Origin of the sequence: Mesorhizobium sp. M1078 (genome assembly GCF_040318615.1) — a bacterium.
Taxonomy (GTDB): Bacteria; Pseudomonadota; Alphaproteobacteria; order Rhizobiales; family Rhizobiaceae; genus Mesorhizobium.
Window position 1 is genome coordinate 56,133 of the sequence record NZ_JAMYMP010000007.1, and the last position, 109,615, is coordinate 165,747.

Annotated in this window: 119 protein-coding genes and 5 pseudogenes (2 of these 124 only partly in view); 64 read left to right on the forward strand and 60 right to left on the reverse strand. The window is 62.8% G+C overall.

The features are described from left to right. Both NKH38_RS12070 and NKH38_RS12075 read left to right on the forward strand, forming a co-directional pair. Positions 1-876, forward strand: partial view of a branched-chain amino acid ABC transporter permease gene (locus NKH38_RS12070; RefSeq protein ID WP_023671423.1) — the 3' portion only. Its footprint begins 12 nt before the window's first position; the window shows 876 of its 888 coding nt (coding positions 13-888); the start codon falls outside the window, past its left edge; the stop codon is at positions 874-876. Between the two features lies 1 nt (position 877). Beyond that, a complete protein-coding gene (locus NKH38_RS12075) occupies positions 878-1,855 on the forward strand; it encodes a branched-chain amino acid ABC transporter permease (RefSeq protein ID WP_352760361.1) in 978 nt (325 codons plus the stop codon). Here the strand turns inward: NKH38_RS12075 and NKH38_RS12080 are convergent. From NKH38_RS12080 to NKH38_RS12095, 4 genes are read right to left on the reverse strand one after another with little or no spacing between them, the layout of a single operon-like run. After that, complete coding sequence (locus tag NKH38_RS12080; RefSeq protein WP_023824479.1) at positions 1,849-2,805, reverse strand: Csu type fimbrial protein; 957 nt, start codon at positions 2,803-2,805, stop codon at positions 1,849-1,851. The genes NKH38_RS12075 and NKH38_RS12080 overlap by 7 nt on opposite strands. A gap of 14 nt (positions 2,806-2,819) precedes the next feature. Beyond that, the gene (locus tag NKH38_RS12085; protein WP_352760364.1) at positions 2,820-5,240 is read right to left on the reverse strand and encodes a fimbria/pilus outer membrane usher protein; all 2,421 of its coding nucleotides are present in this window, start codon (positions 5,238-5,240) and stop codon (positions 2,820-2,822) included. Then, the gene (locus tag NKH38_RS12090) at positions 5,212-5,934 is read right to left on the reverse strand and encodes a fimbrial biogenesis chaperone (RefSeq protein ID WP_023819045.1); all 723 of its coding nucleotides are present in this window, start codon (positions 5,932-5,934) and stop codon (positions 5,212-5,214) included. The genes NKH38_RS12085 and NKH38_RS12090 overlap by 29 nt, the downstream gene beginning before the upstream one ends. Positions 5,935-5,960: 26 nt before the next feature. Then, complete coding sequence (locus NKH38_RS12095) at positions 5,961-6,452, reverse strand: Csu type fimbrial protein (protein WP_023685937.1); 492 nt, start codon at positions 6,450-6,452, stop codon at positions 5,961-5,963. A gap of 818 nt (positions 6,453-7,270) precedes the next feature. On the opposite strand from NKH38_RS12095, the gene NKH38_RS12100 reads away from it, so the two are divergent. The 3 genes from NKH38_RS12100 to NKH38_RS12110 all read left to right on the forward strand — a co-directional run bounded on the left by NKH38_RS12100 (position 7,271) and on the right by NKH38_RS12110 (position 10,626). Next, entirely contained in the window at positions 7,271-7,660 is a 390-nt protein-coding gene (locus NKH38_RS12100; RefSeq protein ID WP_023689855.1) for a DUF427 domain-containing protein, read from the forward strand. A 151-nt stretch (positions 7,661-7,811) separates the two neighbouring features. Then, complete coding sequence (locus NKH38_RS12105; protein ID WP_352760369.1) at positions 7,812-8,369, forward strand: RNA polymerase sigma factor; 558 nt, start codon at positions 7,812-7,814, stop codon at positions 8,367-8,369. A 142-nt stretch (positions 8,370-8,511) separates the two neighbouring features. Further along, complete coding sequence (locus NKH38_RS12110; protein WP_352760372.1) at positions 8,512-10,626, forward strand: EAL domain-containing protein; 2,115 nt, start codon at positions 8,512-8,514, stop codon at positions 10,624-10,626. Positions 10,627-10,664: 38 nt separating this feature from the next. On the opposite strand, the gene NKH38_RS12115 is transcribed toward NKH38_RS12110, so the two are convergent. Beyond that, positions 10,665-11,165 (reverse strand): hypothetical protein, encoded by a 501-nt coding sequence (locus tag NKH38_RS12115; protein WP_023753171.1) that lies wholly within the window; start codon positions 11,163-11,165, stop codon positions 10,665-10,667. 106 nt (positions 11,166-11,271) lie between these two features. Next, on the reverse strand, positions 11,272-11,502 hold the full coding sequence (locus NKH38_RS12120) for a DUF6894 family protein (RefSeq protein WP_023671435.1): 231 nt from the start codon (positions 11,500-11,502) through the stop codon (positions 11,272-11,274). A 284-nt stretch (positions 11,503-11,786) separates the two neighbouring features. Here NKH38_RS12120 and NKH38_RS12125 point away from each other — a divergent pair, with 284 nt between their 5' ends. Further along, positions 11,787-12,506: a Crp/Fnr family transcriptional regulator gene (locus NKH38_RS12125; protein WP_023671436.1), complete on the forward strand. Its 720-nt coding sequence runs from the start codon at positions 11,787-11,789 to the stop codon at positions 12,504-12,506. A 49-nt stretch (positions 12,507-12,555) separates the two neighbouring features. On the opposite strand, the gene NKH38_RS12130 is transcribed toward NKH38_RS12125, so the two are convergent. Then, positions 12,556-12,849, reverse strand: coding sequence for a DUF982 domain-containing protein (locus NKH38_RS12130; protein ID WP_352760376.1), 294 nt, complete (start codon positions 12,847-12,849; stop codon positions 12,556-12,558). Between the two features lie 113 nt (positions 12,850-12,962). Continuing rightward, entirely contained in the window at positions 12,963-13,139 is a 177-nt protein-coding gene (locus tag NKH38_RS12135; RefSeq protein ID WP_352760379.1) for a hypothetical protein, read from the reverse strand. Between the two features lie 241 nt (positions 13,140-13,380). Here NKH38_RS12135 and NKH38_RS12140 point away from each other — a divergent pair, with 241 nt between their 5' ends. Next, positions 13,381-13,545, forward strand: coding sequence for a hypothetical protein (locus tag NKH38_RS12140; protein WP_023671439.1), 165 nt, complete (start codon positions 13,381-13,383; stop codon positions 13,543-13,545). Here NKH38_RS12140 and NKH38_RS12145 read toward each other — a convergent pair. After that, a complete protein-coding gene (locus NKH38_RS12145; RefSeq protein WP_352760381.1) occupies positions 13,542-13,907 on the reverse strand; it encodes a VOC family protein in 366 nt (121 codons plus the stop codon). The genes NKH38_RS12140 and NKH38_RS12145 overlap by 4 nt on opposite strands. 82 nt (positions 13,908-13,989) lie before the next feature. After that, positions 13,990-14,547, reverse strand: a complete 558-nt coding sequence (locus NKH38_RS12150; RefSeq protein WP_352760383.1) for an RBBP9/YdeN family alpha/beta hydrolase — start codon at positions 14,545-14,547, stop codon at positions 13,990-13,992. Between the two features lie 114 nt (positions 14,548-14,661). On the opposite strand from NKH38_RS12150, the gene NKH38_RS12155 reads away from it, so the two are divergent. Further along, positions 14,662-15,135: an Lrp/AsnC family transcriptional regulator gene (locus NKH38_RS12155; RefSeq protein ID WP_023693744.1), complete on the forward strand. Its 474-nt coding sequence runs from the start codon at positions 14,662-14,664 to the stop codon at positions 15,133-15,135. 145 nt (positions 15,136-15,280) lie between these two features. Further along, positions 15,281-15,694, forward strand: coding sequence for a DoxX family protein (locus NKH38_RS12160; RefSeq protein WP_023685949.1), 414 nt, complete (start codon positions 15,281-15,283; stop codon positions 15,692-15,694). A gap of 22 nt (positions 15,695-15,716) precedes the next feature. On the opposite strand, the gene NKH38_RS12165 is transcribed toward NKH38_RS12160, so the two are convergent. Next, on the reverse strand, positions 15,717-16,022 hold the full coding sequence (locus tag NKH38_RS12165) for a hypothetical protein (RefSeq protein WP_023671444.1): 306 nt from the start codon (positions 16,020-16,022) through the stop codon (positions 15,717-15,719). Positions 16,023-16,236: 214 nt separating this feature from the next. On the opposite strand from NKH38_RS12165, the gene NKH38_RS12170 reads away from it, so the two are divergent. Then, on the forward strand, positions 16,237-16,434 hold the full coding sequence (locus NKH38_RS12170) for a hypothetical protein (protein ID WP_352760388.1): 198 nt from the start codon (positions 16,237-16,239) through the stop codon (positions 16,432-16,434). Positions 16,435-16,734: 300 nt separating this feature from the next. Here NKH38_RS12170 and NKH38_RS12175 read toward each other — a convergent pair whose 3' ends face one another. Both NKH38_RS12175 and NKH38_RS12180 read right to left on the reverse strand, forming a co-directional pair. Next, positions 16,735-17,178: a Ros/MucR family transcriptional regulator gene (locus tag NKH38_RS12175; protein WP_023671447.1), complete on the reverse strand. Its 444-nt coding sequence runs from the start codon at positions 17,176-17,178 to the stop codon at positions 16,735-16,737. A 247-nt stretch (positions 17,179-17,425) separates the two neighbouring features. After that, a complete protein-coding gene (locus NKH38_RS12180) occupies positions 17,426-18,241 on the reverse strand; it encodes a class I SAM-dependent methyltransferase (RefSeq protein WP_352710109.1) in 816 nt (271 codons plus the stop codon). Positions 18,242-18,670: 429 nt separating this feature from the next. Between NKH38_RS12180 and NKH38_RS12185 the strand changes: the two genes are divergently transcribed. From NKH38_RS12185 to msrA, 10 genes and pseudogenes are all read left to right on the forward strand, one after another. Then, the gene (locus NKH38_RS12185) at positions 18,671-19,096 is read left to right on the forward strand and encodes a hypothetical protein (RefSeq protein ID WP_352760393.1); all 426 of its coding nucleotides are present in this window, start codon (positions 18,671-18,673) and stop codon (positions 19,094-19,096) included. Further along, positions 19,089-19,475 carry a hypothetical protein gene (locus NKH38_RS12190; RefSeq protein WP_023819036.1) on the forward strand — a complete coding sequence of 129 codons (387 nt, stop codon included), beginning with the start codon at positions 19,089-19,091 and terminating at the stop codon, positions 19,473-19,475. The genes NKH38_RS12185 and NKH38_RS12190 overlap by 8 nt, the downstream gene beginning before the upstream one ends. Further along, positions 19,414-20,120: pseudogene (locus tag NKH38_RS12195) on the forward strand (terminase large subunit domain-containing protein); the annotation flags it as partial. The gene NKH38_RS12190 and the pseudogene NKH38_RS12195, both read left to right, overlap by 62 nt. 202 nt (positions 20,121-20,322) lie before the next feature. Continuing rightward, complete coding sequence (locus NKH38_RS33330; RefSeq protein WP_502896589.1) at positions 20,323-21,981, forward strand: phage terminase large subunit family protein; 1,659 nt, start codon at positions 20,323-20,325, stop codon at positions 21,979-21,981. 373 nt (positions 21,982-22,354) lie between these two features. Then, positions 22,355-23,044 (forward strand): glycoside hydrolase family 108 protein, encoded by a 690-nt coding sequence (locus NKH38_RS12205; RefSeq protein ID WP_352760396.1) that lies wholly within the window; start codon positions 22,355-22,357, stop codon positions 23,042-23,044. After that, positions 23,041-23,244, forward strand: coding sequence for a Pam3-gp28 family putative phage holin (locus NKH38_RS12210; protein ID WP_023689878.1), 204 nt, complete (start codon positions 23,041-23,043; stop codon positions 23,242-23,244). The genes NKH38_RS12205 and NKH38_RS12210 overlap by 4 nt, the downstream gene beginning before the upstream one ends. 96 nt (positions 23,245-23,340) lie before the next feature. After that, positions 23,341-23,580, forward strand: a complete 240-nt coding sequence (locus tag NKH38_RS12215; protein ID WP_023684348.1) for a hypothetical protein — start codon at positions 23,341-23,343, stop codon at positions 23,578-23,580. After that, the gene (locus NKH38_RS12220; RefSeq protein WP_023671459.1) at positions 23,565-23,756 is read left to right on the forward strand and encodes a hypothetical protein; all 192 of its coding nucleotides are present in this window, start codon (positions 23,565-23,567) and stop codon (positions 23,754-23,756) included. The genes NKH38_RS12215 and NKH38_RS12220 overlap by 16 nt, the downstream gene beginning before the upstream one ends. Positions 23,757-23,759: 3 nt before the next feature. Beyond that, positions 23,760-24,083 carry a hypothetical protein gene (locus NKH38_RS12225; RefSeq protein WP_023689880.1) on the forward strand — a complete coding sequence of 108 codons (324 nt, stop codon included), beginning with the start codon at positions 23,760-23,762 and terminating at the stop codon, positions 24,081-24,083. 68 nt (positions 24,084-24,151) lie between these two features. After that, positions 24,152-24,670 (forward strand): peptide-methionine (S)-S-oxide reductase MsrA, encoded by a 519-nt coding sequence (gene msrA, locus NKH38_RS12230; RefSeq protein ID WP_023694663.1) that lies wholly within the window; start codon positions 24,152-24,154, stop codon positions 24,668-24,670. Between the two features lie 19 nt (positions 24,671-24,689). Here the strand turns inward: msrA and NKH38_RS12235 are convergent, their stop codons facing one another. After that, positions 24,690-25,385: a glycosyltransferase family 25 protein gene (locus NKH38_RS12235; RefSeq protein ID WP_352760403.1), complete on the reverse strand. Its 696-nt coding sequence runs from the start codon at positions 25,383-25,385 to the stop codon at positions 24,690-24,692. Positions 25,386-26,018: 633 nt separating this feature from the next. On the opposite strand from NKH38_RS12235, the gene NKH38_RS12240 reads away from it, so the two are divergent. Further along, on the forward strand, positions 26,019-26,960 hold the full coding sequence (locus tag NKH38_RS12240; protein WP_023808296.1) for a glycosyltransferase: 942 nt from the start codon (positions 26,019-26,021) through the stop codon (positions 26,958-26,960). After that, positions 26,957-27,979 carry a lipopolysaccharide heptosyltransferase II gene (gene waaF / locus NKH38_RS12245; protein ID WP_352760406.1) on the forward strand — a complete coding sequence of 341 codons (1,023 nt, stop codon included), beginning with the start codon at positions 26,957-26,959 and terminating at the stop codon, positions 27,977-27,979. Before NKH38_RS12240 ends, waaF begins: the two co-directional genes overlap by 4 nt. An 82-nt stretch (positions 27,980-28,061) precedes the next feature. On the opposite strand, the gene NKH38_RS12250 is transcribed toward waaF, so the two are convergent. The 5 genes from NKH38_RS12250 to NKH38_RS12270 all read right to left on the reverse strand — a co-directional run bounded on the left by NKH38_RS12250 (position 28,062) and on the right by NKH38_RS12270 (position 31,033). Further along, the gene (locus tag NKH38_RS12250) at positions 28,062-28,256 is read right to left on the reverse strand and encodes a hypothetical protein (protein WP_023689885.1); all 195 of its coding nucleotides are present in this window, start codon (positions 28,254-28,256) and stop codon (positions 28,062-28,064) included. A gap of 569 nt (positions 28,257-28,825) precedes the next feature. Beyond that, positions 28,826-29,296 carry a GFA family protein gene (locus tag NKH38_RS12255; RefSeq protein ID WP_352652120.1) on the reverse strand — a complete coding sequence of 157 codons (471 nt, stop codon included), beginning with the start codon at positions 29,294-29,296 and terminating at the stop codon, positions 28,826-28,828. Between the two features lie 161 nt (positions 29,297-29,457). Continuing rightward, entirely contained in the window at positions 29,458-29,751 is a 294-nt protein-coding gene (locus tag NKH38_RS12260) for a hypothetical protein (protein ID WP_352760410.1), read from the reverse strand. A gap of 13 nt (positions 29,752-29,764) precedes the next feature. Then, positions 29,765-29,932, reverse strand: a complete 168-nt coding sequence (locus NKH38_RS12265; protein ID WP_023734281.1) for a Thivi_2564 family membrane protein — start codon at positions 29,930-29,932, stop codon at positions 29,765-29,767. 774 nt (positions 29,933-30,706) lie between these two features. Further along, the gene (locus NKH38_RS12270) at positions 30,707-31,033 is read right to left on the reverse strand and encodes a hypothetical protein (protein WP_023730432.1); all 327 of its coding nucleotides are present in this window, start codon (positions 31,031-31,033) and stop codon (positions 30,707-30,709) included. A gap of 274 nt (positions 31,034-31,307) precedes the next feature. On the opposite strand from NKH38_RS12270, the gene NKH38_RS12275 reads away from it, so the two are divergent. Together NKH38_RS12275 and NKH38_RS12280 are read left to right on the forward strand one after the other, a co-directional pair. Further along, positions 31,308-31,544, forward strand: a complete 237-nt coding sequence (locus NKH38_RS12275) for a hypothetical protein (RefSeq protein ID WP_023671471.1) — start codon at positions 31,308-31,310, stop codon at positions 31,542-31,544. 767 nt (positions 31,545-32,311) lie between these two features. Further along, the gene (locus NKH38_RS12280; RefSeq protein ID WP_352760413.1) at positions 32,312-33,538 is read left to right on the forward strand and encodes an anion transporter; all 1,227 of its coding nucleotides are present in this window, start codon (positions 32,312-32,314) and stop codon (positions 33,536-33,538) included. Between the two features lie 92 nt (positions 33,539-33,630). Here NKH38_RS12280 and NKH38_RS12285 read toward each other — a convergent pair whose 3' ends face one another. Next, positions 33,631-34,221, reverse strand: a complete 591-nt coding sequence (locus tag NKH38_RS12285) for a TetR/AcrR family transcriptional regulator (RefSeq protein ID WP_352760416.1) — start codon at positions 34,219-34,221, stop codon at positions 33,631-33,633. A gap of 82 nt (positions 34,222-34,303) precedes the next feature. On the opposite strand from NKH38_RS12285, the gene NKH38_RS12290 reads away from it, so the two are divergent. Continuing rightward, on the forward strand, positions 34,304-35,188 hold the full coding sequence (locus NKH38_RS12290) for a crotonase/enoyl-CoA hydratase family protein (protein WP_352499192.1): 885 nt from the start codon (positions 34,304-34,306) through the stop codon (positions 35,186-35,188). Here the strand turns inward: NKH38_RS12290 and NKH38_RS12295 are convergent. From NKH38_RS12295 to NKH38_RS12315, 5 genes are all read right to left on the reverse strand, one after another. Then, positions 35,164-35,475 carry a cupredoxin domain-containing protein gene (locus NKH38_RS12295; protein ID WP_023689894.1) on the reverse strand — a complete coding sequence of 104 codons (312 nt, stop codon included), beginning with the start codon at positions 35,473-35,475 and terminating at the stop codon, positions 35,164-35,166. The genes NKH38_RS12290 and NKH38_RS12295 overlap by 25 nt on opposite strands. Positions 35,476-35,518: 43 nt before the next feature. Further along, entirely contained in the window at positions 35,519-36,010 is a 492-nt protein-coding gene (locus NKH38_RS12300; RefSeq protein WP_352760418.1) for a DUF4142 domain-containing protein, read from the reverse strand. A gap of 115 nt (positions 36,011-36,125) precedes the next feature. Beyond that, complete coding sequence (locus tag NKH38_RS12305; protein ID WP_023743964.1) at positions 36,126-36,794, reverse strand: RNA polymerase sigma factor; 669 nt, start codon at positions 36,792-36,794, stop codon at positions 36,126-36,128. Between the two features lie 104 nt (positions 36,795-36,898). Beyond that, positions 36,899-37,987, reverse strand: coding sequence for an HPP family protein (locus NKH38_RS12310; protein WP_352760421.1), 1,089 nt, complete (start codon positions 37,985-37,987; stop codon positions 36,899-36,901). 225 nt (positions 37,988-38,212) lie between these two features. Next, positions 38,213-39,382, reverse strand: a complete 1,170-nt coding sequence (locus NKH38_RS12315) for a cystathionine beta-lyase (protein WP_352760423.1) — start codon at positions 39,380-39,382, stop codon at positions 38,213-38,215. Between the two features lie 458 nt (positions 39,383-39,840). Between NKH38_RS12315 and NKH38_RS12320 the strand changes: the two genes are divergently transcribed. The 5 genes from NKH38_RS12320 to NKH38_RS12340 all read left to right on the forward strand — a co-directional run bounded on the left by NKH38_RS12320 (position 39,841) and on the right by NKH38_RS12340 (position 44,940). Next, a complete protein-coding gene (locus NKH38_RS12320) occupies positions 39,841-40,869 on the forward strand; it encodes an amino acid ABC transporter substrate-binding protein (RefSeq protein WP_023671480.1) in 1,029 nt (342 codons plus the stop codon). A 62-nt stretch (positions 40,870-40,931) separates the two neighbouring features. After that, entirely contained in the window at positions 40,932-42,119 is a 1,188-nt protein-coding gene (locus NKH38_RS12325) for an amino acid ABC transporter permease (protein ID WP_023671481.1), read from the forward strand. 4 nt (positions 42,120-42,123) lie between these two features. Then, entirely contained in the window at positions 42,124-43,281 is a 1,158-nt protein-coding gene (locus NKH38_RS12330; RefSeq protein ID WP_023700666.1) for an amino acid ABC transporter permease, read from the forward strand. 84 nt (positions 43,282-43,365) lie between these two features. Further along, positions 43,366-44,169: an amino acid ABC transporter ATP-binding protein gene (locus NKH38_RS12335; protein WP_023671483.1), complete on the forward strand. Its 804-nt coding sequence runs from the start codon at positions 43,366-43,368 to the stop codon at positions 44,167-44,169. A 105-nt stretch (positions 44,170-44,274) separates the two neighbouring features. Then, complete coding sequence (locus tag NKH38_RS12340; RefSeq protein ID WP_352760428.1) at positions 44,275-44,940, forward strand: TIGR02117 family protein; 666 nt, start codon at positions 44,275-44,277, stop codon at positions 44,938-44,940. A 224-nt stretch (positions 44,941-45,164) separates the two neighbouring features. On the opposite strand, the gene NKH38_RS12345 is transcribed toward NKH38_RS12340, so the two are convergent. Continuing rightward, positions 45,165-46,403, reverse strand: coding sequence for an FAD-dependent monooxygenase (locus NKH38_RS12345; RefSeq protein ID WP_352760432.1), 1,239 nt, complete (start codon positions 46,401-46,403; stop codon positions 45,165-45,167). Between the two features lie 19 nt (positions 46,404-46,422). Further along, a complete protein-coding gene (locus NKH38_RS12350; RefSeq protein WP_023705697.1) occupies positions 46,423-46,668 on the reverse strand; it encodes a zinc-finger domain-containing protein in 246 nt (81 codons plus the stop codon). A 233-nt stretch (positions 46,669-46,901) separates the two neighbouring features. Between NKH38_RS12350 and NKH38_RS12355 the strand changes: the two genes are divergently transcribed. Both NKH38_RS12355 and ppx read left to right on the forward strand, forming a co-directional pair. Beyond that, a complete protein-coding gene (locus NKH38_RS12355) occupies positions 46,902-49,094 on the forward strand; it encodes an RNA degradosome polyphosphate kinase (RefSeq protein WP_023700662.1) in 2,193 nt (730 codons plus the stop codon). After that, positions 49,094-50,626: an exopolyphosphatase gene (gene ppx, locus NKH38_RS12360; protein ID WP_023684321.1), complete on the forward strand. Its 1,533-nt coding sequence runs from the start codon at positions 49,094-49,096 to the stop codon at positions 50,624-50,626. Before NKH38_RS12355 ends, ppx begins: the two co-directional genes overlap by 1 nt. 261 nt (positions 50,627-50,887) lie before the next feature. On the opposite strand, the gene NKH38_RS12365 is transcribed toward ppx, so the two are convergent. From NKH38_RS12365 to fumC, 3 genes are all read right to left on the reverse strand, one after another. Next, the gene (locus NKH38_RS12365) at positions 50,888-51,295 is read right to left on the reverse strand and encodes a DoxX family protein (protein WP_023712732.1); all 408 of its coding nucleotides are present in this window, start codon (positions 51,293-51,295) and stop codon (positions 50,888-50,890) included. Between the two features lie 137 nt (positions 51,296-51,432). After that, entirely contained in the window at positions 51,433-51,855 is a 423-nt protein-coding gene (locus NKH38_RS12370; RefSeq protein ID WP_023671490.1) for a DoxX family protein, read from the reverse strand. Positions 51,856-52,103: 248 nt separating this feature from the next. Continuing rightward, positions 52,104-53,501, reverse strand: coding sequence for a class II fumarate hydratase (gene fumC / locus NKH38_RS12375; protein WP_352760436.1), 1,398 nt, complete (start codon positions 53,499-53,501; stop codon positions 52,104-52,106). A 495-nt stretch (positions 53,502-53,996) separates the two neighbouring features. On the opposite strand from fumC, the gene NKH38_RS12380 reads away from it, so the two are divergent. Further along, a complete protein-coding gene (locus tag NKH38_RS12380) occupies positions 53,997-54,137 on the forward strand; it encodes a hypothetical protein (RefSeq protein ID WP_352760615.1) in 141 nt (46 codons plus the stop codon). Here NKH38_RS12380 and NKH38_RS12385 read toward each other — a convergent pair. The 6 genes and pseudogenes from NKH38_RS12385 to NKH38_RS12410 all read right to left on the reverse strand — a co-directional run bounded on the left by NKH38_RS12385 (position 54,089) and on the right by NKH38_RS12410 (position 56,828). Continuing rightward, positions 54,089-54,906, reverse strand: a pseudogene (locus NKH38_RS12385) (glycosyltransferase family 10 domain-containing protein). The gene NKH38_RS12380 and the pseudogene NKH38_RS12385 overlap by 49 nt on opposite strands. A gap of 272 nt (positions 54,907-55,178) precedes the next feature. Then, positions 55,179-55,376, reverse strand: coding sequence for an SDR family oxidoreductase (locus tag NKH38_RS12390; RefSeq protein ID WP_352760609.1), 198 nt, complete (start codon positions 55,374-55,376; stop codon positions 55,179-55,181). Then, positions 55,325-55,732 carry an SDR family NAD(P)-dependent oxidoreductase gene (locus NKH38_RS12395; protein ID WP_352760438.1) on the reverse strand — a complete coding sequence of 136 codons (408 nt, stop codon included), beginning with the start codon at positions 55,730-55,732 and terminating at the stop codon, positions 55,325-55,327. The genes NKH38_RS12390 and NKH38_RS12395 overlap by 52 nt, the downstream gene beginning before the upstream one ends. Continuing rightward, positions 55,725-55,936, reverse strand: a pseudogene (locus NKH38_RS12400) (SDR family NAD(P)-dependent oxidoreductase); the annotation flags it as partial. The gene NKH38_RS12395 and the pseudogene NKH38_RS12400, both read right to left, overlap by 8 nt. Before the next feature lie 130 nt (positions 55,937-56,066). Further along, positions 56,067-56,291 (reverse strand): hypothetical protein, encoded by a 225-nt coding sequence (locus NKH38_RS12405; RefSeq protein WP_352760440.1) that lies wholly within the window; start codon positions 56,289-56,291, stop codon positions 56,067-56,069. Between the two features lie 39 nt (positions 56,292-56,330). After that, positions 56,331-56,828, reverse strand: coding sequence for an NIPSNAP family protein (locus NKH38_RS12410; protein WP_352760443.1), 498 nt, complete (start codon positions 56,826-56,828; stop codon positions 56,331-56,333). Between the two features lie 85 nt (positions 56,829-56,913). On the opposite strand from NKH38_RS12410, the gene NKH38_RS12415 reads away from it, so the two are divergent. Beyond that, positions 56,914-57,600, forward strand: coding sequence for a TetR/AcrR family transcriptional regulator (locus NKH38_RS12415; protein ID WP_352760445.1), 687 nt, complete (start codon positions 56,914-56,916; stop codon positions 57,598-57,600). Positions 57,601-57,618: 18 nt separating this feature from the next. Here NKH38_RS12415 and NKH38_RS12420 read toward each other — a convergent pair whose 3' ends face one another. Next, positions 57,619-58,212 (reverse strand): hypothetical protein, encoded by a 594-nt coding sequence (locus tag NKH38_RS12420; protein WP_023727888.1) that lies wholly within the window; start codon positions 58,210-58,212, stop codon positions 57,619-57,621. A gap of 131 nt (positions 58,213-58,343) precedes the next feature. Here NKH38_RS12420 and NKH38_RS12425 point away from each other — a divergent pair, with 131 nt between their 5' ends. Beyond that, positions 58,344-59,468: a metallophosphoesterase gene (locus NKH38_RS12425; RefSeq protein ID WP_352760447.1), complete on the forward strand. Its 1,125-nt coding sequence runs from the start codon at positions 58,344-58,346 to the stop codon at positions 59,466-59,468. Between the two features lie 50 nt (positions 59,469-59,518). Here the strand turns inward: NKH38_RS12425 and NKH38_RS12430 are convergent, their stop codons facing one another. After that, entirely contained in the window at positions 59,519-59,698 is a 180-nt protein-coding gene (locus NKH38_RS12430) for a CsbD family protein (RefSeq protein WP_023671498.1), read from the reverse strand. A 172-nt stretch (positions 59,699-59,870) separates the two neighbouring features. Between NKH38_RS12430 and NKH38_RS12435 the strand changes: the two genes are divergently transcribed. From NKH38_RS12435 to NKH38_RS12470, 8 genes are all read left to right on the forward strand, one after another. Beyond that, on the forward strand, positions 59,871-60,524 hold the full coding sequence (locus NKH38_RS12435) for a glutathione S-transferase family protein (protein ID WP_023689914.1): 654 nt from the start codon (positions 59,871-59,873) through the stop codon (positions 60,522-60,524). Positions 60,525-60,554: 30 nt separating this feature from the next. After that, positions 60,555-60,884 carry a YciI family protein gene (locus NKH38_RS12440; RefSeq protein WP_023723612.1) on the forward strand — a complete coding sequence of 110 codons (330 nt, stop codon included), beginning with the start codon at positions 60,555-60,557 and terminating at the stop codon, positions 60,882-60,884. A 464-nt stretch (positions 60,885-61,348) separates the two neighbouring features. After that, positions 61,349-61,558: a cold-shock protein gene (locus NKH38_RS12445; RefSeq protein WP_023671502.1), complete on the forward strand. Its 210-nt coding sequence runs from the start codon at positions 61,349-61,351 to the stop codon at positions 61,556-61,558. Positions 61,559-61,851: 293 nt separating this feature from the next. Beyond that, on the forward strand, positions 61,852-62,076 hold the full coding sequence (locus NKH38_RS12450) for a hypothetical protein (RefSeq protein WP_023671503.1): 225 nt from the start codon (positions 61,852-61,854) through the stop codon (positions 62,074-62,076). After that, a complete protein-coding gene (locus NKH38_RS12455) occupies positions 62,076-62,483 on the forward strand; it encodes a hypothetical protein (protein WP_023671504.1) in 408 nt (135 codons plus the stop codon). The genes NKH38_RS12450 and NKH38_RS12455 overlap by 1 nt, the downstream gene beginning before the upstream one ends. A 1-nt stretch (position 62,484) precedes the next feature. After that, positions 62,485-62,649, forward strand: coding sequence for a hypothetical protein (locus NKH38_RS12460; RefSeq protein WP_023671505.1), 165 nt, complete (start codon positions 62,485-62,487; stop codon positions 62,647-62,649). Positions 62,650-62,653: 4 nt separating this feature from the next. Then, positions 62,654-63,034: a YkgJ family cysteine cluster protein gene (locus tag NKH38_RS12465; RefSeq protein WP_023715196.1), complete on the forward strand. Its 381-nt coding sequence runs from the start codon at positions 62,654-62,656 to the stop codon at positions 63,032-63,034. Positions 63,035-63,103: 69 nt separating this feature from the next. Further along, positions 63,104-63,715 carry a LysE family translocator gene (locus tag NKH38_RS12470; protein ID WP_023689918.1) on the forward strand — a complete coding sequence of 204 codons (612 nt, stop codon included), beginning with the start codon at positions 63,104-63,106 and terminating at the stop codon, positions 63,713-63,715. Between the two features lie 23 nt (positions 63,716-63,738). Here NKH38_RS12470 and NKH38_RS12475 read toward each other — a convergent pair whose 3' ends face one another. Beyond that, positions 63,739-64,731 (reverse strand): AraC family transcriptional regulator, encoded by a 993-nt coding sequence (locus NKH38_RS12475; protein WP_352760456.1) that lies wholly within the window; start codon positions 64,729-64,731, stop codon positions 63,739-63,741. 182 nt (positions 64,732-64,913) lie between these two features. Here NKH38_RS12475 and NKH38_RS12480 point away from each other — a divergent pair, with 182 nt between their 5' ends. Both NKH38_RS12480 and NKH38_RS12485 read left to right on the forward strand, forming a co-directional pair. Further along, positions 64,914-65,339: a GFA family protein gene (locus NKH38_RS12480; RefSeq protein ID WP_023715197.1), complete on the forward strand. Its 426-nt coding sequence runs from the start codon at positions 64,914-64,916 to the stop codon at positions 65,337-65,339. Positions 65,340-65,395: 56 nt separating this feature from the next. Then, positions 65,396-65,880, forward strand: a pseudogene (locus NKH38_RS12485) (OsmC family protein). 76 nt (positions 65,881-65,956) lie between these two features. Here the strand turns inward: NKH38_RS12485 and NKH38_RS12490 are convergent. Genes NKH38_RS12490 through NKH38_RS12500 form a run of 3 tightly spaced genes read right to left on the reverse strand, consistent with a single transcriptional unit; the run spans position 65,957 to position 67,857 of the window. Continuing rightward, positions 65,957-66,343, reverse strand: a complete 387-nt coding sequence (locus tag NKH38_RS12490) for a nuclear transport factor 2 family protein (RefSeq protein ID WP_023756410.1) — start codon at positions 66,341-66,343, stop codon at positions 65,957-65,959. Positions 66,344-66,358: 15 nt separating this feature from the next. Beyond that, entirely contained in the window at positions 66,359-66,805 is a 447-nt protein-coding gene (locus NKH38_RS12495; RefSeq protein ID WP_023684306.1) for an OsmC family peroxiredoxin, read from the reverse strand. 41 nt (positions 66,806-66,846) lie between these two features. Beyond that, entirely contained in the window at positions 66,847-67,857 is a 1,011-nt protein-coding gene (locus NKH38_RS12500) for a zinc-dependent alcohol dehydrogenase family protein (RefSeq protein WP_352760462.1), read from the reverse strand. A gap of 102 nt (positions 67,858-67,959) precedes the next feature. On the opposite strand from NKH38_RS12500, the gene NKH38_RS12505 reads away from it, so the two are divergent. Beyond that, on the forward strand, positions 67,960-68,568 hold the full coding sequence (locus NKH38_RS12505) for a TetR/AcrR family transcriptional regulator (protein WP_023684303.1): 609 nt from the start codon (positions 67,960-67,962) through the stop codon (positions 68,566-68,568). Positions 68,569-68,640: 72 nt separating this feature from the next. On the opposite strand, the gene groL is transcribed toward NKH38_RS12505, so the two are convergent. The 3 genes from groL to NKH38_RS12520 form a co-directional block, all read right to left on the reverse strand. Continuing rightward, a complete protein-coding gene (groL, locus tag NKH38_RS12510) occupies positions 68,641-70,296 on the reverse strand; it encodes a chaperonin GroEL (RefSeq protein ID WP_023709705.1) in 1,656 nt (551 codons plus the stop codon). A 63-nt stretch (positions 70,297-70,359) separates the two neighbouring features. Beyond that, positions 70,360-70,656, reverse strand: coding sequence for a co-chaperone GroES (gene groES / locus NKH38_RS12515; RefSeq protein ID WP_006203049.1), 297 nt, complete (start codon positions 70,654-70,656; stop codon positions 70,360-70,362). 184 nt (positions 70,657-70,840) lie between these two features. Then, positions 70,841-71,638, reverse strand: coding sequence for a class I SAM-dependent methyltransferase (locus NKH38_RS12520; RefSeq protein WP_023739206.1), 798 nt, complete (start codon positions 71,636-71,638; stop codon positions 70,841-70,843). A gap of 82 nt (positions 71,639-71,720) precedes the next feature. On the opposite strand from NKH38_RS12520, the gene NKH38_RS12525 reads away from it, so the two are divergent. Beyond that, on the forward strand, positions 71,721-72,590 hold the full coding sequence (locus NKH38_RS12525; RefSeq protein WP_023689545.1) for a hypothetical protein: 870 nt from the start codon (positions 71,721-71,723) through the stop codon (positions 72,588-72,590). Here the strand turns inward: NKH38_RS12525 and NKH38_RS12530 are convergent. Further along, complete coding sequence (locus NKH38_RS12530; RefSeq protein ID WP_023739207.1) at positions 72,587-73,213, reverse strand: TetR/AcrR family transcriptional regulator; 627 nt, start codon at positions 73,211-73,213, stop codon at positions 72,587-72,589. The two genes, NKH38_RS12525 and NKH38_RS12530, sit on opposite strands and share 4 nt — an antisense overlap. A gap of 170 nt (positions 73,214-73,383) precedes the next feature. Between NKH38_RS12530 and NKH38_RS12535 the strand changes: the two genes are divergently transcribed. Continuing rightward, positions 73,384-74,571 carry an MFS transporter gene (locus NKH38_RS12535; protein WP_023700643.1) on the forward strand — a complete coding sequence of 396 codons (1,188 nt, stop codon included), beginning with the start codon at positions 73,384-73,386 and terminating at the stop codon, positions 74,569-74,571. Between the two features lie 79 nt (positions 74,572-74,650). Continuing rightward, the gene (locus tag NKH38_RS12540) at positions 74,651-75,586 is read left to right on the forward strand and encodes a bifunctional helix-turn-helix transcriptional regulator/GNAT family N-acetyltransferase (protein ID WP_352760467.1); all 936 of its coding nucleotides are present in this window, start codon (positions 74,651-74,653) and stop codon (positions 75,584-75,586) included. A 6-nt stretch (positions 75,587-75,592) separates the two neighbouring features. On the opposite strand, the gene NKH38_RS12545 is transcribed toward NKH38_RS12540, so the two are convergent. Beyond that, positions 75,593-76,423: an AraC family transcriptional regulator gene (locus tag NKH38_RS12545; protein WP_352760470.1), complete on the reverse strand. Its 831-nt coding sequence runs from the start codon at positions 76,421-76,423 to the stop codon at positions 75,593-75,595. Positions 76,424-76,552: 129 nt separating this feature from the next. On the opposite strand from NKH38_RS12545, the pseudogene NKH38_RS12550 reads away from it, so the two are divergent. From NKH38_RS12550 to NKH38_RS12570, 5 genes and pseudogenes are all read left to right on the forward strand, one after another. Beyond that, positions 76,553-76,761 (forward strand): annotated as a pseudogene (locus NKH38_RS12550) (iron chelate uptake ABC transporter family permease subunit); the annotation flags it as partial. Positions 76,762-76,887: 126 nt separating this feature from the next. Beyond that, the gene (locus NKH38_RS12555; protein WP_023705728.1) at positions 76,888-77,358 is read left to right on the forward strand and encodes a MarR family winged helix-turn-helix transcriptional regulator; all 471 of its coding nucleotides are present in this window, start codon (positions 76,888-76,890) and stop codon (positions 77,356-77,358) included. Continuing rightward, entirely contained in the window at positions 77,355-78,548 is a 1,194-nt protein-coding gene (locus NKH38_RS12560) for an HlyD family secretion protein (RefSeq protein WP_352760473.1), read from the forward strand. The genes NKH38_RS12555 and NKH38_RS12560 overlap by 4 nt, the downstream gene beginning before the upstream one ends. A gap of 347 nt (positions 78,549-78,895) precedes the next feature. Further along, the gene (locus tag NKH38_RS12565; protein WP_023671527.1) at positions 78,896-80,431 is read left to right on the forward strand and encodes a DHA2 family efflux MFS transporter permease subunit; all 1,536 of its coding nucleotides are present in this window, start codon (positions 78,896-78,898) and stop codon (positions 80,429-80,431) included. Positions 80,432-80,765: 334 nt separating this feature from the next. Next, a complete protein-coding gene (locus NKH38_RS12570; RefSeq protein WP_352760478.1) occupies positions 80,766-83,384 on the forward strand; it encodes an EAL domain-containing protein in 2,619 nt (872 codons plus the stop codon). A 29-nt stretch (positions 83,385-83,413) separates the two neighbouring features. Here the strand turns inward: NKH38_RS12570 and NKH38_RS12575 are convergent, their stop codons facing one another. The 4 genes from NKH38_RS12575 to NKH38_RS12590 form a co-directional block, all read right to left on the reverse strand. Further along, the gene (locus NKH38_RS12575) at positions 83,414-83,944 is read right to left on the reverse strand and encodes a CAP domain-containing protein (RefSeq protein ID WP_023689553.1); all 531 of its coding nucleotides are present in this window, start codon (positions 83,942-83,944) and stop codon (positions 83,414-83,416) included. A gap of 145 nt (positions 83,945-84,089) precedes the next feature. Next, the gene (locus NKH38_RS12580) at positions 84,090-84,722 is read right to left on the reverse strand and encodes a LysE family translocator (RefSeq protein ID WP_352760482.1); all 633 of its coding nucleotides are present in this window, start codon (positions 84,720-84,722) and stop codon (positions 84,090-84,092) included. 152 nt (positions 84,723-84,874) lie between these two features. Further along, entirely contained in the window at positions 84,875-86,848 is a 1,974-nt protein-coding gene (locus NKH38_RS12585; RefSeq protein ID WP_352760485.1) for a Tad domain-containing protein, read from the reverse strand. Between the two features lie 187 nt (positions 86,849-87,035). Continuing rightward, positions 87,036-88,925 carry a pilus assembly protein gene (locus NKH38_RS12590; protein ID WP_023694757.1) on the reverse strand — a complete coding sequence of 630 codons (1,890 nt, stop codon included), beginning with the start codon at positions 88,923-88,925 and terminating at the stop codon, positions 87,036-87,038. A gap of 336 nt (positions 88,926-89,261) precedes the next feature. Here NKH38_RS12590 and NKH38_RS12595 point away from each other — a divergent pair, with 336 nt between their 5' ends. After that, the gene (locus NKH38_RS12595) at positions 89,262-90,119 is read left to right on the forward strand and encodes a TIGR01459 family HAD-type hydrolase (RefSeq protein WP_023739212.1); all 858 of its coding nucleotides are present in this window, start codon (positions 89,262-89,264) and stop codon (positions 90,117-90,119) included. 9 nt (positions 90,120-90,128) lie between these two features. Continuing rightward, positions 90,129-91,112: a bifunctional riboflavin kinase/FAD synthetase gene (locus NKH38_RS12600; protein ID WP_352760490.1), complete on the forward strand. Its 984-nt coding sequence runs from the start codon at positions 90,129-90,131 to the stop codon at positions 91,110-91,112. Positions 91,113-91,141: 29 nt separating this feature from the next. Here NKH38_RS12600 and NKH38_RS12605 read toward each other — a convergent pair whose 3' ends face one another. The 4 genes from NKH38_RS12605 to NKH38_RS12620 all read right to left on the reverse strand — a co-directional run bounded on the left by NKH38_RS12605 (position 91,142) and on the right by NKH38_RS12620 (position 93,035). Beyond that, positions 91,142-91,696, reverse strand: coding sequence for an HdeD family acid-resistance protein (locus NKH38_RS12605; protein ID WP_023671535.1), 555 nt, complete (start codon positions 91,694-91,696; stop codon positions 91,142-91,144). Positions 91,697-91,824: 128 nt separating this feature from the next. Then, entirely contained in the window at positions 91,825-92,238 is a 414-nt protein-coding gene (locus NKH38_RS12610; protein ID WP_352760493.1) for an MAPEG family protein, read from the reverse strand. 12 nt (positions 92,239-92,250) lie between these two features. After that, positions 92,251-92,733, reverse strand: a complete 483-nt coding sequence (locus NKH38_RS12615; RefSeq protein ID WP_352760496.1) for an SRPBCC family protein — start codon at positions 92,731-92,733, stop codon at positions 92,251-92,253. Then, entirely contained in the window at positions 92,730-93,035 is a 306-nt protein-coding gene (locus tag NKH38_RS12620; protein WP_023689559.1) for an ArsR/SmtB family transcription factor, read from the reverse strand. The genes NKH38_RS12615 and NKH38_RS12620 overlap by 4 nt, the downstream gene beginning before the upstream one ends. Positions 93,036-93,246: 211 nt before the next feature. On the opposite strand from NKH38_RS12620, the gene NKH38_RS12625 reads away from it, so the two are divergent. The 3 genes from NKH38_RS12625 (at position 93,247) to NKH38_RS12635 (ending at position 98,149) form a co-directional block, all read left to right on the forward strand. Beyond that, positions 93,247-94,050: a MipA/OmpV family protein gene (locus NKH38_RS12625; RefSeq protein WP_031194051.1), complete on the forward strand. Its 804-nt coding sequence runs from the start codon at positions 93,247-93,249 to the stop codon at positions 94,048-94,050. Between the two features lie 232 nt (positions 94,051-94,282). Then, on the forward strand, positions 94,283-97,264 hold the full coding sequence (gene ileS / locus NKH38_RS12630) for an isoleucine--tRNA ligase (protein ID WP_023819984.1): 2,982 nt from the start codon (positions 94,283-94,285) through the stop codon (positions 97,262-97,264). Positions 97,265-97,465: 201 nt separating this feature from the next. After that, positions 97,466-98,149 (forward strand): hypothetical protein, encoded by a 684-nt coding sequence (locus NKH38_RS12635; protein ID WP_023682973.1) that lies wholly within the window; start codon positions 97,466-97,468, stop codon positions 98,147-98,149. Positions 98,150-98,177: 28 nt separating this feature from the next. On the opposite strand, the gene NKH38_RS12640 is transcribed toward NKH38_RS12635, so the two are convergent. Beyond that, positions 98,178-98,630, reverse strand: coding sequence for a nucleoside deaminase (locus tag NKH38_RS12640; RefSeq protein ID WP_023694762.1), 453 nt, complete (start codon positions 98,628-98,630; stop codon positions 98,178-98,180). Between the two features lie 180 nt (positions 98,631-98,810). On the opposite strand from NKH38_RS12640, the gene NKH38_RS12645 reads away from it, so the two are divergent. The 5 genes from NKH38_RS12645 to NKH38_RS12665 all read left to right on the forward strand — a co-directional run bounded on the left by NKH38_RS12645 (position 98,811) and on the right by NKH38_RS12665 (position 105,470). Further along, a complete protein-coding gene (locus tag NKH38_RS12645; protein WP_352760503.1) occupies positions 98,811-100,994 on the forward strand; it encodes a pseudouridine synthase in 2,184 nt (727 codons plus the stop codon). Between the two features lie 47 nt (positions 100,995-101,041). Continuing rightward, the gene (gene rsmD / locus NKH38_RS12650; protein WP_023697689.1) at positions 101,042-101,596 is read left to right on the forward strand and encodes a 16S rRNA (guanine(966)-N(2))-methyltransferase RsmD; all 555 of its coding nucleotides are present in this window, start codon (positions 101,042-101,044) and stop codon (positions 101,594-101,596) included. 96 nt (positions 101,597-101,692) lie between these two features. Then, the gene (locus tag NKH38_RS12655) at positions 101,693-103,048 is read left to right on the forward strand and encodes a M16 family metallopeptidase (protein ID WP_023750501.1); all 1,356 of its coding nucleotides are present in this window, start codon (positions 101,693-101,695) and stop codon (positions 103,046-103,048) included. A 188-nt stretch (positions 103,049-103,236) separates the two neighbouring features. Further along, the gene (locus NKH38_RS12660; protein ID WP_023697687.1) at positions 103,237-104,613 is read left to right on the forward strand and encodes a M16 family metallopeptidase; all 1,377 of its coding nucleotides are present in this window, start codon (positions 103,237-103,239) and stop codon (positions 104,611-104,613) included. Next, entirely contained in the window at positions 104,610-105,470 is an 861-nt protein-coding gene (locus NKH38_RS12665) for a patatin-like phospholipase family protein (RefSeq protein ID WP_352904341.1), read from the forward strand. The genes NKH38_RS12660 and NKH38_RS12665 overlap by 4 nt, the downstream gene beginning before the upstream one ends. Before the next feature lie 168 nt (positions 105,471-105,638). On the opposite strand, the gene NKH38_RS12670 is transcribed toward NKH38_RS12665, so the two are convergent. The 4 genes from NKH38_RS12670 to NKH38_RS12685 form a co-directional block, all read right to left on the reverse strand. Beyond that, positions 105,639-106,175, reverse strand: coding sequence for a dihydrofolate reductase family protein (locus NKH38_RS12670; protein WP_023697685.1), 537 nt, complete (start codon positions 106,173-106,175; stop codon positions 105,639-105,641). Positions 106,176-106,287: 112 nt separating this feature from the next. After that, positions 106,288-106,956: a 4'-phosphopantetheinyl transferase family protein gene (locus tag NKH38_RS12675; protein WP_023697684.1), complete on the reverse strand. Its 669-nt coding sequence runs from the start codon at positions 106,954-106,956 to the stop codon at positions 106,288-106,290. Positions 106,957-106,987: 31 nt separating this feature from the next. Next, positions 106,988-107,410, reverse strand: a complete 423-nt coding sequence (locus tag NKH38_RS12680) for a GNAT family N-acetyltransferase (RefSeq protein WP_352760512.1) — start codon at positions 107,408-107,410, stop codon at positions 106,988-106,990. Then, positions 107,410-109,615, reverse strand: the 3' portion of a protein-coding gene (locus NKH38_RS12685) for a Pls/PosA family non-ribosomal peptide synthetase (RefSeq protein ID WP_352760516.1). Its footprint extends 1,883 nt past the window's final position; 2,206 of the gene's 4,089 nt are visible here — the last part of the coding sequence; its start codon lies beyond the right edge, outside the window; its stop codon occupies positions 107,410-107,412. The genes NKH38_RS12680 and NKH38_RS12685 overlap by 1 nt, the downstream gene beginning before the upstream one ends.

A 109,615-nucleotide genomic window follows, 5' to 3' on the forward strand; every position in this document is an offset into this window, starting at 1 on the left:
TTCGGCATCCCCGTCCAGGCCTTGCTCGGCCAGATGCTGGTCGGGCTGATCAACGGCTCCTTCTACGCCATGCTGAGCCTCGGCCTGGCCGTCATCTTCGGCCTGCTGCGGATCATCAATTTCGCCCATGGCGCACTCTATATGCTCGGCGCCTTCATCGGTTACCTGCTGCTCGTCCATCTCGGCATCGGCTACTGGCCGGCGCTACTCCTGGTTCCGCTCATCGTCGGCGTCTTCGGCATGGCGGTCGAGCGCGTGGCGCTGTCGCGGCTCTATCGCCTGGATCCGCTCTACGGGCTGCTGTTCACCTTCGGCCTGGCGCTGGTCATCGAAGGCGTGTTCCGTTTCTACTACGGCGTGTCGGGCAACCCTTATGCCGTTCCGGCGCAGCTTGCCGGCGGCACCAATCTCGGCTTCATGTTCCTGCCCAACTATCGCGGCTGGGTGGTGGTGGCCTCGCTCATTATCTGCATCGGCACCTGGCTCCTGATCGAAAAGACCAGGCTCGGCTCCTATCTGCGCGCCGCGACCGAGAATCCGGAGCTGGTCCAGGCCTTCGGCGTCAACGTGCCGCTGCTGCTGACGCTCACCTATGGGCTCGGCGCGGCGCTCGCCGGCCTTGCCGGTATTCTCGCCGCGCCCGTCTACCAGGTCAGTCCGCTGATGGGCTCCGATATCATCATCGTCGTCTTTGCCGTCGTCGTGGTCGGCGGCATGGGTTCGATTCTCGGGGCCATCGTCACCGGCTACATGCTCGGCCTCGCCGAGGGCCTGACCAAGGTGTTCTATCCCGAGGCGTCGAACCTCGTCGTCTTCGTCATCATGGCGGTCGTGCTGCTCCTGCGCCCCGCCGGCCTGTTCGGAAGGGACGCCTGAGATGAGCGAGGCAGCCCTTCACGACCAGCGCACCGCCGCCTCCGTGCGGCTTAAGCGGGTATTGCTGGCATTGGCCATACTGGCGCTGATAGCCGCGCCCTTCTTCGTCTATCCGATCTTCCTGATGAAGATGCTGTGCTTCGCGCTGTTTGCCTGCGCCTTCAACCTGCTGCTCGGCTACACCGGGCTGCTGTCGTTCGGCCACGCCACCTTCTACGGCGCCGCCGCCTATTTCTGCGCCTACGCCGTCAAGGCATGGGGCTGGCCGCCCGAGGCCGGCATCCTGCTCGGCACCGCCGGCGCGGCCGTGCTCGGCCTGGTCATGGGCTTCCTCGCCATCCGCCGGCAAGGCATCTATTTCTCGATGATCACGCTGGCGCTGGCGCAGATGTTTTATTTCTTCTGCGTCCAGGCGCCGTTCACCGAAGGCGAGGACGGCATACAGGGCGTGCCGCGCGGGCATCTGTTCGGCATCGTCGATCTCAACGTCACGCTCAACATGTATTTCGTCGTGCTTGCCGTCTTCCTCATCGGCGTCTTCGCCGTCTGGCGCATCGTCAACTCGCCCTTCGGCATGATCCTGCGTTCGATCCGCGAGAACGAGAACCGTGCCATCTCGCTGGGCTATTCGGTCGGCCGCTACAAGCTCGCCGCCTTCGTCATGTCGGCAGCCCTTGCCGGGCTTGCCGGCGCCACCAAGGCGATCGTCTTCCAGTTCGCGACGCTGACCGACGTCACCTGGCAGATGTCGGGCGAGGTGATCCTGATGACGCTGCTCGGCGGCATCGGCACCATGGTCGGTCCTGTCGTCGGCGCCGGCCTCGTCGTCGGCCTGGAAAACACCCTCGCCACCTCAGGCTTCCCTGTGACCATCGCCACCGGCCTGATCTTCATGATCTGCGTGCTGGTCTTTCGCCGCGGCATCGTCGGCGAGATTTACGCGCGCTGGCTTTCACCAGGCAATGGCCGCTCTCAGTAGGTGATGGTCACCACCACCGTGTCGGTGTAGACGCCGGCCGAGGGCGTCGTCTGCGGCGGCACGCGGCCGTAGACGATGAGCGGTTGCGCCAAGCCGGTTCCGGTGCCGGCCACCGTGCTTCCCGGCGTTCCGGCGTCACCCCAGGGCTGCGAGCGCGCGGCGTCCTTGTAGAGGCCGTAGGTGACCCGCTCGCCGCCCTTCGACATCTTGCGATTGGTCGGCGTGCCCCCTGTCGTGCCGCCATTAAGGGAAACCGTGTACGCGGTCGACGGCGTGCAGGTGACCGAGACCTGGCCGGTGGCATCGGCATTGGCGTCGAGCACGCCCTTGGAGCCGAAATCGATGTTCTGGGTGGCGACCAGGCAGTTTGCGGCGACCGTGGCGTTGATGGTGAAGGTCGGACTGGTGCCCAAGTTGCCCGCGCCGGTGTTGCAGCTGCTGCTCAACAGGGTTGTCCGGGAGCGGAACTCGAGTTGCCCGCCCGAAAATGTCGACAGATAAGTGCCCGGCGGAACGGTCGCCTGGCCGCCGGGAACCCGGCCATAGAGCGTCAGGGTGTCGATTGAGTTGCCGAAGAGATTGGGGCTCAGCAGCAGCGGTGGCGGGCGCGAGGCATAGGCCCAGTTATAGGTGCCCCAGACAACGCTCATTGCGGGGTCCGAATAGAGTTGATAGTTGAGGCTGTTGACGCCGCTCGCCATCTGCCGGGCCGCCGCCGAGGTTGCACCGCCGGTGCCGGCGGCAATATGCGGACAGACCAGGACGGGCAGCAGCAATGGCAAACTGCCGCTGCAAGTCGCGGTGAAGGTGGCTGTCGATGTCGCCGCGGTGCCCGACAGCGTGTCGATGAGGCCGAAATTCAAACTGGTGACGGTGTAACTGCAGCTCTGCGCCCGGGCGAGCGACGGGAGCAGCACCAGCAGCAGGGCGATGATTACGGCGCGCAGCATTTTTCCTCCAGCTCTCATTGGCACACCACGTTCCCGATCACCACTTGTCGGCCGCGCGCCGCCTCGAAGGGAAACTCTGCCCGGCATGAACCGCCGTCAGCGCGCTCGACCTGCACTGAATTCTGCTTGCCGAGGCCCTTGATGTAGGCCTGCCCGTCATAGCCGACGACAAAGTCTTCAGTGCCGCCATCGACGCGTCCCGACAGTCCGGCTTCGAGCGGCGTTCCGCTCGAGTCGACCAGCGTCACCAGCGCGGCCTGCGCCGCCTCGGACACGCCGAACTTCAGCACGACGCCGTTGCGGTCGGCTGGGACGACGGTCTCCTTGGTAGCCGGGACATCCGCGTCGACTGGTAGATTCTTCGGGTCGATGGAGACCGTGTTCAGCTCATAGGAGTTGAGCCCGGTGACCAGGATGCGGCCTTTGCTGTCGGTCCTGCCTACCGGCCGGTTCTGATGCAAGACCTCGACATCAGGCGTGCCGACATCGACGACGGCAAAGGCATCGTGGATGCGGTTGGTGGCGAACACCCCGCCGCCTGCGACCGCAATGGCGCCGTCCATCTGGCCGGTCACGCGAAAGTCCTTGTCGAATTGCTGGGCGCCGGCCTCGAAACGCGCAAACGGCGCGCGGTAGCTGACCGCTGCCGAACGATTGGGGACCTCGCCCTCCGAGGTGCGCAGCCGCCAGCCGATGCTGCCGTCCTCGGCCCGCTCCGATTTGGCGAGGTCGGCCACGATATTGAGGCCGTCAGGCCCATGCTCGACACCCGTCGACGCCATGACGTCGTCATTGAACGGGATCGAAATCCCCGCAAAGATGCCATAACTGTCGCGGTCGTCGAGATCGGCGAAGGCCGTGGCATAGAGCGTGCTGCGCTTGAAGATCGCCTGACTATAGGAGAGGCCGACGATCTGGCTAGTCTCGCCTTCGGCATCCTTGAGGTGGGTATAGGAGAAATTGGGGCTGGAGAAATCGATCGGCATCGGCACGCTGAGCGTCACCTGGTCGACCGCCCGCGGCACACCGGCGCTGAAACGGGTGAAATCATCGGGATCGAGTATGACCGGCTGTGCCGTCACCGAAGCGATGTCATCATAGCCGCCGAACGCCCGCTGCATGCGGGCATTGACCGCCCAGCCATCATAACCGAACTCGGCCCTGGCATCGACCAGCGAGCCGGTGCGCCCGTCATGATGGCTGCCGGCGACTGCCAGCGAAGCCGCGCCATATGCCCCGAGCGGGAAGGCAGCGCCTATGCCGCCATTGATCAGGTCGGCGCCGCCCTCGGCATGGGCTTCCAATGTCAGCCGGTCGGTCACGCCGTAACGCGCCGTGGCGACCCCCATGACGCGGCCGTCGTAATCGTCGGAGGAGATGCCGAAATTGCGCCGCGCCATCCCTGCCTCCACGGAAAAGTCGAGCAGTCCCTGGCGCAGCAGCATGCTGGAGGCATAGAACGGCAAGGTGGCCGTGGTCTCGCGGCCGAGGCTGTCGCGCAACACCACCTGCGCCTGTCCGGCGCCGGTGAACACCGGCAAATTGGTGACCTGGAACGGTCCGGGCTGGATGTCGCCGGAATAGGTGCGCACGTTCTGCGTATAGACCTCGAGCGTCGACGGCACCGCCGCCGTGCCGCCGAACGAGGGCAGGGGCAGCGTCACTAGGTCCGATCGCAGGTGGAAGTTGCGTTGCGCCTGGATGCCGCCGAGATAGACCGGACGCGTCCACGACAATCCGCCGGAGATGAAGTCGCCGGCGCGGTAGGTCATCAGCCGATCGGGGTCGGAATAGCTCCATGTCGTGTTGAGCCGCGTGAAGCCATCCAGCCTTCCGTCGGAATAGCCGGCGATGAAGGATTGGCTGAGCGTTCCATAGGGACTGAACACGCGCGCATCGAAGCCGCCGGAAACGCCTTGGAACAGCTCGACGTCCTTGTCGAACAATGTGTTGGAGCTGGCAAACAGCGAATAGTTGAGAACCGCGCCCAAGCCCGATTGCGGCGCCGGCCGGTCCTGCAAGCGCAAGCCGAGATCGACCATGCGCGCCTCGCGGCTGTCATTGGCGGCGGTGACGTAGAGGCGCTGGGCTACCTCATCGATCCGAAACGAAACGTCGGCCAACTGGTCGAGCCTGACCAGGCCGCCGGCGTCGGCTATGTCCTCCGGCGGTTTCAGGCCGACCTCCTTCAGCTCTTGGGGCGCCGCCGCCAGCCCACCATCCGGCATCTCGATAAAATTGCCGACCAGCTTGGTCGAAACGTCGTTGATTAACACCTCGAGATAGAGGCTGCGGCCCGCTGGCAAAACGGAAGCCGGCTGTTCGAGGTTCGTCACGGCCGGAAATTCCTGCGAACGCACCGCCAAGCAAGGTGTGAAAGTCGCAACCGCGACGATGACAGCGACGCTACTTGCCCTTGACGGCAACGTTGGCATCGAAGGGTCCAAGATCGCTCTGTGCCTTCAAAAGCACGGAGCCCGCGGACAGTGATTTGCCGCTGCCGATCGGCCACTGCATGGTCGCGCCGCCCAGGACATAACCGACGAGCCCGTTTCGGTTGCCGAGCTTTTTGCCGTTCTGGGTCAGGGATAGGTTGGACAAGCGGAGACGACTTTCACCGGTATTGCTGGCTGTCAGCACAAGACTGCCGCCCTTGCGCGAAACACTCCAGGCGACTGCCGGCGCGGCCGCATCGGCGTCGCGGAAAAACACCGGCACGGAGTAGCGCAGCGCGAGCGCGACCGTACCGGCCTTCTTGCGCGACGGGTCGGGTAACTCGTCGACGATGACGCGGTAGCTTTCCTCGGCCCGCACCGGCGCCTTGCTGACGCGCACGACGCGAACCACGTATTGGGCATTGGGTCCGAGTTTGGTCGATGGCGGGCTGGCGACGACGTCGGTAGTCGGCGTCAGCGTCTCGATCCCGCCAGCCTGGCTCCAGGCGAAGACGCGTATCTGCACATTGATCGGCCGCTTGGGGTCATCGTTGCTGAGGTTGAGAACCGCCGAGGCGTCGGGCGAGATCAGCTCGAGACCTGTCGGCGCCACCCTGAGCGAAGCGGCTTGTGAGAGACCGGCGCACAGCAACAGAACAGCCGTGGCTCCGATGCATGAAAGCATGGATCGCATGATCGTCCTCGTGTTGGTATCGATTGTCAGTACGTTATGGTGATCGCAACGGTGTCGGTGTAGAGGCCCGCCGCCGGTGTCGTCTGCGGTGGAACACGCCCGTAGACCGTCAGCGGCTGAATGGCGCCGTTGCCGGTTCCGCCGACCGTGTCGGTGGGGATCGTGGTGCCCCAAAGCTGCGTCCGGGTGCTTTCCCTGTAGATGGTGTAGTCGATCGTCGCCGACGCCGGCCCGGTCATCTTGCGAACAGCAACCGTTGCGCCCGCGCCCGCTCCGGCGCTCAGACCAACATTGTAGGACTTGCCGGTCGTGCATTGCACGTTGATGGTGCTGGTCTGGTCGACATTCGCATCAATGACACCGTGCGAGCCGAAATCGAGATCGCTCGCCGTCTGCACCTTGCATTCGTCGGTAATCGTGATGCGGACATTCATGCTGCCCGTCGCGGTCGCGGCGATCGCGGGCAGGATGGGAAGCAGCGACGCTCCCGCCAGCAGCGCATATTTCAGCAATCTCATGCGTGTTTCCTCCGTCGGGCAGACCGTTCCTCGCAACACAGTCTTGACCCGGATTTCACTCCTACAGCTCCTCCGTTGCATGCTTCGCAAGACATCAACGATACAGTAATGTCATAAGCGAACTGTGCAATGATTATTATAACTTAGATTCGGATTACGACAGCGAATAACCTCGGTATGTATCGGATAATTTTGGTTAATATTTGGTTAACAGAGATGAAATGGACATTTTTCCGAAGTGAAAGTTTGTCTGTCGAAAATTTATTTTGCTTCTCGTGCCGAAAAGGCGAAATGTCTGGCAAATCATCTTGATTTTGTAGAGTCTCACCTGTCGTCCTTTATTATCGATATTTCGCGGCGTGCACCGGCGCCAAGCAGCCATCGCCATAGCCGCGCCGGTAGCTGTTCGCGCCTGTCCAAGCCTTGCGGTCGTGCTGACAGGGCCGCATTCGCCAAAACCGTGTTCCGCCCGGCCCAAGCATGGCCGTCCCGGCTGAGATAAATCCACCGCCGTCGGATCGCGGCGAAACACATGCGAATCGTTCTTGCCACGCTGGCCCGGATTTCCTTCGGCGGCGCATCGGCCGGACGGGAGATGCGCCTGTTGTCCCTTGGAGCCATGATCCACGGCCGGCAGCCGCGCGGACCGGCTGCCAGACGTCAGAAAAGGAAGAACGATGAAGAAGACCTATGAAAAGCCACAGCTCGAAAAGCGCCAGAAGCTGTCGCGTGTGACCGCTGTCGCCGGCCCATCAGTGACCAGTGAGAGCTGACGCCGTCGACCGGCATCGAACCACCAGCGGACAAGGAGAGCAGTCATGGATCAGCATGCGAACCCGTCACCCGGCTTCAGGCGCAATCCGGGCAAGGTGATCACCGTCGAGCCCTTCAACGGGCGTGTCGTCGTGTTTGCAAACGGCACCATCATCGCTTCCTCGGCAAAAGCCAAAATGGTGACCGAGCCGCCCCATCCCTTCTCCTTCTACATCCCGTTCGAGGACATCGACTTCCGCAAGCTCAAGAAGACGGAGCGGTCGACGCTGTGCCCCTACAAGGGTGACGCCAGCTACTGGAACGTGCTGCCGGCGGGTGAAACCGGCAACGACGCGATGTGGGCCTATGAGCAGCCTTTCGACGAGATGACTGAAATTCGCGACCACGGCGCCTTCTACCCACACCGGGTCACCATCGACGCCGCGCCGCGCTGAGCGCGTCATGCCTGTCGCCCAAAAGTGCCCAGCGTTTTTGGAGCCGACGACAGGCATGAACAGAGGAATTTTTCAGATCAGCCAAAGCTGTCCTCACCCGGGGGCGCAGCGGTTTTGCGGCAACGGCATGCCGAAACGAAGACAAAAGGTCATGGACGAAAAGCAGAGAGCAATTCTCGACGAAATCCCGCGCCTGCGCCGCTATGCGCGCTCGCTGCTGCGCGACCGCGATTCCGCCGACGATCTCGTCCAGGACTGCCTGGAGCGGGCGCTGCTGCGGCTGGACAACTGGCAGACGGGAGAGAGCCCGCGAAAATGGCTGTTCACGATCATGCATCATCTGTTCATCGACCAGATGCGCAAGGTGAACCGGCGAGGCGAGGCCTCGATGCTGCCGCTGGAGGCCGGCGAGGCGCAAGCCTCTCCCGCCGACCAGCTGGAGAACGTCGCCGCGCGCGAGATCATCGACGCGCTGCAGGCGATCAGCCCGGACCGCCGTGCCGCGCTGACCATGGTCGCCATCGAGGGCTTCTCCTATGCCGAGGCCGCCGAGATGCTCGGCGTTCCGGCCGGCACGCTGATGTCGCGCATCGCGCGCGGCCGTGAGGAACTGCGCGGCCTGCTCGAGGACAATGCGCGCCGCCGCGCGATAAGGATCGTCGAGCCAGGCCCGGCCAGGGCGGTTCCAATCAGGGCGCCAATGGCATGACGAGCCCCAATCGCATGATGACGCCTTACGGCATGGTCCACGATTGCAGGCCTTGTCCGCACTGTGGGCGCGGCGCACCCGGTAACGGTTTCTTCTCTGCTTGCGTGCATAGTGGCGGCGACGGAGTGAGCGAAACCAGGGCATGGCTGAAGAGAAAATACGCAACGGCGAATTCTGGGCGCTTGCGCTCGAACGCGCTCATCTCGGCGTATGGGACTGGGATATTTTGAGCGGCGACTGTTTCTATTCGCCGACCTGGTCGCACATGCTGGGTTATGAGGATGGCGAGCTTGCCAACAGCGACGACCTCTGGCTGAAGCTGACGCATCCCGACGACCGCCAGCGGGCGCTGGCCAGCGGCGAGCGGCACATTTCCGGCCTGACCGCCTCGATCGAGACCGAGCTGCGCCTCAAGCACAAGGACGGCCACTGGATCTGGGTGCTGGACCGCGGCGGCATTGTCGAGCGTGACGAGACGGGCAAGCCGGTCAGGCTGATGGGCGTGCAGACCGACATCAGCCGGCAGAAAGAGGCGGAAGCCGAACTCGAGCGGGTCAATGTGCGCTTTCGCCTGGCGCTGGCGGCCAGCGGCACCGGCATCTGGCATCACGACATCGACGCCAACAAGAGCTATTGGGACGCCCGCACCAGGGAGATATTCGGCCTGGTCGCCGACACCGACGAGGTGGCTGCCGACCTTTGGCATTCCTATCTGCATCCCGACGACAAGGATGCCGCAGAGCGCGCCCATCTGGCGCCGCTTTCGACCGACGGCGTCGTCGCCGCGCAATACCGCATCGTCAGGCGCGACGGCGAAATCCGCCATGTCGAATCGCTGGTGCGCTTCATCGCGGCGCCCGAGACGGCGGGCCAGATTCTCGGCACCGTGCGCGACATCACCGAGGACAAGAAACGCGAGCGGGAACTCGCCTACGCCGCTCACCACGATGCGCTGACCGGCCTGTTGAACCGTGCCGCCTTCGACCGGCTGCTGGCCGTGCATATCGCCACCGAGCGGGCTTTGCCGCTGGCGGTGTTTTACGTCGATCTCGACTACTTCAAGGCGCTCAACGACTTTGCCGGCCACGCCGCCGGCGACCTGGCGCTGAAGGGCGTGGCCGCCGGTATTCTGGGCTGCCTGCCGGCATCGGCACGTGCCGCGCGCCTCGGCGGCGACGAGTTCGCGCTGCTGGTGCCCAATTGCCAATCGGCCAAGGCCGAGGCGCTGGCCGGCGCCATCCTTGCGGCGGTCCGTGACGCCGACCTCGGACTGCCGGCGACCTCGCGAAAGCTCGCGGCCAGCATCGGCATCGCCTTCGTCGAGGACACCACCACCACGGTTGCCGATGCGTTGGCCTGCGCCGACGACGCCTGCTATGCGGCCAAGGCGGCCGGGCGCAATCGCTTCGCGGTGTTTTCGGCCGATGCGGCGTCGGGCTCCGGCGGCCTCAACGCTGCGCGTGTCGCCGCCGACACGGTCGACGCCATGGATGACGGGCGGCTGAAACTGTTCGGCCAGGAAATCCATCTGCTCGGCCAGCCCTGGCAGGAGAGCCGCCATGTCGAGGTGCTGGCGCGGCTTGCCGGGCGCAATGGCAAGCTGATCCCGCCCAACGAATTCATTCCGGTCGCCGAGCGCTTCGGCATTGCCTCGCGGCTGGACCGCTGGATCATCAGGACAGCGCTTTCGCAGCATGGCAAGGCGATGCGGTCAGGCGCCATCATGCTCGGCTTCAATCTGTCGGCGCAGACGCTGAGCGATCCGCTGCTGTGGGATTTCGTCGACGCCGTCATCGCCGAGACCGGGGCGCCGCATTCCGGCATCGGCTTCGAGATCACCGAGACCGCGGCCGTCACCAATTTCGACGCCGCCGAGCAGTTCGTGCGCAAGGCGCGCGAGCGGCAATGCCGCGTCAGCCTCGACGATTTCGGCGCCGGCATGAGCTCGTTCGAATATTTGCGGCGCTTTCCGGTCGATCAGATCAAGATCGACGGCTCGTTCATCGAGAATATCGCGGAAAGCCGTTTCGACCGCGAGATCGTCTCGGCCATAGCGGGCATCGCCAAAAGTCTCGGCTGCGCGGTGGTGGCCGAAAAGATCGAACAGCAGGAAGCGCTCGACATTTTGCGCGGCATGGGCGTGGCCTATGGCCAGGGTTTTCTGCTGCACCGGCCGGAGCCGCTCGAGGCGATCGTCGCGCGGGCCGGCGAACAGTCACCGGCCAGCGGACAGTCGCCGGAAAAGCGCTTCGGCTGACGGTTTCTCATCGCCTCGGGCTCGCGCGACTTGTCCGGCTAACCGGCGTCGGCCTTTTCCTGCTTTCGCTGCGCCGCCTCCTTCTTGCGGCGCAACACCTCGTCGGTGCCGACAAGGTCCTTCGAGCCGCCGGAAATGGCGGTCGAGACGACGGCGGGCGGATCGCTGGCCGGAAAACTGTCTTCGAGGCCTGATTGCAACTGCTCCTCGAGCGTCTGCGGGTTCTCGGAGCGGCCTTCGGCGCGGCGCTCGCCAACGGCTTCGACATCGCTCTTGGTGTCGGGGTGAGCGCGGGCTTCCGATATCGTCGACACCACCAGCTCGATGGCGAACTCTTTCATCGCCTCGGCTTGCGGCCCATCGACATCAGAGTCTTCGATCAGGCGGATGAGCGACTTTTCCAGGGCGCCCAGTTCCTTGACGCCCTGACACCGCGCCAGACGCTTGGTGAGCCAACCGATCAGCGCCGGGGCAAAGGTCGAATAGGCAAGCCTGCGTGTGTCGTCGACCTGCTCGGGATGAAGCTTTTGCAAGGACATAGATGCCTCCAGTCAATCAGCCGTGCAGCTTCTGCCGCTGGCCCCTCCTTAGGAAACAGAGGGGAGGGCAAGAGGTTCCATACAGTCCTCGACAGGGTCGACGAGTTCAACTCCACAGCGACGCCATGGTCAGCGACGCTTCGAATATCTGCTCCCTGTTCTCGTTCAGCATCTTGACGGTGATCCGCCGGTGGTCGCCCTCCGGTATCTCGTCGCGCGCCACATCGTGCAATATGCGCAGCGCTTCGGCTCCCGCACGCTCCCGGCTGGGAAAAAGCTGCCCCTCTTCATCAATCTGGGTCTCGGCGTTGTACAAGTCGAAGTAGAACCGTTCCATGTGTGCAAGGATCCCTGCGTGAGAACGCTAAGGCGCATCGCGGTTGAAAGGACGCAGGCGACGCGCTTCAGGTCTGTGTTTTTATGCATGTCGTTGTCTCAAAATCGGGGCCATTTTTGAGCGACATGGATTAAATCCCAACCCGCACCCATGGTTCCATGCGACTGTGTCCTGAGCAGATTTCCTGCCAGGAGCCGTCGCCGTGCCGGCCGATTGCAACCGCACCCGATCTCCGGCGTTTGGCTAGGCCACCAATGTCCACGAAATCTCGGACTGGATCCTCGATGCTAGAACCGCTTTATCTCAACCTTGGCCAGCATGACGCTTTGTCCGAGCAGGAAAAGGGGCTGCTGGCCGCCGCCATGACCATCGAGATGGATTTTGCCACCGGTCAGGACATCGTTTCCGAGGGATCGAGGCCAGGCTACAGCACGCTCATCATCGAGGGTCTGGCGGCGCGCTACAAGGTGCTGGAGGATGGCGGCCGCCAGTTCACCTCGTTGCAGGTGCCAGGCGATTTTGTCGATTTGCACGCCTTCCTGCTCAAGACCATGGACCATGGCATCATCGCATTGTCGCCATGCCGGGTGATCGCCGCCGACCACAGTCGGCTAAGGACGATCACCGAACAGGCGCCTCATCTGAGCCGCTTGCTGTGGCTGGACACGCTCGTCGATGGCGCCATTCACCGGGAATGGATCGTGGCCATGGGCCGGCGGTCCAAGACGTCGCACCTGGCGCATCTGGTGTGCGAGCTGTTCGTCCGGCTCCAGGTGGTCAAGCAGACCAACGGCATGAGTTTCCGGCTTCCCCTGTCGCAGGCGGAACTGGCCGATGTGCTTGGGCTTTCGGTCGTCCACATGAACCGGGTCATCGGCGCGCTGCGCAAGATCGGTGTGATCGGCTGGGCGAATTACATGGTAACCATTCTGGACTGGCAGCAGCTGGTGGAAATCGCCGAGTTCGACCCGACTTATCTCAGCATGAATCGCGAGCCGAGATAGGCCATCCGGAGTTCGCCATAACATCGCCGGCAATCCGTCAGCCGGTCTTTCAACGATGCCCATCCAGCGACGCCAATTCGTCGAGCATGGCAAGGGCGGCACTTGGCTTGGCCGGCTTCAGCAAGCCCTGTTGGGCGGCGGCATTCTGGAAAGCGGCAAAGGCGATGTCCGGGCGGCAAGTTCCGTTCAGAGCGTCATCCACCAGCCTGTCGGCCGCCTTGTAGGCCACCGCCTGCTTGTTCTTCCATGTTCCGCCTAGCGCCCTCCTGGCGTCGGCGATCGACGACACCGTCATCGCGCTGCCGTCCACGAATCTGATCGTCAGGGGCAGAAAACGGCTCATGCGCTCACCATCCAAACCATTCGCGTCTCGCCCGGATCGATCTCATCACTTGCCTCCTTGAAAACGGGATCGCCATAAACGAGGAAATCACAAACTGGTTGCAGCCCGGCGAGCTACATGCTGCTTGCCGGCCAGATCGGCCGATGCGGACGATAAGGCGGCCGCGGCGCCGGCTTCAACGGGATGTCGGCGAGCGAGTTGCGGATCGGCCTGAACAGTATCGGCGAAGACGCGGCGCGGCGGTGCAATACCGCGGCTGACAATTTGGCAATCAGATTTCGAACGTCCATGGGACACCTCGAGCGCGTTGAGAGTCCCCCCATCGCGATCACCTACCACCTCACGCCCAGCATCCGCATTTAACTTTGATATAGGCCGGACGAATACGCGCCGCGCGCAATGTCTGCCGCCGAGATTCTGCCGATCCTCGGCGGCGGCTATTGAGGGCGGCGCCAGGCTGGCGGTCACGCATCCCAGCAGCGACGTCGCAGACGCTGCTGCAACCGGATGAATTTTCGTGCATTCTTGTGCATGGCCACAATGCTTCGAACCGACACGCCGGCAAAATGCTGCTCCTATTGCGGTTCGCGAGAGCATGACTACGAGGATTGTCCGAAGCGCAAAGCAGAGGCGGAGCGGCAGTGGGAAGGCCAGGCAAAGCCCGGCGCCGAATCCGAGGCGACGGCCGAAGCCTAGCTGGGCTCGAACAGCTCGATCACGTTGCCGGACGGGTCTTCACAAAGAATCTGTCGCCCGCCCGGACCTTCGACGATCTCGTTGCGGAACCGCACGCCGGCCTCTCGCATCTCAGTCACGACTGCCGGCAATTGCTCGACTTCGAGCACAAAGCGGTTCCATCCGCCCGGCTCGGGTGTCCGGCCGTCCGGCATCGGCCTGGCTGCCGACGCCAGGGGGCCGGCGAGCCAGAGCGAAAGGTCGCCGCGCGTCAGGATGGCCATCGCCGGACCGAATTGCTGCTTCAGCGCGAAGCCCAGATGGCTCGTATAAAACGCGATGGACAGATCGACATCGCGGACCAGATATCGGACGGACACCATTCGCAGGCTCCCTCACAAACGCCCTCCCGAGAGATAGCTGGCGGGACAAGTCGGGGCAAGCCCGCGCGCACGCTTCGGGCGCCTACGGTGCGATTGCGTGGTCGGCCTGTCTCTCTCTCACGAAGGCCGTCAGCAACTCCATTCCCGCCGGCCAGTCGCCCAGCCCGCTATTGCTGTTGATGTGACCAAGCGGCCCGGCGATGTGCAGTTCGCTGCCCCATTGTGTGGCTTTCTCACGGGCATAGCCGTTCGGATCATAGGGATCGTCGGTGCTGGCCACGATCAGCGAGGGGAAGCGAAGCGGCCCGCGCGGCGTATCGGCGAAGGGAATTCCGTAAGCGGGATAGACCGGCGAGGCCGGGTCGGGAACCGCAACCAGAAACGCCCCGCCGATCCGACGGCTCGACACCGCCTGCCAATGCGCGACCAGCAGGCAGCTGAGACTGTGGGCGACGAGCACCGGCGGGGTCTGTGCCTGTGACACCGCGACGTCCAGCGCCGCCACCCAGTCGTCGAAATCCGGCAGCTCCCAGCTTGCCGGGCTGAAGCGGCGCATCGCCGGGTCGGCCTGTTGCCAGCGTGTCTGCCAGTGGGCCTCGCCCGATCCGCCGCTGCCCGGCAGAATGATGAAGTCGGTCATGGAAAATCCTGTTTCTTCGCCGCAGATGATGTCCCACTCCTAGGGCTTCTCCTTGTTCGCGGAATGACAGATCATCGGAAAGCGACGAAGAATTCCGATGGATTGAAGGTGTTCATGGCAAACGGCGATTACCGGCCACGGCTCGACCCCACCGACATGGCAATCATCGAGATCATGCAGGAGGATGGCCGAATCGGCATTTCCGAACTCGGCCGCCGCGTCGGCCTGTCCCAGCCCGCGACGTCGGAGCGGGTGAAGCGGCTGGAGGAGCGCGGCATCATCGCCGGCTACCGGGCCGCGATCGATCCCACCGCCCTCGGTCTCGGCACCATGGCCATGATCCGCCTGCGCACCACGCATGAGCACATCCAGACCTGCCTGAAGAAATTCGCGGCCATGCCGGAAGTGGTCGAGGTGCTGCGGGTGACCGGCGAGGATTGTTTTCTGGTCAAGGTCGTCGTCCCGTCGCCGCCCGACCTCGAAAGCATCGTCGACGCCATCGGCCGCTACGGCGCGGTGACGACGAATGTGGTGCTGCGCGCCGAGCCGCCGAAGCGGTTGGGGCGGGAGCTGATGGCGAAGCTCTGAGCGGGCGGCAATCAGGCTTGCCCGCAAGCGGCGGCCTTTTCAGAAGTTCTGCTTCGCCGGGAAAGAATTTTGCGGGACGATGTCGGATCGGCGGCGTCGCGCCCGTCCTTGGGATGAAACCCGTTGCAAACCTTTGGAGCACATCATGGAAGCCGTTCAATCGCCGTGGCAGACCGCGGCCATTCTCATCGCCCGCCTGACCCTGGCCGCCATGTTCGCGATGGGAGCAGCGTTCAAGTTCATGGATATGAACATGACCGCCGGCTACATCGCCGCCGCCGGCTTCCCGTTCCCGCTGTTTCTGGCCTGGTGCGCCGCGATCCTCGAAACGCTGCTGGTGATCGCCCTCCTGACCGGAGCATTCTTCACACCGGCCGCCCTGGTCGCCGCCGTCTACGTGGTCTTCCTCGGCTTTGCCTTCCACGGTCCGTCGCACTGGACCGGCAACCAGGCCGAGTTCGGCGCCTTCATGTCCCATTTCCCGTTCGCCGCCGGCCTGCTGTTCGCCGCCGTGCATGGACCGGGCAGCGTGCTGGCCTCGAAGCTCGGCCGAGGGTGAGGCCCCGCGTCGGCAGACCGCCTCACATCTGGTCGTTGTAGGGTTCCTTCATCTGGCCGACCATGCGGGCCAGTTTCGAGAAGGACGGCATGTCCGCCTCCGGCTGGCATTGATTGGCCAGTTCCAGCAGTCGGATCGGAAAGTTGACGGCGTCGCGGTTGGACTCCGACATGCCGTCGGACCGCTCCTCGCCGGTTTCGATGGCCTCGGCCTTGCGCAGCGCGATGTCGATATCCTCGACCGTGAGCAGGCCCTTGCGCACCAGCACCTGATTGATCGAAGCGACGGCCATCAGCAGGCCTTCGAGTTGCAGATTGGCGACGTTCATGGCTGTTGCTCCCATTTGGCTCAGGCTCAACGCATGAGCCGCTGTTACGATCCGGACGGGGATGCAAGCGATAGGCGTCGGCTGATGGCCTGCGCTACTCTTCCATCCAGCGGCGGCCATATTCGGCCCACAGCGCCTTGACCTCCCGGCTGCCGAGGCGAGGGGCCGAGCCGTCGCCATAGGCGATCGAAACGCCGCTGATGTCGTAATGGGGATGGGCGTCGATGACGAAGCGGATCGCCTCGCCGAGCGGCCTTCTGCCGATGACCGGATCGGCCTGGCCTTGGCCGACGCTGCGAACGCCCGAAACAGTGGCTGGCCTTGCCGCATCCTGAACACGGATGCCATGGCTGGTTTGTCCATCCCGCTCTCCCCCGAGTTGGAGTGGAATGATTCCATAAGAGCCAGCTAATGACCAGTCGCTAGACGGCCTGTCGAAGGCTGCGTCTTGTATCCTGCAGCCCGTTGAAGGACTGTTCAGGCCAGCGGATCCGCCGCCGGCGGCCTGGCGGGAAGGCCGAGCCTTGTCCGCTCGCCGTCGGCAAACTCCTCGGCCGCTTCCTGGGCCATGAACAGATGCTGGGTACCGTGCCATTCTCGGCAACCAGCACCGCCCATTGGCGGCGGTCGACACGTTCCACGCGAACGTCATTGGGCTCTCCGGCCACCACGACGTCCTCCAGCAGGCGTACGGCACGGAGGGGGCGTGCCTTTACGCCTTGGTCTTGCTCTTGGCCGGCGCCTTGGCGGCCGGGGCCTCGGGTGTCCTGATGCCGAGCCCGAACTCCTTTGCCAGCTCCGAGCGCTTGGCGGCGTAGCTGGGCGCCGTCATCGGATAGTCACCGGGCAGGTCCCATTTGGCGCGATAGGCTTCCGGCGTCATGCCATGGGCGGAGCCGAGATGACGCCGCAGCGACCTGAACTTCTTGCCATCCTCGAGGCAGTAAATGAAATTCGGCGTTACCGAGCGCTTGCGGTTGACCGCGGGCTCAGGCGCAGGTTGCGGCGGAGCAACGGGATTGTCCACGGCCGCGAGCGCTGCATTGACGCTCTCGATCAACGCCGGCAGGCTATCCGGAGGCACTGAATTGTTGCGCACGAATGCCGCGACGATGTCGGCGGTCAGATTTATATTTCGGATTTTGTCCTCAGACATGGCTTCTTTTGCCCCCTTGATGCCAAAGGGCAAATTATCAGACAACATCCGCCGACGGCATGGCACTTTAGAACATATGCATATGACTTGACGCCGGATGTGGTAGCGCTAGCATCGCCGAGTCTCCGATCGATGTCGATGTAGGAATTATTTCCTGACATATCTTGACCGGTGAGGGCAGCTATGCTATGATTTTTTCATGGTGCTGATTTGCGCCAGCAACCCGCCGCCGAGGCGGGTTTTTGTTTCATGCCGGCTTGGAAACAATAACGGCCAGTGAGGCGAGTTTTCCCTCGCTCAGGCTGCTTATGTAGTTTTTTCGCCGATGCACGAACTCGGCGCCGAGCACGATCTCATTGGCCTGCTGCTGGGCGGGCGACGGAACCATGCTGGAATTTGCCCGTTTCAACGCCAGCTCGACGTGATCGCCGGTTTCGTCGATGACGTCGTCGACCTGGAATCCGGCTGAAGCAAACAGAGCCTTCAGGGTTTCGCGGTCGACGAGATGGCTGGCCACAGCCGACACCGCCCAAGGCAAGGGATAGTGAGGCTCGCCGTCCGCCAGCACCGCCTCGGTCCAGACAAGCCTGGCCTTCGGCTTCAGTACGCGCCACGCTTGCCCGATGACCGCCGCCTTGTCGGCGATATTCATGCCGACATAGAAGCAGATCGCCGCGTCGAATGTGTCGTCCGCAAAAGGCAGCCTTGTCGCATCGGCCTCATGGAAACGCACTTTGTCGCCGAGGCCGCAGAGCTCGGTCAATCGGCGGGATGCCTCGACGAACGCCTGCGTCAGGTCGACGCCGTCGACGCTGCACCCATAGGTCTCGGCAAGGAACCGGGCCGGGCCGCCAATGCCGCTGCCGATGTCCAGAACCCGATCGCCGGCGGAGGGCGCAAGACGCGCAGCATGGTCCTGCGTGGCGATCAGCTCGCGGCCATGAAGCTGATCGAACGGATAGAGTTGTTTGGCTGCGAGGCTGCCGGCCTTTGCGTCCGGCACAGCCGACAGGATGCGCTCGACAATGCCGCCGCTGCCATAGTGACTGGTCACATCGCTCATTGCGCTCTCCGACGAGACCCAGCATCCCATCGATGCGGCCCTCGCGCAATGCGCGCCGCCGCCAAGGACGAGGCTTTGACCGGAGTAGGAATTATTTCTTATCTGCATTGACGGGTGAGGGCAGCTTTGCTATGATTTGTCCATGGTGCTGATTTGCGCCACCGACCCGCCCACGAGGCGGGTTTTGTTTTCCTGATGCCCACAACGTGCGGATATCGGATGTCGGCGGGACAGCACCCCCCTCTGGCCTTCCCCCTCAAGAGGGGAGATGGACTGCCGCCTTGCTTTCGCCAATCGTCAGCGCTGCAAATTGGTCGCGACCATGGAGCTGCCAATCTCCCCCCTTGAGGGGGAGATGTCCGGCAGGACAGAGGGGGGCGTGAAGGAACGCTATCCTCGGTTCATTCTGCCTTATCCGCGAAGCCTCCCTTGTCCAACCGCTATGCCACCATCATCACCGACGATGACGGCCGCGAGGTCGTCAGCGCCATTGGCGTGTTCGAGGGCGCTGCCCCGCAGGCGCGCATCGGCCGTATCGAGCCGGTCGTGCCGGGCGTGCTGACCGGCATGGTTCGCGGTGGTCCTGTCGATGCCATCGGCGGCTTCGGCTTTCCGCGCGGCGCGCACGACGCAAGGGCGATCGCCAGGGCAAGCCTGAAAGCCGCGTCTGCCGGAAAGCGCCACGCGCCGGCCGCTGATGCAGCCCGCAAGGCCGCCCCAAAACGGTCAGGGCCAAAATCGGCACGGCGCAAGTCCGGCAAGATCAAGTCCGGCAAGATCAAGCGGGCAAGGCCGGCAAAGCAGGCGAAGCAGGCAGCGACCGCCGAGCCCGCCGGGATCTCGGATCATGGCTGACCGGACGGCGCCGCGTTCTCGTCCTGGCCGCAAGGCGACTGCCGCCGCTGCCAAGCCGAAGCGGACGAAGAAGACGCTTGGCGATGATTTCCTCGACGCGGTTCGCGCCGATTTCCGCGCCCATGGCGCCGGCGTGATTGCCGCGGTCCGGGCCGACAAGCCCGACCAGTATCTGAAGATCGTGCAATCGGTGCTGCCCAAGGATCTGGCCAAGGATTTGCATGTTTCATCTGACAATCTGGAAGCCCTGAGCGATGACGAGATCCGCCGCCGCATCCGTGGCCTCGAAGCCGTCCTCGGGCCGTTTGGCGACCAGCCTGAAGACGCGCCGCCACTATCTGGCGCTGCTGCAGGAGCTGGACCGCAGGCGCAGGACTAACCAGCTTGCCGCCTACCGGCCTTATCCCAGGCAGGCGCAGTTTCACGCCGCCGGCGCGCAGAACCGGGAACGTCTGTTCATGGCCGGCAACCAGCTGGGCAAGACCAGGGCCGGCGGCGCCGAATGGGCCATGCATCTCACCGGCCGCTATCCCGCGTGGTGGCAGGGCAAGACCTTCGACGCCGCCGTCAGGCTATGGGCTGCCGGCGTGACGGGCGAGGGCACGCGCGACAACCCGCAGCGCGTTCTGGTCGGCCCGCCTCAACAGCAGGCGGCCTGGGGCACCGGCATGATCCCGGCCGACGCCATTTTGCACACCACCATGGGCCGCGGCGCGCCGGGCGCGCTCGACAGCATCGTGGTGCGCTGGGGCGGCGGCGGCGATGTCCAGGCCGATGAATCGGTGCTGTCGTTCGAAGTCTTATGAGAAGGGCCGCGAAAAGTGGCAGGGCGAAACCCTCCACGGCGTCTGGTTCGACGAGGAGCCGCCGCTGGATATCTATTCCGAAGGATTGACGCGCACCAACGCGACGGGCGGCATCACCATGGTGACGTTCACGCCGCTGCTCGGCATGAGCGATGTGGTGCTGCGGTTTTTGACGGCGGGTGACGTGAGCGCTCTTCCTTCTCCCCTTGTGGGAGAAGGTGGATCGGCGCTTTAGCGCCGAGACGGTTGAGGGGTGTTCCAGCGGAGTGAGACGTTGGCGTTCCCTGGACCACCCCTCATCCGACCTCGCTTCGCGAGGCCACCTTCTCCCACAGGGGGAGAAGGAAGAGCCGTCGCGCTTGGCCCGAAACATAGTGTGCGCACAAGATCATACGACCATATCCTGAATCGATTCCGGAGGTGAGCCATTTGTCCCGTCACGTCACCTTCATGACCATCGACGATGCCGAACACTATTCACTGGCCGAGCGTGCCGCGATCATCGCCGCCTATCCCGAACATGAGCGCGAAGCGAGGGCCAAGGGCATTCCGGTGCTGGGCTCCGGCCGCATCTTTCCCATTGCCGAGGAGCTGATCGCCTGCGAGCCGTTCCGGCTGCCGCGCTACTGGCCGCGGATCGGCGCGCTCGATTTCGGATGGGACCATCCCTCGGCCGCCGTCGAACTCGCCTGGGATACGGAGGCTGATATCGTTTACGTCACCAAAGCAGCCAGGGCCTCGCAGCAGACGCCGGCGATGCAGGTGCTGGCGCTGAAGCCATGGGGCGAATGGCTGCCCTGGGCCTGGCCGCGCGACGGCCGCCGCGAGACGCTGGAAGGGGCGGGCACGGCGCTCGCCAGGCAATATGCCGCCCACGGCTTGAACATGCTCACCGGCCACGCCCGCTTTGCCGACGGCTCGGTCTCGGTCGAGGCCGGGCTGATGGAAATGCTCGACCGCATGCAGTCCGGCCGCTTCAAGGTGTTTTCGACCTTGCTGCCCTGGTTCGAGGAGTTTCGCCTCTACCACCGCAAGGACGGCCATGTGGTCAAGCTGCGCGACGATTTGATGGCGGCGACGCGCTACCGCAAACTGACGCTCGCCTATGTCAGCGGCGCCGGCACTTTGCCGACGGTGGCCAACGGCATCTGGCTGATGTTCGACCGTGCCGGCGACAGAGGCGCCGACGGGACGGGAGTAGGAGATTTTTTGGGGCCTGCGTCTTCGGCAACCGACAATATTGTCACTTTCGCGGGCACCACGGGCAAGGTGGGGAAGGATAGTGGGATCGCGGTGTCCAGCCTGGCGCCGAAGGCCAGCCCGACATTTACCGGGACGCCAACGGGGCCGACCGCAGCGCCTGGAACGAATACCACGCAATTGGCTACAACGGGGTTCGTCAAGGCTGGGTTTGATCTGAAACTTGATAGCCGACCCAACCTTGGTGTCGTCGCGCAGACGATCACCGATTGGAACAACGCCCTGGACAACGGCTGGTATATGGCCTCGGCGGCGGCTAATGCGCCAGACGGCGTAAATTGGTTCCTGGGGTTTGTGGAAGCGCACGGAAGCACTGGCTACCGGACGCAGACGGTGCATGATTTCGTCAACGACACTACGGCGGCAGACCAAAAGCTATGGCGGCGCAGGCAGGCTGGCGGTGCCTGGGGAGGATGGATCAAGCTGCAATGGTCGCAGGCCGAACAGGATGCACGCTATGTCCAGTCGTCCACGGCGTTGCTTCAGAAGTTTTATGAAAGCCCGCAACAGACCATCACATCCGGCGGGTCGCTGACGTTGGCTCATGGGCTGGGGGTGAAGCCGAAAAATTACCTTGCATTCTTACAGTGCACCACTGCTGAGGGTGGCTATTCTATTGGAGACGAAGAACCTGTCTCGATTGGATCGCACGAAGCAAGCACCAATCGAGGCCTAAGTGTCGTTCCCGATGCTACAAATATGGTCGTTAGATTTGGGTCGCAGGCTTCTAGTGCCGTTCAGATTACACGCAAAGACACTGGTGGATTTCTAAATATTACCAATGCAAGCTGGCGGCTTGTCATTAGGGCATGGGCCTAGCATAAATTCCAGTGAATTCTTCAAAAGAAAGATCAAAAGGCCGCTCTCTCTTTTCGAGATATGGCGTCTGCCCAATCCACCACCGAATCTCAATAAGCCTCGGCTATTTTCGTCGTCGAAGCGCTTCTTGATCACCTTTGCCGGAATTCTTCCTAACACTGCATACGGAGGTGCATCTTCGATCACCATCGCAGCGGCGCCGACGGCAATGGTGCCGTCGCTCGATTCGCCGTTCCGATCTCCTTTCCGGCCGACGCCACCAAATACCGCCCCGCCAAGGTCTCCAGCGACGTTGTCTCGATGATCGACGCCTAACCGCAAGCAGCTTCGCAAATCGACAACCTGCCTTTCGCGGGCAGAAAGGAAAACCCCAATGGACCGCAACTTCGCGCGGGCGCTTGCGCTCGTCCTCAAATCGGAAGGCGGCTGGTCCGACAGTCCGGCCGATCCCGGCGGCGCAACCATGAAGGGCGTGACGCTGGCCAATTTCCGCCGCTACGTGAAGGCGGATTCGACGAAGGACGACCTTCGCCATATCACGGATGCTCAGGTGGCCACGGTCTATCGCCGCTTCTATTGGGATGCCGCTGCGGGCGCCGAGCTTCCCGGCGGTGTCGACTATGCCGTCTTCGACTTCGCCGTGAACAGTGGGCCGGGCAGGGCGGCTAAATATCTGCAGGCGGCAGTTGGCACCGCACAGGACGGCAGGATCGGCCCGGCCACGCTCAAAGCTGTCGGCGCCAGGCCACCGGGCGCAGTCATCGACGATCTTTGCGATGCCCGCCTGGCATTCCTGCGGCGGCTGCCGACCTGGCCGGTTTTCGGCAAGGGTTGGAGCGATCGCATCCGGTCGGTCCGTTCCCAGGCGCTGTTGATGTCGGCACTACAGCCCGCGGCACCTTTGCCGGGCACCCCGCCCCAGCCATCAGCGCTCTCGCCGAAGCCCGGCAGTGCGATGCCGCCGGTGTCTACCGGCGGGCGCGTCAGCCCCGTCGAACGCCTGCCGTTCTGGCGTGCGCTGCTTCAAATCCTGAAATCGATTTTCGCAAGGAGTTCGACATGATCGCCGTCTTCATCCGCATCGGCTTGCGTTACGGCGCCGGTGTTCTGGTCGCGCGTGGCCTGCTCGGCGCCGACGACGCGGCGGCATTTTCTTCCGACCCCGACATTCAAGCTGGTCTGGAGATCGCCGCCGGTCTCGCCATCGCCTCGGTCACCGAGACCTGGCATTGGCTGGCCCGCAAATCCGGCTGGGAGCACTGACATGGAAGGGTTTCAACAACTGCTCATCGCCTATCTCGAAGCCGCGAAACCCTATGCTATCGGCTTTGCCGCCGGGCTTGTCGCCGGGTGGCTGCTGTGAGCGCGCTCCTCGCCGTCCTGCTTGGCAACAAAGCGCTGCTGGGCTTCCTGGCATCGGTCATCGCCGCCCTTTGCTGGGGCGCTCACCAGCGGCTGGCCGGCGCCAGGGCCGAGCGCGGCAAACTGGCGGCCGCTGAGGCCGCGGCGCGCGCGGTCGCTGAGCAGGTGCAGAACGACGTCGGCGCACTGCCGGCGGACGCTGTTCGAAAGGAGCTGAAATCATGGGCAAGGGACTGATGCTTGCGCTGCTTGTGGCGCTTGCCGGGTGCACGACTGCTTCGGGCGGCTTCTGCGCGATTTCGAGCCCGCTGCGCCTGTCGGCCGAAGCCGTCGACGTCCTGTCGGACGCCGAGGCGAGAGCGCTCCTGGCGCACAACCGCAAGGGACAAAAGCTCTGCGGATGGAGGCCTTAGCCGATGCACGACCTCTTCGACATGCTCGGCATCAAGGGGCCGGTCGTCGCCGCCGGGCTAGCTGGCGGCGTGCTGCGAGCACTGTCGCGCCATCGCTACAAGCTGCGCGAGATGATTGCCTCGCCGATCTGCGGGGCGCTGGCGGCTGCGTATCTGACGCTGCCTGCCGTCGCCTGGTTCAGGGCAACCGGCATGCCTATCCCCGATCCGGCCGACGACACCACGACGCTCGCCGCCGCCTTTTTGATCGGCGTCTCGGCCATGTGGATTTCCGACATCGTCTTCGAGGTCATCGTGCGGCGGTTCGGCTCGGCCGGCAACGAGTGATGCACTTGAGATGCTGGAAGAAGCCGGCGACAATGCCTACCTAAGGAGCAATCCAATGGAGGTATGATATGGCGACGTCCACCGAACGTGCAGTCCTTGCCGGCGGCTGTTTCTGGGGCATGCAGGATTTGATCCGGCGCTATCCCGGCGTGATCTCCACCCGCGTCGGCTATAGCGGTGGCGATGTGCCCAACGCCACGTATCGCAACCACGGCAGCCATGCCGAAGCCATCGAGATCGTTTTCGATCCGGCTAGGATCAGCTTTCGCACATTGCTCGAATCCTTTTTCCAGATCCACGATCCGACCACCAGGAACCGCCAGGGCAACGATGTCGGAATGAGCTATCGCTCGGCGATCTTCTACACCAGCGACGAGCAGAAGCGCGTCGCCGAAGACACCATCGCCGATGTCGATGCCTCTGGACTGTGGCCGGGCAAGGTCGTCACCGAGCTTGCGCCGGCGGGCGATTTTTGGGAGGCGGAGCCAGAGCATCAGGACTATCTCGAGAAATACCCCAACGGCTATACCTGCCACTTTGTCAGGCCGGGCTGGAAGCTTCCGGTCCGCGAAAAGGCTGTTTCGTAACGCAGCCGCTATCGTCTGCTTATCTGGCGGTCGAACTATTCTTCCGCGCGATCGGTAGGCCGGCCGCCTCGTAGAGGTGGCCGTGCTCGGGCCCATAGACGAACGCGCCGTGGACGGGTTTGCCGTCGACCTCAGAGTCTGAGAACGCGACGGCCTCGATCTTCTTTGTTCCGGCCAGGCTCTGGTTTCGAAGATAGGCGAAGGTTCGCACCGCTTCTCCGACAATTCGATCGAGAAACGGCTTTGGCCGCCTCCCGGGCCGTCGCACTAGGCTTGGAAGGCGCTCTCGTCCCGAAACAAAATGGTGCTGTGCGCAAAGCGCCGGCATGATCTGATAGATTCGGTTGAGCGAGCAGGTCATGAATCCTGGGTGAAAAAGAACGAAGTCGACCTCTCCTCTCAGATGCATGGTCCTGCGCAGCAATCTTTGCGCTGCCGATCTGGAGAGGACATAGCCTGCGGCGCCCGCGTGCAGGCCATAAAGTCTGGCAAGCGAAAACCCATCATCGAGAGCGACTTCCTTGCGTCCGACCCTCACTTTGGCAAAATGCGTTTCCAGCTTGATCACATCGGCATCGCGTGGCACCCATCGATCGGAAGCAAGCAGCGAGCCGGCGCCAGCGCCGAAAACGACGTCGTCTTCGAAAACCGCGCCATATTGATCCGCGCCGTCCGCAACGATCTCCCAACACGAGCGGTGGCTCAGGAACAGCAAACCTCAGCAGCGCTCAGCGGGCTTTTGGCGACAGAGCAGCAATCGGGGCAATCAATGGCGGAGACACGCTCAAATGGTACTCCGATCCGGCCGAACTCGGACGCGACATGCGCCAGCCGATCGCGAGAACGATCAAGATTGATCACCAGACACCTCATCAGCGCCCCCTTTGTCCGGTAATCAGTGAATATCACGTTCCCGTGATTGCACAAAATTTGCTTACGTGCGGGGCAGTAGGTAGCGGCGTACGTGCCGCCGGTTGATTTTGGAGGTTGGGTGGACATTGACTGCATCCCCGGCGAGGCGCGAGGCTTAACCGTGCGCGGGTAGACGAGTCGAGTCGCCCTAGAAGCCGAAGAATTGCCGGCCGATCATGTATCCAAGCGCGACGACCACAAGGGGAAACAGGGCGGGCGCCAGCCGACCAAGAGCGGAGGTCTTTGGCTGTTGCCTGGAGATGGTCGTGGGCGCATTGCCGAGATTCTTGGTCATCCGGCATAGTAGCAAGCGCTGATTAACGATTCCGTAACCCAGTCGAGGCCGCCGCGGCTTTTTGCGTTGCTGGCGCGACCTTGACAATGCCCAGCCCGTGACGCAACTGGGCCGTCTTGAGAGCATTGTGAGGCAAGGTCAATGCGGGTGACGCTCGTTTTGAAGGGCGTAATACCCTGCCGAGGTTACGGTGGGATTCAGCGTCAGGTCGAATGGCTGGCCACGGAGATGGTTCGTCTCGGACACGAAGTCGTGGTGATCGCTGGCCCTGGCTCCAGCCACCCGCTCTTCGAAGTCCGGCACGCTTCGACCGATGCCGAATGCCGGGCAGCCATTCCGCGCGACACGCAAATCGTCCACACCCATAGTTGGCCCGTCGAGGTGCCATTTCCAACGCTGAATACGCAGCGCGGCTTTATGCCGGACCAGCCCATGCCAGTTGCGAACTGGAGCTTTATCAGCGCCAATCATGCCCGCCAGCATGGGCGCGAGACATTCGTCTACAATGGCTTTCCGGTGGACGCCTATCGTTTGTCGGCTGCAAAGGGCGACCGCCTGCTATTTCTCGCCGGCATTGCACGATCAAGCAAAGGCCTCAACCGCGCCGTCGATCTCGCCAAAAAATTCGATTTCGGTCTCGATATCGCCGGTGGCTCGCGTTGGAAACTGCTGGGCCGAAGTCAGACCCGCCGCGAAGGGTTGTTTTTCAAGAGCCTTGGCAGGCGATACCGTTTCCACGGAATCGTTGACGGCGAGCCGAAGCTTCGCCTTCTCGGCGAAGCGCGAGCCTTCCTCAACCCCATCGCCTGGGAGGAGCCGTTCGGCAACGCACCGGTCGAAGCCATGTTGTGCGGCACTCCGGTGCTGACGACGACGCGAGGCGCATTGCCCGAGACGGTCGATGCCGACAGCGGGCGCTTCTTTGAGACCGATGAAGAATTTGCGGCCGCTTTCGAGGCCGTCGCCGACCTTACGCCTCAGCAATGCCGCGAATCGGCCGCGACGAGATTTCCCATCCAAAAAGCGGCGCGCGGCTATCTGGATCTCTATGCCCGCATCCTTGACGGCGAAGCGCTTCCTTGACGACCGGCGATCCAATCCTCTTCGTCGGCTTCCCCGCGGTCGGCGACTTCGTCCGTTGCCATTCCGCCATCCAGATCATTGCCGCGCGATTTCCTGATCGCCCCATAGATGTCGTCACCTCGCCCGTTGCAGCGCCGCTGGCGCGCCTGATGCCGCATGTCAGGAAGGGCTGGGCGCTTGCCAAGCGTCATCAGCGCCCCGGTTTTGGCGAGCGCAGCCGCCTGGTTGGCGAGTTGCGCAAGGAAAATTACCGTACGGCCTATCTGATGACCAGCAGCACCAAGGCGGCGCTGATGGCGTTCATGGCCGGAATAGAGGAGCGCATCGGCTATCCGCAGGAGTTGCAATTCGGCCTCCTCAATCGCTTCCCCGCCGGCTGGTTGGCCCATCTATGGGCCTTCGGACCCCGCAAGACGCGGCTGTTCGAGGAGGTCTGCTCGATTGCCTCGCTTGGCGAAAAGCCGGCTTCGGGCGCAGAGTGGCCGGCGCCCCGGCTTGTGGTCGATCCGGCCGAACTGGACGAATGGCGCCAGCACAAGAAGATCGATGCCGACCGACCGGCACTGGCGCTCTATACTGCCGACATTGAGAATTTCCGCTCATGGCCCGTCGAGCGCTTCATTTCGATCGCCAGAGACCATCATGATCGCGGCTGGGCAATCTGGATTGTAGGCGGACCGCGCGAGCACGCCGGTGCCGCAAAAATCCGCGCCGCCATTCCTGAGGCAATCGACTTCACCTCGACCCCGTCGATTGCTGACGCGATGTGCCAAATCGCTGCGTCGACCATGTTCCTCGGGGTTGATGGCGGGATTTCCCACGCCGCCGCTGCCCTGAACGTCCCATGCGCGCTCATCTACGGGCTGAATCGCCCCTATGTGCATGGGCCTGTAAACAACCATGTTCGCTTTATCGAACCGCCGCTTTCGACGCCCAGCTGGGTCAAGGACACGCGCGGCGTCAGCGAGACTCGGGTGAGGGAGGTTCTGGCTGACCTCTCAGCCGGTATTGCCAACTGACCGGTGGCCTCGCCGGCCCCAAGCGTCTGATCAAACGCTCCGTGGGGGCAACCATAGCCCCGTTTCGGGTTTACCCTTGACACTACCCCTTGGCCCTGCGGTTTTCGGGCTCGTGATTGCCGACCCAATGTGCACGGATGCGGTCGCTGGCTTCAAGGTAGGCCATGTCGATGAGGTAGGTCAGAAGCTTCTGGCCGTCGGCTTCGGCTTTCTGCCGAAGCTCCCGCAGCATCCCTTGCGCGAACTGCAGGTTCTCCATTTTGCTCGGCTGGTCCATTGGTGCCCCCCAATGTCTGCGCATGAACTTTGCGCTGACTATGCTTGCATGAAGATTGCCGTGAAGTGGATATTGCACGTGCGGACCGCGATCCTGCGAAGGCGCTGGCTGCATGAAAGCCGCCCCATCCGGCTTCAAGATTCGCTACACTATGTGACGGAAAGAAAATAAACAAAGCGTTCTTTTGTACAAGACAGGAAGATTCCTTCAGTTCACACCACGAGATACTTGGACAGCATAGTTGACGTAACGATATTGCGTGGTCTTAAGCTCTCGTTTCCAAACAAAACGTAGCATCGTTGCAACCACAAGACGAATTCCAGCTGACCGGGGACGCTCCGTAGTCAATCGCCGGTTACAAACGGCATGGGTCTCAGCCCAGGGCTTTGGCCAACCCATCGTTCCACGGCAGCGCAGGCCGGATGATCTACCGCCCGCCTTGGATTGACGCCAAGGCGGGCTTTTTGCGTTTGGCTTCTGCCGGGTGAAATGTTGTCGGACCCGGTCCTGTCGGCATCGGGCGGTTTCGAGAACGATTTCCTGCCTGCCGGCTGTCTGCGCCGCTCGCGCTAGGCCGACTTGCGTTGCGGCAAGCTAGACGGCGTCTCGACACCGTCAGAAATTGGTTCGGCTGTCCGGTTTGTCGGCTCGTCATCGACCCGGTCGTGCTCGAATTGCCGGGCAGCAGGCAAGGGTTGCAACCAGTGCTCACGGCGATTGACCCAGAGTTCATAGCTGGGCTCCAGCCCTTCGGTGGGCACCTCATCGAGGCTGCCAATTGTCACTTCCACCTCATTCTCCCGAACCAAAGGCACCCGGCCGCCGCAGGTGGGACAAAAACTTCTGTCGCCGTAGCTGTTGACGATACCCGTCGTTTCGAACGCCTCGAGCGGCCACACTCCAAACGTCGAAAAAGCCGACCCGCTAGCCTTGCGGCAGTCCTTGCAATGGCAAAGGCCAATCCGAAAGGGATCTCCCGTCACCGAAAACTGGATGCCGCCGCACAGGCAGCTGCCGCTCCGCCTTGTATCATTGGGCATGACCGCTCCTCCATCTGGTTGGGCATCACACCGCTACATCTTGCAGCGCCATGCGCACAATCAATTCACGCGCAGCGCAAGGGTTCCATGTCGCCTCGCGCAATGCATCGTCTGAACCCGGGAGCGCCATGGCAACGACCGCCGCAAGGCTGCTGGATATGTCAGTTCGGGAAATCGAACACCGGTTCCCGGCACCAATAGACACGGCACTGGCCATCACGTGTCGGAACGGAGGCAGCGACCGGCACCTCCGGCCAGTCGCACTCGTTGCCGTATTGGCGGACATAGCGATCGTAAGTATTCCGGCCGGTCGTCAACACCGCCGAGTGATGGCTCTGGATCAGGCGCTGCGTCTCCTCGCAGGTCATCGGACGCGTGTCGGGTCGGGCGTAGGCCGTGCTTGTCGCGACAAACAACGCCGTTCCGATGATCCCTGCGATTGCTTGTGATGTCATGGCGATCCATATCCTAAAATACTGCCAGGTATTTCAACAGCGAAATAATGCCGATAATGATGACAACGATCTGCGCGATCTGCCTCGTGCGGCCATCGAGCGGCAGACGCTGGACGAGATAGAGCACCAGCACGATCACCAGGAAGGTGATCAGAATGCCGATAAGTGCCGATGAAGCCATGCCCCTCACTCCGATTGGCTATGTCTGAAAAGAGTACGCAGCGGCAAACGCTCTGACCGTTGATTGGTTCCTGTCGATGCGAAGCCGCCGGCGCAACGTAAAGGCTGCGAAACAGCGTTCCGCGGCCTTTGAAGCTGAACGCCGATCAGGGCCTGTTTGCCGCACGGTTGTCGTTTGCCGTCGGCGACACGGTTTCCAGGCGACTTGTTGCTGGCGTCAGGCTGGGCTAACGGGAGAACCGCCTCGGGTTGACGGGGTTCCGACAAAAACGGCCTGAGTTGCGCTTCGTTGTCGACATTTGCGCAAGCCCTGAGATCCGCCGCCGCCCGGCGGGTGATCGCCTTTCGCAGGAGAACAATTGCCGTCCCAAGGGGACGAGGGGAACCGAAACCTCGCACGTGCATTTCAGCTACCGCGGAACGGGCAAATCGAGCAGGTGGGGAATTTGGGGTAGGGGAATACGTCATCCAACATGCGGGGATTGGAATCCCAGGTGTCGGGCCCGCCAGTTTGTTGGAAGCGTTGCCCGTTGCAGCCTACACCATCGACACACAGGGCCGCATCACCTTCTACAACGAGGCCGCCGAACCTGAGTGGGACGACGCGCCGCGGTTTTGGCTCCGTCGTGCTCAAGCGGGTTGCACCACAAGCGCTTAGCGGCACCGGACAACTGGAATTTGGGGAACAAGGCGTTGTCTGGACGCTCAAGGCGCCGCTGCGCTCGGTCCAAATCTCTCTCGCGGATTTTTGTCGATTGAAAGAGCGGGTCGCGCCTTAGGACAATCCCAGCAGGGGAGCGGTTTGGCCGCCTGTGGTGTCGGAATTGCCGATGCCAGGCAGTTCGTGCTTATCGTCGGCAACCGAAGTCAATCTCCCCGCCTCGACGGAGGTCAGTCCGTCCAACTCCATCACCGCGCCGTAGAGTTGGGCCGTCTGCATCACAAGCCGCTCGACATCTTCAAGGGCGACGTTCTCGTCCAGGTTACGCAATCGTATGTCCTCGGCAACCACCGCAATATTGACCATTCCGCGCGAGCGCAGCGCGCCCAGGACCCGTGAATTGAGATCCTCCCGTAGCCGAGCCGAATATCCGTAGCGCATGGAAACCTTCCTTTCAGGAGCCGGTTGTCCCGTCGTGGTCAAGATGCGCCAACGACCTTCAGATGGCAAGAAGAATATAAAATATTCCTAAGTAAATCAAGTAGTTAGCAGACTGCGCGGGTTGTGCTATCGGCGTGTCTTCCTCATCGTTGGTCTTCTATGTGAGTCACCCATCAGCCTCTCTTGACGCGCTGCACGGGGACCCCTAGCTATACTGCAATTGAGACACATACTAACTCACCATATTTTTTGGTCTTGACGGTTGGAGGCGCGAATGGCCGAGCTGGAACGACCCGAGCGACTGCAGATCATGCTGACAGCCGAGGAATTGGCTGCCTTGGAAAACTGGCGCTTCGAAAAGCGCATGCCAAGCCGGTCCGCGGCGGTGCGGGAACTGCTGCGGCGCGGCCTGGATGCGGATGGATTCCTGACTGCGGGCCAAGGAACTAAGTCTCAGGACTTTGGAATTCTGGGCAGCAGTGTGACTGGCGACGGCCAGTCGGGCGAGTAATCCGACGGCGGTTAGCCAACAATCGCTTTTTCTGGAAGTGCCGCTACCAATTTATTGCAGTGGCGGAAACGCAAAGCGGGTCGGCTCTCGGCAGGGTACTGGTCTCGGCAGGGTACTCTTGGCGTATGGTTGCAAAGCCCGCTCCGGTTCGCCGGAGCGGGCTTTTCGCGTTTTCCCGACAGGAAATAGTCGCGCTCGCTTTCAGATAGGCTCAAGGTTCTCTTCGCACTCCATGCACGCGACGCTGTGACCGGGGCAACTGAGCCGGTGTGTTCCTCCAGGGCAGCAATGGCCGGTCGAGCTCGCCCACCGGGCACAGACAAACACCTTGCGGGTTCCGTGGCATTGTGGACATTCCATCGGACGCGCCAGCAGAGCCTCGTTCTCAGAGACACGGCATCCCCTCTCAAGAACCTGGACCATCTGAAACCCCAAGGCCGAAATATGGCTAAGCTATCCATACCCGGAAAGCCTAAATTAGAATTTAATTACATAAGCCACGAGCCTCCCGAGGGGGAAGTTTCGCGGATGGCAGTCTCAGGCCACCGGCAGTCCGCCGCGCGTGTCTCATTCCGAATTTCGGCCGACTCAAGATCAAGCTCCGGTTGCTCCCGGCATCGGTCGACCCGCGATTTTGCCCACCGATTTTCCCATTCGGATCGTTATAGGCTTTCGCTTTGCTGGAGCGGCGTTAAAGCTGCCCGGCAAATGCCTGAGCGGGAACAGTCCGTTCCTGCGTCGGTTCGTTTGGACAAGGATGTCTGCCAATGACATTGATGGGCGCAGCGGCACTTTTGATCCTTGTCCTGACTTATGCCGGCGTCGCAATCGGGCGTATTCCAGGCCTCCGTCTCGACCGGGCAGGGATCGCCTTGCTGGGGGGTGCGGCGATGATCGCCATCGGCGCACTCAGTATGGAAGATGCCTATCGCGCCATCAATTTCGACACCATTACGCTGCTGCTCGGGATGATGATCGTGGTGGCGCATCTGAAGGTGTCCGGCGCCTTCCGGGCGCTTGGCGCCTACGCTATCGAGCATGCGCACGCGCCTTTCGTGCTGCTGGTGATGGTGACGCTGTTGACCGGCGTGTTGTCGGCGTTCCTGGTCAACGACGCCATCTGCCTGGTCATGGCGCCGATCGTCGTCTACGTCACCCGTGTTATCAATCGCAATCCCATTCCCTATCTGATCGCCACCGCCACAGCGTCCAACTGCGGCAGCGTCGCTACCATCACCGGCAACCCGCAGAACATGGTCATCGGCGCGCTGTCGGGAATTTCCTACCCGGCCTTTTCGGCCGCCCTGGCGCCGGTTGCCCTCTTCGGCCTCGTCGCGGTCATCGTCATCGTGCGCATCGTCTACCGCGCCGAATTCGCCCGCACCGCCGATCTCAACCCGGAAGTCTATCGCGGCCGCATGCTGCCGGGACAGGTGCTGAAGGCGGTGGTTGTCTGCATCGGCCTGGCCATCGCCTTCTTCGCCGGCGTTCCGGTTGCCAAGGCAGCGCTCATCGGCGGCGCCATCCTGTTGCTCACCCGCGCCATCAAGCCGGCCCGCATCTACCGCGAGATCGACGGTCCGCTGCTGTTCATGTTCGCCGGCCTGTTCATCGTTGTCGCCGGCGCCGAAAAGACGCTGCTGACGCCCGACATCATCGCCTCGGCCAAGAACCTCGGGCTGGACGACGTCTGGCGTCTATCGGGCTTCACCGCGGTGCTCTCCAACATCATGAGCAATGTTCCGGCCGTGCTGGCGCTGCGGCCATTCATACCCGGCCTTGAGAACCCCGGGCGTGCCTGGCTGGTGGTGGCGATGAGCTCGACGCTGGCCGGCAACTTCACCTTGCTTGGCTCGGTCGCCAACCTGATCGTCGCCGAACAGGCGCGGGCGGCCGGCACGCAGCTGTCCTTCTCAGCCTTCTTCAAGGTCGGCCTGCCACTGACGCTGCTCACCCTTGCCGTCGGCACGGCATGGCTGGCGGCTGGATTCTAGAGCAACTCCACGAAAAGTGTGAAGTGGTTCTCCGTCTGGAATTGCGTCAAAGAGATAGCGTGTTTCGCCGTCTCCATTAAACGGTGAACGCTCTAGCGGATAGTCGCCGATCCTGACCTTGCTCGAACCAGCGTTGCAGCGGCATGTCCGGCGGCCTCGACATAGTCGGGGTTGCGTTGGATCAGCATGATCGAGAACGCGCCGTCCATCAAAAGCACGATTTCGCGCGCCAGGGTCTGCGGCTCGTCGACGCCGTGGCCTGTGAGTTCGCCGGCCAGCCAGGTCTCGAAATTCTGCTTATGCCGCGCCCCCGCTTTAACGGCCGGGTGTCCGGGCATGGAAGCGAGTTCGGCTGCCGTGCGCAGAAAGCCGCAGCCTCTCCATTTCGGGTGCTTCGCCACGCGCGCCAGATTGGTGAAAATCGCCTCGACCTTGCGCTCGACACCGCCTTCGGCCGTCTCGAACCAGCCGGCCATCTGCTTGAGGTTCGGCTGGTCGCGACCGTCGAGATAGGCCGCGATCAAATCGTCCTTGCTCTTGAAATGATAGTAGAGCGTGCGCTTGGTCAGCCCGGCTTTTTCCGCCACTGCATCGACGCTGACGCGGCCGATCCCCTCGGCATAGAACAGCTTCGTTGCGGCATCGACAATGCGTTTGCGGGTAGGGCTCGATGTTTCGCTCACACGGCAAGTATACCGACTAGTGAATACACATACAACCGAAAGCCTGATCCTCTCCGTCGACAAACACAGGGAAGGAAAAGACATGACCGAGCTTGTGCTCACCGAGGCCCGCAACGGGATCGCCATCCTCACACTTAATCGGCCGGAAAAGCTCAACGCCTTGAACTATGCGCTGATTGATCGCCTGCTTGCGCTCCTCGATGCCGCCGAGACCGACGACGCCATCCGCGCCGTCATCCTCACTGGAGCAGGAGAGCGCGCCTTCTCCGCCGGCGGCGACATCCATGAATTCTCAGGCAGCGTGGCCATCGGCGTCGACGTTGCCCTGCGCGACTTCGTCATGCGCGGACAGCGGCTGACGGCAAGGCTGGAGGCATTCCGCAAGCCCGTCATCGCCGCCGTCAACGGCATCGCCTTCGGCGGCGGCTGCGAGATCACCGAAGCCGTGCCGCTCGCTATCGCCAGCGACCGCGCCTTGTTCGCCAAGCCTGAGATCAACCTTGCAATGCCGCCTACTTTCGGCGGCACGCAGCGGCTTCCGAGACTGGCAGGGCGCAAGAGGGCGCTCGAGCTGCTGTTGACCGGCGATTGGTTCCCGCCGCCGCGCGCCGTCGAACTCGGCCTCGTCAACCAGGTGGTGCCGCATGAGGAGCTGATGTCCACCGCAATTGATCTTGCCCGGCGCATGACCAGACATTCTCCTGCAGCAATTGCCTCAATCCTCACAGCAGTGGCGCGGGGCCTGAACCAGAGCATCGCGGAAGGCTTGGCTGTCGAGGCCGAGCAGTTCGCCCGCATGGCTCCGACCGCTGATCTGCGCGAAGGGCTGGATGCCTGGATCGCACGGCGCCAGCCGGGCTGTGACGGCTCGTGGACACACATCACCCGTCCGGATGAAGCCAGGCGAGCCTCAACGCAGCAGGACGGGCTTGCGGACCGGGATCAAGGCGCCGTCACGGCCACATGACCTTTCATGTTGGGGTGGAAGCGGCAGAAATATTCGACCGCTTCCGCCTTCCGCAGGGTCAGGCTCGCTGTTGTCTTCGGCGGGATCATCACTTCCCAGCCACCCTTGACGGTAGCCGTATGTGCGAACACGTCCTTGTTCACCCACTTGATCGTGTCGCCGACCTTCGCGTCGACGGTGGCCGGCGAAAAGACAAGTTTGTCGATGGTGACCTGGATGGTTTCGGCCTGCACGGGTGAGGTCCCGAAGACCAGCGCCAGTGCAATCCACAGCTGCCGTTTCGACATAGCCTGGTCCTTACTTCAGCATACCTGCAACATGCTCGGCGTGCTATTCATGGCCCTGGAAAATCTTCAGGCCGGTCTCCAGCAGGCTCTTCAACTCGGTATTACTGGCCGATGGGATCAAAAGGGTTTCAAGCGCGCCGTCGACCTGTTTGTGGTAGGCGATCTCGTTGTCGACATAGGCTTTGTCAAAGGCTGCGCCGTCGAGTTTGGCGAGCTTCGCCCGCTCCTCGGCCGCAGCCTTGGTCAGCGCCTGGCTGGTTGCGTTGTCTTCCGGCGTCACCTTCAGCTTCTTTACCAGTTCCAGTGCCTGCGCGTTGACCGCTTCGTGGTCGCGCACCATGTCGTTGGCGAAATCCACGACCTCCTTGGTCTTCGATTTCTTGATCGCCTGCTTGGCGGCTTCCACGTCGATGACGCCTGCCGTGTAGGCGATGTGGGCGATCTGCGGGTCCGTCGGCTTGTCGGCGGCTTGCGCGAGCGGGGCAGCGCCAAGCAGCAGCAAGGCAGCGAGGGCGGCGGTGTGTCGGGTAAGCATGGCATCTCCTTCGCCCGGACGCGGGATCGCGCCGGGCCATGTTTTTCAGTTGACGGTCATTGGATGCGCAGCGGCGGCAAACGTTCCCGGGGAAATCGGCCAAATCAGCCGATGATCAGCTCTCCAGGCCGAGCCGCTGCATGACGGCGCTGGTCAGCCTGTCGCAGCGCCGGCCGGCAAACGGGAAGGCGTCGAGCAGCACCGGCCCGATCTGGTCGTCGAGTGCCTTGCGTACTAGGGCGCGGGCGCGGTGTAGCCTTGTCTTGACGGTTTCCGGCCGCACGCCAAGCAGCTCGGCGGTCTCCTCGATACTGAGCCCCTCGATAACCCGCGCCACGAACACCGTCCGATAAACATCGGGCAGGCTGTCGGTCGCCCGTTCCACCAACTCGAGGATCTGCCGCTGCGCCATCGTCCGCTCCGGATCGTCGCTGGGATTGAGGGGGAACTGGATGATTTCGGCTTGCGGGTTTTTCGCCACCGTCCGCCGCCTTTTGCGCAGACGACCGAGCGCCTCGTTGATGACGATGCGCGACAGCCAGGTGGCCAATGAGGACTCCCCGCGAAAGGCATCGAGATGGGCAAAGGCTCTGACATAGGCCTCCTGGACGATGTCCTCGGCTTCGGCATCGTTGCGCACCACCCCGCGAGCGATGCGATAGAGCCGCTGATTATGGGTCTTCATGATGATGCGGAAGGCGTTGCCTTCGCGTGCCAGCGCGCGGCGCACGAGAAGCATCTCGCTTGAAGCAGCAGTGGGCATTGGTACAGACATAGCAGGCATGGCCAGTTCCTCGATCCAATCCCCGTCCGAAACCTCGATCAAGACATTGGATGACATCGCCGGCAAAAAGGTTCCCGGCCATTTTCGCCCGGCTCCGACGGCGCCTAGAATACTGCTTCCGCCAGCGGCTTGTCAGCAGCCTGCGCTCGTGCCGTTGCCGCAAGCAGATCGGTCTGCGTGATCAGGCCAAGGATGCGGCTGTCCCCGTCCACGATGATGACTGCATGGGTGCGGCCGTCGGTGAGCACCGGTAGCAGGGCCATGGCGGGCGTACCGGCGGCGGCGGTCGACGCTGTCGACGTAACGCTTCCGACGGCTTCGTCAGCTCGCGCCAATTCCCTCAATCCAACGGTGCCGACCAGCCTGGCGTCCTTGTCCACAACCGGCAGCGTGCGGATATTGTGGTCGAGCAGCAGATGACGCGCCCGATCGGCGGACGCGTGTTCATCGACCGAAATCACGTCGCACGACATGATGTCCTCGCACAACATGGTTCGGTGTGCGCGCATCGTCGCTTGCAGTTCGACCTGTCGCAGCAGTTGTTCGAGATCGTTGCGGTCGATGTCGAAGGTCTCGTCGAGCGCAGCCAGCGCGGCATCGATGTCCTCGGCCCGGAAGCCGATGCGCTCCTGAGCCGGCGGATCGCTGGTTCCGTGCGTGCTTTTCGGGGCAGGGGCCGGCACATGCGGGTAGCTGCGTCGCGACAGCCTGTGGAAAGCATAGCCGAGCGCGACCAGCATCATGGAGTTCAGCGCCACCGGCACGAACGGAAACAGGAAGCCGGCACCGATCACGGCCGGCCCGCCGAGCACGGCGGTCAGTGCGGCGGCTCCGCCCGGCGGATGCAGGCAGCGCGAGAACGACATGGCGGCCATCGCCATCGCCACGGCAATGCCCGTGGCGAGAACGGGCTGATGGACGAAATGGGCCACGATCACGCCGACCAGCGCCGATATTGTATTGCCGCCGATGATCGACCATGGCTGCGCCAACGGGCTTGCAGGCACCGCGAACAGCAGCACCGCCGACGCCCCCATCGGCGCCACCAGCAGCGGCACATGCGGGCCATTGCCAAGCACCAGCGCGCCGATCGCGCCGGTCAGCGCAATGCCGATCATCGCCCCGATGCAGGCGATGAGGCGCTCGCGCAGCGTGGCGCCGGCGAGAATGGGGACAAAGAGACGAAAGGCCATGGCAAGCTCAGTCCGGCTGGAATTGTGCGCGCAGCGCCTGCAATGGCGTTGGACCGACGATTTTGAAAGTCAAACCGATCCGAAAAAGCGCGCATTGGGGAAATAACATTGCGCTTGGTCGACCCATGAGCGGCTTTGCGACGTCGATCGCCTGCGAAAGTCGCTCGCCAATCCTTTCAACGGGTTGGGCGGACCAGCGGAATCAGCTTCGCAAGTTTGCTGGTGTCATGCCGCAGCGGCCGCTTCCAGCCCGCGCAGGATATCGGCCTTGAGGTCCTCGACATCCTCGAGTCCGATCTGCAGCCGGATCAGCGGGCCGTCATAGGGGCCCTTGGCGACGGTACGGTCGCCGAGGAAGACCGGCACGGCAAGGCTCTCATAGCCGCCCCAGGAATAGCCGAGACCGAAAATTTTCAACGCATCGAGGAAGGCATGCTGCTGTCTCTGGCCGCCGCCTTTGAGCACGATGGAAAAGATGCCGCTCGAGCCGGAAAAATCACGCTTCCACACCGCGTGGTCGGGGTGGCTGGGAAGCGCCGGGTGCAGCACGCGGGCCACGCCGGGCTGGCCTTCAAGCCAGGTGGCAATCGAAAGCGCGCTCTTTTGATGGTGATCCAGCCGAACGCCCATCGTGCGCAGGCCGCGCAGGACTTGGTAGACGTCGTCGGGGCCGGCGCAGCAGCCCATCGTGTAGAACGTCTCGCAAAGCTGCTTCCAGCAGTTGGCATTGGCAGACACTGTGCCCAGCAGCACGTCCGAATGCCCGGCCGGATATTTCGTCGCCGCATGGATCGAGATATCGACGCCGTGGTCGAGCGGACGGAAATAGAGCGGCGTTGCCCAGGTGTTGTCCATCATGACGATGGCGCCCGTTTCATGCGCCGCCTTGGCGATCGCCAGAACGTCCTGCACCTCGAAGGTGTTGGAGGCCGGTGATTCCGTAAACACGACTTTGGTGTTCGGCTTGATCAAGCTGGCGATGCCGGCGCCGACATGCGGATCGTAATACTCGACCTCGACACCCAGCCGCTTCAGCATCGTGTCGGCGAAATTGCGGGTCGGATGGTAGACGGAATCGACAATCAGGATGTGATCGCCTGCCGAGAGAAACGCCAGAAACGGGACGGTCACCGCCGCCAGGCCCGACGGCACGATTATGGTGCCGGCGGAGCCTTCCAGCGCGTCGATTGCATGCGCCAACGCATCGGTGGTCGGCGTGCCGCGTGTGCCATAGGTGTATTTCTGGCTGCGCGCCGCCATCACCGACGCATTGGGATAGAGCACGGTCGAGGCATGCACGATCGGCGGATTGACGAAGCCGAAATAGTCGTGCGGATTGTTGCCCGAATGGGCAAGCCGCGTGTTGATACCCATTTCGTTGCCGTCAGTCGCCATTGCTCTTCGCCTTGTGGTGAAAGCGCTAGCCATAGAGCGGCGGCATTGGCCGTGCAACAGCGGGCGCCCGCCACGCGGTGCCCTTTGCATAGGCCAATTCCCCTATGAATAGTCTGGAACGCGTGGCAATCCAGAGCCGCGGATTTCATGAGTGGATGTGGATTAGCGTCGACGGACTTTGCCGCTTTTGTTTGCGGGGCTTGCTGCTTTCCTGAGGGTGTTGTCCGCAATTCAGGCATTTGCGGCAATTGGTTTTCAAAGCTGTCGTGAAACGGTCATTTCCCTTGACCTCACAGAGATAATCGCCTTCGATGCAGTTCGTGAATGGGAGGGGCCGGGCGTCGGTTACGACGCGAGGTTCCGGAATGAGCCGGATGGGAGCCGGGTTCACGCGGGAAAAGATCAGGATTTGCCTGAGGATCAGGGTTTACCTGAAAACAGAAAAGGGTCTGTGGGTTATGAAACATATTGCAATTGGCATTCTCGGTGCCGCTGCGCTTGGATGGATGGCTTCGGCCGCGTCGGCGACAACGCTCGATACCGTCAAGGCGAAGGGCTTCATCCAGTGCGGTGTCTCGACGGGCCTGGCCGGCTTCTCGGCGCCTGACGACAAAGGCGATTGGAAAGGCATCGACGCGGATTTCTGCCGCGCTGTCGCTGGTGCAGTCTTCGGCGATGCCTCCAAGGTCAAGTTCACGCCGCTCAGCGCCAAGGAGCGCTTCACCGCGTTGCAGTCGGGCGAGATCGATCTCCTGTCGCGCAACACCACATGGACCATCAATCGCGATACCGCGCTTGGCCTGAACTTCATCGGCGTCACCTATTATGACGGCCAGGGTTTCATGATCAACGCCAAGAAACTGCCTGGCGTCAATTCGGCGCTGCAGCTTTCAGGTGCGGCAGTCTGCGTGCAGAGCGGCACCACCACCGAGCTCAACCTCGCCGATTACTTCAAGGCGAACAAGATGGAGTACAACCCGGTCGTCTTCGAAAAGCTGGAAGAGGTCAACGCTGCCTATGACGCCGGCCGCTGCGACGTCTACACCACCGACCAATCCGGCCTCTATGGCATCCGCCTGACGCTGAGTGCGCCGGCCGACCATGTCGTGCTGCCCGAGATCATCTCCAAAGAGCCGCTCGGCCCCGCCGTACGCCAGGGGGACGACCAGTGGTACCACATCGTCAAGTGGACCTACTTCGCCCTGTTGCAGGCAGAGGAACTGGGCATCACCCAGGCCAATGTCGAAGAGATGAAGACCTCGGATAATCCGGAGATCAAGCGCGTGCTCGGTCAGGAAGCCGAAACCAAGATCGGAACCGACCTTGGCGTGAGCAATGACTGGGTCGTCAACATCGTCAAGGCAGTCGGCAATTACGGTGAGATGTTCGAGCGCAATGTCGGCACCGGCAGCCCGCTGAAGATCGCGCGCGGCATCAATGCGCTGTGGACCAAGGGCGGCCTGCAATACGCACCGCCGATCCGCTGATCGAAATGTGATCCGGAAGGCAGATCATCTGCCTTCCGGTTTCTCTTTCCAGGGGATGAGCAATGGCGTCGCAGGAAGTTCTTCGCGAGGAGCCGAGCCGCGGTTCCTTCATCAACGATCCGAAAGTCCGCGGGTTTTTCTTCCAGGCGGTGGTTGTCATCTTGCTGGTGGCGGGCGTCTGGTGGATCGTCCACAACGTCATCGTCAACCTGCAGCGCCTGCATATTACTTCCGGTTTTGGCTTCCTGAACAACCGAGCAGGCTTTGACATTCCAGTCAGGCCCATCGCTTATGATTCCGATTCGACCTATGGCCAGGCCATTGTCGTCGGGCTTATCAACACCATTATCGTCGCCGTTGCCGGCATTATCACCGCGACCATCATTGGCTTCATTGTCGGCGTCGGCCGGTTATCGCGCAACTGGCTGGTTCGCAAGATTTGCACGGTCTATGTCGAGGTGTTCCGCAACATCCCGCCGCTGCTGGTGATCTTCTTCTGGTATTCAGGCGTGCTCGCGGTGCTGCCGGCGCCTCGCGACAGTTTCAATTTGCCGTTCGGCTCTTTCCTCAACCAACGCGGTTTCTATTTTCCGCGCGCTATCTGGGGCGACGGCTCCTGGCTGATGTTTGTCGCCTTGCTTGTCGGCATCGCCATGGCTTTTTTTGTCGCGCGCACGGCACGCCAGCGGCAAATGGCAACTGGCCAGCAGTTTCCCGTATTCTGGACTTCGGCGGCGCTGATCGTCGGCCTTCCGCTCCTGGCCTATGCGCTGAGCGGCTTTCCCTTGAGCTTCGACTTTCCAAAACAATCGACCTTCAACCTGACCGGAGGCTTTCAGATCGGGCCGGAGTTCCTGTCTCTCTATTTGGCGCTGTCCTGTTACACGGCCTCCTTCATCGCCGAGATCGTGCGCGCCGGCATTCTCGGCGTCAGCAAGGGTCAGACCGAAGCGGCTGGCGCCCTGGGGCTGCGGCCGGGATCTATCCTGCGGCTTGTCGTCGTTCCCCAAGCCATGCGGATTGTCATCCCGCCGCTGACCAGCCAGTATCTCAACCTGACCAAGAACTCGTCGCTGGCCATCGCCATCGGTTATCCCGACCTGACGGCGATCGCGGGCACAGTGCTGAATCAGACCGGTCAAGCGGTCGAGGGTGTGCTGATCATGATGGTCGTCTATCTCATCATCAGCCTGGTGACGTCGGCGGTGATGAATGTGGTCAACGCCAGGATGGCGCTGGTGGAGAGGTAAGACCATGCAGGAACATGATACCTCCTGGGTGCGGACCGAAATGGCACTCGCTCAACAAGCCCCGGCCGGCGTGCGGGGGCCTTTGGCCTGGGTTCGCAAGAACCTGATCGGTTCGGTGGGCGACGTCATCCTGACTGTAGTGGCTATTGCGCTGGTGGTGATGATCGTGCCGCCCGTCGTCAACTGGGCCTTCATCAACGCCCAGTGGACGGGGCCGGACCGGACTGTATGCGCCACGGTGGCGCAAGGCGGCATCCAGCCGGACGGCTGGTCAGGCGCCTGCTGGGCCTTCGTCAACGCGAAGTTCGGCCAGTTGATGCTTGGCCGCTATCCCCTGGAAGAGCGCTGGCGGCCGATCCTGGTCGCCGTCCTGTTCGTGGCGCTGCTGGTGCCGTTGCTGATGCCACGCGTGCCGCGCAAGGGGTTGAACGCCATTCTTCTATTCCTGGCACTGCCGATCATCGCGTTCGTGCTCTTGGTCGGCGGCATCTTCGGCCTGCCGCATGTGGAGACCCAGCTATGGGGCGGGCTGCTGGTGACGCTGAGCCTGTCCTTTGTCGGCATTGCCGTGTCGCTGCCGATGGGCATCGTGCTGGCGCTCGGCCGGCGCTCCAAGATGCCGATCGTCAAGACACTGTGCGTGGTCTTCATCGAGTTCGTTCGCGGCATCCCGCTGATCACCGTTCTGTTCTTTGCCAGCGTCATGCTGCCGCTGTTTCTGCCCGCCGGGGTTTCGTTCGACAAATATCTCAGGGCGCTGATCGGCGTCTCGCTGTTTGCCGCCGCCTATATGGCCGAAGTGGTGCGCGGCGGCCTGCAGGCGATCCCCAAGGGCCAGTATGAGGGTGCGGATTCGCTTGGCCTGGGCTACTGGCAGAAGATGGTGCTGATCGTGCTGCCGCAGGCACTGAAGCTGGTCATCCCCGGCATCGTCAATACCTTCATCGGTATGTTCAAGGACACAAGCCTCGTCATCATCATCTCGATGTTTGACCTGCTTGGCGTCGTCAAGCAGAACTTCTCGGACGCCAATTGGGCGACCCCACAGACCGCGAGATCCGGTCTCATCTTTGCAGCCTTCGTCTTCTGGCTGTTCTGCTTCGGCATGTCGCGGTATTCGATGTACACGGAACGCCGGCTCGACACCGGCCACAAACGTTGATGCATGTCGCCCAAAAGTGTTTAGCGGTTTTGGGACAACGACATGCATCATAGCTAAAAGACAGAACAAAAAGGGGAACCTGCCATGGTCATAGAAAACGCCGTCAGCGCCGAAGAGATCAAGGTCGATGCCAAGAAGATGCACATCTCGACCACCGATGTCGCAATCGACATCATCGGCATGCACAAATGGTATGGCGAGTTCCATGTGCTGAAGGACATCAACCTCAAGGTGATGCGCGGCGAGCGCATCGTCATCTGCGGTCCTTCGGGCTCGGGCAAATCGACCATGATCCGCTGCATCAACCGGCTGGAAGAGCACCAGAAGGGCAAGATCATCGTCGACGGCAAGGAACTCACCAACGATCTCAAGAAGATCGACGAGGTGCGCCGCGAGGTCGGCATGGTGTTCCAGCACTTCAACCTGTTCCCGCATCTGACCATCCTGGAGAACTGCACATTGGCACCGATCTGGGTGCGCAAGACGCCGAAGAAGCAGGCCGAGGAAATCGCCATGCACTTCCTCAAGCGCGTCAAGATCCCCGAACAGGCCAACAAATATCCGGGCCAGCTGTCGGGCGGCCAGCAGCAGCGCGTGGCGATCGCGCGTTCGCTGTGCATGAACCCGCGCATCATGCTGTTCGATGAGCCGACCTCGGCGCTCGATCCAGAAATGATCAAGGAAGTGCTGGAGACGATGGTGGGCCTGGCCGAGGAAGGCATGACCATGCTGTGCGTCACCCACGAAATGGGCTTTGCCCGCAAGGTCGCCAACCGGGTGATCTTCATGGATCAGGGCCAGATCGTCGAACAGAACACGCCGGCCGAGTTCTTCGACCATCCGCGCCACGAGCGCACCAAGCTGTTTCTGTCGCAGATCCTGCACTGAGCATTTTCATGCGAACCAAAAGAGCCCGGCCGTAATGCGGCCGGGCTCTTTTGCTATCTGGGGTCGGGGTTGATCTTCTCCATTGAAACACAAAGCCGGCGCCGCATGAGAAAAGCCCTGCGTTTCGTGGCCATGCTGATTATCGTGGTCGCGCTCGCTGCCACGCTCGGCACGCTGGTGCCGCGTCCGCTGTGGCCGGCGTCAGCGGCGGGTGAGGGCACGCGCCATATTCTGGTGCTGGAGAATCCGATCCACACCGACATCGCCATTCCCGTCGATGACGAGGTGCGCCGGCGCTTCCATTTCCTGGTCGCTGCCGGCATCCCTGTCGACGCCCCGGAAGTGCGCTACATCGTCTTTGGCTGGGGCGGCCGGGCCTTCTATCTGGAGACGCCGAGCTGGTCGCAGCTGAAAGCAGTGCCCGTCCTCAAGGCGCTGACACTGGACGCCTCGGTCATGCATGTCGATATCGCCGGGACCATCGCCGAGCCGCACCCTGCTGTCACCGGTTTCGACATCGATGAGGAACGTTTTGCAGCGCTGCTCAACTATATCGACGCGAGTTTCCAGCATGGGCCGCATGGTCCGGTCGTCATCGAGAACGCCGCCTATTCCAGCTTCGACCGCTTCTTCGAGGCGAACGGCCAATTCAACGCGCTTGTCGGCTGTAACACCTGGACAGCCGCCGGCCTGCGCACCGCCGGCCTGCGCACCGGCTGGTGGAACCCGCTGCCGGCCTCGCTGCGATTTTCAATGCGGCTGTATAATTAGCAGCTCCTACGCCGCACCCCGACAGTGTTGGATCTTTTGAAGTCAGCGGGACGGCACCCCCCTCTGGCCAGCCGGCCATCTCCCCCGCAAGGGGGGAGATCAGCCGTTTTGCCCGCGGCGCTCCTGCTGCAACGCCGGCGATTTTGGCGAAGGCGACGGCGACATCCAATCTCCCCCCTTGCGGGGGAGATGTCCGGCAGGACAGAGGGGGGTGGGAAGGATCGCTACGTCGACGATCTGGACTGCCGAGTGTCCGCTCGCCATCCATAGAGCCAGTCGAGGTCGGCGGCGAGCTTGTCGGGCGAGCGCATGGCCAGGAACAGATTGCGGGCGATCGCCACCGGGCCGGCAGCATGCCAGGCGAGGCGGTTTACGGCCCCACGACGCGCGGCCTTGGCGACACGCGGCCGCCGAAGATTTTCCCAGATTTGAAAACTTCTGGGCAGATCGCCAGGGAAATCGGCGATAGCGTCGGCAAGCGTGATGGCATCCTCGATCGCCATTGCCGCGCCCTGCGCGGCAAACGGCGTCATCGCGTGCGCGGCGTCGCCGATCAGCGCGATGCCCTGCGGGCTCGTCCACCGCTTCTGTTCGACGGTGTGGATCGGAAAGGCCGTCCATGGGCCGGCCAGTGCCACAAGCTTCGTCAGGCCCGGCGCGGTGCCGCGCAGGGCAGCCGTGAGGATCGCGGGATCGGCATGGCCCGACCAACCTTCGGCCATGCGCTCACCCTTGGTGAAGGCGGCGAGATTGAAGGCCCGGCCTTTGCTGACGGGGTAGGCGACCACGTGGAAGCCAGGATGCAGGAACGTGGTGACGCAGTCGGCGGCGCCGATCGCGACAAAGGCTTCTCCGGCCGCACCGTCGGCCGCGATCGTGACTCGCCAGGCGAGTTCGCCCGAAAAACGGCTTTTGACGAAGTCCTCGCCTGCGAGTTGCGCCCTGACCGCCGACCAGACGCCGTCGGCGCCGACCAGCAGTTTGCCGCGTGCCTCGATCTCGCGGCCGTCCACTTCGGCGGTCACGGCGACATATTGCGCGTCTTTGACGATGCCGGTCACGCGGGCGCCGGTGATGAGCTCAATCTCCGGCCGTTCAGCCATTTGCGGCAACAGCGCTGCCTGCAGATCTGCGCGGTGAGCAACGAGATAAGGCGACTGCCAGCGCGCATCGGCGGCGCGCCCGAGCGGTACCCGCGCCAGCTCACGCAGCGTCGCTGCATCCTTCAGCACCACCGCTTCGGGCCGCGAGGCTGCCGGCAGCAGCCGGTCGAGAACGCCGAGCTTTCCAAGGATGCACGTCGCATTGGGCGAAAGCTGGATGCCTGCGCCGGCCGCGTCGAGGTGCTGTGCCTGTTCGATCAGCTTTACCGGATAACCCCGTCCGGCGAAGGCAAGGGCAGCGGTCAGCCCGGCGATGCCGGCCCCGGCGATTATGACCTGCCGGGACCTGATGTCTTCCATCGGGCTTGTCGCGGAAGGATCAGGCGGCCTGGTCGATATAAAGGCAACCAGCCGGCAGCGTTTCCGTCGCCCTCAGCTTCGCCGAATAGCGGTAGAGCGTCGAGCAGTAGGGACAGACCTTTTCATTGTCGTCGCCCATGTCGAGGAACACATGTGGGTGGTCGAAGGGCGGGTTGGCGCCGGTGCACATGAATTCCTTGACGCCGATGTCGATTGCCGGATGGCCCGCATCGTTCTGGAAATGGGGAATGGAACCGCCTGCCATCGTCGTCTCCTTGATCTCGTCGAAAAGCATCTGGAACATAACAGGCCTGTTTGCAAGATCGATGAAATGAAACTGTCGCAAAAGCCTGTCAGAGGATACGTTGAGCCGGTTAAGTGCATGTCCCTGAAATCGGAACGGTTTTCGCCGAAGGGTCATGCGTCACAAAAGCGTGTTAGAGGCATGGCACGTCCAACGGCGCTCCAAGGGACGGTTGGCGGGGAAGAGCAGGAACCATGAACGAACTGAAGCCGGTGCAGAGCGAATTCATCAATGTCGAGGTGGCGAGCCCCGAGGGCGGCAACCCCGATCGGTTCGTCAACCGTGAGTTCTCCTGGCTGCAGTTCAACCGGCGTGTGCTCGAGGAATCACAGAACGAGCACCATCCGCTGCTCGAACGCGTCCGTTTCCTGTCGATTTCGGCCGCCAATCTCGATGAATTCTTCATGGTCCGCGTCGCCGGCCTTGCGGGCCAGGTGCGCGAAGGCATTGCGCTAAAGAGCCCCGACGGCCGCACGCCGGAGCAGCAGCTGGAACAATTGCTGCGCGAGGTCGAGCGGCTGCAGGAGGACCAGCAGAACAGCCTTTCGGCGCTGATGTTGCTGCTCAACAAGGAAGGCATTGAGAGCATCACCCGCGATGCACTGACCAAGGATGAAAAAGTCTGGCTGGAAGACCATTTCCAGGACCAGGTTTTCCCGGTGCTGACTCCACTGTCGATCGACCCGGCGCATCCGTTTCCGTTCATTCCCAATCTCGGCTTCTCGATGGCGCTGCAATTGCGCCATCGCAAGAATGGCGAGGAGATGAGCGCGCTTCTGCGCCTGCCGGTGGCGCTGAAGCGCTTCATCCGTCTGCCCGACCGCAAGCAGCACGTTCGCTTCATTCCGTTGGAGGAGGCTGTCGGCCTCTATATCGGCAAGCTGTTCCCCGGCTATGAGGTCAAGGGTTCCGGCACCTTCCGCATCATCCGGGACAGCGATATCGAGGTCGAGGAAGAGTCGGAAGATCTCGTGCGCCTGTTCGAGACGGCGCTGAAGCGGCGCCGCCGCGGTTCGGTCATCCGCATCGAATTCGACAAGTCGATGCCCGGCGAATTGCGCGAGTTCGTCGCCGGCGAGCTTGGCGTCTCTTCGAGCCGCATCAGCGTTCTGACCGGCCCGCTGGCGCTCAGCCAGATTTCCGAGATCGTCGCCGTGCCACGCGACGACCTGAAGTTCACCCCCTACAATCCACGCTTTCCCGAGCGCATCCGCGAGCATGGCGGCGACTGTTTCGCGGCCATCCGCGAGAAGGACATCGTCGTCCACCACCCCTATGAATCCTTCGACGTGGTGGTCCAATTCCTGCGCCAGGCGATGGCCGACCCCGAGGTGGTGGCGATCAAGCAGACGCTCTACCGCACCTCCAACGACAGCCCGATCGTGCGCGCCTTGGTCGACGCGGCCGAGGCCGGCAAGTCGGTAACCGCCCTGGTCGAGCTCAAGGCGCGCTTCGACGAGGAAGCCAACATCCGCTGGGCGCGCGACCTCGAACGCGCCGGCGTCCAGGTCGTGTTCGGCTTCCTCGAACTCAAAACCCATGCGAAAATGTCGCTAGTAGTGCGGCGCGAGGACGGCAAGCTGCGCAACTATGTCCATCTCGGCACCGGCAACTACCATCCGGTGACCGCGCGCATCTACACCGACCTGTCCTTCTTCACCACCGATCCGACGATCGCGCGCGATGTCGCCCAGCTGTTCAACTTCATCACCGGCTATGCCGAGCCGACCGATGAGATGCGGATCGCCATCTCGCCGTTTACGCTGCGCAGCCGTATCCTCAAGCACATTGCCGACGAGGTCGCCTACGCGCTGGCTGGCCGTCCGGCGCGCATCTGGATGAAGATGAACGCGCTCGTCGATCCCAACATCATCGACGCGCTCTATGACGCCAGCCGTGCCGGCGTCGAGATCGATCTCGTCGTGCGCGGCATCTGCTGCCTGCGGCCGCAGGTGCCCGGCCTGTCGGAAAACATCAGGGTCAAGTCGATCGTCGGCCGCTTCCTCGAACACAGCCGCATCTATTGCTTCGGCAACGGCCATGGCCTGCCGTCGGACGAGGCGATCGTCTACATCGCCTCGGCCGACTTGATGCCACGCAATCTCGACCGCCGCGTCGAGACCATGGTGCCGATCACCAATCCGACGGTGCATGAACAGATCCTTGGCCAGATCATGCTGGGCAACATCATGGACAACCAGCAAAGTTTCGACGTATTGGCTGACGGAACCTCCCGGCGCGTCGTGCTGGAGGAGGGTGAGGAACCGTTCAACGCGCAGGAATATTTCATGACCAATCCGAGCCTGTCGGGACGGGGTGACGCGCTGAAGTCGCATGCGCCCAAGCGCATCGCGCAGTTCAAGCGTCGCAAGAAGAACACCGGCTGATGATTTCAACGTCCCAAGGCCGGCTGCAGGATCGCCGGCCGCTGTCCATCATCGACATCGGCTCGAACTCGATCCGCCTTGTCGTCTATGAAGGGCTGGCGCGCTCGCCGACCTTGCTGTTTAACGAAAAGATGCTGGCCGGTCTCGGCCGCGGCATCGTTTCGACCGGCAAGCTCGATCCCGAGGCGGTGACGCGCTCGATGGAGGAGTTCCGCCGTTTCCGCGCGCTCTCCGACCAGGCGGGTGCGGAGCACATGTTTGTGCTGGCAACGGCCGCGGCCCGCGAAGCGATCAACGGCCCCGATTTCATCCACCGGGCCCAGGATGTGCTCAAGACCGAGATCCGCGTGCTCACTGGCCGGCAGGAGGCGCATTATTCGGCGCTTGGCGTCATTTCGGGCTTCCACCCCGCCAATGGCATTGCCGGCGATCTTGGCGGCGGCAGCCTGGAGCTTATCGACATCAATGGCGAGGCGATCGGCGACGGCATCACGCTGCCGCTGGGTGGCCTGCGGCTGCAGGACATGGCCAGGAATTCGCTCGCCCAGGCGGCAAAGATCACCCGCGACGAACTGGCGCGCGCCAAATTGTTGAAGGGCGGGCCGGGACGGCCCTTTTACGCCGTTGGCGGCACCTGGCGAAACCTTGCCCGGCTGCACATGGAAATGACCAACTACCCGCTTGGCGTCATGCACCACTATGAGATCGGTGTCGAAAGCGCCGCCAATTTCCTGAAGCAGGTGGCGAAAGGCGAGATCGAGAAGGTCAAGGGCATCGAAGGTGTGTCGAAGAACCGCCGTTCGCTGCTGCCCTATGGCGCGGTCGTGCTGCAGGAGATCATGGCGGCGATGCAGCCGTCGAAGATTATCGTCTCGGCATTGGGCGTGCGCGAAGGGTTTCTCTATTCGCTGCTCGACCCTGCCGAGCAGAAGGCCGATCCGCTGGTCTCCGCTTCGGAGGAACTGGCGCGGCTGCGGTCGCGCTCGGTCACCCATGCGCATGAGCTTGTCGAATGGACGGACAAGACCTTTGCCGCCTTCGGCATCGACGAGACGGAGGATGAGGCGCGCTATCGCCACGCTGCCTGTCTGCTGGCCGATATAGGCTGGCGCGCACACCCGGAATATCGCGGCAAGCAGTCGCTCAACATCATTGCCCACGCCTCCTTCATTGGCGTCGATCACCCCGGCCGTGCCTTCCTGGCGCTGGTCGGCCTGTTCCGCCACGAAGGCGTGTTCAACGATGCGGCGCCGGAAATCCGCGGCCTGGCGACGCCGCGCTATCTCGAGCGCGCCCGCATCCTGGCGGCGGTGCTGCGCGTCGTCTATCTGCTGACGGCGGCCATGCCCGGCGTCATGCCGCGGCTGAAATGGGAAAACCGCGGCAATGGCACGTTGGCGCTGGTGCTGCCGGCCTCACTTTCCGATCTTTACGGCGAACGCCCGGCCGGACGGCTGGCGCAACTGGCGCGGATCACCAACCGCCGGCTGGTGCTGGCGGTCGAGGGTGGGCAGAGCGTGTCGGTGAAGTAGGCGCGGCCTGACAGCAAAACCATGTCGTCGTCGGCCTCGCGTTCGAGCACCGGCTTCCTCAATCCGTCGCTGCTTCGCAGCGCCACCTCCCCCTCCGGAGGGAAAGGGAAGGGAGCCTCGTTGGAAAGCGTTGGCGGCACTAGGCTCGCGCCCTTCCTCTACCCCGTCGATCGGGGGAGAGGTGGCTCGACGAAGCCGAGACGGAGTGGGGGTCGACCTGGCACGGGCGTCGATGGTTCAACCGGACGATATTTGACGATATCAGACCGCGGCGCGGCGCCCGTCGATCGACCAGGCCCCGGCGCCGGCCATGGCTAGCGCCAGGAATCCACCGGCGATGGCAATATCCTTCATCAGCATCTGCTGGTGCAGGAAGGTGAGCATCGGGTCATCGCCGCCCTGGCCGTAGTGGCCGATGGAGCCTGCAACGATGCAGAAAGCGGCAAGAAGTATCGCAACGACCGGCGTCTGAAAGCCGACCAGTATCAAGAGACCGGCAATCAACTCGAACAGCCCGGTGCCCCAGGCGGCAAGCGTCGGCAATGGCATGCCGAGGCCGGCGAAATAGCCGGTCGTCCCGGCAATGTCGGCGAGCGCGTGGTAGCCGGAGGGAACGAGCAGGGCGGCGAGCAGCAGCCGGGAAATCAGAAGCAATGCATCGCGGGGCATGGTCATCTCCGTTGTCTGTCCGCAGGCTGTTTCGAGACCGATCCTAGCAGGGATGGGGCGGGCGCGCGCTTGGGCAGACAACGAAAAAGCGGCGTGGAAAATTCCACGCCGCTTTTTTCAGGCTTGGGAGGGAAAGCTCAGCCGCGCTTGGCGTCGATCGAGTAGGCGCCAGGGCCCGAGGAAGCCAGCAGCAGGAAACCGCCGGTGATGGCGACGTTCTTCAGGAAATGGATCATCTGGTTCTGGTCGGCCCAGCCGGTATGGGCGACAAAGGCCGAGGCGATGGTGAAGACCGCGAGCACCCAGGCGGCGATGCGGGTCTGAAAGCCAACGAGCACGGCAAGGCCGCCGAGCAATTCGATCAGGCCGACGACAATGGCCGTTATGGTCGGCACCGGCAGGCCCATGGCGCCGAAATAGCCGGCGGTGCCGGAAATGGCGGTGAGCTTGCCGAAGCCGGAAAGCAGGAAGATGGCGGCGAGCAGGATGCGGCCGAGCAGGATGGTGGTGGAGCTGTTGGACGCGATGCCGGCGCCGGCAGCGGAAGTGTTGATGGACATGGTGGCTCTCCGAAACGGGTTGATGTCCCGTCAGATAGACCAAGCCGACTGTTCACCAAAGCCGCCAGTCCGGCGACACATTGTTCACAGGACGTACATTTCGGGATCGTTCGACCGACGCAAAATTCTTGTCGCGGCCAGCAGCGGCGGGAGCAAATTGTCCCGCCACACAATTCGGATTTCTAGTTGACGCAATTCCAAAGAGGAAGGGCTGCGCGCTTCGAGGAAGGCACTTCCCCTGGAATCGCTTAACCCGGATGCGTCATGTCCTCCGGCCGCACCAGCCGGTCGTAGTCTGCCTCGCTGACCAGCCCGGTGGCCAGTGCTTCCTCGCGCAAGGTGGTGCCCTTCTTGTGCGCGGTCTTGGCGATCTTGGCGGCATTGTCGTACCCGATCGTCGGCGCCAGCGCCGTCACCAGCATCAGCGAGCGGTCGAGCGCGGCCTTGATGTTGTCTTCTCGCGCCTCGATGCCGACGACGCAATTGTCGGTGAAGGAGATCGAAGCGTCGGCCAACAGCTGCACCGACTGCAGGAAGTTGTAGGCCATCAGCGGGTTGTAGACGTTGAGCTCGAAATGGCCCTGGCTGCCGGCGAAGGTCAGCGAGGCGTTGTTGCCGAACACCTGCACGCAGACCTGCGTCAGAGCCTCGCATTGGGTCGGGTTGACCTTGCCCGGCATGATCGAGGAACCCGGCTCGTTTTCCGGCAGCGACAGTTCGCCGAGGCCCGAGCGCGGGCCGGAGCCGAGGAAGCGGATGTCGTTGGCGATCTTGAAGAGGGCGGCGGCCGCCGCGTTGATGGCGCCATGCGAGAACACCATGGAATCGTGCGCGGCGAGCGCCTCGAACTTGTTCGGCGCGGTGACGAAGGCGATGCCGGTGATTTCGGCGATGCGCGCCGCCACCTTTTCCGCAAAGCCGACCGGCGCGTTGAGGCCGGTGCCGACGGCGGTGCCGCCCTGCGCCAGTTCCTGCAGGCCGGGCAGCGTCATCTCGATGCGCTTGATCGAAGAGGCCGCCTGCGCGGCGTAGCCGGAAAATTCCTGGCCCAGCGTGAGGGGTGTCGCGTCCTGCGTATGGGTGCGGCCGATCTTGATGATGTGGGCGAAGGCCTTCGTCTTGACCTCGAGCGCAGCGTGCAGATGCTTCAGCGCCGGCAGCAGATCGTGCACGATGCGCTCGGCGCACGCGATGTGCATGGCTGTCGGGTAGGTGTCGTTCGACGACTGGCTCATATTGACGTGGTCGTTAGGGTGCACCGGCTTCTTCGAGCCCATGACGCCGCCCAGAAGTTCGATCGCCCGGTTGGAGATCACCTCGTTGGCGTTCATGTTGGACTGCGTGCCCGAGCCGGTCTGCCAGACGACCAGCGGGAAATGATCGTTCAGCTTGCCGTCGATCACCTCTTGCGCCGCCTCGATGATCGACTTGCCGACTGCCGGATCGAGCCGCTTCAACTCCATATTGGCTTCCGCCGCCGCTCGCTTGACGATGCCGAGCGCACGCACGATCGAGGCCGGCTGCTTTTCCCAGCCTATCCTGAAATTGCCGAGGGAACGCTGCGCCTGCGCGCCCCAGTAACGGTCGGCGGCAACCTCGATGGGGCCGAACGTGTCGGTTTCGGTTCTGGTCCTGGCAGCGGTCACTTGTCTCTCCGACGATCGAATTCGGCAACGGCGTATCGCGTTGCACAATGGCCTTCAAGCAGAGATTGCGGCCGGCAGGCAGTAAATCGGTTGAAGCAGTAGCGCCGCCCTTCGGGATCCTGCACCCTCCACTTTCATGTGAAGGAAATTGCTCCTCAGTGCGGCTTGATCCCATGAAGTGGACGGAAACTTGCGGATTTAGCTCGATAAGATCATGTCGAGCTGGCGGATTGCTCTACGCAAACTTCCCCGAGGATCAGCGATGCGCAATTCATGTCTACCTACTCTACCTACGAGCGACGCTGCCACACAAACTACCATCCGTGCCGGCGTCTCACTGGCAACAGCAGCGATGAGGTAGCTTATGCACTTGTCCTTCTGTTCAGTTTCCCGACCAAAATCCGGCATCGCATCTGGATCGAGCTTCGGATCGCGAAACCGAGAATTTCAAGTCCACCCTGGGAGCGCCTCCACATAGCCTCGGAGATTTCCAAGATGCATGGCGGCAAGGTCGAAGCCGTCTCGACGTCGCAAGAGACGCTCTTTGTCCTCCGTATTTTGCTGAAAGCGCGCCTGATCGCGGACCGTCAGCTCGGAACCTTTTTCCTCCAACGGCGCAGCTTTGTCCTGAGATAGGATCTATAGCCGAACGGAAGTGTTCGCCGTCCGGAAGGCGTGCTTGTCCGCGCCTCCAGACGCTGGCGCACGACGCTCATCAGTCTGCAGAACGCGGGTGTTTCCAATGATTGCACCCGTTTGACGAGGTTGTCGGGCAATGGCTTTGAGCGCCAGTCGAAATAAGCCTCGTAGTCTTGCGGCGTTGCGATCAGGTGCTGGAGATAGGCTGCAAGATCGCTGGCGCTGGCGAAGGCACTGGCGTCAATAAAGGAGTGCTCCGGAACGAATCGTCCACATTGGGAGCGCCAAGGTAGATCGGCACCGTGCCCGCCATGAACGCGTCATAGATTTTCTCGGTGACATAGTCGGCCTCGATCGAGTTCTCCATGGCCAGGCAGAATTTGTGCCGCGCAATGGTTTCGATCTTGGTCTTCGAGCCCAGATCGGGGCCAGAGACCGATCGGTTGTTGCGATATCGGCCATAAGAATCGATCTTGATGTGGCGCGCCAGTTCGTTCGCCAAATCGACACGGCCGCTATAATTCAGGCCGGCCGACTGGAAGAGTGCGACCGGCGCTTCTTCCGTTTTCGGTACGATTGGTCTGGCCAGCGCATCTTTCCACCACACCGCACGCGGAAGGTAGGGCACCCAGACATCGGACCGGGATTCATGCGTCATGATGATATCGAAGTGCCCCATGGTTTTGGGGTCGGCAAGTCGCTTGTAGTTTTGGCCGCATTCCATCGACCAGGCGACCCCAATATTGACCAGGGTATTTGTAGGCATCGCCAACTTCGCGAAAGTTCGGAATATGGAAGACGACTGCCGCGGCCTCGGAAATCCGTCGTTTGTCCAGTGTCCACCGCCCGGGCATTTCGCACTGTATCGACGCGATATCGACGGGTTTGCTGAAGAACGTTGTGTAGAAGAGGATCAGTGGATCGATAGACGGCATGGCACCACGAATGTCTGAAGCATTGCTCAGTCTGCAGACAGACGCGGTATCGGAAGTTTGGTCAAGTGCTCCGCTTGTTCGAGGCAGAGGGCCGTCCAAACGGTCACCCCGCCGTATACCCGCCATCGATCGCGAAAATGCCGCCGCTGGTCCACGCCGCCTCGTCGCTGGCGAGATAGACGGCGATGCCGGCAAGATCGCTGGTCTGGCCGATGCGGCCGAGCGGGTAGCTGCGCTCGACATAGGTTTTCAGCTCGGCCTGCGCTGCCGCCGGCAGGTTTTCGATCGACTTGCGCCGCATGGCGGTGTCGACGTGCCGGGCGCAATCGCATTGACCCTGATGCCGCGCGGACCAAGCTCGAAGGCCAGCGACTTGGTCAGCGAATTCAGCGCGCCCTTGGACAAGGAATACAGGCTCGACGGCCGCTTCGGGATCATCTTGTCGGCGAAGTAGGACGAGATGTTGATGACGGAGGCGTTGGCGCCGAGATGCGGCAGCAGCCGCTGGGTAAGGAAGAACGCCGCCGTCACATTGAGCGCGAAGGATTGCTGGAAGAGGTGCTCGGTGACGGTCTCGAACGGCACCAGATAGGACGCCGGCATTGTTGACGAGGATGTCGAGTGGGCCGGTTGCTTTCGCGCGATCGACCACGGCATCGATGCCGGAAGAGGTCGAGAGATCGGCAGACTGGGTGCCGACGTTGCCCGCCGCCGCAAGTGTCTCGCGGGCGGTCTCGAGCTTGCTGTGTCGCGACCGACGATCAGCACGTCGGCGCCCTCGCGCAAGAAAGCTTCCGATATCGCCAGGCCGATGCCGTCCGAGCCGCCGGTCACCAGTGCTCGTTTGCCAGAAAGTCTCATTGAAGGCCAAGTCGCATCGAATGCTCTCGCTGTATTGCCCGCGTCACGAAGGCAATGCCGATCGGCGAGGGCGGTCAAGCCGCCGGCCTATCGCTCAGTATGAACTTCGGTTGGCCGCGTGCCGATCCGGTTACCGCAGCAGCGACTGCGACGTCGGCGTCAGGCGCAAGGTTTCGGTCCGCCAGGTCACATCGGCCGCTTGCCATTGGGGCGAAGCGGCAACTGCGGCTTCGTAACTGGCATGCGCCTCGGGACTGTCGAAACCCGTCACCGCGATAAAGACGTTTTCGCTCAAGCGCACCGGCAGGCGGGGAAAGCTGTTTTCGGCGTGCTCGGTGATGAAGGCGCCAAGCAACCGTCCGCCGGCGCCGATAAGGACCGGAACGGCATCCGTTTAGAAATTGCCGGCGAAATCGGCTTCGGCGCCAGACCGCAGATGATGAATCTGGATGACAACAACACCGGTCAAGCCATTGTCTGCGCTTGGCTTTCCATCCGCCGGCATGGCGCCTCGCTGCGCGCCTGACAGATCGAAGCCGGCGCCTGGCCATGCCGGCTTCAAGAGCAGCACATCGTCGGAATCGATCATCGTCGCATTGGCGGCGTCGCGGTGCGCCGTCCACACCGGCCCGTCATAGAAGGCGGTGAGCGCCTGCTTCCGCGCTTCCATGCCATCGAAGCCGCGCAGCCAGACGAACATGTCGGGGCGGTCGAGGTCGCGGAACTGTCCGATGATGGTCATGCCGGCGTGTTCCTGGCCTTCGATGAACCGACTGTCGAAGATGTCGATCAGCGTCTCGCGCCGGCCCGGCTTCAGCGTGTACTGCCGCAACTCGACGACAGGCGAAGCGAGCAGGCTTGCCGTCGCAGGCGCATTCAGGGGTACGGTCATTGTGTCGTCTCCAAAAAACAGGATGATCATCCGGTTTATAAAACAGACCGGTTGTCCTGTTTTGTCAATCTGCTATCGTTGGCAAATGTCAGCAGAGATTGCTCGGGCTCCGAAAGGGCCGCCGCGAAAACGCACCAACGATCCCGAAGGGCTGCGCAACAAGGTGCTCGATATCGCCGAAGCGTCGTTCCAGGCGCGTGGCTATCATGCATCCGCTCTTGGCGAGTTGATGACGACCGCAGGCGTCAGCGGCGGCGCGCTGCATCATCATTTCCCGACGAAGAAGGCGCTCGCTCTGGCGGTGATCGAGGAGCGCGTGGCAGCGGCCCTCGATGAAACCTGGATCAACCCTGTACGGGCGGCAGGCTCGGCGCGCGAAGGCGTGCGCGCGGTGTTCGAGGCGGTGGCGACCGAGCTTGAGCAGCAAGGCTTCGTGCGCGGCTGTCCGCTCAACAATCTGGCGCATGAACTGTCGCTCGCTGACCCGGATTTCCGCGCCGCTCTGGACGTTATCTTTGCCGGATGGCGTCAGGCGGTTGCCGACAAGGTGCGAGCCGACCAGCAGTCGGGGAGGGAGCAGGGCACCGACCCCGAGCGCTTTGCGGCACTCGCCATCGCCGCCTATTCCGGCGCCATGTCGATGGCCAAGGCGGCACAGGATGCCAGCGTGCTGCGCGATTGCCTGGCCGAACTTCAGGGCAGCTCAACGCCGCCATTCCCGAGCAGAGCGAAGCGGCGTCGCAGGATCCTGCTGCGGCCGGGAAAACCTTGAGGCCGGAACTGCGCTGTTCTAGTTGGAAAGCGGCTTGATCGTCTCGTAACCGTTCACCGATTCCGCGCTGGTCCCTTCGTCGTAACGCCGGGCGAGAGACGCTTGCAGATCGGGAGCATAAAGCGCGGTGAATGTGTCCAGCGTTTCGCCGGCGCCGTTCTTGAAGGTCTCCGTGACCGCCAGCACGTTGTATTTGCAGCCGCCGACGCTGAACGTCTCCTTGCCCTTGACGACCAGGCTCAGTGTCTTGGTGCTCTTCGGCTGCTTGTTCGGCGACAACTCGACGAATTCGATCGTGCTCTTGGCTCCCGTCTTCAGCGGAAACAGTTTTCGCAGATCGGAAAACGGGATCGTCGCCACCCGTCCGGTATCGCTGTCGCGAAACACTTCGACCAGGCCTGCAAACAGGAACTGTGTCTGCGGTGATTGCGATTCGTAGGTGTTGGCGACGGACACCATGCCGCCGGCCACCGGCCGAAACTCGCTGCGGACGCCTGGCATTTCCAGAACGAAGCCGGCCTTGGCCGATTTTGCGTCGACACAATCGGCGGCATGCACCGCAGCCCCCGGCAGCAACCCAGCCAGCACCACGCCTATCGAAACGGCTCTCATGAAATCCTCCCCTCTGCTTGTATTTGCTGCGCGCCAGCATGACCCAAGAAATGCCAGAGCCTCAGTGCCGTGTCGACCTGTCATTCCTGGCAACTGGACGGTGGGGCGCCGGCTGTGCTGAATTTCAGGTCATGAATCGCAAGCTCGTCCTCTCCCGTCGCAATTTCCTCGCACAGGCAGCCGGCCTTGCCATGGCTGGCATGCTGCCGCGCGCCGCGCTTGGCCAGACCGGCAAGCGCATCCAGCCCATCGACGCCACCTTTCTGTTCATCGCCGATGTCCATGCCTGCCGCATGTCGAGCGGCCTCAGCCCCAACTGCCTGGAGGAAGGCAAGACCGATGCCGCGCTGTTGCGCAATGTCGCTGTCCTCAATGGCTTGGCCGGCCGGCAATGGCCAGTCGAGATCGATGGCGTTGCAACCCGCCTGCGTTCGGCCGGCAGCCGCATCGATGCGCCGCTCGGCCTCGTTGTCGGCGGCGACATCACCGACGATGGCGGCGGCCAGATCACCGAGCCCAGCGAAGGCACGCAACTGTTGCAGTTCAGCCAGCGCTATCAACAAGGCGTCGGCCCGGACCGCGTGCACATGCCGGTCTATGTCGGCCTCGGCAACCACGATCTCGACCAGAACGGCTCGCCGCCCCATGTCGACTGGTATCGGCGTGAACTGCGCGACTATGTCGAGGTCAACCACCGCCCCGGCGTGTTCTTCAAGCCCCCGGTGCCGGCCACCGAATACGATGTCGACACCGACTGCTATTCCTGGGACTGGGGCGGCCTGCATCTCGTCCAGACCCACCGGTTTGCCGGCGACACCGGCCACGGCGCGGTGAGCAGCCTGCCGTGGCTGAAGCAGGATCTGGCGACCTACGCGGCGGATGGCCGTCCCGTCATCCTGTTCCAGCACTATGGCTGGGACACTTTCTCGGTCGAGCGCTGGGACCCGGCCAAGCGCACCTATGACGATGACGGCGCAGGCGCGCCGCACTGGTGGAGCGAGGCCGACCGCCAGGCGATGCTGGCGGCGCTGAAGGGCTACAATGTCATCGCCATCTTCCATGGCCATCAGCACGAAGTGCCGATGATCTACAAAAGCGATGGCCTCGACCTGTTCAAGCCGAAGGCTGCCTATTTGGGTGGCTTCGCGCTGGTGAGGGTAACCGGGGACAGCATGGACGTGGTGCTGGGCGAGGCGGCCGGCGACCACGGCGAGGTCAAGTTCACCAGCGCCTTCAGCAAAAGCCTCAGCCTCTGACAAGAAAAAGGCGGCCTTGAGCCGCCTTCCTCATTGCCTCCAAGATCGAATCAGAGCGCCTTTTTGATCTTGTCCTTCACGTCGCCATAGACCTTCTGCACCTTGCCGGCGGTCTTGTCGGCCGTGCCTTCGGCCTGGGTCTGCCTGTTGCCGGTCGCCTTGCCGCCGGCCTCCTTGACCGAGCCCTTGACCTGCTTGGCCACGCCGGCAACCTGATCCTTGTTCACCATCTTTACATCTCCTGGGCTTTCCGGGGATTCACTCGCAGGAGGCAAACGGGCCGGCTTGGCTTAGGTTCCCTGGGCGGCGATCATCGTCGCATCTGGTCGCTTATATGGTCGCCGAAACGCTTTGCCGCGTCGTATCGTGTGACTAGTGTGACGAAATTTTGGGGAGACCGCCTTGGCTGAATTTACGCTCATCATCGCCAACAAGTGCTTTTCGTCCTGGTCGCTGAGGCCATGGGTGGCGATGAAGCATCTGGATATCCCTTTCGAGGAAGGTTTCGTGCGCCTGCGCACGCCCGAAACCTTTGCCGCTCTGGCGAAAGTCTCGCCCACCGGCCTTGTGCCAGTGTTGAATCACAATGGCAGGATTGTCTGGGAAACCCTTGCCATCCTTGAATATCTCGCCGACCTGTTTCCGGAGAAAAAGCTTTGGCCTCAGGATATCGGCGCCCGAGCGCTGGCCCGCTCGGTAGCGACCGAGATGCATTCCGGCTTTCGCGAGGTGCGCTATGGCTGGCCGATGAATTTGCGCCGGCCGAAGGGCCACAAGCCGCTCGACGCCGAAGGCGAAATGCAGCGCGCGCGCATCGAAACGATCTGGCGCCAGTGCCGGGAACAATACGGCAAAGGCGGCCCCTTCCTGTTCGGTCATTTCACCGCGGCCGATGCCATGTATGCACCTGTCGTCACCCGCTTCGACACCTATGGCGGCAAGCTCGCGCCCGACACGCGCGCCTACGTCGACGCCGTGTTGGCAACGCCGGCGATGCGGCACTGGTATGCGGAAGCAGCGAAGGAGACTTGGCCGGAACCCGGCCCGGACGAATAGGACCACTAATGACATCACGGTGAGTGACCGATGGCCAGCAATGATGGACCGCGTGAGACTACCGCGCCAACAATCTTCCACTGCCGGCTGATCCCGCCTCGGCCGGACTTCGCCTTCACCCTGACGGAGGAGGAGAGGGAGTTGATGGGCCGGCATGCCGACTATCTGCGCGGCAAGCTTGCCGAGGGCACCATGATCCTCGCCGGGCCGGTCGCCGACCCGGCCGGCCCTTGGGGTCTGCTGATCCTGCGTGTCGGCAGCGAAGCCGAGGCAAGAGCGGTCACCGACGGCGATCCGGTGTCGAGCTCCGGCCGCGGTTTCCGCTACGAGATCCTGCCGCTGATCAGCGCGATCCTGTAGGCGAGCGTAAGTTTAAGGAAAAGTGTGAAACGGTTTTCCCTTGGGAATTGTGTCAGAAAACGGCACATACAAGAACGCCTCTCGCACCGTTTAATGTGCGGGAGGCGTCCTTTTGCCAGCATTACTGAGATTGCTCTCTGAATTGCTGACACCACGGAAATGCGCCGGCTTGCGATTGGTTCCGGGGCGTGGAATATTTTTTGGGAACGCCTTGCGCTCCGCCACCTCGTCAGTGAGGCTTATGCCTCAGGCATCCTCAGGTTGAATTTGGGCTTTGGCCAAACCAGAAATTGACTCGGCGCTAAGAGAAGTCTATAAGAAATATGTCGATATTTGTTTGACCGACTTTTGTTATCCGCGCATGATGCGCGCCTTTGACGAACTTCCCCATCAAAAATCGAGACAAAACGCTGTTGTGCAGTCGCACGATGGTGAACGAATATTTGCCAGGGAAAGGGTTCTTCATGGCCACCGGCACAGTGAAATGGTTCAACGCCACCAAAGGTTTTGGTTTTATTCAGCCTGACGACGGCTCCGCCGACGTTTTCGTCCACATCTCGGCCGTAGAGCGCGCCGGCATGCGTGACATCGTCGAGGGTCAGAAGCTCGGCTACGAGATGACCCGCGACAACAAGTCGGGCAAGATGTCCGCCGACCAGTTGAAGGCGGCCTGATAAGGAATTCGGCCTTCCGGTGACCACGGATGTACTGGCACCGATGAAAGGCTGAAAGGAGCGCCTTGCGCATCCAACTGGATGCGCGGCGCTTTCATGGAAGGTCAGGCGGTGCCTGGCCTTTTTCATTTTGTGCGTCATGCCGCTAAAAGTGCGCCGCACGCCGGCCGGAACGTGCTAAGGGACGCTCCAGCAATCTGAACCGCCCATACTGCCCCGCTGCCGTATTGCTTTGGTCGTAATCGAAGGCCGCTCTCGCTCTATCGGCACCAGGCTCCCGACAGGAGAAAGTTTTGACCACTCAATCCAAGACCGCCGACCAGGCCGGCTCGCTGTTCAGCAAGACGCAAACCCAGTCGATGTCACTCAACCGCATCCTGTCCGAGCGTGATGCCGTCAGCGAGGCGCGCGAAGCCAAGACCGCGCGCTTGCGCGAACTGCGCAAGGAAAAGGAAGCCGACGACATGGCAGCGGCCGCAGCCCTTGCGGCGCTGCCGAAGCGGGCAGGCAAACGCTGATGGCCACCAAGCGCGTACCGCCGACGCCGATCGATGCCGATGCGACCATAGCGTCCATGGTCCCGGGCCTGGACAAGCCGGTCGAATATGTCCGCCGTGTGCTGGAAAAGCTCGAGCGCTGCAAGCGCGCGCATGGCGATGCCCAGGTGCGCGTCGGCGTGCGCGGCCGTGCCGAAGCCCCGAACTATCTGGTCGAATATGTCCGCGAGGACAAAAAGACCCAGGAGCGCGTGACCTACCAGGATGCCGCCTATAGCGGCAGCACGCATCGCGAACTGGCGGCGCACCACATTGCCGAGGCGAGGAACTGGTCGCCCGAGGAAATGAACATCACAGCGGTCTCGGCGCTGATCGGCCGCTTGCGCAATCCGCGCGCACCATCATCCCGCTTTTCCGACGAGGACTGACATGGCCATAAAGTTTTCCACCAAGGACCAGCCGGCAGCGCCGGCTGCTGCCACTGCAAAGCAGGCCAAGCCCGCTGCCGCGCCGAAGGCCGCCGAACCGTCGGCAACCGATCTGTTCGAGGCGCCAGCCGCCACGCCCAAGGGCAAGGCAGGCAAGAAGAAATAGCGCCTTGCCGCACCAAGCCGATCGCAATCTCGCAGCACCTGGGCTGGTCGCGTTGGCCGCCAGGGATATCCGGTCGTCAAAACAGGACGACCAGCCGGTTTTCGATTGCCAGAGCTGCGGCGCCTGCTGCTCCTACTCGGCCGAATGGCCGCGCTTCTCGACCGAGGACGATGCGCAACTTGACCGGATTCCGGAAAAGTTCGTGTCCGCCGACCTGTCCGGCATGCGCTGCGAGGGCGTGCGCTGTTCGGCGCTTACGGGCGAGATCGGCAAGCACACGGCCTGCGGCATCTACGAGATCCGCCCGGACGTCTGCCACGCCTGCATGCCTGGCGGCGACGATTGCCTGATGGCGCGCAAGGCGCACGGGATGCCAACGATCTAGCCGACGCCCACCTTGCCTCATCCCACATCCCCCGATAGCTTCCACTACGGGCAGGGCGTTGGAGGAACCATGAGCATCGAATTCCTGTTGACGTCGCTGATCGTCGTGGCTTCGCCCGGCACCGGCGTTCTCTACACGCTGAGCGCCGGGCTTTCGCGAGGCGCGCGCGCCTCGATCACTGCTGCATTCGGCTGCACGCTTGGCATCATCCCGCATATGGCCGCCGCCATCACCGGCCTGGCGGCGCTGCTGCACACAAGTGCTGTCGCCTTCGAGACGCTGAAATATCTCGGCGTCGCCTATCTCCTCTACATGGCCTGGAACACGCTGAAGGAGAAGGGCGGCCTGAGCGTCGATGAAAACGCGGCACCCCGCTCGGCAGCCAAGGTCATCACCTCCGGTATCCTGATCAACATCCTGAACCCGAAGCTGTCGATCTTCTTCTTTGCCTTCCTGCCGCAATTCGTCAGCACCACCGAACCGAACGCATTTGCCAAGATGCTGGAGCTATCGAGCGTCTTCATGCTGCTGACCTTCGTCGTCTTCGTCGCTTACGGCATCTTTGCCGCCTCGATCCGCAGCCATGTCGTGTCGCGGCCGATGGTGCTGACCTGGATGCGCCGCACCTTCGCCGGCGCCTTTGTCATGCTCGGCGCCAAGCTGGCGCTGGCTGATCGATAGAACAGGATCTAGCAGGCATCGGCCTACTCTTCGTCGGTTCCGGATCCGGTCCGGATGCCTAGACGCCAGGCCGAGGGAGGAAGGCCGATCATCTTCTTGAAGGCGCGGCTGAACGCTGCCTCGGATTCGTAGCCGATTTCAGCGGCGATGCTGGCCATGTTGCTGGAGGCGGCGCTGAGCAGCTCCGAGGCGATCTGCATGCGCCATTTGGCGAGATAATGCATTGGCGGCATGCCGACCAGCCTGGTGAAGCGTTCGGCGAGCACGCTGCGCGACAGCGCGGAGTCCTTCGCCAGCGCCTCCACCGTCCAGTTATGCGCCGGCCGGTCGTGGATCAGCGCCAGTGCCCTCGCCAGGTGCGGATCGCGCAGGCCAGCCAGCCATCCCGTGGTTTGTGGCGGCAGCGATTCCAAGTAACGGCGCAACACGTCGACAAACATCAGTTCGCTCAGTTTGGTGAGCACCGTTTCACTGCCTGCGCGCTTTTGCGCCACCTCCGTGACAGCCAGGTTGATGAACTGGCTGAGCCAGCCGCCATCGCCTTTGGCATCTCCGGCCTTGATCACCGGCGGCAAAGCCTCGAGCAGTGGATTGAAAGGCTGTGCATCACAGGCGAGATAGCCGCAAACCAGCCTGGCCGAGGTCGCGCCGTCGCCGGCGCAGTTGATGTAAAACGGCATCCGGCCGGCTGTTGCGATGTCGAGAACGTCGGCTGTCGGCGGATCGGCGCGCAACGCCGGATTGCTGGACATAATATGCGGGTCGCTCCTGGTGAAGACGACGACTTCGCCGGCCTCCAGCGCGATCGCTTCCTGGCCGACGATGCGCGCGAAGCAGCGACCGGCCGTTACCACATGGTAGGAGATCAGATGGTCCGCACCGGGCAGGATCTTCGGCAGGATGGACGATGGCGCCGGCGAGCAGACGGCCCACGGCTCGTGGCCCTCAATGTCAAAAAACGTCGCGCCGGTAAGGCGTACCGTCCTCAACAGGTCAGACAGAGCATCCCCGGCCATTCCGTTTCGTCCCGCACCCGGCTAGCCGGTGAGCCATCCCTTTCGAGTTCCGGACGCGCTGTCAAGCGAGGCGGACGCCGTATGATTCAGTTCGCGGCCAGAACTCCTAAACCTGCACCGGTGCTCAAGCGCTGCCGAGAGTGGGCGCTGAGTGCTGTCGAAACCAACCAGGGACAAAAGTCATGACGGTACATAAGGGCGGGTGTTTTTGCGGCGCCGTGGAAATCGAAGTGCACGGAGCCGCCGAGGCAATGGGCTATTGCCATTGCGGTTCTTGTCGATCGTGGTCGGCGTCTCCCGTGAACGCATTCACGCTGTGGAAGCCTCAGAACGTCAAGGTCACCGGGGGCGCGGAGTTCCTGTCCGGGTTCGAGAAGACCGAAATGAGCGATCGCCAGTTCTGCACGAAATGCGGTGGTCATCTGATGACCGTTCATCCGCCGCTCGGCCTGGTCGATGTCTATGCGGCAACGATACCAGGCGTGAAATTCACGCCTGGGGTTCACGTCAACTACGCTGAGACCGTGCTGCCGATGAAGGACGGGCTGCCCAAGCTCAGGGACTTTCCGGCTGAGCTCGGCGGCTCCGGCATCGCGGTGCCGGAATAAGGCCCGGCCACTGCTCGCCATTTTTGACAACGACAATTCAAGACAGGAGATTGTTCATGGAAATCGCAACATTTCGCGCCACGCAGGAGCCGATCAAGGATCTCTATCGCAGGGATGCGAAGGCCGCGTTCCTCACCTTGAAGGCCAAAGGCGTCGCCGACGCGTCCACCGTGACCTGCAAGGTCGAGACCGGACGCGGGCTGGCGCTTGCCGGCATCCATCCGATGGCCGGGGGCTGCTGGAGGCGCTGATCGCATGCGCCGGTGTCTCGATGCGCGCGGCGGCGGCCGTGCTCGAAATTCCGATCAGGTCCGCCGAAGTTTCCGCGGAAGGTGACGTCGATCTTCGCGGCACGCTCGGCGTGACTGCGGGTGTTCCAGTCGGCTTCAAGGAAATCCGCTTGCGGTTCGACATCGACACCGACGCTCCCCAAAGCCAGCTCGACCAACTGCTCGAACTCACGGATCGCTATTGCGTGATCTTCGAGACCATCCAGAACAGTCCCAGCACCACGGTGAAGCTGCACCGCGTCATCCAGTGACCAGAAAACCGGCCCGGAAACTCGACTGGAGCGAGATTCCGGGCTGGGAACGGGAGTGCCGTATCGGGCAACGCTTCTATCCCTTGACGTAACCCATCGCCTCGACGATCAGCCCATCCGCGACGCGCATCAGATTGACGCCGCGGATGGAGTTGCCGCCGGCCATGAAGTAGCGCCAGCGGATCGTCGCCCGTTCGCCGGCGACGAATGTCTCCTCGAGGTCGAAGCGCGTGCCAGGCTGGGTGGCGATCGCCGACCATAGGTCAATGCATGCCTCTTTGCCGGCATGGCGGGCGCCGTTCGGCGCCGGCACGGTGTTTTCGATAACGCAATCCTTCGCCACCAACTCGGCAAGCGCGGACGGATCGTGCAGCTGGAACACATCGTTGAAGCGATGCATGATCTCGGCCGTCTGCCGGGACAAATCATTCCCGACTGCGTCCATGATAAGCTCCTGTTTCATCATATTCTCCCGGTTTCATCGATCTTTGACGGCTTTGACCAGCACGGCCTTTAGGGTGATCTGAGGCACGCCGGCCAAGGCGCGCGAGACGAGGCAAGTCGCCTTGGCCGACTGCGCCAGGCGTTCGAACTCGTCTTCGGCGAGATCCGTGACCTCCGCCTCCGTTTCGAGCTCGATGCGGGTGATCGTCGGCCCGGCGGCGGTCGCGCCGAGATGCACCTTGGCGACGGTGCGGATGGTGCGGGCGACGTGGCCTTCCTGGCCGAGGATGAAGGTCAGCGCCATCGAGAAGCAGCCGGCATGTGCTGCCCCGATCAGCTCTTCGGGATTGGTGCCCGGACCGTTCTCGAACCGCGACGGAAAGGAATAGGCGCCTTCGAAGACGCCGCTGCCAAGCCGCAGACGGCCGCCGCCTTCCTTCAGCGTGCCTTGCCATTCTGCGGAAGCTTCACGGATGGTCATGGTCGTTCTCCTGGTTCGGGGTTGAAAAGCGGGCAATTGGGTCAGGCGCAGTCGATGACAACCTTCCCGAACACGTCGCCCTGCCAGAAGTGGCGGTACGCTTCGGGGGCTTCGGCAAAGGGGAAGACCCTGTCGATAACGGGCTTGAGGCGATGCTGCGACACGGCGCGCAGCATGGCCTCGAGATTGCTGCGGCTGCCGACGAACAGGCGGCTGATGGTGGCGAGGCTGCGCTGATAAAGCGCTGCCGGCATCTCGATCGATCTGCCACTGGCGTCCTGCAGCGTCAGCAGCACGATGTGTCCATAAAGCGTGCTGGCAATCAGCGACTGCGCGAAGGTGGCCGGGCCGCCGGTTTCGACGACGAGGTCGATGCCGCCTGTCTGCTCGCGCGCCCAGCCGCCCCATTCCGGTATGTCGGTGCTGGAGACAACGAGGTCGGCGCCCAGCGCCCGCAGCCTGTCGGCCTTCTCCGCGCGCGATGTGATGGCGACAACCCGGCAGCCGAGCAACTTGGCGAACTGCAGAGCAAACAGCGAAACGCCACCCGAACCGATGGTGAGAACCCATTGACCAGGCTTCGGAATCCGGGTCCCGGTCACCGCGTTCCAGGCCGTCACGCCGGCGCAGGTCAGCGTCGCCGCTTCGTGCCAGCTCAGATGATCGGGCAGTCGCGCCGCCCATTGTTCGTCGAGCACGGCAAACTCAGTCAGCATGCCGTCCAGCGTACAGCCGAGCTGGTCGATCAGACCGGCATTGATGCGGCCATCGATCCAGCGGGCGAAGTAGCTGCCGGTGACGCGGTCGCCGACGGCAAAACGGGTGACGGCATCGCCGATTGCGACGACGTCACCGGCGCCGTCGCTCAGCGGCACGATGCCTTGCCGCGCCGGCAACGGATAGGTGCCGCCAAGGATCATCGTGTCGCGCCGATTGAGGGAGGCGGCGCGGACTCGCACCACGATCTCATGCGGTTTCGGTTCCGTCCGCGCCTCGTCGCGCATCGCCAGGGATTCGGTTCCACCAAACCCTTCGAGCCGGTAGCTGCGCATGTCACTCTCCTTAATAGTATATAGACTGATCCACATATTATATAGACCGATTGTCATATTCTTGGCGAGGCCTATAATGCGTCACTGCTGACAGAGGTTGACATGGCCAACGACACCCGCACCCGCATACTCGAGACCACAGGCCTGTTGCTCAGGCAGCGCGGCTATCACGGCACCTCGCTCAACGACATTCTGGGCGCCAGCGGGGCGCCGCGCGGCTCGCTCTATTTTCATTTCCCGGGCGGCAAGGACCAACTGGTCATCGAGGTGACGCGCAACAGCGTTGCCGACGTCACGAAAAGGCTGGGCGAAGCACTGGCAGCCGAAAGCGATCCTGCAGTGGCCGTCCATCACATCTACCAGTCGGTCGGGCGCATGCTGGAGGACAATGATTTTTCGCTGGGTTGCCCCATCGCGCCGGTGGTGCTGGATTCACCCACCGATGTGCCGGAACTGGCGGAACTCTGCCGATCGGCTTTCGAGCAATGGATCGGCTTGCTGCGACAGGCCTTCGTCAGGGCAGGGGTGCCCGAACGCCGCGCGCACGCTTTGGCGCTGCTGATCGAATCGTCGCTGGAAGGGCTTATGGTGATTGCGCGGGCCACCCGCGACCGTGCACCGGTGCTGGTGGTGGCCGACGAGGTGGCGGCACTTGTCGAGCAGGCGGTGCTTGCAGGCAAGGTTGCGCGGCAGGCGGACAGCGCCGCCTAACCATCCGCTTTCCAAAACAAAAAAGGGCGCCTCTCGGCGCCCTTTCCGTATGCATAAGCCAGATAGCTTGGATTAGAAATCCATGCCGCCCATGCCGCCCATGCCGCCGCCGCCCATGCCGCCAGGCATGCCGCCGCCAGCCGACTCCTTCTTGGGAGCCTCCGCGATCATGGCTTCGGTGGTGACGAGCAGGCCGGCGACCGAAGCCGCGTCCTGGAGAGCGGTGCGAACGACCTTGACCGGGTCGACGATGCCCATGGCGATCATGTCGCCATACTCGCCGGTCTGGGCGTTGTAGCCGTAGGTCGCGCCCTTGTTGTCGAGGATCTTGCCGGCAACGATCGAAGCTTCAGCACCTGCGTTCGAAGCGATCTGACGGGCCGGAGCCTGCAGTGCACGGCGAACGATGTTGATTCCGGCAGCCTGGTCGGCATTGACGCCGGTGACCTTGATGTTGGCCGAAGCGCGCAGCAGTGCGACGCCGCCGCCTGCAACGATGCCTTCTTCCACGGCCGCGCGGGTCGCGTTGAGGGCGTCATCGACGCGGTCCTTCTTTTCCTTGACTTCGACTTCCGTCGCGCCGCCGACACGGATCACCGCAACGCCGCCGGCGAGCTTCGCCAGACGTTCCTGCAGCTTCTCCTTGTCGTAGTCCGACGTGGTCTCTTCGATCTGCTGCTTGATCTGGGCAACGCGGCCCTGGATCTCGGCCTTCTTGCCGGCGCCGTCGACGATGGTGGTGTTCTCCTTGGAGATCGACACCTTCTTGGCGCGGCCGAGCATGTTGAGGCCGACATTCTCGAGCTTGATGCCGAGGTCTTCCGAGATGACCTGGCCACCGGTGAGGATGGCGATGTCTTCCAGCATGGCCTTGCGGCGATCACCGAAGCCCGGCGCCTTGACGGCGGCGATCTTCAGGCCGCCGCGCAGCTTGTTGACGACCAGCGTGGCCAGAGCCTCGCCTTCGACGTCTTCCGAGATGATAAGAAGCGGCTTGGAGGTCTGCACGACGGCTTCGAGAACCGGCAGCATGGCCTGGAGGTTGGACAGCTTCTTCTCGTGCAGGAGGATGTAGACGTCCTCGAGCTCGGCAACCATCTTGTCGGCGTTGGTGACGAAGTAGGGCGAGAGATAGCCCCGGTCGAACTGCATGCCTTCGACGACTTCCAGCTCGGTCTCGGCGGTCTTGGCTTCCTCAACCGTGATGACGCCTTCATTGCCGACCTTCTGCATCGCTTCGGCGATCATGGCGCCGACCGACTCGTCGCCATTGGCCGAGATCGTGCCGACCTGGGCAACTTCCTCGGAGGTCTTGATCTTCTTGGCAGCCTTGCCGAGAGCCGCGACGACTTCGGTGACGGCCAGATCGATGCCGCGCTTCAGATCCATCGGGTTCATGCCGGCGGCAACGGCCTTGTGGCCTTCCTGGACGATCGACTGCGCCAGAACGGTCGCGGTCGTGGTGCCGTCGCCGGCGATGTCGTTGGTCTTCGAAGCAACTTCGCGGACCATCTGCGCGCCCATGTTTTCGAACTTGTCTTCAAGCTCGATTTCCTTGGCGACGGTGACGCCGTCCTTGGTGATGCGCGGTGCGCCGAACGACTTGTCGATGACGACGTTGCGGCCTTTGGGGCCGAGCGTGACCTTCACTGCGTCGGCGAGGATGTTGACGCCGCGCAGCATGCGCTCGCGGGCGTCGCGGGAGAATTTTACGTCTTTAGCAGCCATTTTTTAGCTCCTGGCAGGGGGCTTGCGATCAAGCCCGAAATTAGTTGACGGTGAGGCCGATGATCAGCCGATGATGCCCATAATGTCGGATTCCTTCATGATCAGAAGGTCTTCGCCATTGAGCTTGACTTCGGTGCCCGACCACTTGCCGAACAGGATGCGGTCGCCGGCCTTGACGTCCAGCGGGACCAGCTTGCCGGCTTCGTCGCGAGCGCCGGAGCCGACGGCGATGATCTCGCCTTCCTGCGGCTTTTCCTTTGCCGTATCCGGGATGATGATCCCGCCGGCGGTCTTGGATTCGGATTCGACCCGGCGTACGACCACGCGGTCATGAAGCGGGCGGAACTTCGACTTTGCCATTTTTTCTTCCTCGAATGAGAACGGTGAGAGCTGTTCCTCGATCCGGCGGTGCCGGATGTGCGTTAGCACTCACCTGGGGAGAGTGCTAACGTGCGCTGAAATAAGCGCGTGGCTTTCGAGAGTCAAGGCGAACGGTGAGCACAATTGTGCCAATTGGAGCCGTGCCGCGATCCGACGGCAGACCCTACCGGCGCCGCGGCGATTTAAGCACCAGAAGCGGGCATCGTTCCGCCAGCCCATAACCCCCTGTCGGCGCGAGGCGGACACTGTCAAAAAACCGGCTCGCCTCTTCGACCAGCGTCGCCGCCGGGGCGAAACTGTAGACAGTCTGCGAATTCGCATAGACATCGATGGTGCCGATGACCGGCATCTCCCATCCGGTCGTCGCGGCAAGGGCCTCCCGGTCGGCAAACAGCGCATCGAAGGCGTCGAGGATCGCCCGCACCGGAATGGCGCGGTCGGGATCGCCGCCGGCACAAGCCATGGCAATGCGCCATTTGAGTTCGTGGAAGGTCGCGACACCACCGGACAGCGTCAGCGCCCGGACCTCCTGCAGATCGTCCGGCACCTGAGGGCTTGCATAGGCGCGCAATGCAGCCCGCCCATCGGACTTCAGCACACGCGCGATCTCGGCAAGCAGCGCCTGCCGTGCAACCGAGGAGTCCAGCGCCGACAGACAGCCGTCGCCGATCACCGCCCCGGCGCTTTCGTCGCCCAGCGGCAACTCCAGCCAGTTGCCGATCACCGCCTTGCGTGAGGCGGTATCGCCCGGCCAGATGCCCGATATCATGGCAGTGGACTCGTCGATCGCGAGCATGGTCCTTCCGAGGCCGGCAAGCTCCGGCGTGACCCCGAGCAGCACCACATCGACTGATTGCAGGCTAAGTTCGCGCTCATAGGCGGCGACAGCTTCCGGGGGCGGACACAGCGGCGACCCGAGAAGCCGCCAATGACGGCGAATTGCGTCCCAATGCTCAGTCATGCGGAACGGTTTGGGGAAAGGCTGGACATATTTCCTTCCAGGCTGTTGGTTGCCTTGCGAGTTACCTCATGCAGGAAAGGCCATGGCCCGCATTGCCGTCATAACGCATGAATTTGACCGCTTCCAGAGCCGGCGGGGCCTCCTGCTGCGCCAGGACAGCCCCTACATGCTGTTCGACGTCCTGGCGGAGCTGAAACGGCGCGGTCACTCCGTGCAGATCATGCGTGGACCCTCGGCAAGTCATAACGCCGATATTGCCGTCCTGCATGTCGACGCGACAGTGACGCCATCGGACTATGTCGACTACGCGCGCGGATTTCCGATTTGTCTCAATCTTGGTGCAACCGACATTTCCAAGCGCCGCATCAGCGGTGCGATCCTCGAGGAGGGTGCCAACTGGAGCGGCCAGGTCATCGTCAAGAGCAACCTCAATCATTGGGGGACGCCCGAGGAGCAGCTCAACCGAAAATCCGTTCGCGCCGGCAAGGCAGTGCCTTTCCCGGGCGCTCAGACCTTCGACCGTTATCAGGTGCATGCCTCGCTGGCCGATGTGGCGCCGGAGATTTTCAGGCGTGCCGACCTGATCGTGGAAAAATTCATTCCCGAAATCGAGCCCGACGGGTTTGCGGCGCGGTTCTGGATATTCTGCGGCGATCGGGAGCGCTGCACCCGCTATGTCTCGCCGCAGCGCCTGGTCAAGGGCGACGACACCATCCGCCGGGAGCCGGTTGCGGTTCCCGACGAATTGCGCGCCTTGCGTCGGAAGCTGGGCTTCGACTATGGCAAATTCGACTTTGTCGTGCATGAGGGCAGGGCCGTGCTGCTCGATGCCAACAAGACCCCGGGTCGCGCCAGGAACCTGTCGAAGATCGTTGCCGCCGGCACCGCCAACCTGGCCGACGGCTTCGAAAACCTCATCCACCAGACCGGACGGGGTCGAATCGGGCGCTAGAGAAACAGTCCCAACTGCGTATGGATGATCGACCGGTAGTCGTCGATGGTGTGGCGGCTTTCCTCCTGGTTCTGGGTCAGCGCCATGCGCACGACGCCGCCGGCCAGCTGGAAGATCAGGAAAACCATACGGCCGAACTCATTGCGTCGCTCTGGCGCGAGAAAGGGGCCGACATGGTCGCAGAACATCGTCGCCTGGCGCCGGGTTTCGGCGATGTCGAGATTCTTCAGCGCCTTGTCAGCCTGGATGGCGTTTTGCAGGTCCTGAATGGCGGGGTCGCCGGCGACGCGCTCATAGTAGTCGTCGAGCAGCCGGTCGGCCGCAGCGATAACGTCGCTCAGCCCGCCGACGTCGGCAACGATCGCGGCAAGCCGGGCGCGGCTCACTTCGGAGAATCGCTCGTAGAGCATCGCCAGGATCGCCGACTTGTTGGGGAAGTAATGATAGACGGTGGCGATCGGCCCGCCGGCCTGTGCGCCGACTTCCTTCATGGTGACGGCGTCGATGCCTTTCTCGCCGATCAGCCGCATGGTCGTCGACAGGATGGCGTCGATGCGCTCGCGGCTGCGCTCCTGTTTGGGCCTGCGCCTCGGTTCGGTCGTCATCTGCACTGCTTCGTTCATGCCGCCATCCTCTCGATCGCCCAGACCATTCGATCGCCAAGACCATCCCCAGCCTTGTTGGTGCCAAGTCCCGCTACTGATTGACAAACGAATATGATCGAGTATCAGTTTCTAAATGCTGACAGACTGTCAGTTTTTTTGCCGTCAGGCAAGGACGTTGGGAGGCGACCGTGACTTCTGCTGGTAACGCGGATGCCGGGAACGGCGACTGGCTGGTCGGCAACCCCACTGGGGCGCAACTCGCCTCGGCATTGTGGATCGGCTCGGTCGGGCTGCTCATTCTCGGGCTGCAGCCGGTGCTTCTCGGCGCGCTCTACACCGAAGGGCATGTCAGCGGTGACGAACTCGCGCTGGTCGCCACGGCGGAGATGATCGCCATCGGCATCGGATCGGCGGCCATCGCCATGATGCTGTCCGCCCACAATATGCGCTTGAAAAGTGCCGTCCTTCTGCTCTTGCTGGCGCTGGCGAACGGGGCGACCGCCTATGCGCTGACCTCGACCTCGCTGATTGCCGCCCGCGCGGTGGCAGGCCTCGCCGAGGGTGGGCTGGTGGCGGTCGCCACGGAACTGATCGCCCGTTCACGCCGGGCCGAGCGCATCGGCGGCTTCTTCGTCACCCTTCAGACCCTGGCGCAATGCGCCCTTGCCCTGCTGCTGGCGCTTTACGTCATCCCGGCCGCCGGATCGGCGGGCGGCTTCATCGTTCTTGCCGTCGTCTGCATCGCCTCGGTGGCCGTCGCCTTCATCGTCCCGGATAGCTATGCCGACCTGCCCAAGGAGGAACAGTTCAGCAATGTGCTGACCGTTCCTTCGCTTGCCGCTTTGCTGAGCGTCTTCTGCTACTTCATGTTCTTCGGCTCGGTCTGGGCGTTTCTCGAGCCACTTGGCGCACAATACGGCATCGATGGCCGCACCGTCGGCCTGATCGTCTCGGCCAACCTCGCATTGCAGGTGCTGGGCGCAATGACGGCTACCGTCTTCGAGGCGCGCATCGATTACCGCTTCGCCATAGTGGCGATCGGCGTGGTCGCCGTCGCCAGTTCCGTGATGCTCGCCGGCAGCCCCGGCCTGACGGTTTTCTGGGTCGCGGCCTTGATCATGGGCTTCATCCTTCTGTTCATCGTGCCCTATCAGATCCGGCTGGCGATCACCGCCGACGAGACGCGCACGGCCGTGCTTCTGGTGCCGGCGGCCCAGCTTTTCGGTCTGGCGATCGGCCCGGTCGCGGCATCGCTGCTGATCGACGGCAAGGATTTTCGGCCGGTGCCGGAATTTGCCGCCGCCAGTGCTGCGGCCAGCGTTGTGCTGCTCGGCCTGTTCGTCCTGATCGCACGGCGCCGCCGCGCCATCGCCTGAGACACGACCGGGGGAGCATCTCCTCGATACTTGACTAAGTCAAATAAATGACCGATCGTTGATGGGCAGGAGGCTTCCCATGACGATCCATCATCAACCCGGCAAGGAACGCATCGACGCGGTGCGGGCTTTCAACCGCTTCTACACCCGCCAGATAGGTCTGCTCGACGAAGGCCTGCTGAAAAGCGCCTTCTCGCTGACCGAGGCGCGGGTGCTCTACGAACTGGCGCATCGCGATGGCCTGACCGCCAGCGATCTCATCCGCGATCTCGGCCTCGACGCCGGTTATGTCAGCCGGCTCCTGAAGAAGTTCGAGCACCTGCAGCTGATTGCGCGCGCGCCGCTGGCGTCGGATGCGCGGCAGTCGTCGATCACGCTGACGCCGGTGGGGCGGCAGGCCTTCGCGCCGCTGAACCGGGCTTCGCACGACCAGGTCGCGGCCTTGCTGGAGCGGCTTCCTGCTGCCGAACAGGACCGGCTGGTCAAGGCCATGCAGACGGTGCAGCAACTCCTGGGCGACAGCCCGGAGTCCAAAGTGCCGTATATGCTGCGCCCCTTGCAGGTCGGCGACATCGGCTGGGTGGTGCGCCGCCAAGGACAGATCTACGCACAGGACTATGGCTGGGACGAAACCTACGAGGCGCTGGTCGCCGAAATCCTCGGCGCCTTCGTAAAATCCTTCGATCCAGAATGGGAACGCAGCTGGATTGCCGAACGGCAAGGGGAGGTGGTCGGCTCGGTCTTCGTCGTGCGCAAATCCGACGCGGTGGCGAAGCTGCGCCTGCTCTATGTCGAACCATCGGCGCGCGGCCTCGGCATCGGCAAGCGGCTGGTTCAGGAGTGCATCGGCTTTGCTCGTGCCAAGGGCTACAAGACGCTGACCCTATGGACCAACGACATCCTGACCGCCGCCCGCCACATCTACGAGAGTGCCGGCTTCAGGCTGGTGGACGAAGAGCGCCATCACGCCTTCGGCAAGGATTTGGCCGGCCAGAACTGGAACCTGGAGCTGTAGCGGCGTTCAGGCCACCGGGACCCATATCTCCAGCCCGCCATTGCCGCTGCGCGGATCGAACTCCGGGCCGTAGCGCTCGAATTCGGGGCCGTCGGCTATATCGTGCCCCGAGGCCGGCAGCCATTTGTTCCAGATCGTGTTGACGGTGCGGCGGATGGTGGAGATGTCCTCGGCATGGGTGAACACGGCGTATTTCTGCGCCGGCACCCGCACACGCGAAAGCTCCTTCGGCAGGTCCGAGAAATCCGAAACTTCGACCCCGGCGATATAGTCGAAATTGCCGGCATCGTCGCCATTGACGCAGACGCCATAGGCGACGTCGCCGGTCTCGCCCGGGATGTTGCCGATAAAGGGACCGAAGCGCTGCCACTGCATCGGAATGGCCGCGCTGGTTTCGCAGCTGTAGCGCTCGCCGAGGCCGGCAATGAGGAAGGGACGGCCGGTCTCGAAGCGCGGCGGCGGCAGTGAGGCGAGGAAGGACTGGTCCATCAGGATCGGCTCCACCAGGTCGAGATTGCTGAGGCTGCCCTGCGCGCGCACCAGTTCCGGCGTCGTGCCGAACTGATCGCGGAAGGCGCGGGTGAAGGCTTCGTGCGAGGCGTAGCCGGCATCGAGCGCGACAGCGAGGATGTCGGGCGCGCCGGAAGCCAGCTTGCGCGCCGCTTCGGTCAGCCGGCGCGCGCGCATATAGCCCATCACCGAACGGCCGGTGGCGGCGCCAAAGGCGCGCGTCACATGAAAGCGCGAGACGCCGCTGCTTTGCGCGACATCCTCAAGCGAGATCGCTTCCGGCAAATGGCTCTCGACAAACCACAGCGCTTTCTCGGTCGGGTTCATGAGTCTCCTCTCATTTGGCCACTCCATGCTGCCGGCTTTTTGCGAGGCCAGTTTGATCGAAATTGCGCCTGTCGTAAAATCGAAGGGCGCTGGTCGACTGTGGTAGGTCACCATCGTGGAAAGCCGCTGCTGGGCGGCCTCGGCCTGGCTCGCTGGGACAATATCCAGGCGCGCTGGGTGCGGGCACCATCCTTGCCTATGCCCTGTGGAACCACCGCCGGCTCGATGCCTTCCCCGCCGGCGAAAATGCCGCCGAAAGCCTAGGTGTGCCGGTGGCGAGGACGCGCAAGACGACCTTTCTCCTCGCGGCGTTCTCGACGGCAATTCACGTCACGGTCGGGAGGTCATCCGCAACCGTCATTGACTGTGCCATGACCGCATCTGCATGGCTGCCATCCCTCTTTTTCGGCTCTGGTGCAATGCGGCGCCTTGAATGGTAAGCACGCTTATAATATATACCGCTCATGGTTTCCGACGGCATAGATAGATTGGGCTTTTTGATCCACGACGTGCAGCGCCTTATGCGCAAGCGTTTCGAGGCGCGCGCCAGCGGACTTGGCCTTTCCTCGGCACAATGGCGGCTTCTGGTTCGCGTTGCCAAGGAGGCGGGCGTCGCCCAGGCTCGCCTCGCCGAACTTCTCGAAATCGAGCCGATCAGCGTTTCACGCCTCGTCGACCGGATGGAGGAGGGCGGCTGGATCGAGCGGCGCTCCGACGCAACTGACCGGCGCGTGCGTATGATCTTCCCGACAGCCAAGGCGAACGCGGCCTATGCCGAGGTCAAAAGCCTTGCTGGCGAAGTTTATGAGGAATCGCTGGTCGGCGTTTCGCCGGACGACCGCCGCGTCCTTATCCGGGCGCTGGACACCATCGTGCAAAACCTGGCGGACGGCGAGACGTCGTCCTTGAAGAGTACGGAAGGGGCAGCAGCATGAACGCGGCAGCCAAGCTAGACGAGAATGTAACCAAGATCGAGACGCCGGCAAAGCCGGCCGCCGAAGCGCCTGCACAGCCGGCCGCAGCACCTGTCGCGGTGGCTCCCCCGGTTCAACCCGCTCCGGCTCCGGTCAAGAAGCGCCGCCTCGGCCGCTTGCTGCTGATGGTCGCCCTGCCGGCCGCGCTGGCCATTGGTGGCGGTTATGTCTGGGTGACCGGCGGCCGCTATCAGGAAACCGAGAACGCCAATTTGCAGCAGGCCAAGGTGTCGATCGCCTCGGACACCGCCGGCCGCATCGTTCAGGTCGGCATCTCGGACAATCAGCAGGTCAAGCAGGGCGATGTGCTGTTTGCCATCGACCCCGAGCCCTACCGGATCGCGTTAACCCAGGCCGACGCGGCGGTCGCAGTCGCACGCGTCGGAATCGAACAGCTGCGCGCCGCCTACAGCCAGGCACTGGCGCAGGAAAAGTCTGATGCCAGCCAGGTCGACTACGCGCAGTCGCAGTATGACCGCGCCGCCGACCTTGCCCAGAAGGGCATCAACGCCAAATCGTCGCTGGACGAGGCCAAGAACGATCTCGACAAGGCCAGGCAGCAACTGGCCGTTGCCGAGCAAGGCATCATCAGCGCCAAGGCGGCTCTCGCCGGCAATCCCGATATCGAGACCGACAAGCATCCGACGGTGATGGCCGCACTCGCCGCGCGCGACAAGGCCGCCTACGATCTGGCGCAGACCACGGTCAAGGCGCCGGCCGACGGCGTCATCAGCCAGGCCTCCTCGTTCAAGGTCGGCCAGTATGTCGGTTCCGGCACGCCGCTGTTTGCGTTGGTCGAGACCGGCGACACCTGGATCGATGCCAATTTCAAGGAAACCCAGCTTACCCACATGAAGCCTGGCCAGAAGGCCGAGGTCGTCGTCGACACCTATCCGGGCAGAACTTTCGAGGCCACCGTCAAGGCGATCGGCGCCGGCACCGGCGCGGAGTTTTCGCTGCTGCCAGCTCAAAACGCGACCGGCAACTGGGTCAAGGTCACGCAGCGCATTCCGGTGCGCCTGGAGCTGACCGATGCCGACGCCAAAATGGCGCTGCGCACCGGCATGAGCGCCTCGGTTACGGTGGATACCGGCGTTGCCCGCGGCTTCCCCGCTATCTTCGGCCACGCCACCGCAGGCGAAGCACAATAGACTGTGAATGGACCGTGATCTCGAAAAGCAGGAACACGGCCCGGCAGAACGCCCGCCGCAGGCGAGGTGAAGTTGAGATGACAGGATCGGTCCGACGGCAGGTTGAACGAGGGGTGGATTGGACCGGGCCGCATCGCGGCCTGCCCAGAACCTGGACCACTTCGGCGCCGTCTTCGGACCTTGGATTTCCGGGCGGCAAGCGCCTGATGTGTCGAGACCTTCGATCGATGTAACCCCCACATCGATAGATCGCGTCCCACCGCGATGAAGGTCTCTTCACCAGAGAAGGCCTCGCCGCCCGGAAACCTAGTGTACACGTTTTTGTTACCTGTCGGAAGTTCCGCATCATGACCACACCAGAACCTTTCAAGGAAGTGCCGCATCGCGGCTTGATCACCGTGGCGCTGATGCTGGCGACCGTCATGCAGGCGCTCGACACCACGATCGCCAATGTCGCGCTGCCGACCATGACCGGCGACCTCGGCGCCTCGCCCGACAACATCAATTGGGTGTTGACCTCCTACATCGTTGCCGCTGCGATCATGACGCCGGTGACCGGCTGGTTGGCCGACCGCTTCGGCCGCAAGGAACTGTTCCTGGCGGCGGTTGTCGGCTTCACCGTGTTCTCGATGCTGTGCGGTATTGCCTGGAGCCTGGAGAGCATAGTGTTCTTCCGGCTGATGCAGGGCGTGTTCGGCGCCGCCATCGTGCCGCTGTCGCAGACCTTCCTGCTCGACATCAACCCCAGGGAACGCCACGGCCAGGCGATGGCCATCTGGGGCGCCGGCATCATGCTGGGGCCGATCCTGGGTCCGACGCTGGGCGGTTGGCTGACCGAGAATTTCAACTGGCGCTGGGTGTTCTTCATCAATTTGCCGGTCGGCATCATCGCCTTCCTCGGCATGGCAGCCTATTTGCCGGTCGTTGCCCGGCGGATCCGCAGCTTCGATTTCTTCGGTTTCGCCATGATTTCGCTCGGCGTCGGCGCACTGCAGCTGCTGCTCGACCGCGGCGGCGAGGTCGACTGGTTTTCCTCGGTCGAAATCTGGATCGAGCTTGCTCTTTCGATCACCGGCTTCTGGGTTTTCATCATCCATACACTGACGGCGGAACGTCCTTTCATCGACCCCAAGATCTTCCTCGACCGCAATTTCGTCACCGGCCTGGCCTTCATCTTCGTCATGGGCGTGCTGATCCTGGCCTCGATGTCGCTGCTGCCGCCGATGCTGTCGACCATCTTCGGCTATCCAACCGTCACCATCGGCGTCGTCCTGGGGCCGCGCGGTGTCGGCACGATGATTTCGATGCTTGTCGTTGGGCGGCTCATGAGCAGGATCGACGCCCGGATCCTCGTCGTCATCGGCTTTCTGCTCACCGCGCAGTCGCTCTACACCATGTCCTCCTTCACGCCGCAGATGGACAATTGGCTGATCCTCAGCTCCGGCGTCATCCAGGGCCTCGGCATGGGCATGGTGTTCGTGCCGCTGTCGACGGTGGCCTTCGCCACGCTCGACGTGCGCTTCCGCACCGACGCCACGGCCCTGTTCAGCCTGGTTCGAAATCTCGGTTCGTCGATCGGCGTGTCGGTGGTGACGGTTCTCATGGTGCGCAACACGCAGGTCAATCACACCGAACTGTCGGCTTTCATCAACCCGTTCAACCCCAATTTGTGGGCGGCCTCGCCGGCGGCAGCAGGCGGCGATCCGACGGCACTTTCGCAGGTGGACCGCATGGTCAACATCCAGGCGATGATGATCTCCTACGTCAACGACTTCAAACTGCTGATGGTGATGACGCTGGTTGCCATTCCGTTTGTCTTCCTGCTGCGCAAGCCGAAGACCGCTCCGGCCGGCGCGGCCGCTCCTGCCGCGCATATGGATTGAGGCGGGCGCCGGTAGCGCTGGCAGCAAGCTGGTTGCCCCTGATGATTTGTTGCTCGGATGATCGTCAAAACCCGCGTGTGCAAAAGAATATCGATAATGAGCCGTTGGAAGTTGATTTGAAATGACATTTGCACCTTTGGTATCTGGTTGCTGACGCCTCCAATTCCGTTACAGTTCATCTTGAATTAGCACATCTGTAACATTGTCAGTCGACTTTCATTTGGCACGACAGAGGCCCTTTCTTGTTTCAGGTGCCAAACCGGAGGAGGTCTGTTTGGTCACGAAGTCATCCAGAAGATCCGTCGGGGCGCGCGGGCCGGTGGGCGAAGCCGCATTGGCAAGACTGGCTGACGTTTCCTACGATACGCTCGAGGGAGAACTTCGCACGACCATTGCGGGTCTCGAAGGGCAGACCCTGCGCTTCGAGACTGCGATCGAGAATATTTCGCAAGGCATCTGCTTTTTCGATGCCGATGAACGGCTGATCCTGAGCAACCGGCGCTATGCGGAAATCTACCGCATTGCGCCCGAGGAATTGCGGCCTGGCGTGACACTGAGCGAAATAGTCGAACGCCGCGTCGCCGCCGGCACGGCGGCGACGGCCGCCGACACCTATCTCGCAACGGCTCGCTCGATCAATTCGGGCAAGGCTTCGCGGCTCTGGACCGCCAAACTTGTCGATGGTCGCACAATCCAGATCCGTAACCAGCCCATGCCCGATGGCAGTTGGATCGCCACGCATGAGGACATCACTGAACTCCTCGTCAATCGGCAGATCGTCGACGAGCGCATTTCGCTGCAGGCGCTGATCGACTGGGTGCCCGATTATCTCTGGGTCAAGGATACGCAAAGCCGTTTCGTCGTGGTCAACAGCGCCCTTGCGACCGATAGCGGCCGCAACAAGACCAGCGACATGATCGGTTTGACCGATTTTGATCTCCACCCCCCGGAATTTGCGCGGAAATTTCGCCTGGTCGAGCAGCGCCTGCTCAAGAGCGGACAACCAATGATCGACGCGGAAGAGTTTGTCGTGGATGCGTCGGGCGCCGGCAAATGGCTTTCGTCGACGAAGGTGCCGCTGCGCAATCGTCAAAATGAAATCTTCGGCCTGGTTGGCATCGCCCACGACATCACCGCCCGCAAGCAGGCGGATGTCCTTCGCAGCGGGCAGGCGCAGATCCTCGAAATGATTGCCACGAGCGCGCCGCTGGAGGACGTGCTCGACCGCCTCATGCGCTTCGTCGAGTCTCAGTTGAAGGGGATATTCGGTTCCGTCCTGCTGCTCGACAAGGACGGCATTCATTTGCGTCACGGTGCGGCGCCGGGCCTGGCGAAAGCCTATACGAGCGCCATCGATGGGGCGGCCATCGGTCCCAAGGTGGGATCCTGCGGAACCGCCATCTACCGGCGGGAACCGGTCATTGTTACCGATATTCTGCAGGATCCGCTTTGGGACGATTACCGCGAACTGGCGGCACCCCATGGCTATCGTTCGTGCTGGTCAACCCCGATCCTGTCGCATCGGGGCGTCGTGTTGGGCGCCTTTGCCATGTATGCGATGACCGTGCGCGAACCCACCCATGCCGAGACCCGCCTGATCGAATTCACCACACACATTGCCGGCATCGCGATCGAGCGCAAATTGGCGGAAGACCAGATCCACTTCATGGCCAACCATGATGCGCTGACCGGGCTGCCCAATCGCGCTTTGCTGGAGGATCGGCTTTCCCAGGCGGTCCTCTACGCGCAGCGATACAATCGCTGGATGACGGTGGTGTTCATCGATCTCGACAATTTCAAACTGGTGAACGATACGTTTGGCCACAATGCCGGTGACGAACTCCTCAAGACCGTCGCCAGCCGTTTGGTTGGATGCGTGAAGGCCACCGACACCGTCGTGCGGCTTGGCGGCGACGAATTTGTCATCGTCCTGTTCGACCAAACCACCAATGTCGATGTGGTCTCGGAAACCCTGCAGACGATCAGGGATGCGATCGCGGAACCGGTTCTTGTCGGAGAGCATCGGCTGAGAACGACGGCCAGCATCGGCATCGCAAATTACCCGAAGGACGGGACCAGCCCGGATACGCTGTTGGCCAATGCCGACGCCGCCATGTATCGCGCCAAGGAATTCGGCCGCGACAATTTCCAGTTCTATGCCCCGGAGTTCAACTCAACGGCACATGAAAAATTCCTGCTTCAGGAGGAATTGCGAAACGCGCTCGCCCGGTCGGAATTCGCTCTGCACTATCAGCCACAGGTGGATCTGCGATCGGGGCAGGTTTTCGCCGTTGAAGCGCTGGTGCGCTGGAACCACCCGACGCGAGGCCTGGTTTCGCCGGCGATGTTCATCCCGACCGCCGAGGAGACCGGGCTGATCGTGCCGCTCGGCGACTGGATCCTGCACGAAGCCTGCCGGCAGAACAAAGCCTGGCAGCGCGCCGGTCTGTCGCCCGTAGCCGTCTGCGTCAACGTGTCGGCGCGGCAGTTCCGGGAGAAGAACCTGATCGACCGCGTCGTCAACGCATTGAAGGAAAGCGGCCTGGAGGCGAGGTATCTCGAGCTCGAAGTGACGGAAAGCCTGATCATGCAGGATTTCGAGCTGGCGGTCGCAACGATGAACGGACTGCAAAAGCTCGGCGTGCAGATATCGATCGACGATTTCGGAACAGGCTATTCCAGTCTCAGCGCCCTCAAGACGTTTCCGGTGGCGCGGCTGAAGATCGACAAGTCCTTCATCAACGATCTCGCGACCGACGAGAACGATCAGGCGGTCACTGGCGCCGTGATTTCCCTGGGGCAGAAGTTGAACCTTCGGGTGCTGGCCGAAGGTGTCGAAACGGAAGACCAGGTCGCCTTCCTGCGCAAGAACAATTGTGACGAGGTGCAGGGCAATTATTTCAGCGAACCCCTGTCGGCTGGGGATATCGGCGAGCTGATCGCGAAAGGCTGACGGCTGGCTCGCGCCGTAACCGCTGGCTGCTATTTTCCGAGCACCAGGCTCCAGTAGCGGATGGCGCTGTCGCGTCCGTCGCGTACATAGGCGAGGCCGAAGCGGCTGAAATCCGGATCGAGCATGTTGCGGCGGTGGCCAGCCGAATGCATCCATATGTCGAACAGTTTCTGCTGGTCGAAGCGGCCCTCGGCGATGTTCTCGGCGGCGGCGCCCCGCACGCCATTGTCCTTCATCCGCGACGCGAAATCCTTTCCCCAGCCCGTCGTGTGGCTCATGCGTTCGCGTGAGGCCATATAGCCGGCCTGCTGCCGAGCGGCCTGCTCGAGCTGGGCGTCCGGCACCAGCGCCGGCAGTCCGGCCGAAGCTCGGATGCCGGCCAGCGTCGCGGTGGCCGAGGACGACACACCGGCGCCTTCGCCGGTCGGCACCGAGACCGTGCTGCAAGCAGCGAGGCCGGCCATGGCTGCAAGGCCGATCAGCAGCAGGCGCCTGTTTGGTTTTGGACTTGCTGCGCCAGAGCGGGTTTGCGCGAGCGGGTGATTGGTGCTGCAGATCATTGTCATGCGAGCTGACTTAGCGGCGATCATGGCTTTTGCCGGGCAGGGCCGCGAAAATCTCAATCGCTGGCCTCCGTGCGGGTTCGGCCGATCGATTCGAATGGGAAGGTCGGCGGCCGATGTAGTCTCGGCGCGTTGCCTCCGATCAGCGTTGCGCGTCGGTCGCCATTTTAAGCGCCAGCCCGGCAAGCACCGTGCCCATCATCCAGCGCTGGATGACCATCCATAGCGGCCGTCCGGCAAGGAAGGTCGCGATCGAACCGGCCGTTACCGCGATGATGGCATTGACGGTCAGGCTGATCGAGATCTGCGTGGCGCCGAGCACCAGAAGCTCCGACAGCACATGGCCCTTGCCCAGCGAGATGAACTGCGGCAGCAGCGACAGATAAAGCACCGCCACCTTGGGGTTGAGGAGATTGGTCATCAGGCCCATCGCGAACAGCTTGCGCGGCCTGTCCTTCGGCAGTTCGCGCACCTGGAATGGTGAGCGCCCGCCGGGTCGCACCGCTTGCCAGGCGAGCCATAGCAGATAGAGCGCGCCGGCAATGCGCAGTGCGTCATAGGCAAACGGCACGGCAAGCAGCAGCGCGGTGATGCCCAGCGCAGCCGATACGACATAGAACAGAAAGCCGGCCGCCACGCCGCCGAGCGAGATCAGCCCGGCCTTGGGGCCTTGCGACAGCGAGCGCGAGATCAGGTAGATCATGTTCGGCCCGGGCGTCAGCACCATGCCCAGGCAGACCAGCGCGAAGGCGAGATGGTTGGCGGTTTCGGGCACGGGCAATCTCCGGGAGGCGGTGACGATACCGAGCACGCGTTTTGACTCACCGCAAGAGCATGATGGCCGGAGACTTTGCGCCAGCGTCGAAAAAAGACGAAAGCGAAGCCGTCAATTTCCCCCGCAAGGGGGAAGATCAGCAGCTTCAACCCTCAGCTCACCACGCGCAGGTTCGAGAGCTCGTTGGCGATTTCCTTGAAATTGTCGGACAGCGTGGCGCCGGTCGCGTTCCAGAACAGTTTTGCAGGCTTGCTCGGGTCGGCCGGATCCTTGCGGAAGCGCGAGTCCGACGAGCACACCTTCAGTGCCTCCATCGCGCTCTTGTCGCCGGCGTCGGTCGTCGACATATCGAGCGCCACCGTCATCACCATGATGTTGGCCGCCTTGGCGTTGTTGCACAGCGTCGCCATCTGCTCGTTGAGGGCGGCGGTGTAGTTGCTCGACGAATAGTTGAGCTGGCCGATGGCGCTCGACGTGCCGCCGAACAGGCGGGTGACCGCAGTGCCGTTGTAGCCGACGCCGGTATAGCCATAGGCGGCATAGGTCGACTTGTTGCCGGCGGGATCGCTGCTGGGCACCGCGTAGGTGTTCTCGCCGTCGGTGAGCACGATGACCACCTTGTCGTTGCCGCGCTCCGTCTCAGGACGTCCTCCTGTGAAAGGCTCCGTGCTGGAGACGGTGCGCCAGCCCCAGGCCATGCCCTCCGGCACATTGGTGAAGCCGTTCGGCGCCATCAGGTCGATTGCTGCCTTGATCTTGGTCAGCCCGGCGGCGTTGGCGACGTCGGTCAGCGGTGTGATCGGCGTGGTGGTGCAGCTGTAATTCGGACCTGCACCCGTCCCCAGCACCGGAGCATTGATCGGCCGTGGCTGGAAATACTTGGCCATGTTGGACTGCCTGGTCTTGCCGGAGGTGCTCGCCGGATCGTCGTTCCACCAGCTGTTGGCCGCGCCATAGGTCTTGGGGGCCACCTCGTCGGGGTCCTGCGTTATGTACCAATGATTGCCCGGCTCGTCCGGCGCGAACATCGGCACGAACATGGTCGCGGGATCGCCGACGCCGGTGCCGGTGTTGTTCGGTCCGCCGGAGGCCGGCGCGTCGGTGACATTATAGGGGTAGGGACGGACCTCGACGCAGCCCTGCCAGCTGGCGAACGGTCCGTATGTGTCGTTGTAGTCGTATTCGTTGTGGCTGTCCGAGCATGTATGATTGGCACGATATTTGTCGCAGACCACGCGTTTGCTGCCGACGATGCGCTCGTGGCTGGTGACCACCTTCATGTCGCGGTAGAGCGAGAAGCGGGTCAGCATCTGCCCCTCCTGCTCACCCCAGCCAGTGCCTTTCTTGTACCAGATGCCGCCGATCTTCTGGGCATATTTGTCGGCTGCGTTAAGCGTGGACCAGGCGAAATTCTCATTGTGGATGGGCGACAGCCCGTAGGCGTCGATCCACGACGCGTTGTCGTTGCTGGCGCCGACATTGACCGAGGCGGCGAACGGCACAAGGCTGAACTGGACCGGCTTGTCGATCTGCTTGATCATCGCGGCCTGCAAGGCAAGCGTGTCGACGAGCTGCTTGGCGGCTTGCTTGAGAAGGTCGATGCGCTTTTGTCCGGCACCCGTGCCCGTGTTCGACATCGACCCCGAATTGTCGAGCACCATGGCCACTTCCAGCGTGTTCTTCAGCCGGACTTGCGAACACACGGAGTAGGTGACGTTTTCCGACGTCCTGCCGATCAGCATCGCCGCTGCCGGCAGGAAATAGGGCTTGTAGACCAGGCTGGCGCACAGCTTGACGATGCCGCCGCCGGTCGTGCTGCTGGGCAGCGTAACGCTGAGCGTCGTGTCGGCGGGATCGACGTCGTTGAGGTTTGCCTTGAAGAAGTCGAGCGCATAGGCCCGCAACTGGTCGTCGGTGGCGCCTTCCACCAGCCGGCGCGCGGTGGCGAAGTTGGCGGCGTCGAGTGCGTTGACCACCCTCTGCTTCTCGCTGACCACGCCGGTGTAGTCGACGGCCATGGCCACGCCGCCCATCAGTGGCACCATCGCCACAACGGTCATCAGAGCGTAATTGCCGCGGCGGTCACGCCAGAAGTCACGCCGGAATGTGCGCCAGAGTTCACGCATGTGATGTAAGCGGCCCCGCCTGCGGATTCTTCAATGCCGCCACAGTTTCACAAAACGTTGAAGGACGGGTTTGGGAAACTGCTCGATTGCGCGGATAGCGCTTCACCAGGCGCTAACCAAATGCGCCAGCTGCCGAACGCAAAACGCCCCGCCGAGGCGGAGCGCCTTGTTCGAAAGATCGCGCCGATCAGCTGACGATGCGCAGGTTCGACAGTTCGTCGGCGATTTCCTTGAAACTTTGCGACAAGGTGGCGCCGGTCGCGTTCCAGTACAGCTTCGCCGGTTTGCTCGGGTCGGTCGGATCCTTGCGGAAGCGCGAATCCGAGGAGCATTTCTTGAGCGCATCTATGGCAGTCTTTTCCGCCGGCTTGGAACTAACAAGGTCGAGCGAGACGGTCATCAAGAGAATGTTCGAATTCTTCGCATTGGCGCAAAGGGTTTGCATCTGCTCGTCAAGCGCGGCCGTGTAGTTGGTCGCCGTATAGGTTGTCTTGGCGACGGTCGTGTTGACGAACAGGCGGGTCGCAGGCTCCACTGGCTTCGGAAAATTAGGGCCGGTGTAGCCATAGGCGGCGTAGGTCGATCCATTCTTGGCGTAGTTGCTGGTCATGTCGTTGCTTGGGCCGATGCTATAGGTGTTTGCGCCGTCGGTCAGGACGATGACCACTTTGTCGTTGCCTCTTTCGGTGTTCGGCCGGCCTTGCGTAAAAGGCTCGTTGCTCGACACCGTCCGCCAGCCCCAGGCCAGCCCTTCCGGCACGTTGGTGTTGCCCGTCGGGGCCATGGCATTGATGGCATCCGTCAGGATTTTCTTGCCATCGGTGGTGGTTATGTCCTGCAACGGCGTGATCGCGGCGGTCGTGCATGCCGAATTGGGTCCATCATCGGCCGCAGCGGCTGCTGCGTCCCAGGGCTTTGTCAGAAAATACTTGCGCATATCCGCCTGGCGTTTGGGGACAGTCAGCGTGTCGGAATAATCGATCCACCAATTGTTGGCGTAACCCCACGTCGATGTGCTGGTGCGAGTTGTGTCGGTCCAGAAATTGCCAGCTTCGTCCGGCGCGAACATCGGCACGAACATGGTGGCGGGCGTCCCAGTGGTCGGCGACGTGTCGTCGTCATTATAGGGATACGGCCTCGCCTCCACGCAGCCCTTCCAGGCTTCGTATTTGGCGACGACGGAGGTCTTGCAAGTGCCGTTCGAGTTTTTCTTCGTACAGGTCGTTGCCATCATATCCTGATAGAGGGTGAAACGCGTCATCTCCTTGTCTTTGTCTGTGCCCCAGCCCGTGCCGCGCTGGTAGTAAACGCTGCCAACTTTTTCGATCCATTTGGTGGCATTTGCCGCCGCTGTCATCGTCGACCAATCGAAGTTCTGATGATGGATCGGGGAAATGCCGGTCGTGTCCAGCCACGTCGGCAATGGAGCCGGGGGGATCGGAGCGCCGACATTGACCGACGCAGAAAACGGGACCAGCGAGAACTGCACCGGCTTGGTCACCTGCTTCATTTGTGCGGCCTGGAGCGCCATTGTATTGACAAGCTCGGTCGCGGCCTTCTTGAGCAAATCTATTCGCGGCTGGCCGGTGCCGGAGCCGTTGATGCTCATAGAGCCGGAATTGTCGAGCACGAGAGACACTTCCAGCGTGTTTTTGAGGCGGATCTCCGAGCATGCCGATGTTGTGACGTCGGCGGCGGTTCTTCCGATCATCATGGCCGCTGCCGGCAGGAAATAGGGGTGGTACGTCAATTCGGCGCACAGCTTCAGCGTGCCACCACCTGCGTTGTTGTTGGGAAGCGTCACCGTCAGGGCCGTATTGGCTGCTTTGACGCGGCCGAGATTGGCTTCGAAGAAATCCTTCGCATAGGCCTTGACTGCCGTGTCGGTCGCCCCGGTGACGATCTGCTGTGCCGTGGCAATCCCGGCGGCATCCAGCGCGTTCAGCATGTTCTGCTTTTGGCGCAAGAGATCGGTGTAGTCGATGGCAAGCGCCAGCGCGCCCATCAAGGGCACCATGGTGATCACTGTCATCAAGGCATAGTTGCCGCGTCTGTCGTTCAGAAATCTGCGGATCATGCCTTCAGCACCCCTGCCAGGACCCCAATATCGGTCCGAAGATGCCCACAAAATCGTTAAATTTCAGGTTGCTGAAATGCGTTCAACATAGGCCCATCTTTTCAAGGCTCGTTAACCACTCGGCCCTGGTGATCAGCGGTGCGACATTGTTTCGATAGACCGAAGCTCGGAGAAGGGTGGTTCCTGCCTGTGCAACCTTCGATCAGCCCGTTGCGCAACAGCCTGGCAAGTGCCGAAAAGCTGGTGACAGGATGAAACGCTTCGGTTAATGCGGGGCCGGTTGCGGCGGACCGTCGGCTGCAGCTCTCGCAATGATCGTCACAGCAGGTAAACGGCATGGCGGATTCGCCTGATATCATCGGCTCGCTCGCGGATTTGTCGGGCGCCTACTCGGCCATCCTGTGCGATGTCTGGGGCGTGATCCACAATGGCGAATGGCATTTTCCGGCGGCTGCCGAAGCGCTTGCCGCCGCGCGTGCGAAGGTCCCGGTCGTCCTGATCACCAACTCGCCGCGCCGCAATGCCGATGTGGTGGCGCAGATGAATGCGATCGGCGTTCCCGCCGTCGCCTACGACCGCGTCGTGACCTCAGGCGATGTGACCCGCGACCTTATCGCCGAAGGCCCACGAAAAATCTTCCATATCGGCGCCGACCGCGATTTCACCCTCTATGACGGTCTGGACGTCGAGCTCGTCGAGGAGTTCGAGGCCTCCGGCGCGGTCTGCACCGGGCTGTTCGACGACGAGGTGGAAACGCCTGAGGATTACGCCGATCTGCTGCGCCGGCTGCGCGCCAGGAACCTGCCTTTCATCTGCGCCAATCCCGACATCGTGGTCGAACGCGGCGAGCGCATGATCTGGTGCGCCGGCGCCTTGGCGCGCGACTATGCCCAGCTTGGCGGCCGCACGCTGATCGCCGGAAAACCTTATGCGCCGGTCTATGACGTAGCGCTGCGGGAGGTCGCCGTGCTTCTCGGCCGAGACGTCGCGCGCACCGAGGTGCTGGCCATCGGCGACGGCATGATGACCGACGTCAAGGGCGCCGCCGACAACGGCATCGACGTGCTTTACGTCTCGGGCGGCATTCACGCGCGCGACTATGGCGATCCCATGCAGCCGGACCCCGCCAGGCTTGCAGCCTTTCTGCAAAAGCACGGCTACCGGCCGGTCGCCGTCATTCCGAGACTGCGGTAGGGTTGCTGCATGAGCGCAGCTTTCGAACACATTTCAGCAACCGCGCCGCTGCCGCCGCATTTGCGCGGCGGCGTGGTGGCGATCGGCAATTTCGACGGCGTCCATCGCGGCCACCAGGCGGTGCTCGATCGCGCGCTTGCCGAAGCCGGGCGGCGCGGCGTGCCGGCGCTAGTGCTGACCTTCGACCCGCATCCGCGCAAGGTGTTCAGGCCCGATATGCCGCTGTTCGTATTGACGCCGCCGCCGATGAAGGCGCGGCTGCTGTCGCATCTGGGCTTTGCCGCACTCGTCGAACAGCCGTTCACGCGCGCCTTTGCCGGCCTGTCGGCCGAGGCTTTCGTGACCGATGTGCTGGAGACGAACCTCGGCATCACCCATGCCGTCACCGGCTTCGATTTTCACTTCGGCAAGGACCGGCAGGGCGGTCCTGCGTTTCTGATGGCGGCAGGCGAGCGCCATGGTTTCGGCGTCACCCTGGTCGACGCCTTTCGCGACGAGGGCGCCGAGGTGGTGTCGTCGAGCCGTATCCGCGAGCTGCTCTGCGAGGGAGAGGTCGCCGAGGCCGCAGGCCTGCTCGGCTACCGCTTCACCGTCGAAAGCGAAGTGATCGGCGGCCAGCAGCTCGGCCGCACGCTCGGCTTCCCGACAGCCAACATGAGGCTTTCGCCGGAAACGACTCTGAAGGAAGGGATTTATGCCGTCCGCTTTCGCCGCGCCGACGGCACGCTCTATGATGGTGTCGCCAGCTTCGGGCGTCGCCCGACTGTCGACGACAATGGCGCGCCGCTGCTCGAAACCTTCGTCTTCGGCTTTGCCGGCGATCTCTATGGCGAGATCTGCGACGTATCGCTCTTCGGCTTTTTGCGTCCCGAGGTGAAGTTCGATGGGCTCGATGGGCTGGTGGCACAAATGAAGCGCGACGAGGCGGAGGCGCGCGCGCTGCTGGCCGGCGTCAGGCCGCTTTCGGATCTGGACGGCGCCATCGCTTTTTGAGCCTTCCGGCCGCTTACCTCTTCAAGCCCCTACTTCTTCAACGCCAGTCCGAGAGCGATGAAGCTCCAGCCCTGGAAGATCAGGTCGATGGCCAGGAACAGGCCGAGCACCCACAGGCTGTTGACCGGCCAGCCCATGGCGATGGTCAGCCCCGCCAGCACGCTGATCAGGCCCGCCGCGACGACCCAGCCCCAGCCCTTTTCCGGTCGGTGGCTATAGCCGACCCAGGCCCTGAGCGCGCCTGAAGCGACCAGCGCCACCGCCAGCAGCAAGGTCAGCACCGTCGAGGCCAGCAGCGGATTGTCGAAGGCAAAGAAACCGGCAACGGCATAAAGTAGGCCGCTGAGCAGCCAATAGAAGAAGCGACTCCAGGTCTTCACGCCGAAGGCATGCACGATCTCGATGATGCCGGCCATCAGCATCAGCCAGCCCACGACATAGACCGAGGCGACGGTGGCGATGAACAGATTGCCGAAGGCAATGCCGCCGAAGATGAGCAGCAGCACGCCGAGCGCGACGAACCACCCCCATTTGTCCCGTGTCCGGCCGATCGCATCTTTGAGGGTATCACCGTGCAGGGTCATGGCTGCATCTCCTCGAAATCGCCTGGCACCTTGCCGGGAGGTTAGCCCCGGCTGTAGCGGACGTCCAGCCGATGGCGACGGCTAGCAAACAAACAAAGCGTCGGTGGCTTGAGGTTCGCGCGTACGTGTCAATTTATGGCAGCCCACCCAGTCACAAGGACGAGGACAAGCGTGACGATCGCTCCAGAGACGTAGACGATCGTTCTGACACTGCCACCCTTGGCGGCATTGCCGCCGCGTAGGTAAACCCCCAGGTGAAGCAGGCGTATCGCCACATGAACCCAGACAATGGTCGCCAACGTGGCCGACCCAACGCCAACCATCATGGCCAGCACCGCCGAGACGACAAAAGGCGCCAGCGCCTCGACCGAGTTCATATGCACGCGGTCGATCCTGTAGAGGAGATTGGCGTCGTCGGCCGGGATCACCGGACCGGAAAGCGCTCCGGCAAATCCCTTGGACGAACCCGAGTAAACCGCCAGCGCGACTGACAAAAGACAGAGGATCAGTACACCGAGGATGCTTAGCCAATAGGGTTCCATAATTGTGCTCCTTCAGGTCACCTTGCTGGCAAAAAGATCTTGGAATCGCCTGAGATACAGCGGCCAGCCTTGATCACCGTCAATCCCAAAGCGCACGCCTTCCCAGCCTTCGCCATGACGTTCGAGATTGCGATGCTCGATCTCGACGCGGGTCCGGCTATTCGTCTCTGCCGTAAACCGGACTTCCCACTCGCTGGTCCTGTCCGGATTGGTCTCGATCTGCCATTGAGGGCTGATATCCCAACTCAGAAGCAGTCGGTTCGGCGGCTCGTAGGCCAGCACCCGTGCCCAGCGGCACTCGCTGCCATCCACACCGCGGTCGTAGACGTGACCCCCAACGCGGGGTTCGAAGATCGTCTCCGCGATCGGCACCGCAAGCAGGTTATGCTCTTTGGGTTTGAAACTGCCGAAGTCCTCGGTGAAGACCTTGAAGGCATGTGCGATCGTAGCCTCGACAAGGATGGAGTGCCTCACGGGCGGTTGATGCGTGCTCATTCCTGCTCCTTCAAGGGCTGTTCGACGACCACTTTGTAGGCCGCCAAGGTCTTGCTCCAGAACCGGTCGAGTTCGGCGCGCAGGCTGGCCAAGCCTTCCGGTTCGACCCGGTAGATGCGTTGCTTGCCTAGCCGTGTGTTGGCCACGAGGCCGGCGTCCTTGAGCACCTTCAGGTGCTGCGAGACCGCCGGCCGGGTGACAGGAAGCGCACGAGCCAATTCCCCGACCGAACAGGGTTGTTCGACCAGCAGTTCGAAGATCGTCCGCCTGGTCGGGTCGCCAAGCGCTGTCCATCTGTTCATGTTAGTCTGCACTAACGCGAATTTAGGCAACCTCGCTATTTCTGTCAACTCGCCACAGGCCCGGCGGCGCCCTGTTCAAATGGGCCACAGCGCAAAAAACAGGGTCGCAGTTGCCGCCACTGCTGTAGATTTTAAGTCAAATTTTACCGAACCGGCGCCATGGCTTTGGCTGCCGGGTGTTCTCTCCGTTTGTTTCGCGTATGGGGTGATGATGCGTATTGTCTGGACGATTCCGCTGTTTCTCGCCTCGGCGCTGCTCACTGTGTCCACCGCCAATGCGGGCGAGGGTGCCTTCGGCTGGATGTCCGGCGACTGGTACCTGACGCTTGGCGCCACCGGCATGGTCGCGCCGAAATTCGAGGGCTCCAACAGCTATCTGCTCAGCGCATCGCCGATCATCTCGCTGGGCAAGGCCGGCCCGGCCGCGCGCTTTACCTCGCGCAACGACAACATCTCGCTGGCGCTGGTCGACGATGGCGGCGTCCGCGCCGGCCTGACCGGAAAATTCCTGTTTTCCCGCGACAGCAAGGATGAGCTCAAGGGCCTCGACCCGGTGCGCTGGGGCGGTGAGGTCGGCGGCTTCTTCGAAATCTATCCGACGGACTGGCTGCGCGCCCGCGCCGAACTGCGCCACGGCATTCGTGCCCATGATGGCTTTGTCGCCGACATCGCCGCCGATGCTTTCTACGACGTGACGCCGACTGTCAGAATTTCGGGCGGACCACGCGTGTCCTTTGCCTCGTCGGGCTATTTCGACTCTTATTATGGTGTCAACGCCAAGGAGGCTGCGGCCTCGGACCTGAGCGAATACCATCCTGGCGGCGGCCTGAAATCGACCGGCCTTGGTGGCGCCATCACCTGGAAGGTGACCGATCCGATGACCGCCAGCCTGTTCGGCGAATATGCGCGCCTGATGGGCCCGGCCGCCGATTCCAGCCTGGTCAAGGAGCGCGGCGACCGTAACCAGTTCACGGTCGGCGTCTCGACCACCTATCGCTTCGACTTCGCGATGTAAGTGAATCGAACAAGAGACGCTTTATTCCTGCGGCTTTCTCGGCTAAAAGCCCGGCAATGACGAGCTTTTCACGCCTTCGCGCGCTGACGATACGAATTACAGGCCCGGTGTTCCGGGCGGCCTGAGCGCCGCCGGAGCCGCCGGGAGTTTTGCGCGCCCCCTCGCGCTTTTCCAATCATGATAGTTCACGCCCGAGCTTTTACGCCCGCCGGGCAATGCATATGGCAGACCAATGACCGACACTGTTGAAACGATCGACTATTCCAAGACGCTTTACCTGCCGCAGACGGATTTCCCGATGCGCGCCGGCTTGCCGGAAAAGGAACCGCTGCTGGTCAAGCGCTGGCAGGACATGGACCTCTATCGCAAGCTGCGCGAGGAGGCGGCCGGCCGCGAAAAATACGTGCTGCATGACGGCCCGCCCTACGCCAACGGCAACATCCATATCGGCCATGCGCTGAACAAGATCCTCAAGGACGTCATCACCCGCTCGTTCCAGATGCGCGGCTATGACGCCAATTATGTGCCGGGCTGGGATTGCCACGGCCTGCCGATCGAATGGAAGATCGAGGAACAGTACCGCGCCAAGGGCAAGAACAAGGACGAGGTGCCGGTCAACGAATTCCGCAACGAATGCCGCGAGTTCGCCGCGAACTGGATCTCCGTGCAGGGCGCGGAGTTTCAGCGACTGGGCGTCATCGGCGACTTCAAGAACCCCTATACGACGATGGCTTTCCATTCGGAGTCACGCATCGCCGGGGAGTTGTTGAAGTTCGCCATGTCGGGCCAGCTCTATCGCGGCTCCAAGCCGGTAATGTGGAGTGTGGTCGAGCGCACCGCGTTGGCCGAGGCCGAGATCGAGTACCAGGATTATGAGTCGGATACGATCTGGGTGAAGTTTCCAGTTGTGTCAGGATTTTGGAGCGTTGAGCACTTTGTATCAGACGCTGCACCGTCCATGCGCGTTCCGGAAAGCGTTGCACTTTTGGACAACGCCCACGTCGTCATCTGGACGACAACCCCGTGGACGATCCCCGGCAACCGTGCCGTCAATTATTCGTCACGGATCGGCTACGGCCTTTATGAAGTTACCGCAGCCGAAAATTCGTTCGGTCCACAGCCCGGTGAAAAGCTGATCTTTGCAGATGCGCTTGCCGAAGACTCCTCGGCCAAGGCCAAGGTCACCTTGAATCGGCTTCGCAGCGTTTCGGTCGAAGAGCTTGGAAGCCTTACACTTTCACATCCCTTCAAAGGTCTCGGCGGCGGCTACGAATTCGCCGTGCCGATGCTGGCCGGCGATCATGTCACCGACGACGCCGGCACCGGCTTCGTCCACACCGCGCCCGGCCATGGCCGCGAGGACTTTGATGCCTGGATGGATGCGGCATCGGATTTGCGCGCACGCGGCATCGACCCTGCCATCCCCTTCACTGTAGATGATGCTGGCTTCTTCACCAGGGACGCGCCGGGTTTTGGCCCGGATCGCGAAGGCGGGGCGGCGCGCGTGATCGACGACAACGGCAAGAAGGGCAATGCCAACCAGGCGGTCATCGACGAGCTGATCAAGCGCAACGCACTGTTCGCGCGCGGCCGGCTGAAGCACAGCTATCCGCACTCGTGGCGGTCGAAGAAGCCGATCATCTTCCGCAACACGCCGCAATGGTTCGTCTATATGGACAAGGACCTCGGCGACGGCACGACGCTGCGCAGCCGTGCGCTGAAGGCGATCGATGACACACGCTTCGTGCCGGCGGCCGGCCAGAACCGTATCCGCGCCATGATCGAGGAACGCCCGGATTGGGTCTTGTCGCGCCAGCGCGCCTGGGGCGTGCCGATCGCCGTCTTTGCCGACGAGGACGGCAATGTGCTGAAGGACGAAGCCGTCAACCAGCGCATCATGGACGCATTCGAGAGGGAAGGCGCCGACGCCTGGTTCGCTGCCGACGCCAAGGAGCGTTTCCTCGGCAATCACGAGGCCTCCAAATGGAAGCAGGTGATGGACATCCTCGACGTCTGGTTCGATTCGGGCTCGACGCATGTCTTCACGCTGGAAGACCGTCCGGACCTGAAATGGCCGGCCGACGTCTATCTCGAAGGCTCCGACCAGCATCGCGGCTGGTTCCACTCCTCGCTGCTCGAAAGCTGCGGCACCAGGGGCAGGGCACCTTACGACACCGTCGTCACCCATGGCTTCACCATGGATGAGGAGGGGCGAAAGATGTCGAAATCGCTCGGCAACACCGTCGTGCCGCAAGACGTCATCAAGCAGTCCGGCGCCGACATTCTGCGGCTATGGGTGGTGACGACGGATTATTGGGAAGACCAGCGTCTCGGCAAGAACGTGCTGCAGACCAACATCGACGCCTACCGCAAGCTCCGCAACACCATCCGCTGGATGCTGGGCACGCTCGCCCATGACGATGGCGAGGAGGTGCCGCTGGACAAGATGCCGGAACTGGAGCGGCTGATGCTGCATCGGCTGGCCGAGCTCGATGAGGTCGTGCGCTCGGGCTACGACGCGTTCGAGTTCAAACGCATCACCCGCACTTTGCTCGACTTCATGGTGGTCGAGCTGTCGGCCTTCTATTTCGACATCAGGAAGGACGCGCTCTATTGCGAAGGACCCGCCAGCGTGAAGCGCAAGGCCTCGGTACAAGTGGTGCGCCACCTCTTCGACTGCCTGGTGAAATGGCTGGCCCCGATGCTGCCCTTCACCACGGAAGAAGCCTGGCTCGACCGTCATCCGGATGCTGTCTCGCTGCATCTCGACCAGTTCCCCGAGATTCCGGCCGACTGGAAGAACGAGGCACTGGCGGAAAAATGGCGCAAGGTGCGGCAGGTCCGCCGTGTCGTCACCGGCGCGCTCGAGATCGCACGCGCTCAGAAGGTCATCGGTGCCTCGCTGGAAGCCGTGCCGGTCGTGAGCCTCGACGATGCCACGCTTGAAGCCGCGATCGCCGATGTCGACATGGCCGAGATGGCGATCACCAGCGATCTCGTCATCGCCCATGGCAAGGCGCCGGAAGGCGCCTTTGCGCTCGACGATGTCAAAGGTGTCGCGGTGGTGGTCGAAAAGGCCGAGGACCGCGGCTTGGTCAAATGCGCGCGTTCGTGGCGCTATACCGCCGATGTCGGGCAGGACGTGGAATTCCCCGACGTGTCTGCCCGCGATGCCGCCGTCCTGCATGAACTCAAGGCTCTGGGACGTTTGTGACTGCTCATAAGCCGGTGCACAAATGAAATGCCGCGTGGGCGAAAACCGCCCGCGCGTTGCCCTTAACGAGTGGTTGAGATAAACACGCGAAACTCCGGAAGACAAATTGTCGCCGGAATTCCGTCGCAAGAGCGTGGACGATGGGGACCGGGCCTTTGGCCGGTGACGATCGAGAGGCTGTCTAGAGTGGGACTTTTTGGCATGATCGACAGAACTTCCGTGCGCGTTGCGCTGCTGGCGCCGCTTGTCGCGTCCGGCCTCGCTCTGTCCGGTTGCATGGGCTCGCCTACCTACGGCACCGACAAGACGGCTGGCGAGCAGCTTGCCGGAGACCTTTCCGGCGCCTTCGCGATCACGCCCAAGCACAAGGAACAGATCGACTACAGGCCGCGTCCGGAGCTGGTAAAGCCGGCGCCGGGGCAGAAGGAAGTGCTGCCGCCGCCGCAGGAAAGCATCGAGACGGCGAGCACCGATTGGCCCGAATCGCCCGAGCAGCGCCGCGCCCGCCTGCGTGCCGACGCCACTGCCCACCAGGACGACCCGTCCTATCAGTCGGGGATCGTCGATGACGTGCAGACCGATCCGGCTTCCGTGAAGAAGGCGCTGGCGGATTCGGGCTCCAGCCACCCGCCGGCCTGGTCGCCGAAGGATTCAGACAAGGGCCGCGCCGCCGAGATCCAGCGCCGTACCGCAGAGCAAAAGCAGGGCGACCCCAACACTCGCAGATATCTGAGCGAGCCGCCTCTGGCCTATCGAGCTGCCTCCGACACGGCGCCGCAGGGCGAACTCGGCGAGGATGAATACAAGAAGGAACGCCGCCTCAAGAAGGAAGCGGCCGCCAAGGGCAAGAGCGGCGGGCTCTTCGACTGGCTGCCCTCCTGGTAGGAACCGTCGCCTTCGGTAGCTGAAGGCTCTACGTTTCGCGTCTTTCCCGAAAGAATTCCCTGAGCAGCAGCGCCGCGTCGGCCTCGGCCATGCCCGGATAGATGTCGGGCGTATGGTGGCAGGTCGGCGAGGCGAAGAAGCGCACGCCGTTGACCACCGCGCCGCCCTTCTCGTCGGCCGCGCCGAAATAGAGCCGGCGCAGCCTGGCGAAGGAAATGGCGCCTGCGCACATGGCGCAGGGTTCCAGCGTCACATAGAGGTCGTGGCCGGTCAGCCGCTCGCTGGAGAGCGTTTGGCAGGCCGCGCGGATGGCCAGCATTTCGGCATGCGCCGTCGGATCGGCAAGTTCGCGGGTGCGGTTACCGGCGGATGCCACCACCGTGTCGCCGCTGGCGATGACGGCGCCAACCGGAACTTCTCCGCGCAAGGCGGCGGCTTGCGCCTCTTTCAGCGCCAGCGCCATGAAATCCGGCCGCTTCACGCGGTTTCCATTCCGATTATCTCCTCGCCACTTGGCGGTGATCCTGTTATGGAGCGCGTCAACCCGAATATCGGAACAGATTTTCGGAAATGATCATGCGCCAAATCAAAGTGCTATAGCGTCCTTTGCGCGTCCGAAAGGATGCGCCACGCTGTAGCAGCGCAACAAGGCAAAGGCCACATGGACGACAACGACAAGAAATCTCCGCGCCACAAAGGCCCGGGCAAAAGCGGCCCTGGAGCCGCGGGGCCGCGCCGCGATGGCGCCGCCGGCAAAAGCGGCAAACCCTCCTTCGGGGCCAAGAAACCCTATTCACCGCGCGGCGCCCGGCCCGCAGCGGCTGAGGGCGAGCGGCCCAAGCGCGATTTCAAAAGTGGCGACCGGCCATTCAGCAAAGGTCCGCGTTCCGAAGGCAAGCCCTTCGAAAAGCGCGAGGGACCGCGCAAGCCATATGCACCACGCGGTGACCGGCCGATGGCAGCCGAAGGCGAGCGCAAGCCGTATGAAAAGCGCGAAGGGCCGCGCAAACCCTATGCGCCGCGTGGGGATCGCCCTATGGCGGCCGAGGGTGAACGCAAGCCGTATGAAAAGCGCGAGGGGCCGCGCAAGCCTTATGCACCGCGCGGCGATCGGCGGGTTGCGGCCGATGGCGAGCGGCCAAAGCGCGATTTCAAGGGCGGCGATCGGCCGTTCAGCAAGGGGCCGCGTCCCGAAGGCAAGCCTTTCGAAAAGCGTGAAGGGCCTCGCAAGCCCTACGCACCGCGTGGCGATCGGCCTGCTTCCGCCGAGGGCGAAAAGCGTTTTGACCGGCCAAAGCGCGATTTTGGCGATCGCCCGCAGCGCGACGCCGGAGATCGTCCCAAGCGTGACTTCAGCGATCGCCCCAAGCGCGATTTCGGTGGTGACCGGCCGCAAGCATCTGGCGGCGCCTTCAAGCCGCGCCCGCGTCCGGCAGATGCGGAAGAAGCCGGCGAGCGTATCGCCAAGCGGTTGGCCCGCGCCGGCCTGGCGTCGCGCCGCGACGCCGAAGACCTGATCGCGGCGGGCCGTGTCAAGGTCAACAACCGGGCTTTGACCTCGCCGGCCTTCAACGTCATGCCGGGCGACATCATCCATCTCGACGGCATGGAGATCCCGCCGATCGAGCGCACCCGCCTGTTCCTGTTTCACAAGCCTGCCGGCGTCGTTACCACCAACCGCGACCCCGAGGGCCGCAAGACCGTGTTCGACGTGCTGCCGGCCGAATTGCCACGGCTGATGACCATCGGCCGCCTCGACATCAACACCGAAGGCCTGCTGCTGCTCACCAACGATGGCGGTCTGTCGCGCGTGCTCGAACTGCCTGCCACTGGCTGGCTGCGCCGTTACCGCGTGCGCGTTCATGGCAAGGTCGAGGAAAGCATGCTCGCAGGCCTGCGTGAAGGCATTGCCGTCGACGGCGTCTTCTACGGCGCCATCGAAGCGACGCTCGATCGTGAACAAGGCACCAACGCGTGGCTGACGATCGGCCTGCGCGAAGGCAAGAACCGCGAAGTGAAGAACATCCTTGGATCGCTCGGCCTCGACGTGACGCGGCTGATCCGCATCTCCTACGGACCGTTCCAGCTCGACGATCTCGCCGAAGGCCATGTGCTGGAGATCAAGGGCCGCGTCTTGCGCGACCAGCTCGGCGAGCGACTGGTCGAGGAATCCGGCGCCAATTTCGACGCCGAGATCATCAAGCCGTTTTCCAACCAGCCGGTGCGGCGAGAGCGTGACGCGGAGCCGGAACGGCCGAAAGTCACCCGCGAGGGTGACCATCGGCCGATCGGCGAGGGCGGTCTTATCAAGAACCGCAAGCGCCGCGAAGGCAGCCGCGACGAAGCGCTCGGCAAGCTGTCGACCAGTCCCGAAAGGGGCGCGAGGCCGGAAAAGAGCTTTGGCGAACGCGGCCCGAGACCCGAGCGCAGCGAGTTTTCGGACAAGCCGCGCAGCGAGTTTCGCGAAAAGCCGCGCGGCGATTTTGGCGACAAGCCCCGTGGAGGCTTCGGCGACAAGCCGCGCGGCGCCTTTGGTGACAAACCGCGCGGCGGCAAGAAGCCCGAGCGCGAGCAGCGGCCGATCGATCCGCCGGGCCAGCGCAAGGCTAATGTCTGGATGGCGCCGGGCGCGCGTCCGATCGGCAAGGGCAGGGCGGAAGCCGATGCCGCCAAGGCGGCCGAGGCCAAGGCGCGCAAGGCGTCGTTCAAGCCGTCCTATGGCAAGCCGTCCGATGGCAAGCCGGGCGGAGCCAAGCCGTTCGGCAAGCCGGGTGGCGAGCGTCCGGATGGCGGTCGGGGCGGCGAGCGGCCACGCAACGGTCCCAAGGGCCCGAGGACCAGATGATGCCGGGACTTAAATGAGATCCGGCCTTAAATGAGACCCGGGCATAAATGAGAATCGTCGGCGGCCAATTTCGCGGGCGTCCGCTGGCGACGCCGCGCGACCATGCCATCCGCCCGACGACCGACCGCGCCCGCGAGGCCGTCTTCAACGTGTTGGCGCACCGCTTTGCCGACAAGCTCGACGGCGCGCGTGTGCTCGACCTTTTCGCCGGCACCGGCGCTCTCGGCCTCGAAGCGCTGTCGCGCGGCGCTTCCTATGGCGTCTTTATCGAAGAATCGGCCGAAGGGCGCGGCCTGATCCGCACCAATGTCGAAGCTTTTGGCCTTACCGGCCGCACCAAGATCTTCCGCCGCGACGCGACCGCCCTGGGTGAGGCCGGTACGCTTGCGGCATTCGGCCTGGTCTTCGCCGATCCGCCCTATGGCAAGGGCCTTGGCGAGCGCGCCCTGCGCTCGGCCAGGGATGGCGGCTGGTTGCTGCCCGGCGCGCTCTGCGTGATCGAGGAAGCCGCCTCGGCGCCCTTCGAGATTGGGCCGGAATTCTCGGTGGTTGATGAACGAAACTACGGCGAGACGGTGGTCCGGTTCATCGAGCTTGCGTAAGGGTGTGGCGATCGGCGCCTTCAAAATGACGCACAATTCACTTTGCCTCCGCGGCTGACCTTGCCTATCGTCGCGCGATAACAACCGGAGCCATCAATGACATCTCATACTGAATGGCTGCGGAGGGCCTTGCTCGCCACCGCGCTGACCATGGCCGGCCCGGCCCTGGCCGCGGATGATGGCAAGGTGGCCAACTTCCTGCTCGACAATGGCATGGAGGTGGTGGTCATTCCCGATCATCGCGCCCCCATCGTCACCCATATGGTGTGGTACAAGATCGGCAGCGCCGACGAGCCGCCAGGCAAGTCCGGCATAGCGCACTTCTTCGAACACCTGATGTTCAAGGCCACGACCAACCACGCCGCGGGCGAGTTCGACCGCGCCATATCGGCCATCGGCGGCTCCAACAACGCCTTCACCTCATATGACTACACTGCCTTCCACGAGACGGTGGCGCCCTCGGCACTTGGTGAGATGATGAGCTTCGAGGCCGATCGCATGCGCAACCTCATCTTGACCGACGAGGTCATCAAGACCGAGCGCGACGTGATCCTGGAAGAGCGCCGCGCGCGCATCGACAGCAATCCGCAGGCGGTGCTCGACGAAGAGGTCGACGCGACGCTCTGGCAGAACCAGCCCTACCGCATTCCGGTGATCGGCTGGATGCAGGAGATGGAGCAGTTGAACCGCACCGATGCGGTTGCCTTCTATGACAAATACTACCGCCCCAATAATGCGGTGCTGATCGTGGCCGGCGATGTCGAGCCGGAGGTCGTGAAGGCGCTGGCCGAAAAAACCTATGGCAAGGTCGCGCGCGGTCCCGACCTGCCCCCGCGCATCCGCCCGGTCGAGCCGGAGCAGAACACCAAGCGCACGGTGACGCTCACCGATGGGCGCGTTTCGGTGCCGAGCTTTTCGACGCAATGGGTGGTTCCGTCCTACCACACGGCAAAACCCGGCGAGGCCGAGGCGCTCGACCTGCTGGGAGAGATCCTTGGCGGCGGCAGCCGCAGCAGGCTCTACCAGCAACTCGTGGTCAAGCAAGGCATCGCATCGGCGACCGGCGCCTTCTTCCAGGGTACGATGCTCGACGCCACCAATTTCACCGTCTATGGCGCGCCGCGCGGCGACGCCAAGCTGAGCGACGTCGAGGCGGCCGTCGACGCCGAGATCGCCCGCATCGTCAAGGACGGCGTCACCGCCGATGAGCTGGAGAAGGCCAAGGCCCGCTATATCAGGGCCATGATCTTCGCCCGCGACAAGCAGGACGAGATGGCCAATCTCTACGGCGCCGAGCTCGCCACCGGCGGCAACGTCAGGGATATCGAGGAATGGCCGGACCGCATTCGCAAGGTCACCGCCGATGAGATCAAGGCGGTCGCCGCACGCTATCTGCTGCTCGATCGTACGACGACCGGCTATCTCTTGCCGCAGCAACAGGCGGGGAATTGATGATGACGAGATTGAGCGTTAGCGCTGCCCCTCACCTGCCTGCCGGCATCCTCTCCCCCTATAGTGACGGGGAGAGGGGCGCTGTCATCGTCGATTTCGCCAACCATCAGCGTCGTAAGAAGAGCGCCAGCGTCGCGGCGAGACCCCTTCTCCCCGTCACTATACGGGGAGAAGTGCCCGGCAGCGCGATGAGGGGCGGAGCTGACCTTGGCGATCAATGGCCTGATGCGATTACTCATAGGCGCATCGCGGTTCTCCACGTCTTCGCCACACTGTTCCTCGGCATCTTCTTCCTCATCCTGCCGGCGCTTGCCGCGCACGCGATGGACATTCAGCCGGTGACCTCATCGAAAGGCGTCAACGCCTGGCTGGTCGAGGACCACTCCATTCCGATCGTCGCCATCCGCTTCGTGTTCGATGGCGGCTCGACGCAGGATCCGGCGGGGCGGGAAGGGCTGGTCAATCTGATGACCGGCCTATTCGACGAGGGCGCCGGCGACCTCGACAGCGAGGCCTTCCAGATCAAGCTTGACGATGCCGGCGCCGAAATGGGCTTCGAAGCGGCGCGCGACGGCACCTATGGCGCGATGCGGATGCTGGCCGAGCAGAAGGATGCGGCCTTCGACCTGCTCAGGCTGGCGGTCACCAGCCCGCGCTTCGACCAGGCGCCGATCGACCGTATCCGCGCCCAGATCCTGTCCGGCATCATCGCCAATGAGCGTGACCCCAACACCGTCGCGCAAACCAAATGGCTGCGCGCCATCTATGGCGACCATCCGTATTCCAGGCCCGACCAGGGCACCAAGGACAGCATCGCCACCATCACGGCAGCGGATCTGGCTGCCTTCCACAAGGCCAATTTCGCCCGCAGCGGCCTGCATGTTGCGGTGGTCGGCGACATAGATGCCGCGACGCTGAAACGGAAGCTCGATGAGGTCTTCGGCGATCTGCCGGAAAAGCAGGTGCTGCAACCGGTTGCCGATACCGAGCTGAAGCTCGGCCAGCAGCTCGAGGTCGACTACGACCTGCCGCAGACCTCGCTGCAGTTTGCCTACCCCGGTGTGAAGCGCGATGCGCCGGATTTCTTCCCCGCGGTGCTGATGAACCAGATTCTCGGCGGCGGCACCTTCACCTCGCGCCTCTATGACGAGGTGCGGGAAAAGCGCGGCTTGGCCTACTCCGTCGATTCCAACCTGGTCGACCACCAGCATTCCAATGCGCTGATCATCACCACGGCGACGCGTTCCGACCGCGCCGCCGAGACGCTCGCCATCGTCAAGGAGGTGGTCAAGAAGATGGCGCAGGAGGGGCCGACCGAGGCCGAGCTGGACGCGACCAAGAAATACATGGTCGGCTCCTATGCTATCAGCAATCTGGATTCTTCCAGCGCCATTGCCGCGACCCTGGTGGAATTGCAGCTCGACAATCTCGGCATCGACTACGTGCAGCGCCGCGCGGCGCTCATCAACGGCGTGACGCTCGATCAGGTCAAGGCAGCGGCGAAGAAGCTGCTGACGCCGGCGCCCGCGATCATGAGCATCGGGCCGAAGCTGGAGGCCAAATGACAGGTCCGACTTTCGGTATCGCCTTTGGCGGCGGCGGCGCGCGCGGCCTCGCCCATATCCACATCGTCGAGGCGCTGGACGAGCTCGGCATCAAGCCCGTGGCCATCGCCGGCTCCTCGATCGGCGCCATCATGGGCGCCGGCATGGCCTCGGGCATGAGCGGCAAGGACATCGAGGACTACGCCCGCTCGATCCTCGGCCGCCGCGCCGAGGTGGCGGCGCGCATGTGGCGCTCGCGTCCCGGCACCATCGCCGAGGCGATGCAGGGCGGCATCCGCGTCAGCCAGTTCAACATAGAGCGCATCTTGAAGGCGTTCCTGCCGGAAGCCATCCCGGAAACCTTCGCCGAGCTGATGATTCCGCTCAAGGTGACGGCGACGGACTATTTCGGTCACAAGCTGGCCGTCTTCGACGAGGGCGACCTGCATTCGGCGCTCGCCGCCTCGGCTGCCATTCCCGCGGTGTTCCGCCCGGTGACGCGCGACGACCGCGTGCTGATCGACGGCGGCATCTACAATCCGGTGCCGTTCGACCTCATCGAAGACGCCGCCGACATCATCATCGCGATCGACGTCGTCGGTGCGCCGAGCGAGGCCGAGCGCAAGCACCCGACCACCGTCGATCTGATGTACGGCGCCACGCAATTGATGATGCAGTCGATCATCGCCCACAAGCTGAACCAGCGCCCCCCCGACATACTGATCCGCCCGCCGGTGTCGAAATACCGCGTGCTCGATTTCATGAAGATCGACACGCTGCTTGCCGAGACGCACGAGGTCAAGGACGAACTGAAGCGCGAGGTGGAAAGAGTGGTCGAGGCGCGTGGCAAGGGCAAGCGGGGGAAGAAAGCAGGGTGAGCTGCCGATCTCCCCCCTCGAGGGGGAGATGGCCGGCAGGCCAGAGGGGGTCGTCTCGCTTGAAGCTAGACCTCCTACGGTCGATAGGAGGTTGCGTCAGGACGGACCGACCGCCTCTGTCGCCTTCGGCGACATCTCCCCTCAAGGGGAGATTACCCCACCAGCGTCTCACACCCTCCCAGCCGCATATTCCAGCGCCACCACGCCATTGCTGAACTGTACGGTCGAGATCGGCTCCAACGCCACCGGCATATCGGGCGGGAACAGCTTCTTGCCCTCCCCGACGGAGCCAGGGTAGCTCAGCAGCCTGACGCGATCGACCAGACCATGGCGCAGCAATTCCCGCGCGACGCTCAGGCTGCCATGCACATAGATGTTGCCGCCGCTGCCTTGCTTCAGCGCCCGAACCGCTTCCGGCAACACACCCTTCAGCAACTCGGCCGGTTTCCAGTCGAGTGCCTTCGGGCTTGTCGACGCGACATATTTCGGCAGCGCATTGAACCGGTCGGCGAAGTCTCCGGTTTCCTTGGGCCAAGAGCCGGCAAAAATCTCGTAGGTCGTGCGCCCCAGAAGCATGGCCCCGCTGTCGGCAAGCTCGTCCTCCTTGAACCTTTGCATCTCATCGTTCCAGGTCACGCTGGGCAGCTTCTCGACCTCGGCGATGCCATCGATGCTGATGAACTCGGTGATAATAAGGTTTCTCATGGCGCTCTCCTTCTTCTGTCAAAGGACGAACCGTGTGAGCCTTTTGCGACCGCTCTGCGAAAAAAAAGCGCTTTGTTGAGCAGGCGTTGCTGTCGGCGCTGGCCCATCGCGCTTAAAGGGGGGCGCTTCGGACACCATCGACAAACGCCAGAACGACCACACACGGAGCAACGCAGTAAACCAGTCTCGCTCTGCGGCCCGTCTTCGTCACAGCGTCGCTTGCGTCGAGATCGACGGTGATGTCCTCATAGCCCAGCACTTCGCCATCAAGCGGGTAGGCGGCCTTGTAGACAGCTTCCTTGGCGGCAAAAAGGATGCGACCGGCAAGACACAAGTCGGTTGCGTCGATCCGGTCAGCGGGGACTGCAACCAGCGCGAAGATGTCGTCGGGCAGGGGCAAAGCGGGCTCGATATCGATGCCGAGCGAGGCGACGTGGGAGAGCGGCGCGACGGCCGCCACGGCTATCTCGTCGTCGTGAGCCAGCGACCCCGTTACTCCATGAGGCCATACCGGTGCGCCGGAGGAGCCGCGGAGGATAGCGACGTCGTTCAAGCCCATATCCGCCAGCAGCTCGTGCGCGATCCACCGCGCCGCGCCACTCGCCCGCCGCATCAGCGGCAGGCGTGACGGGATGGAGCGTGCTTCCTGCGGCAGCAAATGGTTCTCATCGCCTTCGCGGATCGTGCGGCATCCGATCCGAACGCCGGCCGGTGCCATGGCGGCCATCGCCGCCAGCAACTGCGCCGACAGGCTGGCACCGGCATCGAGCCGGCGCGTCATGGCTGTTCGCCCCGCAGAGCGAGGTCGGCGATCACTTCCCGTCCTCGTCGGGCCCTTCTTCGACGAAACCGGCAGCGCGATAGAGGCGGCGTGCCGCTTCATTCCCAGGTTCGTAGCAGATCGAAACGTGGCTGATGTGGCCGAGCCGCATGATTTCATCCAGCACTTCGCGCAAAGCGGCCTTGCCGTAGCCTTGGCCCTGATGGACGCGATCGATCATGAAGCGGTAGATCCGCGCCTCGTCGTCGTCCTGCGGCGCCTCGTACATCAGGAAACCGACGACGCGATCCCCTGCCATGACGACGCGCGGCCGAGCGTCCCCGTCGCTTTCGGCTTCGTCCAGCGACTCCGCATTGCTGGCGACGAAATCCATCTGATCCGGGGCCAGCTCCAGGGCCGCGACCACAGCCCGGTTGGCCGCAGTCACCGAAACGAGGCGGATGTCTGCGCTCATCAAGCCGTTGCCTTGACGCCATCCTCCGGCACCAGCTCGACGAAGCGATGCAGCTTGGCCGGGTTGCCCCGCCAGATCGAGTTGGGCTCCAGCTCTTCGCCCTTCATCACGAAGGAGTCCGCATCGACCATCGAGCCTTTGCCCATCACCACGCCGTAGTGGACAAAGGCGGAAGGTCCGAGCGTGCAACCATCGCCGATGCGGATGAAATCGGACTTGAACGCGCCTTCTTCCAGCGAGTGGGCCTGAATGACGCAGCCCTCGTTGAGAGTGACGTCGTCGCCGATCTCGACCAGCGAGCGCTCGGTCAGGTTGCTGCCGCCATCATAGACCCGGCTGCCGACCTTGACGCCGAGCAGGCGCAGGATCATCGGCCGGAACGGCGTGCCGGCGAACAGGCGCACGATCGGCGAATCCGCCAGCTTCCAGTGGCGTTCGTGGCGCCAGAAGGCGACGTCGTAGATCGTCGTCATCTGCGGCTTTAACCGGCCAAAGCCAAGGCTTGCCCGCTCGACAAGGACGTAGAACGGAATGGTGATCGCCGAGGTCAAAAGCACGGCGGCGAACAGGGCGACCTCCGCCCATTCCGTATAGTAGTTCAGCGCCCGGTCCCAGATCGCCAGCGTGACGAACAGCATGACCCATTGCGTTGCCAGGAACAGAAGAATGGTCACCAGGTTGTGGCGGTTCTTGTGCGGGATGCGCCGGCGCCGGTCAGCCTCGTCGACGCCGGCGATAAGCTCCTTGTCGCGGTTCACCATGCGCGGGATTTCAAAGGCAGGCGAACCGAGAAGGCCGACATTCTGGCGCACCGGCCCGTCGATGGGGATCATCACCTTGGTGCCGAGCAGCACGTTGTCGCCGGTGCGGCCGTCCGGCGGATAGTAGATGTTGTTGCCGAGATAGTTGCGCTCGCCGATGCGCGTCGGCTCGAGCCTGAAGGCCGAGGCGGACTTGTGCATGTTGATCATGAACAGCCCGTCCGAGACCATGGTCTCGGTGCCGATCTCGCACAGAAGCGGGTTTTCGTGCTGCTGGTTGGAGCCGAAATTGGAGCCGGTCTGCACCACTCTGTTGAGGTTCCAGCCGATGGCGCGCATGTAGTGCACGATTGCCGAGCTGTCGCCGGCCAGGAGCCCGAGCACGCGGGAATTGCTGGCGAATTCGGCGACGGTCTGCAGCCAGTAGCGGAAACCGTAAAGCGTGTAGGTGCGGCCCGGCTTCAAGATCAGGCTCGTCAGGCGCGGCACCAGCGTCGCTGCCAGGAAAGCCGCCGCGATATAGCCGAAAAGCGTGACCGTGGTGCCGATTGCGACAAGGCCGATCGTCTCCTGATAGTCGTCGCCGACATATTCCCAGTAGCTGTGGAACAGGAGCGGCAGCGGGGTGACGAGGCCAAACAGGCCGATCAGCTGCAGCGCTTCATAGAGGAAGCGCCGGACCTGGTAAGGATTGACATTGCGCACCTTGCAATAATCCGCCGTGGTCGGCACCGCCGGCGATCCATGCCAGTGCTCGCCGTCGGGAATGCTTTGCCCGCGATGCAGCGAGGACGAATGGCCGAGCTGGGCGCCGTTGCCGATCCTGGTGTCGATGTCGAGCGTGGAGCCGACGCCGACGAAGGCATCGCGGCCGATGGTCAGCGGCCCGGTGTGGATATAACCGGACTGGGCCCTGAAGCCGAGGATCATCGATTCCTTGCGCAGGATGGTGTTGGCGCCGATGGAAATAAGATCCGTGCAGACGGGCACGGACTTCGATTCGATGACGGCGTTTTTGCCCAGCTTGGTGCCGAGCAGCTGCAGATAGAGGCTGTAGAGCGGGCTGCCGCGGAACAGCACGACGGGTGCGGTGCGGATCAACGTCTTGACCACCCAGAAGCGGAAGTAGCGCACGCCCCAGATCGGAAACGCCTCGGCCTTCCAGCGGCCGATGAGCACCCATTTCGCCAGGACGGCAAAGCCCGACATGCCGAAGAACACGGCGGCCGAGAGCGCCACGCACCGGATATAGAGCTGCAGCGGATCGTCGAGCGCGTCATACATCCAGTTGAGGCCGTCATTGATCGCCCAGAGCGCCACGTAGCTGTAGAGGCCGTAGAACGAAAGCTGCGCCGCGCCGCAGGTCCAGTAGGCGAAATTCGAGGCCCGGCGGGTGAGGACCGGCTCGTTGGTTGCCGTCGTCATCTCCTCCGCTACCCCCAGA

Excerpts from the sequence above, each read along its gene's own strand:
- NKH38_RS12175 (WP_023671447.1), bottom strand. The coding sequence starts at position 17,178 with ATGTCTGAGGACAAAATCCGAAATATAAATCTGACCGCCGACATCGTC.
- NKH38_RS12410 (WP_352760443.1), bottom strand. The coding sequence starts at position 56,828 with ATGACCGTACCCCTGAATGCGCCTGCGACGGCAAGCCTGCTCGCTTCG.
- NKH38_RS12555 (WP_023705728.1), top strand. The coding sequence starts at position 76,888 with ATGGTTTCCGACGGCATAGATAGATTGGGCTTTTTGATCCACGACGTG.
- NKH38_RS12125 (WP_023671436.1), top strand. The coding sequence starts at position 11,787 with ATGCTAGAACCGCTTTATCTCAACCTTGGCCAGCATGACGCTTTGTCC.
- NKH38_RS12590 (WP_023694757.1), bottom strand. The coding sequence starts at position 88,925 with ATGATCCGCAGATTTCTGAACGACAGACGCGGCAACTATGCCTTGATG.
- NKH38_RS12490 (WP_023756410.1), bottom strand. The coding sequence starts at position 66,343 with ATGAAACAGGAGCTTATCATGGACGCAGTCGGGAATGATTTGTCCCGG.
- NKH38_RS12495 (WP_023684306.1), bottom strand. The coding sequence starts at position 66,805 with ATGACCATCCGTGAAGCTTCCGCAGAATGGCAAGGCACGCTGAAGGAA.
- groL (WP_023709705.1), bottom strand. The coding sequence starts at position 70,296 with ATGGCTGCTAAAGACGTAAAATTCTCCCGCGACGCCCGCGAGCGCATG.
- NKH38_RS12100 (WP_023689855.1), top strand. The coding sequence starts at position 7,271 with ATGGATCAGCATGCGAACCCGTCACCCGGCTTCAGGCGCAATCCGGGC.
- NKH38_RS12480 (WP_023715197.1), top strand. The coding sequence starts at position 64,914 with ATGACGGTACATAAGGGCGGGTGTTTTTGCGGCGCCGTGGAAATCGAA.
- NKH38_RS12140 (WP_023671439.1), top strand. The coding sequence starts at position 13,381 with ATGGCCACAATGCTTCGAACCGACACGCCGGCAAAATGCTGCTCCTAT.
- NKH38_RS12500 (WP_352760462.1), bottom strand. The coding sequence starts at position 67,857 with ATGCGCAGCTACCGGCTCGAAGGGTTTGGTGGAACCGAATCCCTGGCG.
- NKH38_RS12090 (WP_023819045.1), bottom strand. The coding sequence starts at position 5,934 with ATGCGATCCATGCTTTCATGCATCGGAGCCACGGCTGTTCTGTTGCTG.
- NKH38_RS12315 (WP_352760423.1), bottom strand. The coding sequence starts at position 39,382 with ATGGCGACTGACGGCAACGAAATGGGTATCAACACGCGGCTTGCCCAT.
- NKH38_RS12270 (WP_023730432.1), bottom strand. The coding sequence starts at position 31,033 with ATGCGCTACGGATATTCGGCTCGGCTACGGGAGGATCTCAATTCACGG.
- NKH38_RS12165 (WP_023671444.1), bottom strand. The coding sequence starts at position 16,022 with ATGAACGTCGCCAATCTGCAACTCGAAGGCCTGCTGATGGCCGTCGCT.
- NKH38_RS12290 (WP_352499192.1), top strand. The coding sequence starts at position 34,304 with ATGACCGAGCTTGTGCTCACCGAGGCCCGCAACGGGATCGCCATCCTC.
- NKH38_RS12305 (WP_023743964.1), bottom strand. The coding sequence starts at position 36,794 with ATGCCTGCTATGTCTGTACCAATGCCCACTGCTGCTTCAAGCGAGATG.
- ileS (WP_023819984.1), top strand. The coding sequence starts at position 94,283 with ATGACCGACACTGTTGAAACGATCGACTATTCCAAGACGCTTTACCTG.
- NKH38_RS12655 (WP_023750501.1), top strand. The coding sequence starts at position 101,693 with ATGACATCTCATACTGAATGGCTGCGGAGGGCCTTGCTCGCCACCGCG.
- NKH38_RS12225 (WP_023689880.1), top strand. The coding sequence starts at position 23,760 with ATGCACGACCTCTTCGACATGCTCGGCATCAAGGGGCCGGTCGTCGCC.
- ppx (WP_023684321.1), top strand. The coding sequence starts at position 49,094 with ATGATTTCAACGTCCCAAGGCCGGCTGCAGGATCGCCGGCCGCTGTCC.
- groES (WP_006203049.1), bottom strand. The coding sequence starts at position 70,656 with ATGGCAAAGTCGAAGTTCCGCCCGCTTCATGACCGCGTGGTCGTACGC.
- NKH38_RS12525 (WP_023689545.1), top strand. The coding sequence starts at position 71,721 with ATGGCCCGCATTGCCGTCATAACGCATGAATTTGACCGCTTCCAGAGC.
- NKH38_RS12310 (WP_352760421.1), bottom strand. The coding sequence starts at position 37,987 with ATGGCCTTTCGTCTCTTTGTCCCCATTCTCGCCGGCGCCACGCTGCGC.
- NKH38_RS12145 (WP_352760381.1), bottom strand. The coding sequence starts at position 13,907 with ATGGTGTCCGTCCGATATCTGGTCCGCGATGTCGATCTGTCCATCGCG.
- NKH38_RS12445 (WP_023671502.1), top strand. The coding sequence starts at position 61,349 with ATGGCCACCGGCACAGTGAAATGGTTCAACGCCACCAAAGGTTTTGGT.
- NKH38_RS12210 (WP_023689878.1), top strand. The coding sequence starts at position 23,041 with ATGATCGCCGTCTTCATCCGCATCGGCTTGCGTTACGGCGCCGGTGTT.
- NKH38_RS12615 (WP_352760496.1), bottom strand. The coding sequence starts at position 92,733 with ATGAGCACGCATCAACCGCCCGTGAGGCACTCCATCCTTGTCGAGGCT.
- NKH38_RS12675 (WP_023697684.1), bottom strand. The coding sequence starts at position 106,956 with ATGACGCGCCGGCTCGATGCCGGTGCCAGCCTGTCGGCGCAGTTGCTG.
- NKH38_RS12205 (WP_352760396.1), top strand. The coding sequence starts at position 22,355 with ATGGACCGCAACTTCGCGCGGGCGCTTGCGCTCGTCCTCAAATCGGAA.
- msrA (WP_023694663.1), top strand. The coding sequence starts at position 24,152 with ATGGCGACGTCCACCGAACGTGCAGTCCTTGCCGGCGGCTGTTTCTGG.
- NKH38_RS12335 (WP_023671483.1), top strand. The coding sequence starts at position 43,366 with ATGGTCATAGAAAACGCCGTCAGCGCCGAAGAGATCAAGGTCGATGCC.
- NKH38_RS12110 (WP_352760372.1), top strand. The coding sequence starts at position 8,512 with ATGGCTGAAGAGAAAATACGCAACGGCGAATTCTGGGCGCTTGCGCTC.
- NKH38_RS12275 (WP_023671471.1), top strand. The coding sequence starts at position 31,308 with ATGGCCGAGCTGGAACGACCCGAGCGACTGCAGATCATGCTGACAGCC.
- NKH38_RS12130 (WP_352760376.1), bottom strand. The coding sequence starts at position 12,849 with ATGAGCCGTTTTCTGCCCCTGACGATCAGATTCGTGGACGGCAGCGCG.
- NKH38_RS12170 (WP_352760388.1), top strand. The coding sequence starts at position 16,237 with ATGGGCGTCGATGACGAAGCGGATCGCCTCGCCGAGCGGCCTTCTGCC.
- NKH38_RS12565 (WP_023671527.1), top strand. The coding sequence starts at position 78,896 with ATGACCACACCAGAACCTTTCAAGGAAGTGCCGCATCGCGGCTTGATC.
- NKH38_RS12075 (WP_352760361.1), top strand. The coding sequence starts at position 878 with ATGAGCGAGGCAGCCCTTCACGACCAGCGCACCGCCGCCTCCGTGCGG.
- NKH38_RS12665 (WP_352904341.1), top strand. The coding sequence starts at position 104,610 with ATGACAGGTCCGACTTTCGGTATCGCCTTTGGCGGCGGCGGCGCGCGC.
- NKH38_RS12155 (WP_023693744.1), top strand. The coding sequence starts at position 14,662 with ATGGCAAACGGCGATTACCGGCCACGGCTCGACCCCACCGACATGGCA.
- NKH38_RS12415 (WP_352760445.1), top strand. The coding sequence starts at position 56,914 with ATGTCAGCAGAGATTGCTCGGGCTCCGAAAGGGCCGCCGCGAAAACGC.
- NKH38_RS12340 (WP_352760428.1), top strand. The coding sequence starts at position 44,275 with ATGAGAAAAGCCCTGCGTTTCGTGGCCATGCTGATTATCGTGGTCGCG.
- NKH38_RS12575 (WP_023689553.1), bottom strand. The coding sequence starts at position 83,944 with ATGATCTGCAGCACCAATCACCCGCTCGCGCAAACCCGCTCTGGCGCA.
- NKH38_RS12120 (WP_023671435.1), bottom strand. The coding sequence starts at position 11,502 with ATGGAACGGTTCTACTTCGACTTGTACAACGCCGAGACCCAGATTGAT.
- NKH38_RS12585 (WP_352760485.1), bottom strand. The coding sequence starts at position 86,848 with ATGCGTGAACTCTGGCGCACATTCCGGCGTGACTTCTGGCGTGACCGC.
- rsmD (WP_023697689.1), top strand. The coding sequence starts at position 101,042 with ATGAGAATCGTCGGCGGCCAATTTCGCGGGCGTCCGCTGGCGACGCCG.
- NKH38_RS12505 (WP_023684303.1), top strand. The coding sequence starts at position 67,960 with ATGGCCAACGACACCCGCACCCGCATACTCGAGACCACAGGCCTGTTG.
- NKH38_RS12115 (WP_023753171.1), bottom strand. The coding sequence starts at position 11,165 with ATGTCCTTGCAAAAGCTTCATCCCGAGCAGGTCGACGACACACGCAGG.
- NKH38_RS12395 (WP_352760438.1), bottom strand. The coding sequence starts at position 55,732 with ATGCCGTGGTCGATCGCGCGAAAGCAACCGGCCCACTCGACATCCTCG.
- NKH38_RS12085 (WP_352760364.1), bottom strand. The coding sequence starts at position 5,240 with ATGCCAACGTTGCCGTCAAGGGCAAGTAGCGTCGCTGTCATCGTCGCG.
- NKH38_RS12635 (WP_023682973.1), top strand. The coding sequence starts at position 97,466 with ATGATCGACAGAACTTCCGTGCGCGTTGCGCTGCTGGCGCCGCTTGTC.
- NKH38_RS12295 (WP_023689894.1), bottom strand. The coding sequence starts at position 35,475 with ATGTCGAAACGGCAGCTGTGGATTGCACTGGCGCTGGTCTTCGGGACC.
- NKH38_RS12365 (WP_023712732.1), bottom strand. The coding sequence starts at position 51,295 with ATGCCCCGCGATGCATTGCTTCTGATTTCCCGGCTGCTGCTCGCCGCC.
- NKH38_RS12345 (WP_352760432.1), bottom strand. The coding sequence starts at position 46,403 with ATGGAAGACATCAGGTCCCGGCAGGTCATAATCGCCGGGGCCGGCATC.
- NKH38_RS12160 (WP_023685949.1), top strand. The coding sequence starts at position 15,281 with ATGGAAGCCGTTCAATCGCCGTGGCAGACCGCGGCCATTCTCATCGCC.
- NKH38_RS12260 (WP_352760410.1), bottom strand. The coding sequence starts at position 29,751 with ATGACATCACAAGCAATCGCAGGGATCATCGGAACGGCGTTGTTTGTC.
- NKH38_RS12240 (WP_023808296.1), top strand. The coding sequence starts at position 26,019 with ATGCGGGTGACGCTCGTTTTGAAGGGCGTAATACCCTGCCGAGGTTAC.
- NKH38_RS12080 (WP_023824479.1), bottom strand. The coding sequence starts at position 2,805 with ATGCTGCGCGCCGTAATCATCGCCCTGCTGCTGGTGCTGCTCCCGTCG.
- NKH38_RS12150 (WP_352760383.1), bottom strand. The coding sequence starts at position 14,547 with ATGACCGACTTCATCATTCTGCCGGGCAGCGGCGGATCGGGCGAGGCC.
- NKH38_RS12595 (WP_023739212.1), top strand. The coding sequence starts at position 89,262 with ATGGCGGATTCGCCTGATATCATCGGCTCGCTCGCGGATTTGTCGGGC.
- NKH38_RS12180 (WP_352710109.1), bottom strand. The coding sequence starts at position 18,241 with ATGAGCGATGTGACCAGTCACTATGGCAGCGGCGGCATTGTCGAGCGC.
- NKH38_RS12355 (WP_023700662.1), top strand. The coding sequence starts at position 46,902 with ATGAACGAACTGAAGCCGGTGCAGAGCGAATTCATCAATGTCGAGGTG.
- NKH38_RS12350 (WP_023705697.1), bottom strand. The coding sequence starts at position 46,668 with ATGGCAGGCGGTTCCATTCCCCATTTCCAGAACGATGCGGGCCATCCG.
- NKH38_RS12625 (WP_031194051.1), top strand. The coding sequence starts at position 93,247 with ATGCGTATTGTCTGGACGATTCCGCTGTTTCTCGCCTCGGCGCTGCTC.
- NKH38_RS12190 (WP_023819036.1), top strand. The coding sequence starts at position 19,089 with ATGGCTGACCGGACGGCGCCGCGTTCTCGTCCTGGCCGCAAGGCGACT.
- NKH38_RS12660 (WP_023697687.1), top strand. The coding sequence starts at position 103,237 with ATGAGGGGCGGAGCTGACCTTGGCGATCAATGGCCTGATGCGATTACT.
- NKH38_RS12670 (WP_023697685.1), bottom strand. The coding sequence starts at position 106,175 with ATGAGAAACCTTATTATCACCGAGTTCATCAGCATCGATGGCATCGCC.
- NKH38_RS12265 (WP_023734281.1), bottom strand. The coding sequence starts at position 29,932 with ATGGCTTCATCGGCACTTATCGGCATTCTGATCACCTTCCTGGTGATC.
- NKH38_RS12320 (WP_023671480.1), top strand. The coding sequence starts at position 39,841 with ATGAAACATATTGCAATTGGCATTCTCGGTGCCGCTGCGCTTGGATGG.
- NKH38_RS12325 (WP_023671481.1), top strand. The coding sequence starts at position 40,932 with ATGGCGTCGCAGGAAGTTCTTCGCGAGGAGCCGAGCCGCGGTTCCTTC.
- NKH38_RS12460 (WP_023671505.1), top strand. The coding sequence starts at position 62,485 with ATGGCCATAAAGTTTTCCACCAAGGACCAGCCGGCAGCGCCGGCTGCT.
- NKH38_RS12440 (WP_023723612.1), top strand. The coding sequence starts at position 60,555 with ATGGCCAGCAATGATGGACCGCGTGAGACTACCGCGCCAACAATCTTC.
- NKH38_RS12330 (WP_023700666.1), top strand. The coding sequence starts at position 42,124 with ATGCAGGAACATGATACCTCCTGGGTGCGGACCGAAATGGCACTCGCT.
- NKH38_RS12420 (WP_023727888.1), bottom strand. The coding sequence starts at position 58,212 with ATGAGAGCCGTTTCGATAGGCGTGGTGCTGGCTGGGTTGCTGCCGGGG.
- NKH38_RS12300 (WP_352760418.1), bottom strand. The coding sequence starts at position 36,010 with ATGCTTACCCGACACACCGCCGCCCTCGCTGCCTTGCTGCTGCTTGGC.
- NKH38_RS12560 (WP_352760473.1), top strand. The coding sequence starts at position 77,355 with ATGAACGCGGCAGCCAAGCTAGACGAGAATGTAACCAAGATCGAGACG.
- NKH38_RS12095 (WP_023685937.1), bottom strand. The coding sequence starts at position 6,452 with ATGAGATTGCTGAAATATGCGCTGCTGGCGGGAGCGTCGCTGCTTCCC.
- NKH38_RS12520 (WP_023739206.1), bottom strand. The coding sequence starts at position 71,638 with ATGACTGAGCATTGGGACGCAATTCGCCGTCATTGGCGGCTTCTCGGG.
- NKH38_RS12135 (WP_352760379.1), bottom strand. The coding sequence starts at position 13,139 with ATGGACGTTCGAAATCTGATTGCCAAATTGTCAGCCGCGGTATTGCAC.
- NKH38_RS12545 (WP_352760470.1), bottom strand. The coding sequence starts at position 76,423 with ATGAACCCGACCGAGAAAGCGCTGTGGTTTGTCGAGAGCCATTTGCCG.
- NKH38_RS12425 (WP_352760447.1), top strand. The coding sequence starts at position 58,344 with ATGAATCGCAAGCTCGTCCTCTCCCGTCGCAATTTCCTCGCACAGGCA.
- NKH38_RS12390 (WP_352760609.1), bottom strand. The coding sequence starts at position 55,376 with ATGCGGCGCAAGTCGATCGAAAACCTGCCGGCGGCAGCGCAGGCCGAG.
- NKH38_RS12610 (WP_352760493.1), bottom strand. The coding sequence starts at position 92,238 with ATGGAACCCTATTGGCTAAGCATCCTCGGTGTACTGATCCTCTGTCTT.
- NKH38_RS12475 (WP_352760456.1), bottom strand. The coding sequence starts at position 64,731 with ATGGCCGGGGATGCTCTGTCTGACCTGTTGAGGACGGTACGCCTTACC.
- NKH38_RS12250 (WP_023689885.1), bottom strand. The coding sequence starts at position 28,256 with ATGGACCAGCCGAGCAAAATGGAGAACCTGCAGTTCGCGCAAGGGATG.
- NKH38_RS12220 (WP_023671459.1), top strand. The coding sequence starts at position 23,565 with ATGGGCAAGGGACTGATGCTTGCGCTGCTTGTGGCGCTTGCCGGGTGC.
- NKH38_RS12605 (WP_023671535.1), bottom strand. The coding sequence starts at position 91,696 with ATGACCCTGCACGGTGATACCCTCAAAGATGCGATCGGCCGGACACGG.
- NKH38_RS12680 (WP_352760512.1), bottom strand. The coding sequence starts at position 107,410 with ATGAGCGCAGACATCCGCCTCGTTTCGGTGACTGCGGCCAACCGGGCT.
- NKH38_RS12645 (WP_352760503.1), top strand. The coding sequence starts at position 98,811 with ATGGACGACAACGACAAGAAATCTCCGCGCCACAAAGGCCCGGGCAAA.
- NKH38_RS12280 (WP_352760413.1), top strand. The coding sequence starts at position 32,312 with ATGACATTGATGGGCGCAGCGGCACTTTTGATCCTTGTCCTGACTTAT.
- NKH38_RS12530 (WP_023739207.1), bottom strand. The coding sequence starts at position 73,213 with ATGAACGAAGCAGTGCAGATGACGACCGAACCGAGGCGCAGGCCCAAA.
- NKH38_RS12455 (WP_023671504.1), top strand. The coding sequence starts at position 62,076 with ATGGCCACCAAGCGCGTACCGCCGACGCCGATCGATGCCGATGCGACC.
- NKH38_RS12600 (WP_352760490.1), top strand. The coding sequence starts at position 90,129 with ATGAGCGCAGCTTTCGAACACATTTCAGCAACCGCGCCGCTGCCGCCG.
- NKH38_RS12370 (WP_023671490.1), bottom strand. The coding sequence starts at position 51,855 with ATGTCCATCAACACTTCCGCTGCCGGCGCCGGCATCGCGTCCAACAGC.
- NKH38_RS12105 (WP_352760369.1), top strand. The coding sequence starts at position 7,812 with ATGGACGAAAAGCAGAGAGCAATTCTCGACGAAATCCCGCGCCTGCGC.
- NKH38_RS12540 (WP_352760467.1), top strand. The coding sequence starts at position 74,651 with ATGACGATCCATCATCAACCCGGCAAGGAACGCATCGACGCGGTGCGG.
- NKH38_RS12430 (WP_023671498.1), bottom strand. The coding sequence starts at position 59,698 with ATGGTGAACAAGGATCAGGTTGCCGGCGTGGCCAAGCAGGTCAAGGGC.
- NKH38_RS12470 (WP_023689918.1), top strand. The coding sequence starts at position 63,104 with ATGAGCATCGAATTCCTGTTGACGTCGCTGATCGTCGTGGCTTCGCCC.
- NKH38_RS12620 (WP_023689559.1), bottom strand. The coding sequence starts at position 93,035 with ATGAACAGATGGACAGCGCTTGGCGACCCGACCAGGCGGACGATCTTC.
- NKH38_RS12380 (WP_352760615.1), top strand. The coding sequence starts at position 53,997 with ATGCATGGCGGCAAGGTCGAAGCCGTCTCGACGTCGCAAGAGACGCTC.
- NKH38_RS12255 (WP_352652120.1), bottom strand. The coding sequence starts at position 29,296 with ATGCCCAATGATACAAGGCGGAGCGGCAGCTGCCTGTGCGGCGGCATC.